The organism is Streptomyces sp. NPDC059875, assembly GCF_042731085.1.
Lineage (GTDB): Bacteria > Actinomycetota > Actinomycetes > Streptomycetales > Streptomycetaceae > Streptomyces.
On the sequence record NZ_JBHWJZ010000011.1, the window covers coordinates 115,121 to 212,593 of the forward strand.

At 71.2% G+C, this 97,473-nt stretch carries 90 protein-coding genes and 3 pseudogenes (1 of these 93 running past the window's edge); 40 read left to right on the forward strand and 53 right to left on the reverse strand.

The genetic code is table 11. The annotated features are described in order from the left end of the window. The 5 genes from ACFV9D_RS16170 to ACFV9D_RS16190 all read right to left on the reverse strand — a co-directional run. A protein-coding gene (locus tag ACFV9D_RS16170; protein WP_385145870.1) for an ROK family glucokinase crosses the window boundary here: on the reverse strand, positions 1 to 95 show its beginning. Its footprint begins 1,081 nt before the window's first position; the window shows 95 of its 1,176 coding nt (coding positions 1-95); its start codon is at positions 93 to 95; the stop codon falls past the left edge of the window. A gap of 57 nt (positions 96 to 152) precedes the next feature. Continuing rightward, positions 153 to 953 (reverse strand): ATP-binding cassette domain-containing protein, encoded by an 801-nt coding sequence (locus ACFV9D_RS16175; protein ID WP_385145872.1) that lies wholly within the window; start codon positions 951 to 953, stop codon positions 153 to 155. After that, a complete protein-coding gene (locus ACFV9D_RS16180; RefSeq protein ID WP_385145874.1) occupies positions 950 to 1,999 on the reverse strand; it encodes an ABC transporter permease in 1,050 nt (349 codons plus the stop codon). Before ACFV9D_RS16180 ends, ACFV9D_RS16175 begins: the two co-directional genes overlap by 4 nt. Beyond that, a complete protein-coding gene (locus tag ACFV9D_RS16185; protein ID WP_385145876.1) occupies positions 1,996 to 3,015 on the reverse strand; it encodes a sugar ABC transporter substrate-binding protein in 1,020 nt (339 codons plus the stop codon). The genes ACFV9D_RS16180 and ACFV9D_RS16185 overlap by 4 nt, the downstream gene beginning before the upstream one ends. A 75-nt stretch (positions 3,016 to 3,090) precedes the next feature. Continuing rightward, a complete protein-coding gene (locus ACFV9D_RS16190) occupies positions 3,091 to 3,810 on the reverse strand; it encodes a GntR family transcriptional regulator (RefSeq protein ID WP_385146037.1) in 720 nt (239 codons plus the stop codon). A gap of 144 nt (positions 3,811 to 3,954) precedes the next feature. On the opposite strand from ACFV9D_RS16190, the gene ACFV9D_RS16195 reads away from it, so the two are divergent. Further along, complete coding sequence (locus ACFV9D_RS16195) at positions 3,955 to 4,956, forward strand: Gfo/Idh/MocA family oxidoreductase (protein WP_385145878.1); 1,002 nt, start codon at positions 3,955 to 3,957, stop codon at positions 4,954 to 4,956. A gap of 99 nt (positions 4,957 to 5,055) precedes the next feature. Here ACFV9D_RS16195 and ACFV9D_RS16200 read toward each other — a convergent pair whose 3' ends face one another. The 4 genes from ACFV9D_RS16200 to ACFV9D_RS16215 are packed head-to-tail and all read right to left on the reverse strand — an operon-like array spanning position 5,056 to position 8,559. Further along, on the reverse strand, positions 5,056 to 5,484 hold the full coding sequence (locus ACFV9D_RS16200; RefSeq protein WP_385145880.1) for a PaaI family thioesterase: 429 nt from the start codon (positions 5,482 to 5,484) through the stop codon (positions 5,056 to 5,058). 4 nt (positions 5,485 to 5,488) lie between these two features. After that, positions 5,489 to 6,667, reverse strand: coding sequence for a cytochrome P450 (locus ACFV9D_RS16205; protein WP_385145882.1), 1,179 nt, complete (start codon positions 6,665 to 6,667; stop codon positions 5,489 to 5,491). A 9-nt stretch (positions 6,668 to 6,676) separates the two neighbouring features. After that, complete coding sequence (locus tag ACFV9D_RS16210; protein WP_385145884.1) at positions 6,677 to 7,345, reverse strand: response regulator; 669 nt, start codon at positions 7,343 to 7,345, stop codon at positions 6,677 to 6,679. Beyond that, positions 7,342 to 8,559, reverse strand: a complete 1,218-nt coding sequence (locus ACFV9D_RS16215) for a sensor histidine kinase (RefSeq protein ID WP_385145886.1) — start codon at positions 8,557 to 8,559, stop codon at positions 7,342 to 7,344. The genes ACFV9D_RS16210 and ACFV9D_RS16215 overlap by 4 nt, the downstream gene beginning before the upstream one ends. Before the next feature lie 146 nt (positions 8,560 to 8,705). On the opposite strand from ACFV9D_RS16215, the gene ACFV9D_RS16220 reads away from it, so the two are divergent. Then, positions 8,706 to 8,927 (forward strand): hypothetical protein, encoded by a 222-nt coding sequence (locus ACFV9D_RS16220; RefSeq protein WP_385145888.1) that lies wholly within the window; start codon positions 8,706 to 8,708, stop codon positions 8,925 to 8,927. On the opposite strand, the gene ACFV9D_RS16225 is transcribed toward ACFV9D_RS16220, so the two are convergent. From ACFV9D_RS16225 to ACFV9D_RS16235, 3 genes and pseudogenes are all read right to left on the reverse strand, one after another. Further along, positions 8,924 to 9,283, reverse strand: a complete 360-nt coding sequence (locus ACFV9D_RS16225; protein ID WP_385145890.1) for a hypothetical protein — start codon at positions 9,281 to 9,283, stop codon at positions 8,924 to 8,926. The two genes, ACFV9D_RS16220 and ACFV9D_RS16225, sit on opposite strands and share 4 nt — an antisense overlap. 11 nt (positions 9,284 to 9,294) lie before the next feature. Then, positions 9,295 to 10,219, reverse strand: a pseudogene (locus ACFV9D_RS16230) (DMT family transporter). Between the two features lie 117 nt (positions 10,220 to 10,336). Continuing rightward, entirely contained in the window at positions 10,337 to 10,948 is a 612-nt protein-coding gene (locus tag ACFV9D_RS16235; RefSeq protein ID WP_385145892.1) for a dihydrofolate reductase family protein, read from the reverse strand. Between the two features lie 178 nt (positions 10,949 to 11,126). On the opposite strand from ACFV9D_RS16235, the gene ACFV9D_RS16240 reads away from it, so the two are divergent. Beyond that, the gene (locus ACFV9D_RS16240; RefSeq protein WP_385146039.1) at positions 11,127 to 11,867 is read left to right on the forward strand and encodes an SDR family NAD(P)-dependent oxidoreductase; all 741 of its coding nucleotides are present in this window, start codon (positions 11,127 to 11,129) and stop codon (positions 11,865 to 11,867) included. A 169-nt stretch (positions 11,868 to 12,036) separates the two neighbouring features. Here ACFV9D_RS16240 and alc read toward each other — a convergent pair whose 3' ends face one another. Together alc and allB are read right to left on the reverse strand one after the other, a co-directional pair. After that, positions 12,037 to 13,167 (reverse strand): allantoicase, encoded by a 1,131-nt coding sequence (alc, locus tag ACFV9D_RS16245; RefSeq protein WP_385145894.1) that lies wholly within the window; start codon positions 13,165 to 13,167, stop codon positions 12,037 to 12,039. Position 13,168: 1 nt separating this feature from the next. After that, positions 13,169 to 14,503: an allantoinase AllB gene (gene allB, locus ACFV9D_RS16250; RefSeq protein WP_385145896.1), complete on the reverse strand. Its 1,335-nt coding sequence runs from the start codon at positions 14,501 to 14,503 to the stop codon at positions 13,169 to 13,171. A 327-nt stretch (positions 14,504 to 14,830) separates the two neighbouring features. Between allB and ACFV9D_RS16255 the strand changes: the two genes are divergently transcribed. Then, entirely contained in the window at positions 14,831 to 15,640 is an 810-nt protein-coding gene (locus ACFV9D_RS16255; protein ID WP_385145898.1) for an IclR family transcriptional regulator, read from the forward strand. 222 nt (positions 15,641 to 15,862) lie between these two features. Here ACFV9D_RS16255 and ACFV9D_RS16260 read toward each other — a convergent pair whose 3' ends face one another. The 3 genes from ACFV9D_RS16260 to ACFV9D_RS16270 form a co-directional block, all read right to left on the reverse strand. After that, a complete protein-coding gene (locus ACFV9D_RS16260; protein ID WP_385145900.1) occupies positions 15,863 to 16,117 on the reverse strand; it encodes a hypothetical protein in 255 nt (84 codons plus the stop codon). A gap of 86 nt (positions 16,118 to 16,203) precedes the next feature. Then, positions 16,204 to 16,884 (reverse strand): ABC transporter ATP-binding protein, encoded by a 681-nt coding sequence (locus ACFV9D_RS16265; RefSeq protein WP_385145902.1) that lies wholly within the window; start codon positions 16,882 to 16,884, stop codon positions 16,204 to 16,206. After that, positions 16,881 to 17,966, reverse strand: a complete 1,086-nt coding sequence (locus tag ACFV9D_RS16270; RefSeq protein WP_385145904.1) for an ABC transporter permease — start codon at positions 17,964 to 17,966, stop codon at positions 16,881 to 16,883. The genes ACFV9D_RS16265 and ACFV9D_RS16270 overlap by 4 nt, the downstream gene beginning before the upstream one ends. Before the next feature lie 112 nt (positions 17,967 to 18,078). Here ACFV9D_RS16270 and ACFV9D_RS16275 point away from each other — a divergent pair, with 112 nt between their 5' ends. Both ACFV9D_RS16275 and ACFV9D_RS16280 read left to right on the forward strand, forming a co-directional pair. Continuing rightward, positions 18,079 to 19,245 carry a sensor histidine kinase gene (locus tag ACFV9D_RS16275; protein WP_385145906.1) on the forward strand — a complete coding sequence of 389 codons (1,167 nt, stop codon included), beginning with the start codon at positions 18,079 to 18,081 and terminating at the stop codon, positions 19,243 to 19,245. Further along, complete coding sequence (locus ACFV9D_RS16280; RefSeq protein ID WP_385145908.1) at positions 19,242 to 19,868, forward strand: response regulator; 627 nt, start codon at positions 19,242 to 19,244, stop codon at positions 19,866 to 19,868. The genes ACFV9D_RS16275 and ACFV9D_RS16280 overlap by 4 nt, the downstream gene beginning before the upstream one ends. A 22-nt stretch (positions 19,869 to 19,890) precedes the next feature. Here ACFV9D_RS16280 and ACFV9D_RS16285 read toward each other — a convergent pair whose 3' ends face one another. Then, the gene (locus tag ACFV9D_RS16285; protein ID WP_385145910.1) at positions 19,891 to 20,640 is read right to left on the reverse strand and encodes a class I SAM-dependent DNA methyltransferase; all 750 of its coding nucleotides are present in this window, start codon (positions 20,638 to 20,640) and stop codon (positions 19,891 to 19,893) included. A gap of 82 nt (positions 20,641 to 20,722) precedes the next feature. Further along, the gene (locus ACFV9D_RS16290) at positions 20,723 to 21,043 is read right to left on the reverse strand and encodes a DUF5955 family protein (RefSeq protein WP_385145912.1); all 321 of its coding nucleotides are present in this window, start codon (positions 21,041 to 21,043) and stop codon (positions 20,723 to 20,725) included. 167 nt (positions 21,044 to 21,210) lie between these two features. Between ACFV9D_RS16290 and ACFV9D_RS16295 the strand changes: the two genes are divergently transcribed. From ACFV9D_RS16295 to ACFV9D_RS16305, 3 genes are all read left to right on the forward strand, one after another. Beyond that, entirely contained in the window at positions 21,211 to 21,825 is a 615-nt protein-coding gene (locus ACFV9D_RS16295) for an NTP transferase domain-containing protein (RefSeq protein WP_385145914.1), read from the forward strand. 238 nt (positions 21,826 to 22,063) lie between these two features. Next, positions 22,064 to 23,686: a malate synthase A gene (gene aceB / locus ACFV9D_RS16300; protein ID WP_385145916.1), complete on the forward strand. Its 1,623-nt coding sequence runs from the start codon at positions 22,064 to 22,066 to the stop codon at positions 23,684 to 23,686. A gap of 249 nt (positions 23,687 to 23,935) precedes the next feature. Further along, positions 23,936 to 25,090, forward strand: coding sequence for a GDSL-type esterase/lipase family protein (locus tag ACFV9D_RS16305; RefSeq protein WP_385145918.1), 1,155 nt, complete (start codon positions 23,936 to 23,938; stop codon positions 25,088 to 25,090). Positions 25,091 to 25,157: 67 nt separating this feature from the next. Here the strand turns inward: ACFV9D_RS16305 and ACFV9D_RS16310 are convergent, their stop codons facing one another. Continuing rightward, positions 25,158 to 27,017, reverse strand: a complete 1,860-nt coding sequence (locus ACFV9D_RS16310; protein ID WP_385145920.1) for a hypothetical protein — start codon at positions 27,015 to 27,017, stop codon at positions 25,158 to 25,160. Between the two features lie 54 nt (positions 27,018 to 27,071). Next, positions 27,072 to 28,022: a fibronectin type III domain-containing protein gene (locus ACFV9D_RS16315; protein WP_385145922.1), complete on the reverse strand. Its 951-nt coding sequence runs from the start codon at positions 28,020 to 28,022 to the stop codon at positions 27,072 to 27,074. A gap of 144 nt (positions 28,023 to 28,166) precedes the next feature. Between ACFV9D_RS16315 and ACFV9D_RS16320 the strand changes: the two genes are divergently transcribed. Then, on the forward strand, positions 28,167 to 28,745 hold the full coding sequence (locus ACFV9D_RS16320; protein ID WP_385145924.1) for a hypothetical protein: 579 nt from the start codon (positions 28,167 to 28,169) through the stop codon (positions 28,743 to 28,745). Positions 28,746 to 28,856: 111 nt separating this feature from the next. Beyond that, a complete protein-coding gene (locus tag ACFV9D_RS16325; protein WP_385145926.1) occupies positions 28,857 to 29,714 on the forward strand; it encodes a chitosanase in 858 nt (285 codons plus the stop codon). 67 nt (positions 29,715 to 29,781) lie between these two features. Here ACFV9D_RS16325 and ACFV9D_RS16330 read toward each other — a convergent pair whose 3' ends face one another. The 9 genes and pseudogenes from ACFV9D_RS16330 to ACFV9D_RS16370 form a co-directional block, all read right to left on the reverse strand. Next, the gene (locus ACFV9D_RS16330) at positions 29,782 to 30,450 is read right to left on the reverse strand and encodes an aspartate/glutamate racemase family protein (RefSeq protein ID WP_385145928.1); all 669 of its coding nucleotides are present in this window, start codon (positions 30,448 to 30,450) and stop codon (positions 29,782 to 29,784) included. Between the two features lie 89 nt (positions 30,451 to 30,539). Continuing rightward, positions 30,540 to 31,988, reverse strand: a complete 1,449-nt coding sequence (locus tag ACFV9D_RS16335) for a nucleobase:cation symporter-2 family protein (RefSeq protein WP_385145930.1) — start codon at positions 31,986 to 31,988, stop codon at positions 30,540 to 30,542. A 313-nt stretch (positions 31,989 to 32,301) separates the two neighbouring features. Beyond that, entirely contained in the window at positions 32,302 to 33,690 is a 1,389-nt protein-coding gene (locus ACFV9D_RS16340; protein WP_385145932.1) for an 8-oxoguanine deaminase, read from the reverse strand. Between the two features lie 48 nt (positions 33,691 to 33,738). Then, positions 33,739 to 34,134, reverse strand: a pseudogene (locus tag ACFV9D_RS16345) (solute carrier family 23 protein); the annotation flags it as partial. 89 nt (positions 34,135 to 34,223) lie between these two features. Continuing rightward, a complete protein-coding gene (gene pucL, locus ACFV9D_RS16350) occupies positions 34,224 to 35,147 on the reverse strand; it encodes a factor-independent urate hydroxylase (RefSeq protein WP_385145934.1) in 924 nt (307 codons plus the stop codon). A 5-nt stretch (positions 35,148 to 35,152) separates the two neighbouring features. Next, complete coding sequence (gene uraH, locus ACFV9D_RS16355; protein ID WP_385145936.1) at positions 35,153 to 35,557, reverse strand: hydroxyisourate hydrolase; 405 nt, start codon at positions 35,555 to 35,557, stop codon at positions 35,153 to 35,155. Beyond that, positions 35,554 to 36,075 carry a 2-oxo-4-hydroxy-4-carboxy-5-ureidoimidazoline decarboxylase gene (uraD, locus tag ACFV9D_RS16360; protein ID WP_385145938.1) on the reverse strand — a complete coding sequence of 174 codons (522 nt, stop codon included), beginning with the start codon at positions 36,073 to 36,075 and terminating at the stop codon, positions 35,554 to 35,556. The genes uraH and uraD overlap by 4 nt, the downstream gene beginning before the upstream one ends. 155 nt (positions 36,076 to 36,230) lie before the next feature. Continuing rightward, positions 36,231 to 36,551 carry a helix-turn-helix domain-containing protein gene (locus ACFV9D_RS16365; protein ID WP_385146041.1) on the reverse strand — a complete coding sequence of 107 codons (321 nt, stop codon included), beginning with the start codon at positions 36,549 to 36,551 and terminating at the stop codon, positions 36,231 to 36,233. 44 nt (positions 36,552 to 36,595) lie between these two features. Next, entirely contained in the window at positions 36,596 to 36,844 is a 249-nt protein-coding gene (locus tag ACFV9D_RS16370) for a hypothetical protein (protein WP_385146043.1), read from the reverse strand. 140 nt (positions 36,845 to 36,984) lie between these two features. Between ACFV9D_RS16370 and ACFV9D_RS16375 the strand changes: the two genes are divergently transcribed. From ACFV9D_RS16375 to ACFV9D_RS16390, 4 genes are all read left to right on the forward strand, one after another. Then, positions 36,985 to 37,818, forward strand: a complete 834-nt coding sequence (locus ACFV9D_RS16375) for a TIM barrel protein (RefSeq protein WP_385145940.1) — start codon at positions 36,985 to 36,987, stop codon at positions 37,816 to 37,818. Positions 37,819 to 37,859: 41 nt separating this feature from the next. Then, on the forward strand, positions 37,860 to 38,750 hold the full coding sequence (locus ACFV9D_RS16380) for a 2-hydroxy-3-oxopropionate reductase (protein WP_385145942.1): 891 nt from the start codon (positions 37,860 to 37,862) through the stop codon (positions 38,748 to 38,750). 190 nt (positions 38,751 to 38,940) lie between these two features. Then, positions 38,941 to 40,398, forward strand: a complete 1,458-nt coding sequence (locus ACFV9D_RS16385; RefSeq protein WP_385145944.1) for a catalase — start codon at positions 38,941 to 38,943, stop codon at positions 40,396 to 40,398. A gap of 492 nt (positions 40,399 to 40,890) precedes the next feature. Then, the gene (locus tag ACFV9D_RS16390) at positions 40,891 to 41,556 is read left to right on the forward strand and encodes a DUF1524 domain-containing protein (protein ID WP_385145946.1); all 666 of its coding nucleotides are present in this window, start codon (positions 40,891 to 40,893) and stop codon (positions 41,554 to 41,556) included. On the opposite strand, the gene ACFV9D_RS16395 is transcribed toward ACFV9D_RS16390, so the two are convergent. Then, on the reverse strand, positions 41,492 to 42,694 hold the full coding sequence (locus ACFV9D_RS16395; protein WP_385145948.1) for an MFS transporter: 1,203 nt from the start codon (positions 42,692 to 42,694) through the stop codon (positions 41,492 to 41,494). The two genes, ACFV9D_RS16390 and ACFV9D_RS16395, sit on opposite strands and share 65 nt — an antisense overlap. Positions 42,695 to 42,770: 76 nt before the next feature. Here ACFV9D_RS16395 and ACFV9D_RS16400 point away from each other — a divergent pair, with 76 nt between their 5' ends. Then, a complete protein-coding gene (locus tag ACFV9D_RS16400; protein WP_385145950.1) occupies positions 42,771 to 43,751 on the forward strand; it encodes a transcriptional regulator in 981 nt (326 codons plus the stop codon). Positions 43,752 to 43,835: 84 nt separating this feature from the next. On the opposite strand, the gene gcl is transcribed toward ACFV9D_RS16400, so the two are convergent. Then, on the reverse strand, positions 43,836 to 45,623 hold the full coding sequence (gcl, locus tag ACFV9D_RS16405) for a glyoxylate carboligase (RefSeq protein ID WP_385145952.1): 1,788 nt from the start codon (positions 45,621 to 45,623) through the stop codon (positions 43,836 to 43,838). Between the two features lie 1,087 nt (positions 45,624 to 46,710). On the opposite strand from gcl, the pseudogene ACFV9D_RS16410 reads away from it, so the two are divergent. From ACFV9D_RS16410 to ACFV9D_RS16425, 4 genes and pseudogenes are all read left to right on the forward strand, one after another. Beyond that, a pseudogene (locus tag ACFV9D_RS16410) lies at positions 46,711 to 47,139 on the forward strand (hypothetical protein); the annotation flags it as partial. A 38-nt stretch (positions 47,140 to 47,177) separates the two neighbouring features. After that, on the forward strand, positions 47,178 to 47,753 hold the full coding sequence (locus ACFV9D_RS16415) for a hypothetical protein (RefSeq protein WP_385145954.1): 576 nt from the start codon (positions 47,178 to 47,180) through the stop codon (positions 47,751 to 47,753). A gap of 95 nt (positions 47,754 to 47,848) precedes the next feature. After that, positions 47,849 to 48,655, forward strand: coding sequence for a TIGR04222 domain-containing membrane protein (locus ACFV9D_RS16420; protein ID WP_385145956.1), 807 nt, complete (start codon positions 47,849 to 47,851; stop codon positions 48,653 to 48,655). A gap of 19 nt (positions 48,656 to 48,674) precedes the next feature. After that, positions 48,675 to 49,223, forward strand: coding sequence for a GNAT family N-acetyltransferase (locus ACFV9D_RS16425; RefSeq protein ID WP_385145958.1), 549 nt, complete (start codon positions 48,675 to 48,677; stop codon positions 49,221 to 49,223). Here the strand turns inward: ACFV9D_RS16425 and ACFV9D_RS16430 are convergent. Both ACFV9D_RS16430 and ACFV9D_RS16435 read right to left on the reverse strand, forming a co-directional pair. Next, positions 49,208 to 50,797, reverse strand: a complete 1,590-nt coding sequence (locus ACFV9D_RS16430; RefSeq protein ID WP_385145960.1) for an AMP-binding protein — start codon at positions 50,795 to 50,797, stop codon at positions 49,208 to 49,210. The two genes, ACFV9D_RS16425 and ACFV9D_RS16430, sit on opposite strands and share 16 nt — an antisense overlap. Continuing rightward, positions 50,794 to 52,470: an AMP-binding protein gene (locus ACFV9D_RS16435; RefSeq protein WP_385145962.1), complete on the reverse strand. Its 1,677-nt coding sequence runs from the start codon at positions 52,468 to 52,470 to the stop codon at positions 50,794 to 50,796. The genes ACFV9D_RS16430 and ACFV9D_RS16435 overlap by 4 nt, the downstream gene beginning before the upstream one ends. 90 nt (positions 52,471 to 52,560) lie before the next feature. On the opposite strand from ACFV9D_RS16435, the gene ACFV9D_RS16440 reads away from it, so the two are divergent. After that, positions 52,561 to 53,388: a response regulator transcription factor gene (locus ACFV9D_RS16440; protein WP_385145964.1), complete on the forward strand. Its 828-nt coding sequence runs from the start codon at positions 52,561 to 52,563 to the stop codon at positions 53,386 to 53,388. 214 nt (positions 53,389 to 53,602) lie between these two features. Next, entirely contained in the window at positions 53,603 to 54,733 is a 1,131-nt protein-coding gene (locus tag ACFV9D_RS16445) for a magnesium and cobalt transport protein CorA (protein WP_385146045.1), read from the forward strand. 9 nt (positions 54,734 to 54,742) lie between these two features. On the opposite strand, the gene ACFV9D_RS16450 is transcribed toward ACFV9D_RS16445, so the two are convergent. The 11 genes from ACFV9D_RS16450 to ACFV9D_RS16500 form a co-directional block, all read right to left on the reverse strand. Next, the gene (locus ACFV9D_RS16450; protein WP_385145966.1) at positions 54,743 to 55,855 is read right to left on the reverse strand and encodes an agmatine/peptidylarginine deiminase; all 1,113 of its coding nucleotides are present in this window, start codon (positions 55,853 to 55,855) and stop codon (positions 54,743 to 54,745) included. After that, a complete protein-coding gene (locus ACFV9D_RS16455; protein WP_385145968.1) occupies positions 55,856 to 56,686 on the reverse strand; it encodes an ABC transporter ATP-binding protein in 831 nt (276 codons plus the stop codon). Then, the gene (locus tag ACFV9D_RS16460) at positions 56,679 to 57,683 is read right to left on the reverse strand and encodes an ABC transporter ATP-binding protein (protein ID WP_385145970.1); all 1,005 of its coding nucleotides are present in this window, start codon (positions 57,681 to 57,683) and stop codon (positions 56,679 to 56,681) included. Before ACFV9D_RS16460 ends, ACFV9D_RS16455 begins: the two co-directional genes overlap by 8 nt. Beyond that, a complete protein-coding gene (locus ACFV9D_RS16465) occupies positions 57,680 to 58,540 on the reverse strand; it encodes an ABC transporter permease (RefSeq protein WP_385145972.1) in 861 nt (286 codons plus the stop codon). The genes ACFV9D_RS16460 and ACFV9D_RS16465 overlap by 4 nt, the downstream gene beginning before the upstream one ends. Beyond that, complete coding sequence (locus ACFV9D_RS16470) at positions 58,537 to 59,496, reverse strand: ABC transporter permease (protein WP_385145974.1); 960 nt, start codon at positions 59,494 to 59,496, stop codon at positions 58,537 to 58,539. The genes ACFV9D_RS16465 and ACFV9D_RS16470 overlap by 4 nt, the downstream gene beginning before the upstream one ends. Beyond that, positions 59,493 to 61,169: an ABC transporter substrate-binding protein gene (locus ACFV9D_RS16475; protein WP_385145976.1), complete on the reverse strand. Its 1,677-nt coding sequence runs from the start codon at positions 61,167 to 61,169 to the stop codon at positions 59,493 to 59,495. The genes ACFV9D_RS16470 and ACFV9D_RS16475 overlap by 4 nt, the downstream gene beginning before the upstream one ends. Positions 61,170 to 61,222: 53 nt before the next feature. Continuing rightward, positions 61,223 to 62,236 carry an agmatine/peptidylarginine deiminase gene (locus ACFV9D_RS16480; protein ID WP_385145978.1) on the reverse strand — a complete coding sequence of 338 codons (1,014 nt, stop codon included), beginning with the start codon at positions 62,234 to 62,236 and terminating at the stop codon, positions 61,223 to 61,225. Positions 62,237 to 62,347: 111 nt separating this feature from the next. Beyond that, on the reverse strand, positions 62,348 to 64,117 hold the full coding sequence (locus ACFV9D_RS16485; protein WP_385145980.1) for an urease subunit alpha: 1,770 nt from the start codon (positions 64,115 to 64,117) through the stop codon (positions 62,348 to 62,350). Then, a complete protein-coding gene (ureA, locus tag ACFV9D_RS16490) occupies positions 64,114 to 64,830 on the reverse strand; it encodes an urease subunit gamma (RefSeq protein WP_385145982.1) in 717 nt (238 codons plus the stop codon). Before ureA ends, ACFV9D_RS16485 begins: the two co-directional genes overlap by 4 nt. Before the next feature lie 264 nt (positions 64,831 to 65,094). Further along, entirely contained in the window at positions 65,095 to 65,676 is a 582-nt protein-coding gene (locus ACFV9D_RS16495) for a TetR/AcrR family transcriptional regulator (RefSeq protein WP_385145984.1), read from the reverse strand. Positions 65,677 to 65,757: 81 nt separating this feature from the next. After that, entirely contained in the window at positions 65,758 to 67,344 is a 1,587-nt protein-coding gene (locus ACFV9D_RS16500; RefSeq protein ID WP_385145986.1) for a protein kinase, read from the reverse strand. Between the two features lie 181 nt (positions 67,345 to 67,525). Between ACFV9D_RS16500 and ACFV9D_RS16505 the strand changes: the two genes are divergently transcribed. The 3 genes from ACFV9D_RS16505 (at position 67,526) to ACFV9D_RS16515 (ending at position 70,673) form a co-directional block, all read left to right on the forward strand. Continuing rightward, on the forward strand, positions 67,526 to 68,137 hold the full coding sequence (locus ACFV9D_RS16505; protein WP_385145988.1) for a TetR/AcrR family transcriptional regulator: 612 nt from the start codon (positions 67,526 to 67,528) through the stop codon (positions 68,135 to 68,137). Positions 68,138 to 68,358: 221 nt separating this feature from the next. Next, positions 68,359 to 69,522, forward strand: a complete 1,164-nt coding sequence (locus ACFV9D_RS16510; RefSeq protein ID WP_385145990.1) for an agmatine/peptidylarginine deiminase — start codon at positions 68,359 to 68,361, stop codon at positions 69,520 to 69,522. 167 nt (positions 69,523 to 69,689) lie between these two features. After that, positions 69,690 to 70,673 carry a teichoic acid biosynthesis protein C gene (locus tag ACFV9D_RS16515; protein ID WP_385145992.1) on the forward strand — a complete coding sequence of 328 codons (984 nt, stop codon included), beginning with the start codon at positions 69,690 to 69,692 and terminating at the stop codon, positions 70,671 to 70,673. Positions 70,674 to 70,720: 47 nt separating this feature from the next. Here the strand turns inward: ACFV9D_RS16515 and ssuE are convergent, their stop codons facing one another. The 7 genes from ssuE to ACFV9D_RS16550 all read right to left on the reverse strand — a co-directional run bounded on the left by ssuE (position 70,721) and on the right by ACFV9D_RS16550 (position 76,865). Continuing rightward, a complete protein-coding gene (ssuE, locus tag ACFV9D_RS16520; RefSeq protein WP_385145994.1) occupies positions 70,721 to 71,278 on the reverse strand; it encodes an NADPH-dependent FMN reductase in 558 nt (185 codons plus the stop codon). 75 nt (positions 71,279 to 71,353) lie between these two features. Further along, positions 71,354 to 72,340: an ABC transporter substrate-binding protein gene (locus ACFV9D_RS16525; RefSeq protein WP_385145996.1), complete on the reverse strand. Its 987-nt coding sequence runs from the start codon at positions 72,338 to 72,340 to the stop codon at positions 71,354 to 71,356. Between the two features lie 39 nt (positions 72,341 to 72,379). Continuing rightward, complete coding sequence (locus ACFV9D_RS16530) at positions 72,380 to 73,144, reverse strand: amino acid ABC transporter ATP-binding protein (RefSeq protein WP_385145998.1); 765 nt, start codon at positions 73,142 to 73,144, stop codon at positions 72,380 to 72,382. After that, on the reverse strand, positions 73,141 to 74,169 hold the full coding sequence (locus tag ACFV9D_RS16535; RefSeq protein WP_385146000.1) for an amino acid ABC transporter permease: 1,029 nt from the start codon (positions 74,167 to 74,169) through the stop codon (positions 73,141 to 73,143). The genes ACFV9D_RS16530 and ACFV9D_RS16535 overlap by 4 nt, the downstream gene beginning before the upstream one ends. A gap of 25 nt (positions 74,170 to 74,194) precedes the next feature. Further along, positions 74,195 to 75,148 (reverse strand): ABC transporter substrate-binding protein, encoded by a 954-nt coding sequence (locus tag ACFV9D_RS16540; protein WP_385146002.1) that lies wholly within the window; start codon positions 75,146 to 75,148, stop codon positions 74,195 to 74,197. Further along, positions 75,145 to 75,732 (reverse strand): GNAT family N-acetyltransferase, encoded by a 588-nt coding sequence (locus ACFV9D_RS16545; RefSeq protein ID WP_385146004.1) that lies wholly within the window; start codon positions 75,730 to 75,732, stop codon positions 75,145 to 75,147. The genes ACFV9D_RS16540 and ACFV9D_RS16545 overlap by 4 nt, the downstream gene beginning before the upstream one ends. Next, positions 75,729 to 76,865 (reverse strand): LLM class flavin-dependent oxidoreductase, encoded by a 1,137-nt coding sequence (locus tag ACFV9D_RS16550; RefSeq protein ID WP_385146006.1) that lies wholly within the window; start codon positions 76,863 to 76,865, stop codon positions 75,729 to 75,731. The genes ACFV9D_RS16545 and ACFV9D_RS16550 overlap by 4 nt, the downstream gene beginning before the upstream one ends. Positions 76,866 to 77,641: 776 nt before the next feature. On the opposite strand from ACFV9D_RS16550, the gene ACFV9D_RS16555 reads away from it, so the two are divergent. The 12 genes from ACFV9D_RS16555 to ACFV9D_RS16610 all read left to right on the forward strand — a co-directional run bounded on the left by ACFV9D_RS16555 (position 77,642) and on the right by ACFV9D_RS16610 (position 91,289). Beyond that, positions 77,642 to 78,685: an amino acid ABC transporter permease gene (locus ACFV9D_RS16555; RefSeq protein ID WP_385146047.1), complete on the forward strand. Its 1,044-nt coding sequence runs from the start codon at positions 77,642 to 77,644 to the stop codon at positions 78,683 to 78,685. Beyond that, positions 78,682 to 80,655 (forward strand): FAD/NAD(P)-binding protein, encoded by a 1,974-nt coding sequence (locus ACFV9D_RS16560; RefSeq protein ID WP_385146008.1) that lies wholly within the window; start codon positions 78,682 to 78,684, stop codon positions 80,653 to 80,655. The genes ACFV9D_RS16555 and ACFV9D_RS16560 overlap by 4 nt, the downstream gene beginning before the upstream one ends. Before the next feature lie 225 nt (positions 80,656 to 80,880). After that, positions 80,881 to 81,648 carry a GntR family transcriptional regulator gene (locus ACFV9D_RS16565; RefSeq protein WP_385146010.1) on the forward strand — a complete coding sequence of 256 codons (768 nt, stop codon included), beginning with the start codon at positions 80,881 to 80,883 and terminating at the stop codon, positions 81,646 to 81,648. A 67-nt stretch (positions 81,649 to 81,715) separates the two neighbouring features. Further along, complete coding sequence (locus ACFV9D_RS16570; RefSeq protein WP_017236562.1) at positions 81,716 to 81,943, forward strand: ferredoxin family protein; 228 nt, start codon at positions 81,716 to 81,718, stop codon at positions 81,941 to 81,943. Positions 81,944 to 81,957: 14 nt separating this feature from the next. Next, a complete protein-coding gene (locus ACFV9D_RS16575) occupies positions 81,958 to 83,310 on the forward strand; it encodes an ABC transporter substrate-binding protein (protein ID WP_385146013.1) in 1,353 nt (450 codons plus the stop codon). Beyond that, the gene (locus ACFV9D_RS16580) at positions 83,307 to 84,215 is read left to right on the forward strand and encodes an ABC transporter permease (RefSeq protein ID WP_385146015.1); all 909 of its coding nucleotides are present in this window, start codon (positions 83,307 to 83,309) and stop codon (positions 84,213 to 84,215) included. The genes ACFV9D_RS16575 and ACFV9D_RS16580 overlap by 4 nt, the downstream gene beginning before the upstream one ends. Continuing rightward, a complete protein-coding gene (locus ACFV9D_RS16585) occupies positions 84,212 to 84,976 on the forward strand; it encodes an ABC transporter ATP-binding protein (RefSeq protein WP_385146017.1) in 765 nt (254 codons plus the stop codon). Before ACFV9D_RS16580 ends, ACFV9D_RS16585 begins: the two co-directional genes overlap by 4 nt. A gap of 13 nt (positions 84,977 to 84,989) precedes the next feature. Then, entirely contained in the window at positions 84,990 to 87,812 is a 2,823-nt protein-coding gene (locus ACFV9D_RS16590; RefSeq protein ID WP_385146019.1) for a fumarate reductase/succinate dehydrogenase flavoprotein subunit, read from the forward strand. Between the two features lie 89 nt (positions 87,813 to 87,901). Further along, positions 87,902 to 87,994 carry a putative leader peptide gene (locus ACFV9D_RS16595; RefSeq protein ID WP_385146021.1) on the forward strand — a complete coding sequence of 31 codons (93 nt, stop codon included), beginning with the start codon at positions 87,902 to 87,904 and terminating at the stop codon, positions 87,992 to 87,994. A gap of 164 nt (positions 87,995 to 88,158) precedes the next feature. Beyond that, positions 88,159 to 89,562 carry a sulfatase gene (locus ACFV9D_RS16600; RefSeq protein ID WP_385146023.1) on the forward strand — a complete coding sequence of 468 codons (1,404 nt, stop codon included), beginning with the start codon at positions 88,159 to 88,161 and terminating at the stop codon, positions 89,560 to 89,562. A gap of 106 nt (positions 89,563 to 89,668) precedes the next feature. Next, a complete protein-coding gene (locus ACFV9D_RS16605) occupies positions 89,669 to 90,559 on the forward strand; it encodes a formylglycine-generating enzyme family protein (protein WP_385146025.1) in 891 nt (296 codons plus the stop codon). Between the two features lie 82 nt (positions 90,560 to 90,641). Continuing rightward, a complete protein-coding gene (locus tag ACFV9D_RS16610) occupies positions 90,642 to 91,289 on the forward strand; it encodes a class I SAM-dependent methyltransferase (protein ID WP_385146027.1) in 648 nt (215 codons plus the stop codon). Here the strand turns inward: ACFV9D_RS16610 and ACFV9D_RS16615 are convergent. Further along, positions 91,286 to 91,861, reverse strand: a complete 576-nt coding sequence (locus tag ACFV9D_RS16615; RefSeq protein ID WP_385146029.1) for a hypothetical protein — start codon at positions 91,859 to 91,861, stop codon at positions 91,286 to 91,288. The two genes, ACFV9D_RS16610 and ACFV9D_RS16615, sit on opposite strands and share 4 nt — an antisense overlap. A 260-nt stretch (positions 91,862 to 92,121) precedes the next feature. Here ACFV9D_RS16615 and ACFV9D_RS16620 point away from each other — a divergent pair, with 260 nt between their 5' ends. The 3 genes from ACFV9D_RS16620 to ACFV9D_RS16630 are packed head-to-tail and all read left to right on the forward strand — an operon-like array spanning position 92,122 to position 97,285. After that, a complete protein-coding gene (locus tag ACFV9D_RS16620) occupies positions 92,122 to 93,810 on the forward strand; it encodes a GMC oxidoreductase (protein WP_385146031.1) in 1,689 nt (562 codons plus the stop codon). After that, the gene (locus tag ACFV9D_RS16625; protein ID WP_385146049.1) at positions 93,807 to 95,354 is read left to right on the forward strand and encodes a patatin-like phospholipase family protein; all 1,548 of its coding nucleotides are present in this window, start codon (positions 93,807 to 93,809) and stop codon (positions 95,352 to 95,354) included. Before ACFV9D_RS16620 ends, ACFV9D_RS16625 begins: the two co-directional genes overlap by 4 nt. Before the next feature lie 41 nt (positions 95,355 to 95,395). Further along, on the forward strand, positions 95,396 to 97,285 hold the full coding sequence (locus tag ACFV9D_RS16630; protein WP_385146033.1) for a hypothetical protein: 1,890 nt from the start codon (positions 95,396 to 95,398) through the stop codon (positions 97,283 to 97,285). Positions 97,286 to 97,473 lie beyond the last annotated feature (188 nt).

Below are 97,473 nucleotides of genomic sequence, written 5' to 3' on the forward strand. Positions count from 1 at the left end.
GCGGTCAGGTGGGAGCGCCGCTCTCGGGTGCCGACGGTCCGCAGCGCGGCGCCTCGGGCGGCCCCGCGCTGAGTCAGGTCGCGGTAGGTACTCATCGGCTCGATTCTGCCAGGTGCGGTGTCGGAGGGCTGTTCACGACGGCGGCGAAGGGGCTACGGGCCGGTGGGGCGCTCCAGCTCGTGGCGGAGGTCCTCCAGCTCGCTGCCGCCCGCCATCTGCCGGGTCAACTCGTCCAGGGTGACCGATTCCTTGGTGTGGCTGCCCGACATGACACCGCGCTTGAGCAGGATGAAACGGTCGCCGACGAGATAGGCGTGGTGCGGGTTGTGGGTGATGAGGACCACTCCGAGGCCCTGGTCACGGGCCGCGGCCACATACTTCAGGACCACTCCGGACTGCTTGACGCCGAGGGCGGCGGTCGGCTCGTCGAGGACGAGGACCTTGGCGCCGAAGTGGACGGCGCGGGCGATGGCCACGCACTGGCGCTCGCCGCCGGAGAGGGTGCCGATGGGCTGGTCGACGTCGCGCAGGTCGATGCCCATGCGCAGCAGCTCGGTGCGGGTGGTCTCGCGCATCAGCTCGACGTCGAGGCGCTTGAAGGGTCCGGCGCCCTTGGTGGGCTCGGAGCCGAGGAAGAAGTTCCGCCAGACCGGCATCAGCGGGACGACGGCCAGGTCCTGGTAGACGGTGGCGATGCCGAGGTCCAGGGCCTCGCGCGGATTGGCCAGGGAGAACTCCTCCCCCTCGATGCGGAAGGTGCCGGCGTCGTGCCGGTGCAGCCCCGCGATGATCTTGATGAGGGTGGACTTGCCGGCTCCGTTGTCACCGAGGACACAGGTGATCTCGCCCGCGTGGACCTCCAGGGAGACCCCTTCGAGGGCGCGGATGTTGCCGTAGTACTTGCTGACGTCGTCGAGCTCGACGAGCGCCTGCGGGGTGGTCGCGGTGCTCATTTGGTTGCCTCCACACGCCTGCGGATCCAGGCGTTCAGCAGGGTCGCGAGCAGGAGCATCGCTCCCAGGAAGAACTTGAACCAGTCCGGGTTCCACTCCGCGTACACGATGCCCTTGCTGGTCATGCCGAAGATGAACGCGCCGACCGCCGAGCCGATGGCGGAGCCGTAACCGCCGGTGATCAGACAGCCGCCGATCACCGCCGCGATGATGTAGATCAGCTCGTTGCCGACGCCCTCGCCGGACTGCACGACGTCGAAGGAGAAGAGCAGGTGCTGGCCGGAGATCCAGGCGCAGAAGGCCACGCCCATGTAGAGGCCGATCTTGGTCTTGAAGACCGGGACGCCGACCGCGCGGGCGGCGTCGGCGCCGCCGCCGACGGCGAAGATCCAGTTACCGAAGCGGGTCCGCAGCAGGATCCACGTGGCGACCGCGACCAGGCCGATCCACCACAGGATGGTGACCTTGAGGTCGACGCCACCGATGGTCAGCTGGGAGGCGAAGAGCTTCCTGGCGGAGGGGAAGCCCTCCATGTCGGCGATCGACTTGGTGGAGACCGTTCCGCTGATCAGCTTGGTGAAGCCGAGGTTGAGACCCGTCAGCATCAGGAAGGTGCCGAGAGTGATGATGAAGCTGGGCAGCTTCGTACGGGTCAGCATGAAGCCGTTGAAGACGCCGATGGCGAGGGTCACGAGCAGCGAGACGCCGACGCCGACCCAGACGTTGGCGGTCATCTGGTAGCTGACCATCGACGAGATCAGCGCCGAGGTGGTGACCATCACGCCGGCCGAGAGGTCGAACTCGCCGCCGATCATCAGCAGCGCGACGGGCACCGCCATGATGCCGATGGTGGAGGCCGCGTACAGGACCGTGCCGAGGCTGGAAGCGCGCAGGAAGCTGTCGGCGACGATCGAGAAGAAGACGAAGACGGCGGCCGCCCCGACGACCGAGCCGAGCTCGGGGCGGGCCAGGAGCTTCTTCAGCGGAGAGGTGCGCAGCAGCCGCTCGTCGACGTGGTCGAGCTCCGCCGGTGCGGTCGGGCTCATCGGGTGCCCCGCTCCGCGTAGCCCTTCAGCGCGGCGGCGTCGTCCTTGGTGATGATCTGGGGGCCGGTGAGGACCGGCTTGCCGCCGCCGAGGACGTCGGCGTTGTACTTGTACAGCCAGAGCAGGTCGACGGCCTCGTAGCCCTGGAGGTAGGGCTGCTGGTCCACGGCGAAGCCGAGGGCGCCGGACTCCAGGCCGCTCGCGACCTTGGCGTTGAGGTCGAAGGTGTCGACCTCGGCCTCGGACCCCGCCGTCTTCTTCGCCTGGACGGCGGCGTCGGCGAAGGGCGCGCCGAGGGTGACGACGGCGTCGATGGCGGGGTCGGACTGGAGCTTGGCCTCGATGGAGGCCTGGACGTCGGGCATGTTGGTGCCGTCGACGTACAGGTTCTGCAGGTCGCCGCCGAAGGTCTTCTTCGCGCCCCCGCAGCGCTGCTCGTGGCCGACGTTGCCCTGCTCGTGCAGGACGCACAGGGCCTTCTTCTTCCCGCGCTTGTCGAGCTCGTCGCCGACGGCCTCGCCCGCGACGGTCTCGTCCTGGCCGATGTGGGTGAGCGCGCCGAAGGCCTTGGACTGCTCGGAGCCGGAGTTGACGGTGATCACCGGGATGCCGGCCTTGACCGCCTTCTCGACGGCCGTCTTCATCGCGTCGGGCTTGGCGAGGGTGACGATGAGGCCGTCGACGCCCTTGGCGATGTAGGAGTCGATGAGCTGGGCCTGCTGCTGCGCCTCGTCGCTGTGGGCGTAGAGGAAGTTGATGTTGTCCTTGACGGCCGCCTGCTCGGCGCCGTTCTGGACGATGTCCCAGAAGGTGTCACCGTCGCCCGAGTGCGTCACCATGGCGAAGTCCCAGCGGGGGGTGTTCACGGCCGCCTTCCCCTGGGCCGCGGCCTCCTTGCGGGCGTCCTCCGCGCGCTTCCCGCCGGTGCTGCTGCACCCCGCGAGTGCGGCTGTGAGCGCCACCGCGAGCACGGCGCCGACTGCGGCGCGTACCCCTCCTGTCCGAAGCCTGGTCACGAGGCCGTGCCCTCCTTTGTGTCCTTCTGCGTGCATTGCAGTATCGGTCATGGGGGTCGCGCGGACGTCAGTGGGTCAGGGGCGGACCATCAGCTGGAAGTCGAAGGCGTACCGCGAGGCCCGGTAGAGGTGCGATCCGAACTCGACGGCGCGACCGGTGTCGTCGAAGGTCGTGCGTTCCATCGTGAGCAGCGGGGCTCCCTCCTCCTCCGCGAGCAGATCCGCCTCGGCCGCCGTGGCGGCCCGGGCGCCGACGGTCTGGCGAGCGCTGTGGAGAGTGATACCGGCCCCGCGCATCAGGCGGTAGAGGCCGGTGGTCTCCAGCCGTGCGGCGTCCAGGTCGAGCAGGTCGGCCGGCAGATGGTTGCGCAGGTACGCCATCGGCTCGTCGTGCGCGGAGCGCAGCCGCTCCACGTACCGCACGTCGCTGCCCTCCGGTACGCCGAGGGCGGCGGCCACCCGGGCGGTGGCGGCTTCGACGCGGTCGGCCAGGACGCGGGTGGCGGGGCGCTGGCCGGCCGCCTCCAGGTCGTCGTAGAGGCTGCTCAGCTCCAGCGGGCGCCTGACCTGGCTGTGCACGACCTGGGTGCCGACGCCGCGCCGGCGGACCAGCAGGCCCTTGTCGACGAGCGACTGGATGGCCTGGCGGACGGTGGGCCGGGACAGGCCCAGCCGGGTGGCGAGGTCGATCTCGTTGCCGAGCAGGCTTCCAGGGGTCAGGGCCCCCTTCTCGATGGCCGCTTCCAGCTGCTGCGCGAGCTGGTAGTAGAGCGGAACCGGGCTGGTGCGGTCCACGGAGAGGGGTGGCAGCGGGGCGGACGACGACGGCTTGGACACGGACGGGAGCGTAGCCCGAGGAGAAGATGACAGGAAGTGGTGAAGTCCGATTGTCCTGACAAATCCTTGACAGCGTCTCCGTTCGCCACCACCTTGGGGGCCATGCGCATCGGACTGATCGGAACGGGACGTATCGGGGCCTTCCACGCGGGCGTGCTCGCCCGCCACCCGGAGGTCGAATCGTTGATCGTGGCGGACGCGGACGCCACCCGGGCGGCGCAGGTCGGCGGGGCGCTCGGCGCCACCGTGGCCCCCACCGTCGACGCCCTCCTCGACCACGCCCTCGACGCCGTCGTCATCGCCTCCGCCACCGCCGCCCACGCCGAGCTGATCGGCCGCGCGGCGGGGGCCGGACTGCCCGCCTTCTGCGAGAAGCCGATCGCCCTGGACGTGCCCGGCACGCTCGGTGCGCTGCGGGCCGTCGAGTCCGCGGGCACGGAGCTCCAGCTCGGCTTCATGCGCCGCTTCGACGCCGGGTACGCCGCAGCCCGTGAGGCGGTGCGGGCCGGGCGGCTCGGCCGGCTGCACACCGTACGGGCGGCGACCTCGGACCCGGCCCCGCCGCCCGCCGCGTACCTGCCGCTCTCCGGCGGTCTCTTCCGGGACTGTCTGGTGCACGACTTCGACATCCTGCGCTGGGTGACCGGGCGCGAGGTCGTCGAGGTGTACGCCGCCGGTTCGGACGCCGGTCCCGCGATGTTCCGTGAGGCGGGTGACGTGGACACCGCGGCGGCGCTGCTCACCCTGGACGACGGCACGCTCGCGACGGCGACGGCGACCCGGTGCAACGGGGCCGGCTACGACGTACGGATGGAGCTGGCGGGCGAGCGGGACCAGATCGCCGTCGGCCTGGACGACCGGACCCCGCTCACCTCGGTGGAGCCGTCGGGGCCGCCCGCCCCGGTCAAGCCCTGGCCGGGCTTCCTGGAGCGGTTCGCCCCGGCGTACGAGGCCGAACTGGACGCTTTCGTACGCCTGGTCAGGGGCGAGGCGCCCAACCCGTGCGACGGCCGCGAGGCGCTGGAGGCCCTGCGGATCGCCGAGGCGTGCGAGCGTTCGCGGCGCGAAGGCCGCCCCGTCCGCCTCGCCGAGATCCCGTCGTAGGACGACGCCTCCAGCCCTGGCTGACGAAGGCGGCCTGCCGAGACGCCGTCGTCTTACGACCCGTGGCCCGCGTGAGCGGTGTCGGCCGCGTCGGCGGTGTCAGGCGTTCGCCGAGAGCACCGTTCCCTGCGCCACCGCGCAGAGCGTCTCGCCGCCCTGCTCGTCCACGGTCAGCAGATCGCACCGCACCACCGCCTGCCGTCGCCCCGCGTGGACCACGCTCGCGCGGGCGACGAGCGTGCGGCCGCGCGCGGGGCGGACGTACTGGATCGAGAAGCCGGCGGTCAGGACGGCGGGGCCCAGCGCGGTGCCGGCCGCGAAGGTGAGCGCGTTGTCGGCCGCGTACGAGAGCACACCGCCGTGCGCGAAGCCGTTCTGCTGCTGGAGCTCCTCACGGAGATCCACCTCCAGGGTGGCCCCGCCCTCACCGAAGGCGGTGATCCTGGCACCGACGAGCCGGCTGAACGGCTGGGCGTCCAGGACCTTCTGGGCGAGGACGAGGTCGAAGTCGTCCGACGGATTGGTCATCGGGTCACCACCTGACGGGAAGGCGGCGCACGCCGCGTACGAGCAGGCCCGGCATCCACTCCCAGGGAGCGCCGTCGGGGTCGAGTTCCAGCCGCGGGAAGCGCTCCAGCAGTGTCCGGATCGCGATCGCGCCTTCGAGGCGGGCGAGCGGCGCGCCGAGACAGTAGTGGATGCCGTGTCCGAAGGCCAGATGGCCGCGCGGTTCGCGGCGTATGTCGAAGCGGTCCGGTTCGGGGAAGCGCTGCGGGTCGCGATCGCCCGCCGCGAGGGAGACGAAGACGTTCGCGTGAGCCGGGATGGGGGTGTCCCCGATGACGGTCGGCTCTTTGGCGAGCCGGAAGGTGGAGGTCTCCACCGGTCCGTCGTAGCGCAGCCCTTCCTCGACCGCCCCGTCGAGCAGTCCGAAGTCGGCCCGCAGGTCGGCGAGTTGGTCCGGGTGGGCGAGCAGGGCCCGGATCGTGTTGCTGATCAGGCCGACCGTGGTCTCGTGCCCGGCGACGAGCAACAGGTATCCCATGGCCCGCAGTTCGGGCAGCGAGAGGCGGTCGCCGTCCTCGGCGCGGGTGGTGATCAGCGCGGAGAGCAGATCGTCCGTGGGGCGCGCGGCGCGCTTGTCCTCGATGAGCGCGTCGAGGTAGGCGCCGAGGCCCTCGACGGCCTGCCGTCCGGAGGCCTCGTCCGTCGGCGCGACCACCTGGTTCGACCAGCGGCGGAAGGAGTCGCGGTCGGCCGCCGGCACGCCGAGGAGCTCGCAGATGACGGTGATGGGCAGCGGGAACGCGAAGGCGTCCACGAGATCGGCGCGGCCGGCCGGTTCCATCGCGTCGGCGAGTTCGTCGGCGAGCTCCTGGACGCGGGGGCGCAGGGCCTCCACCCGCCGCCCGGTGAACTCCCGTGCGACGAGCTTGCGCAGCCGGGTGTGGTCCGGTGGGTCCACGCCCAGCAGGTTGGGGCCGATGATCTCTTCGTCGAGCGGGGTGACGCCGATCAGGGAGGGCGACTTCACCAGGTGCGGGTCGGCGAGCGCCGCCCGCCCCTCCTCGTGGCCGACGACGAGCCAGAACTCCCAGCCGTCGGGCATCCGGACGTAGTGGACGGGACCGCTCTCGCGGAGCTTCGCGTAATAGGGATACGGATTCGCGGTGAAGTCCGCGCCCCACTCCCCCAGTTCGATGACGGACATGACCTCAGCCTAGGCCTCCCCCTCGTCGAGGAGGCCGGCGTCGTGGACGAGGAGAGCGATCTGGACACGGTTGTTCAGGCCGAGTTTGGCGAGGATCCGCGAGACATGGGTCTTGACGGTCGGCACGCTCATGTAGAGGGCCGCGGCGATCTCGGCGTTGGACTGCCCTCGGCCGACGGCGACGGCGACCTCGCGTTCGCGCTGGGCGAGTTCGGCGAGTCGGCCCGCTGCGGCCGCGCTCCGTGACTGTTCCGGCCGGTCGGCGACATGGCTCATCAGCTGGCGGGTGACCGCCGGGGAGAGTACCGGGTCGCCGGAGGCGACACGGCGCACGGCGGCGACGATCTCGGCGGGCGCGGTGTCCTTGAGGACGAATCCGGCCGCGCCCGCGCGCAGGGCGCGCAGGACCTGTTCGTCGGCGTGGAAGGTGGTGAGGACGACGACCTCGGGGGCGTCGGGCCGGGCCCGCAGGAGCTCGGTGGCGGTGAGGCCGTCGACGTGCGGCATCCGGATGTCCATGAGGACGACGTCCGGGGCGAGACGGGCGACGAGGTCGGGGACGTCCCGGCCGTCGGTGCCCTCGCCGACGATCTCGATGTCGTCGGCGCCGCCGAGCATGAAGGTGAGGCCCGCGCGGACCAGGGGGTCGTCGTCGACGATGAGCAGCCGGATGGTCATGAGGGCCACGGTAGCCAGGCGTGCAGGGCGAACCCGCCGTCGGGGGCCGGGCCGTGGTCCAGGCGTCCGCCGGTGAGCGTGGCGCGCTCGGTGAGGCCGATGAGCCCCTGGCCGGAGCCGGGGACGTGCGGGACGGGTCCGGTGGGGGCCGGGTTGTGGACGTCGACGGTCAGCCCGTCGCCCGGCCGGCCGCGCACGGTGAGGGTGACCTCGGTGCCGGGGGCGTGCTTGCGGGCGTTGGTGAGGCCCTCCTGGGCGATGCGGTAGACCGTACGGCCGGTGGCGGCGGGGACCGCGTCCGGATCGTCGATCGTGGAGTCGAGGACGACCTTCGTCCCGGCCTCGCGGGACTCGGCGACCAGCGCGTCGAGGGTGGCGAGGGTGGGCTGCGGCCGGTCGCCTTCCCCGCCCTCGCCGGGGGCGCGCAGAACGCCGATGATCTGCCGGAGGTCCTGGAGCGCCTCGTGGGCGCTGTCCCGGATGACTCCGGCGGCGCGGGCGACCTGCTCGGGCGGGGCGTCGGGCCGGAACTCCAGCGCTCCGGCGTGCACGCTGAGCAGGGTGAGCCGGTGGGCGAGGACGTCGTGCATCTCGCGGGCGATGGCCTCCCGGGCGAGCCGCTGGGCCTGCTCGGCGCGCAGCTCCGCCTCGGCCTCGGCGCGCCGGGCGCGTTCCCGCAGGGCTTCGACGAGCTGGCGCCGGGCGCGGACGAGCATGCCCCAGGCGGTCATCAGGAGGACCAGGATGAAGCCGATGGCGATCCCGAGGACGGTGCCGGTCTCGGGGTCGGGGCGTGCGAAGACCTGGGCGGTGGTGCAGGCGACGGCGAGCGCGCCGATCCAGGCGATCTCGCGGAAGGGCCGCCGGACGGCGACGCTGAACAGGCTCACCAGGAAGGCGCCGCTCGCGACCGGCGCGCCCACGCTGACGAGGGCGAGCGCGACCACGAGTCCGACGGGCCAGCGGCGGCGGAGCCACAGGGCGCAGCAGGCCACTGCGCCGACGACCTGGTCGGCGAAGGCCACGGCCTCGCTGTTGTACTGATCGCTGGCCTCGGCCGCGATGATGCCGAAGAAGACGGCGCCGAGGAAGAGAAGGGTGTCGACGACCCAGTCGCGTACGGTCCGCCGCGGCCTGCGTCCCTGCGGGCCGTCGGCCGGGGGGTCGGCCATGGCCGAGGGCAGCAGCCAGGCGTTGCGGTCCGTACGTGTCATACGAACCAAAGTACGCACGTCAGGGGCGCGCGGCCGGTCGGAAGCGACCGGAAGCTACCAAAGTCGAGCGGCCCGAGACTTCGGTAGCACCGACTCCCTCCCGGCGGCCGACGCGGGAGCCGCCCCGGAAGGATCATGCTCGTCCCATGAAGCGATTCCTGGAAGTCATCGGCTTTCTGACCATGGTGGTGGGCGTCTGCGGCGTCCTCCGCGAGCTGACGGACGGCTGGTTCCGTCTGATGGGTGTCACCCGGTTCCTGACGGAGAGCGTCGGGTTCCTCCAGGGCCGCGAGCTGTTCGCGAACATCGTGATCGCGGTGCTCGGCCTGGTGATCATGATCGCCTCGGACCGCGTGCGGAAGGCCTAGGAACGGGCCTCGTTGAGGCGGGTGACCTCGGCGAGGTGTTCCGCCATGCGGTGGGAGACGGCGCCGTTGGTGTAGAGGATCGCTCCGACGACGGCGAAGGGCACCGATCCGCCGAGGACGGCGAGGAGCTCGGGCCAGTCGCGTTCCTGGACGCAGCTGCTGTCGCTGTTGTGAAGGCTCTCGCTGGTGAACCGGGACAGGCACTCGCGGCTGGATTCCTCGGGCTCGTAGGGGGTGAAGAGCAGGACCGCGAGCCAGATCCACATCAGTCCCGCGAGGGCCAGCAGCCCGAGTCCCCAACCCTGCGTACGTCGTGCGCGGGCGCGGAATTCTATGTCGTACGAGAGTGAACGCATGGCGCAAGAACCTACCGGGCGCTCTCGTCCGCGGCGCGGCGCCCCCAACTCGTCCCCGCGAGGACCAGGGCGGCGCCCGCGATGCCGAGCGCTCCGGGCCGGTCGCCCGCGATCGCGATGCCGGCGGCCGCGGCCCACAGCGGTTCCGTGCCGAGGAGGAGGCTGACGCGGGACGGGGAGGTGCGGCGGACGGCCCACATCTGCACGAAGAAGGCGAAGAGCGTACAGAAGACGGAGAGGAAGAGCAGTCCGGCCCATTCGCGCGGGCCGAAGTCGAGCGCCACCGACCAGGGGGAGGCATCGGTGCCGGGAGCCGCGGCGAGCAGCGCGAAGACGGCGACGGCGGAGCCGAGTTGGACGGTGGTGAGGGAGAGCGAGTCGGCGCTCTGGACCGCCTTGATCCGGGACATGGCCAGGACGTGCACGGTCCGGGCGAGGGCGGCGAGCAGCATGAGCAGGTCGCCGAGGGACGGGGTGGTGAAGCCGCCGCCCTGGGTCAGCAGCACGACGCCGGCGACCGAGCCCGGCGGCGGCGAGGAAGGCGCGGGGCGGCCTGGTCCTGGTGACGGCGGACTCGGCGAGCGGTGTGAGGATCATGGTGAGGCTGATGATCAGGCCCGCGTTGGTGGCGGAGGTGTGGACGACTCCGTAGGTCTCCAGGAGGAAGATCCCGCTGAGGATCAGGCCGAGGAGACCCGCACCGCGCCACTGGGCCGCGTTCAGCGCCCGCAGCCCGCGCCACCCGGCGACGGCGAGGGCGGGCAGGACGACGGCGAACCGCAGGACCAGGACGGCCACGACGGTGTGCGTGGTGGTGATGCCCTTGGCCGCGAGGTAGCTGGCGCCCCAGACGACGGCGACGAGGAGCACCGGAAGGTCGGTGAGCCAGGCGCGGCGCGGGGCGCGAAAGGGTACGGAAGCGGCAATCGACGTCATCGCGGGCCTGCTCCAACTCATCGGACGGGGTGGAGACTTCGGCGGCTCGCACGCGGGACGATCACCGTACCGGGAGAGGCGGGTGGTGGCTACATGTTTCCCCTGCGCGCGGGACGCCTACACGTAGGACCCGTACTCGGGGCGCCCGGCCAGCTCGTACGTGTTGATGGAGACGCCCGTGTTCGTCGTCCTGGACCCGACGTTGCGGAAGGCGGTGGGCCGGGCGCCGTCGGGGAAGAGCCGGAAGCCGGTGCCGAGGACGACGGGGAAGACGAGCAGGTGGATCGTGTCGATCAGGTCGGCCGCCATCAGGGACCGCGCGAGGCCGCCGCTGCCGTGCATCTGGATCTCGCCGTCGACACGGTCCTTCAGGGCCGCGACCTCCTGGGCGGCGTCGCCGCCGAGGACGGTGGTGCCGGCCCAATCGGCCTTGTCGAGGGTCGTGGAAGCGACGTACTTGGGGAGGGAGTTGAGCTTGGAGGCGACGGGGTCGGCGGGGTCGGTCTGCTTGGGCCAGTAGCTCGCGAAGATCTCGTAGGTCCGGCGGCCCAGCAGGAAGGCGGCGGGGCGTGCGAAGACGTCGTTCATGAAGGCGCCGAAGTCCTCGTCGCCGAACGGCACGGACCAGCCGCCGTGCTCGAAGCCGCCGCTCCTGTCCTCGTCCGGACCGCCGGGGGCCTGATAGACGCCGTCGAGCGTCACGAACTGGGTGAGGGAGAGCTTGCCCATGGTGATGCCTTTCGCTTCGGCCGGGGGTCCCCCGGTCCATCGTGTCTCAGAAGCTCCGACTCCACCGCTCGGCGAAAGTCATCGGTGTCCGATTGCCGCCAGCGCCACGGACTCCGTCCGACTTTCATTGAACTCGCAACCACTCATGAGTTCTTACGGAGGTTTCGGGATGTCCACGATGAACGGCATGAACGGCAAGGCGGTTCTGGTGACCGGTGGCAGCCGCGGGATCGGCGCGGCCACGGCGCTGCGGCTGGCCCGGGAGGGCGCGGACGTGGCGTTCACGTACGTCGCGGGTGAGGAGCGGGCGAAGGAGGTCGCCGCGCGGATCGAGGCTGTCGGGCGCAAGGCGCTCCCCCTGCGCGCCGACGCGGCGGACGCCGGGGACGCGGCGGGGGCCGTGGAGTGGGCGGCGGACGCACTCGGGCGGCTGGACGTGCTGGTCAACAGCGTGGGCCTCGGGGTCCTCGGCCCGCTGGAGTCGCTCACCCTCGCGGACGTGGACCGGGTGCTCGCCGTGAATGTGCGCGCCGCCTTCCTCGCCTCGCAGGCGGCGTCCGCACGGATGGACCGGGGCGGGCGGATCGTCACGATCGGCACGTGCATGACGGCCCGGGTCCCGGGCCCCGGCGGCACGCTCTACGCGACGAGCAAGTCGGCGCTCATCGGCCTCACCAAGTCCCTCGCGCGGGAGCTGGGCGGGCGGGGGATCACCGCGAACATCGTCCACCCCGGCCCGATCGACACCGACATGAACCCGGCGGACGGTCCGTACGCACAGGGCCAGGCGGACATGACGTCCCTGGGCCGCTTCGGCACGGCGGACGAGGTCGCCGCGATGGTGGCGTTCCTCGCGGGCCCGGGCGCGGAGTACGTGACGGGTGCGGAGTTCTCGGTGGACGGCGGCCACGCGGCGTAGGGCCGGCGAGTGAACCGAATGGGGGTCCCCCCCCACCGAAGGTAGGGGGAGCGTCGTGAGCCCGGCTCAAAGCGCCCGGAGGAGAACCGAGCCCAAAGAATAGGGGGTTTCGCAAGGGCGCACCGGTGCTGTCGGGCCGGTGCGCCCTCGCGGGCCGGGCGGGGTGTCGTTACCCGCCCAGTTCCTGGTGGCGGGCCGTCAGACGCGCCGAGCCCTCGTCGGTCAGGGAGCCGAAGAGGCGGAGGCGGGAGATGCCGCCGTCGGGGTAGATGTCGATCCGGACCCGGGAGCCGACCGCCGGCGCGTCGAGCACGAAGCGGTGGTTGGTGTCGGGCTGGAGGCGGGTCCGGGGCAGGATCTCGGTCCAGTCCTCGGAGCCCTCGGCCGCCACGGACAGCGCCGCCCAGCCCGCGCTGTTGCCCTTGAGGTACGCGGTGTCGATCTCGACCGCGCGTATCTCGGACTCGGCGACCAGGCTGTAGCGGATCCAGTCGTTGCCCTTGTCGCGGCGGCGACGCGTCTCCCAGCCGTCGTCCATCTTGCGGGAGCGGCCCGGCTGGATGGTGTTGGTCGCCGGGGAGTAGAAGCGGTCGGAGGCGTCCTCCACCTGGCCGCCGTTCTCGAGCGCGGCGAGGTCGAAGGTGCCGAGCACGCCGAGCCACTTCGGGTCCGGGGCGACCTCTCCGTACACACGCAGGCGCGCGATGCCGCCGTCGGGGTGCTGGTTGACGCGCAGGTGCGTGAAGCGCTGCTCGACGTCGACGGCGAAGCCGTTGGCGGCGTGGCCGCCGATCGCGGTGCGCGGGACGAGGGTCGTCCACTTCACGTCGTCGGCGAGGAGCTCCTCGGGCGAGGGCGAGCCGGCCACGGAGGTGGCCTCCACCGAGACGGCCTGCGGGTAGTTGCCACGGAAGTGCGCGGTGTCGACGACGATGCCGCGCACGACACCGGGGGCGCCGAGGCGTACGAGCGCCCAGTCGTGGTCGTCCTCGGTCGGGTGCGGCTGCTGGGCCGACACACCACGGCGGCGGCGGGTCTCCCAGCCGTCCATGATCTTGCCCTTGTGACCGAAGTGCTCGGGGTCGAACTCCGCGGCCTCGGGCTTCAGCATGTTCTCGCGCTCGGCGAAGAACTCGTCGTTGGCGGCGATCACGCCGGCGCCGAGACGGCGGTCCGCGAGGTCCGCGTACTGCGTGAAGGGGAAGTCCGCCGTGCGGTAGTCGGCGTACGGGTCACCGCCGCCGTAGGGGCTTGCGTCGCCGGTGAAGCCTGCCAGAGGGGATGTACGCAGCGCGGACACGTCAGTTGTTCCTTTCGAGGAGCCGGCCGGTGGGCTCGGTGAGGGTGCCTTCGGCGTTGATGCGCTCGCCGCGCAGCCAGGTCGACTTCACCACGCCGTGCAGGGTCCTGCCCGCGTAGGCGGTGACGCGGTTGCGGTGCTCGAGCTCGGCGGGGTCGACGGTGAAGGTCGCGTCCGGGTCGATCACGGCGAAGTCGGCGTCGCGGCCGGGTTCGATCGCACCCTTCTGCGCCAGGCCGGCGAGGCGGGCGGGAGCGGCCGACATCCAGCGCACCACGTCCTCCAGGCTGCGCCCACGGCGCCGGGCCTCGGTCCAGATCGCCGGGAGACCGAGCTGGAGGGAGGAGATACCGCCCCAGGCGGAGGCGAAGTCGGGGGTCTTCAGATCGGCGGTGGACGGCGAGTGGTCGGAGACGATGCAGTCGATCGTCCCGTCGGCCAGACCCTCCCAGAGGGCGTCCTGGTTGGAGGCCTCGCGGATGGGCGGGCAGCACTTGAACTCCGTCGCCCCGTCCGGGACCTCCTCCGCCGTGAGGGTGAGGAAGTGCGGGCAGGACTCGACGGTGATCGAGACGCCTTCGGCCTTGGCGGCGCGGATGAGCGGCAGGGCGTCGGAGGAGGACAGGTGCAGGACGTGGACACGGGCGTTGAGCCGGCGGGCCTGGTTGATCAGGTTCTCGATCGCCGTGTTCTCGGCGTCGCGGGGCCGGGAGGCGAGGAAGTCGGCGTACTTCTCGCCCCTCTTCTGCGGGGCGGCGGCGAGGTGGTGCGGGTCCTCCGCGTGCACGATCATCAGCCCGCCGAAGCCGGCGATCTCCGCGAGCGAGTTCGCCAGCTGCTCCTGGTCCAGCTCGGGGAACTCGTCCACGCCGGAGGGCGACAGGAAGCACTTGAAGCCGAAGACACCGGCGTCGAACAGGGGCCGCAGGTCCTTGACGTTGTCGGGCAGCGCGCCGCCCCAGAAGCCGACGTCGATGTGCGCCTTCGTGCGGGCGACGTCCTGCTTGATCCGCAGGTGCTCGACCGTCGTGGTCGGCGGCAGGGAGTTCAGCGGCATGTCGAGGAGCGTGGTGATGCCACCGGCGGCAGCGGCGCGGGTGGCGGTCCAGAAGCCCTCCCACTCCGTGCGGCCGGGGTCGTTCACATGCACGTGGGTGTCGACGAGCCCGGGGAGTACGACGTCGTCGCCGACGTCCTCCAGCCGGGCGCCGGCCGGTACCTCGGCGTCGTACGGCAGCACCGCGGCGATGGTCCCGCCGGACACCGCGATCGACGCAGGTCCCGTGCCCTCCGGGGTGATGACGCGAGTCGAGCGCAGTACCAGGTTGACGTCCACCCGTACCCCTTTCCAGCAGAATTTCAACGAACTGTTGAAGGAGTCTTCACTCGGGACGACATGCCGTCAAGGGCACACTTCAAGCATGACCCTCTCGACACGACTCGCATCGGACCCCACTTGGATGTTTCCATGAAGTGGAATGGAAATTTCGTACAGTAGAACGTAGCTCCGTACATGCGGGGTGGAGGCGGATGCCGTCGGGTGGCCGCCGACACCGGACAAACACCCCCCTGACCGGCCCGTACGCCGGGACCGGGACCGTGTGTCGGACCGGACGGCCCGGTAGGCTGCTGCCTTGCCCGCCTGCCCCGAAAGGACCTTGACGTGCCGACGTCCAGCGCCAGCACCACCGACGCCGCCAAGCCCGCTGCCGCGAGCGGTGGCGTCCAGTCCCTCGAGCGCGCCTTCGATCTCCTGGAGCGGATGGCCGACGCCGGGGGCGAAGTCGGGCTGAGCGAGCTCTCCGCGAGCAGCGGACTGCCGCTGCCCACCATCCACCGGCTGATGCGCACGCTCGTGGCCTGCGGTTACGTACGCCAGCAACCCAACCGCCGGTACGCGCTCGGCCCCCGCCTGATCCGCCTGGGCGAATCCGCTTCCCGGCTGCTCGGCACCTGGGCCCGCCCGTACCTCGCGCGGCTCGTCGAGGAGACGGGCGAGACCGCGAACATGGCGCTGCTCGACGGCGACGAGATCGTGTACGTCGCCCAGGTGCCGTCCAAGCACTCGATGCGCATGTTCACCGAGGTCGGCCGGCGCGTGCTGCCGCACTCCACGGGCGTGGGCAAGGCGCTGCTGGCCTACACGCCGGCGGACGAGGTGCGCGCCCTGCTGTCCCGCACGGGCATGCCGGCCGCCACCGAGAAGACGATCACGACGCCCGAGGGTTTCCTGGACGCGCTCGCTGTCGTACGGGACGCGGGCTACGCGGTCGACGACAACGAGCAGGAGATAGGAGTCCGCTGCCTCGCGGTGTCGGTCCCGAACTCCCCCACCGCGGCGGCGATCTCGATCTCCGGCCCGGCGGGCCGCGTGACGGAGGCGGCGACGGAGAAGATCGTCCCGATCCTCCAGGAAGTCGCCCAGGAACTCTCGACGGCCCTGGCGAACACGACGGGCAACGGCCAGGCATAACCCCACGCCCCCTGCCTGGGCTCCCCTGCCCAGGCCTTGCGGGCGAGCAGGTGAACCTCCTGCGCCTCGGCCCACCGACCGGCCTCGCGCAGCGTGTCGCGGAACAACTGCGCATAGGTGGCTGCGGCAGCGTCGCAAGCGTCGCGGGTGGACTCGAGTCCCTCGTGTTCGACCATGCGCGCGGCAGTGGCTGCCGACGCCGGGACGAGGGCGCTCCGGCCGCTAAATGATGTTGTGGGACATGAAGCGGTGGGGGCAGTTGGCGCAGACACCGTCGTCGCCGCTCTCCCAGCCCTCACACGCGATGCAAAGCAGACAGTTGAGGGTGTCAAGTCCGCTCGCCAGGCCCACGTCCTCCAGGCGGGACCGGGCCCTTCTGCGCACCTCGTCCACCTGGATCTGCATCTGTTCCAGGTCGTCCGAGTTCTCCTTGAGCGCACGCTTCTGCGCATCGGTCAGGTCAGTGTTGATTCCCACTGTCTTCCCTCATTTCGCCATCGAAGCCTGCATCTACGCCCATTGTCATGCGAGCGGAACGGGCGAGCACCCGGAGGGAATCACCGTCACGCCCTCGCTCGCTCCGTCACGCGGCCGTCCTGGACCAGGACCGTCGAGTCCGTCCGTGGCACATGGGTGTGGTCGTGCGTCACCAGCACCGTCGCCGTGCCGCGCTCCCGCGTCAGGCCTGCCAGCAGGTCCACGATCGCCGCGCCCCGCTCGTGGTCCAGCGCGCTCGTCGGCTCGTCGACGAGGAGCACGGACGGTTCGTTCATCAGGGCCCGCGCGATGTTGACGCGCTGGCGCTGGCCGCCCGACAGCTGGTGCGGGCGCCGCGCCGCCAGGTCCGCGAGGCCGACCGCGTCCAAGAGGGCCAGGGCCCGTTCCCGTACCGCCTTCGGCCTGCCGCCCGACAGATGCGCCATCACCTGGAGCTGCTCCACCGCCGTCAGCGACGCCAGCAGGTTCGGCTGCTGGAAGACGATCCCCACCCGCTCCCGCCGCAGCGCCGCCCGGCCCCCCGGATCCAGCGCCCCCGTCTCCGTGCCGGCCACGACGACCCGCCCCCGGTCCGGGGTCACCAGCGTCGCGGCCACCGCCAGCAGGCTGGACTTGCCGGAGCCGGAGGGGCCGACGACCGCCGTGAGGTGCCCGGCCGGGACCTCCAGGGAGATCGAGTCGAGGGCGGTGAGCCGCCCGTCGCCGTCCGGGTACGTCAGCGTCACGTCTTCGAGCAGCAGAGTCATCGGGCGCTCCCGAGCGCGGTCAGGGGGTCGACGGCGGTGATCCGCCGGATGGACAGGGCGGCGCCGAGGACACCGAGCACGATCATCACGGCGGCCGGCCCTAGCACGGTCAGCGGTTCCAGGACGAACGGCACGTCCCCACCGCTGATCAGCACACCCGCGCCGACCGCGAGCCCGGTGCCGAGCACCGTGCCCGCCGTGAGCATCAGCACCGCCTGCCCGAGCGCGTCCTTCAGCAGGTACGGGGTGGAGGCGCCGAGCGCCTTCAGCACGGCCACGTCACCGCTGCGCTGGATGGTCCAGACGGTGAAGAAGGCCCCTATGACGAGCGCCGAGATGGCGAAGAGGAAGCCGCGCATCAGCTGCAGCGAACCGTTCTCGGCCTGGTAGGACCCTATGGCGGTGAGGGACTCCTCGATCGTCCGCGACTCCGTGCCGACGGCCCGGTCCCCGGCGGCGACATCCGCGTCGCCGGTCGTGCGCAGCGCGATGACGGTGGCCTGCTCCTCCGGCGTGGTGCCGTTGTGCCCGAGCTTCTGCCAGTCGTCGAGCGAGGTCCAGACGACGGGCGTGTGGCTGTACGAGGCGTCGCCCGCCACGGCCGCGACCGTCGCCTCCAGCGGGCCGAGGCGTACGGCTCCGCCCACCTCGACACCGAGCTCCTCGGCGGCCGACTCGGAGAGGACGACCCGGCCGGGCGCGAGCCTCGCGCTCTCCGGGGCGAGACGGCCCGCCGGCTCCGTACCGAACGCGGAGACGGCCGCCGTGCGGTCCCCCGCGGCCGCGTTGAGCGTACGGATGCCGAGCGGCTGCGCGCTCGTGACGCCGGGCCGCTGCGCCCACTGCCGCCACTCGCCCTCGGTCACGGTCGAGTTGGTGAAGGAGACCGACTGACCGGAGGGCGGGGCGGCGAAGGACAGCCGGTCCGCCGGCAGTCCGGTGATCGCCGAGATGTTCTCGCGGGCCAGCCCTGCGGTCAGCCCGGACAGCAGTCCGACGAGCAGCGTGATGAGCACGATCACCGTGCCCATCAGAGTGAATCGCCCCTTGGCGAATCTCAGGTCTCTCCATGCCACGAACATGGGACCAAGCTTCCCGGGGGTCGGTGGGCCGCGGCATCGCGCCACGGATGGCTCCGCAATCAAACTTTCGGTTGAGTCCGGATTGTCTGCCCCCGCCTACCCTGGACAGATCATGGACCCGCGTTCCCTCACCCCTGCCCTGCGCGCGCTGCGCCTCTGCCTGCATCTGCTGATGGCGGGCCTGCTCGCGCTGGCGGCGGTCCGGGCGGACTCGGGGGCGGGCGTCGCCCTCGCGGTGGTGACCGGCGCGGTCTACGCCGCGGGGTCGGCCCTGCCCTCCGTACGGGACTCGCAGCGGGCCGCCGCGCTGTGGCTGGGCGCGCTGTGCGCGTCCTGGCTGGCGCTGCTGTGGGCCACCCCCGACGGACTGTGGGTGGCCTTCCCGCTGTACTTCCTCCAGCTGCACCTGCTGCCGATGCGCTGGTCGCTGCCGGCGGTCGGCCTGACGGCGGTCGCGGCGATCCTCTCGTACGTACGACACGGCGCGCCGCTCAACCCCGGCGTCTTCATCGGGCCGCTGCTCGGCGCGGCGGTGGCCGTGGCGACGGTGCTCGGCTACCAGGCGCTGTACCGGGAGAGCGAGCGGCGACGGCGGATGGTCGAGGAGCTGATCGCGACCCGGGCGGAGCTGGCGGCGGCCGAGCGGCACGCGGGCACGCTCGCGGAGCGCGAACGCCTCGCGCGGGAGATCCACGACACGCTGGCGCAGGGTCTCTCCTCCATCCAGCTGCTGCTGCGGGCCGCCGAGCGGGCGCTCCCGGAGGGCTCGCCCGCCGCCGGGCACATCGAGCGGGCGCGGCGGGCGGCGCAGGACAACCTGGCGGAGGCGCGACGGTTCGTACGGGCGCTGTCGCCGCCGGACCTGGAGCACGGTTCGCTGGCGGCGGCGCTCGAGCGGCTGTGCGAACCGAGTCCGGAGGTGTCCCCGCGGGCGCGCTTCACACTGAGCGGGACGCCGGTGGAGCTGCCGACCCCGTACGAGGTGGCGCTGCTGCGCATCGCGCAGTCGGCGCTCGCGAACACGGTGCGGCACGCCTCGGCGGCGCGCGCGGAGATCACGCTGTCGTTCATGGACGCGTCGGTGACGCTGGACGTGGTCGACGACGGCAAGGGCTTCGACATCGCGTCCGTACGGCCGTCCTCGGACGGGGGCTTCGGTCTGCCCGCGATGCGTTCCCGGGCGGAGTCGCTGGGCGGCACGTTCACGGTCGAGTCGGCACCGGGCCAGGGCACCGCGGTCGCCGTTTCCCTCCCCCTGCCCGCTGGAGTCTCCACATGACCATCCGTCTCCTCCTGGCCGACGACCATCCGGTGGTACGGGCCGGGCTGCGCGCGGTCCTCGACACGGAACCGGACTTCACCGTGGTCGCCGAGGCGGCCACGGCCGAGCGGGCCGTGGAGCTGGCCGCCGCCGGGGGCGTGGACGTGGTCCTGATGGATCTCCAGTTCGGGGCGGGAATGCACGGCTCCGAGGCGACGGCGGCGATCACCTCCCGTACCGGCGGGCCGAGGGTGCTCGTCCTGACCACGTACGACACGGACGCGGACATCCTGGCAGCGGTCGAGGCGGGCGCCTCGGGCTATCTGCTGAAGGACGCGCCGCCGGAGGAGCTGGCGGCGGCGGTCCGTACGGCCGCTGCGGGCCAGTCGGCGCTGGCCCCGGCGGTGGCGCACCGCCTGATGGACCGGATGCGGACACCGGCGGAGGCGCTGACGAAACGCGAGCTGGAGGTGCTCCAGCTGGTGGGCGAGGGTCTGTCGAACCAGCAGATCAGCAAGGCGCTGTTCCTCAGTCAGGCGACGGTGAAGTCCCATCTGGTGCACATCTTCGCCAAGCTGGGCGTCGACTCCCGTACGGCGGCGGTGGCGACGGCGACGGCGCGGCGCCTGATCCGGCGGTAGGGGGTCGGAGCACCGTCTGTCCTCAGGCGGGCTTCTCCCAGACCGAGACGTGTCGGCCGCTCTCGGCGGTGAACGGGGTCCGGTCCCAGTCCTCCCACCGGTCGCGCAGGCGCATCCCGGCGAGCCGTGCCATGAGGTCGAGCTCGGAGGGCCAGACGTAGCGGAAGGGGATGGACCGGACCTGGGCGGTGCCGTCGCCGGTCATCCGGACGTAGTTCGAACTCATGGCCTGGGTGGCGACGTCGAGGGTGTCGAACGCCCACAGGGTGGGGCCGATGTCGAACGGGACAGCGGTCTGCCCCGGCGGCAGGAGGCGCAGCACCGGCACCCCCACCTCGACGACGAAGGTGCCGCCGGGTGCGAGGTGGGCCGCGACGTTGAGGAAGCAGTCCACCTGGGCGTCCTGCGTGGTGAGGTTGTTGATGGTGTTGTAGACGAGGTACGCGGTGGTGAAGGTGCCCGCTCCCGTGACGCGGGTGGTCGCGAAGTCCCCGATCGTGACGCCGACGTCCTCGCCGCCCGGTTTGGCGCGCAGCCGGGCCACCATCGCGCGGGAGAGGTCGATGCCGTGCACCCGGACCCCGCGGCGGGCCAGGGGCAGCGCGATGCGGCCGGTGCCGATGCCGAGTTCGAGGGCGGGACCGTCACCGGCGAGCCCGGTCAGCAGGTCGACGGCGGGGTCCACCGCCTCCGGCCGGAACATGTCCGCGGACGTGGCGTCGTAGCGCGCAGCGACATCCGCTCCGAAGTGACCGTCGTCGTCTTCAGCCATGGCCCGGACCGTAGCGCCGGCGCTTCGCTCGGCGCACCCGATTTTCCGGAGGCCCCAGGCCTCCGGCCGCAGGCCACACGCCTCACGCCTCGTGCGAAGGCTCTCCGAAGAGCTCCACGGCCTGGCGGACCCCCGTCAGACCGTTCGAGAGGGCGCTGACGGAGCCGATCGAACCGGCGATCAGCAGCAGGGACCGGCGCAGCCGCCGTGCCTCCGGGACTCCGCTGACGGCCATCGCGTCCAGCGCGGCGAGTTCGTCCTCGGCGATACCCCGGTCGGTGAACTCGACCGGATGGCCCGCCAGTTCGCGACGGAGCCGGGAGACGGCGGCACGCAGCTCCGCCACCCTCGGGTCCTCGCCGCCGCCGGTTGTCACACGCCTCTGCCCAACGCTTCGCAACAAAGTTCTCCCCCTCGCACGACACTGTGCGCCGAACTCCGAACACCGACCCGACCCGTCGAACAGTGGTCAGGCGCCCGGAGTCGCGAGCCAGTTAACGCCATCGCGCGCCCGGCGCGCCACCGTACGGACACAATTCAGGCGTCCGTGTCATGCGGTATGCAGTCAGCATGACGCATGCACAGCACACCACCCCTCTGATCGCCGGTCTCCTGCTCGCCGCGGGCGGCGGCCGGCGCCTCGGTGGCCGCCCCAAGGCGCTCCTGACCCACCGCGGCCGGCCGCTGGTCGAGCACGCGGTGCGCGTGCTGCGGGAGGGCGGCTGCGAGGTGATCCACGTGGTGCTCGGCGCCTCGGCCGATCTCGTACGGGAGCGGGCCCAGCTGCCCGGCTGCGTGCTGGTCGACAACCCGGAGTGGGCCGAGGGCATGGGGTCCTCGCTGCGGGTCGGTCTGGCCTCGCTCGCCGCCGACGCCTTGCCGGTGGACGCGGCGCTGGTCTCCCTGGTCGACCAGCCGGGGATCGGCGCCGACGCGGTGGCACGGGTCCGGTCGGCGTACCGCTCGCGCAATTCCCTCGCGGCGGCTTCGTACGACGGGAAGCGCGGCCATCCGGTGCTGTTCGGCGCGGATCGCTGGGCGGAGATCGCGGCGGGGGCGGTCGGCGACCAGGGAGCACGTGACTATCTGAAGGTGCACCGGGATGCGATCACGCTCGTGGACTGCTCGGATGTGGCCGAGCCCTATGACATCGACACCGAGGCGGATCTGTCCCACCTGGAGTGAAACCGGGAGTGAAGAACGTGGCACTGAGCGCCACCTTCTGTCGATCCAGAGAATCTCGACATCAACAAACGATTGAACTTCCACCATGAGGAAACTAGTATCCACTGTTCAGAAGCGCCTGATCCCCTGACGGCGCTCGCGGCCGTATCTCGGCGCCTGCGGCACTCCGTGCCGATCCGCGACGCCCGGGCGGCCGCAAGGCACCGCCCGTGAAGCCCGCTGAAGGAAGTGACCGTTCATGTCCGCACCAGCGCCGTCCCCCCTGGCCGTCGTCGAAGCCGAGCCACTGCCGAGGCAGGAGGAGGTGCTGACCGACGCGGCCCTCGCCTTCGTGGCGGAGCTGCACCGGCGGTTCACGCCGCGCCGGGACGAGCTCCTCGCCCGCCGGGCGGAGCGCCGCGCCGAGATCGCCCGCACCTCGACCCTCGACTTCCTGCCGGAGACGGCCGCCGTCCGCGCGGACGACTCCTGGCGGGTCGCGCCGGCCCCGGCGGCCCTGAACGACCGCCGTGTCGAGATCACCGGCCCGACCGACCGCAAGATGACGATCAACGCCCTGAACTCGGGCGCGAAGGTCTGGCTCGCCGACTTCGAGGACGCCTCGGCCCCCACCTGGGAGAACGTGGTCCTCGGCCAGGTCAACCTGATCGACGCGTACGACCGGAACATCGACTTCACGGACCCGAAGTCGGGCAAGTCGTACGCCCTCAAGTCGGCCGAGGAGCTGGCCACGGTCGTCATGCGGCCGCGCGGCTGGCACCTGGAGGAGCGCCACCTGACCTTCGAGGGCCGCCCGGTCCCCGGCGCGCTGGTCGACTTCGGCCTGTACTTCTTCCACAACGCCAAGCGCCTCATCGAACTCGGCAAGGGCCCGTACTTCTACCTCCCGAAGACGGAGTCGCACCTGGAGGCCCGCCTCTGGAACGACATCTTCGTCTACGCCCAGGACTACGTCGGCATCCCGCAGGGCACCGTCCGCGCCACCGTGCTGATCGAGACGATCACGGCTGCGTACGAGATGGAGGAGATCCTCTACGAGCTCCGCGACCACGCGGCGGGCCTGAACGCGGGCCGCTGGGACTACCTCTTCTCCATCGTCAAGAACTTCCGTGACGGCGGCGCCAAGTTCGTCCTCCCGGACCGCAACGCGGTCACGATGGCGGCCCCGTTCATGCGCGCGTACACCGAACTCCTCGTCCGCACCTGCCACAAGCGCGGGGCGCACGCGATCGGCGGCATGGCGGCGTTCATCCCGTCCCGCAAGGACGCCGAGGTCAACAAGGTCGCCTTCGAGAAGGTCAAGGCGGACAAGGACCGCGAGGCGGGCGACGGCTTCGACGGCTCCTGGGTCGCCCACCCGGACCTGGTCCCGATCGCGATGGCCTCCTTCGACGCGGTGCTCGGCGACAAGCCGAACCAGAAGGACCGCCTGCGCGAGGACGTGTCGGTGGCGCCCGGCGACCTGATCGCGATCGACTCCCTCGACGCGAAGCCCACGTACGACGGCCTGCGCAACGCCGTCCAGGTCGGCACCCGCTACATCGAGGCCTGGCTCCGCGGCCTCGGCGCGGTCGCCATCTTCAACCTGATGGAGGACGCGGCCACGGCGGAGATCTCGCGCTCGCAGATCTGGCAGTGGATCAACGCGGGCGTCGTGTTCGAGAACGGCGAGACGGCCACCCCGGAGCTGGCCCGCAAGGTCGCGGCTGAGGAACTGGCCGCGATCCGCGAGGAGATCGGCGAGGAGGCCTTCGCGGCCGGCAAGTGGCAGCAGGCCCACGACCTCCTGCTCCACGTCTCCCTCGACGCCGACTACGCCGACTTCCTGACCCTCCCGGCGTACGACCAGCTGATCGGCTGACCCGCACAGCGGCCGATCGGCACGCGGTACCCGCGAGCTCGCGGTTACCCCGCGAAAACGGCTCCGCCCCTGGTGAACGCACAGCACCGGGGGCGGAGCCATTTTCGCTCCAGTGCGTTTCACAGGGCACGTGACGCAACCGAAACCTGACGCTACCTAGCGGTAACAAGCCACGGCATGCGAGATTCCGCCATGCCACCGGCCGGCGGCTGTCCCCACTCCTCTGCACCGACGCAGGAGAACACAGCCATGCCCAGAACCCCCCACCGCACGGTCCGAAGACTCGTCACCGTCGCCCTCGCCGTGGGCGGCCTGCTGGCCGCCGGGGCGGCCCCCACCGCCGCCGCCGACGGCTCCGGCCCCACCGCCGTCGTGTCGATGGGCGACAGCTACATCTCCGGCGAGGCCGGCCGCTGGCAGGGCAACAGCCTGACCACCAGTGGCAGCCGGAACGGCACCGACCGGGCGTGGACGGGGAGCACGTACGACCCCTCCCGGGTGTACGGCACGACGGCTGCGAACGGCTGCCACCGCTCCGACTCGGCCGAGGTGAAGAGCGCGGGCGCGATCGCCTCGACGCTGATCAACCTGGCCTGCTCGGGGGCGACGACCGAGAACGTCTTCCGCGCCTCGCAGGGCGGCGTGGCGTACAAGGGCGAGGCACCGCAGGCGGACCAGCTGGCGGCCGTCGCCGCCTCCCACGACGTCGGGACGATCGTGCTGTCGATCGGCGGCAACGACCTGGGCTTCGCCGACATCATCAGGAGCTGCGCGACCGACTACATCGTCTGGTACTCGTACTGCCACGACGACCAGCAGGAGGAGGTCGACTCCAAGATCGACACCGCGATGGCGAACGTCGGCAAGTCCGTCGACGAGATCCGGGCCGTGATGTCCGGCGCCGGGTACGCCGCCTCCTCGTACCGGATCGTGCTCCAGTCGTACCCCTCCCCCATCCCCAGGGCTGCCGACAACCGCTACGCGGAGAGTGGCTGGAGCCGCACGAACACGGGTGGCTGCCCGTTCTGGAACCTGGACTCCGACTGGGCGCGGGACTCGCTCGTCCCGCAGGTCTCCAACCGGCTCAAGGCGGTGGCGGCGAGCAAGGGCGTGCAGTTCATGGATCTGCGCGACATGCTCCAGGGCCGCGAGGTGTGCGCCAAGGCGAGCAAGCAGGTCAGCTCGACGGTGCCGGCCTCGGCCACGACCAGCGAGTGGGTGCGCTGGATCGACCAGAACCAGACCCAGGGGCCGATCCAGGAGAACGTGCACCCCAACCACTACGGCCAGTTGGCGCTCGGCCGCTGTCTCGCGCTGATCCACGCACAGCCGAGCGGGAACTTCTCCTGCCGCAACACGGCTGGCGCCGGAGCCTCCGGGATGTACCTGGCGGCCCTCTCCTGACGACCGTCACCCGAGAGCCCTGAGGGCCCTCTCCCGACGGCCCTCCTCCGACCCCCCACGGGGTTGCTCAGCGGGTGCGGCGCCTCCCCCGGCTCCTGCGCCGCGCCCGCGGCTTCCCCGTCCCCGGCTCGGGAACACTGATGCCCAGCCTCCCGAGCGTCCGTTCGGCCCGGTACGGGTCGGCCGCCGCCATCTCCTTGACCAGGGCGTCCACGCCGCCCGGCCAGCCCTCGGCGGCGGAGTCGAGGACCGCCCGCCCGGCCGTGCGGCGGGAGAGCCGGTCCAGGATCAACACGGCGCGGGCGGACAGCGGCACCCGGGTCTCGTCTGCCGGCTCGCCCCTGGCCCGCAGGACCCCGTACGCGTACGCACCCATCACCGGGTCGTCGAGGGCTCCCTGCAGGGCCTCGGCGGGAGCGGCCTCCGGGTCGAGGAAGCCGAAGACGGCGCGGGTGTCGGCGGCCTCGAACGTCCCGGCGTTGACGGTGCCGAGGGCGGCAAGCAGCTGGGACCAGGCGTCGACGGTGTCTCCGCGCGCGCGGAGCCAGTCGGCGAGGACGCGGGTGGCGGCGGAGGCGGACCAGCCCTCGGCGGCGGCGATCACGGTCGGGGCGTCCCAGGCCGCGGCCTCCGCGGCGTCGGGCGCCGCGACCCAGCGGACCCGCAGCAGGTAGTGCAGGACCTCGACGCCCCACGGGGTGAGGCCGAAGGCGTCGCCGGTACGGAAGACCATGCCGGTCCCTGCCAGCCGGTCGACCGTGTCGGCCATGGCCCGGGCGGCCGGTTCGAGGCGGGTCCGGTCCTCGTCCGTGACGGGCGACCCCACGAGCCGGGCCAGCTCGTCGGCGGGCGGGACCACATAGGCGTCGTGGGCCTTCGCCGGTACCAGTACGGGCGCGTCCTCCAGGCGGGGGTCGACCGGCCAGTCCTCGAACTCGGCGGCCCGGCGGGCGACGGATTCGGCGCTGGAGCCGCGCTGGAAGAGGGCGTACAGCAGATGCGCGGCCTCGCCGTCGTACAGGCCGCCCGACTCGCTCTTCATCTCCTCGACGGCCGCGGCGAGCAGGTCGGCGCCGGCCTCGACGGACCGCTGGGGATCGTGGGCCTCGACGGGCGGCGGCGGGAGCGGGACGGCGGAGTCCTCGTAGTAGTTCAGGTGCTCGTCGAGGAGGGTGTCGGCGAGGACGAGATGCGGGAAGGCGTCGGGGCCGGGCGCGAGATGGGCGTACGGCCCCGCGAGCGCCCCGGCGAGCCCCTCGGCGGTCCAGCGGTCGACCAGGCGGCCCGCGACCTGCGCCACCCCGTGCGAGACGTCCCCGTCGGACAGCAGCGGCCCGGCGGACGAGGGCGCTTCCGCCTCCCGTACGTACGCACCGGTGAGGGCCTCGGCGAGCACCATGTCGGCGAGCTCGCTGCGGTTCATCAGGTCGGCCCTGCGCAGCCCGTCCGGCGGGGTCACCCCGTCGTGGGCGGCGAGCCAGGCCCGGACGGCGGCGGGGTCGCCGGGGTCGGCGCCGTCGGCGCGCAGCAGCGAGGCGTACCAGCGCTGCCAGGTGAAGTTGGCGGGATCGTTCATCGCCCGCTCGAAGTCGGGCACGGTCTCCTCGATCGCGGCCACGATCCGCGCCTGCCGCTTCCCGTTGAGCCGCCCGGCCTCCCGGACGCGCTCGGTGAGCGCCACGAGCACGGCGGGATAGAACGGCAGCTCGTCGGGTGTCGCGTACACGAAGGCCGGCACGTCCTCGACCAGCAGGTGCCGCACGAGATCCACGGTCGGCTCGGGCAGCCCGGTCCGCCGATCGGCCCCGCGCAGCGACAGCAACCCGAGCACGGCGTCGGCGGCGCGGGCGGACGAAGGGTCGCGGAGCTCCGGGGTTCCGTCGAGGAACGCGTCGAGCCCGGTGTTGGTGAGCACGGTCCCTGCCACCTTTCCCAGGGTAGTTCCGGCACGCGCCGGACGACGACGCCCGTGGCGGCGCCGTCATGGGACGACAACGGTCCGCTGGGCGGAGAAGTCACCCCAGGTGCCGTCGGGGAGGCGGGCGCGGAGTTTGATGCTGTAGCGGGTGCCGGGGGTGGTGGGGACCGTGAAGGTGTAGGTGGCCTCGCCGGGTGGGGGGTCGGTGCCCCAGATGATGGTCGTGGCGAAGGCTTCGTTCAGGTAGAGCTGGTGTTCCTTGACCGGGGCTGCGGTGCGGGGTGGGGTCCAGGTGACGGTGATGTCGCCCTTCGCGGCCTTGGCCTTCAGGTTCGTGGGGGCCGTGTTGGGGGGTGCGCCGGGGGCCGGGGTGGTGGTGAGGTCGGCGGGGGTGCTGTCCGGGGAGGAGTTCTCGGCGGCGTCGCGGGCGCGGACGGTGAAGGAGTAGACGGTGCCGGGGCGCAGGCCGGTGATCCGGGTGGTGGTCGCCGTGCCGGGGACGGTGTGGATGCGGACGTCCGACTGGTAGACGTCGTACGCGGTGATCCTGGTGTCGTCGCGGGCCGGCGTCCAGGTCAGGGCGGCCGCGTGGCTCCCTTCGGGGGTGGCGCGCAGGGCTCGTGGGGGCGTCGGGGGTGTGCGGTCCCGGGTGGTCGCTGCGAGGGTGGTGGCGGGGACGGGGGCGCTGGGCGCGGAGAGGTTTCCGGCGGCGTCGCGGGCGCGGACGGTGAACGTGTACGGCGTGGCGGGCGCGAGGTTCACGATGTCGGTCATGAGCGTCGTGGCGGGGAGGTCCTTGACCTTGCGGCCCTGCTGGTGGACCTCGTAGCCGGTGACGGCGCGGTCGTCGGTGGCCGCGCTCCACATGACGTGGACGGTGCTCGCGCTGCCGGAGGCGGCGGTGACGCCCGTGGGGGTGGTGGGGCTCCGGGTGTCCTTGTCGGGGCCCGTGGAGCAGGCCGTGAGGGCGAGCGCGACGGCGGTCAACACGCTTGCGGCGAGCGGGCGTTGCACAGGAATGCCTCCGTCCGTCGACTTGGTCCAGACCTGTATGGCACGGGTGCGGCGACCCCGGCAAGGGGGCGGCTGTCGGCGCGACTGTCAGTGGCGTGCGCTTCACTGGATCCGTCACTCTCCGTGACCGATTTTGGGGGAAGCATGACGGACCGTATGACGTATGTGACGCTCGCCGGACTGCGAGCGCGCGGCTGGACCGACGCGATGGTGCGCGACCTGCTGGGTGCGCCCGACGTACAAGGGCGGGATCCCCGGCGGTGGTCGATCGCGCCGGTCCGGCTCTACCGCGTGGCGCGGGTGGAAGCGGTGGAGCGGACGCCGGAGTTCACGCGGTGCGCGGCCGACTCGGGCCGGCGCTCCTCGGCCGCGGAAGCGGGGGCCGAGGCCCGGCGACAGGCGGTACTCGCCGCGATCCGGGCGGAGCCGATCGAGGTGCCCCGCCTCCCCGCGGCCGAGTTGGAGCGCCGGGCGGTCCGCCACCGGCATCTGCTCGGGGCGCGCAGCCCCGGCGGGGTCGCGGCGGGGGCGCTGGTGCGGTGGCAGGTGAACTATCTGTGGCACGCGCTGTCGCGGTACGAGACGCTTCTCGACGGCCTGTACGGGGCGACGGGCCGGACCGAGGCCGAACGGCTGCTGCGCAGGCGGCTGTACGAGGCGATCGCCGCGGCCTACCCGCATCTGGCACAGGAGTGCCGGCGGCGCATGGGGGCCGATCGGTGACGGGTGAGACCTTGCATCAACTCCCTTGCGCGCCAGGGGTGTACGCCTGCCACTCCAGCTGATAGGAAAGCTTCCTAACAGATTGCCCCCTACTCCTGTCTGGAGGCCACGGTGCCCAACCCCCATAAGCGCACCGCGATCCGCGTCCTGCTCGGACTCGCTCTGCTCGCCGCTCCCACGACCGCCGTCGCTGCCACCGCCGACGGCGCCGCTCCCTCTCCCGCCCGGGCGAGTGCGGCCGCTCCCGCCGCCGTCGCGGCGGTCGGGCTCGACGACCCGGCGAAGAAGGAGATCGCCATGAAGCTGGTCTCCAGCGCGGAGAACTCCTCGCTGGACTGGAAGGCGCAGTACAAGTACATCGAGGACATCGGCGACGGGCGCGGCTACACGGCCGGCATCATCGGCTTCTGTTCCGGCACGGGCGACATGCTCGACCTCGTCGAGCTCTACACCGCACGCAAGCCCGGCAACGTCCTCGCCAAGTACCTGCCCGCCCTCCGCAAGGTCGACGGCACCGACTCGCACGAGGGCCTCGGCTCGGCCTTCGAGCGCGACTGGGCGAAGGCCGCTCAGGACGCCGCCTTCAAGAAGGCCCAGGACGATGAGCGCGACCGGGTGTACTTCAACCCGGCCGTGAAGCAGGCCAAGAGCGACGGGGTCGGCGTGCTCGGCCAGTTCATCTACTACGACGCCATCGTGATGCACGGCGACGGCACGGACTCGGCAAGCTTCCGCAACATCCGCAAGAAGGCCCTCGCGAAGGCGAAGCCGCCGGCCCAGGGCGGGGACGAGATCACGTACCTCAACGCCTTCCTCGACGCCCGCGTCTGGGCGATGAAGCAGGAGGAGGCGCACAGCGACACCAGCCGGGTCGACACGGCCCAGCGGGTGTTCGTGCGCAAGAAGAACCTGAACCTCGACCCGCCGCTCGACTGGAAGGTCTACGGCGACAGCTACCACATCGGCTGACCCTCACGCCCGGCACTCACGCCCGGCACTCACAGCCGGCCTCGCGGGCGGCCCGCACCGCCCGCACTCAGGGCCGACGCCATGACACCGCCGGATCGCGCCGCGCCAGTTCGCGTGCGATCCGGCGGCACGCGGCCGGGACCGGCGCGACGACCGGGATGTCGAAGCGCTCCCGCAGCGCGTCCGCAGCCTCGGCCAGCGGGCCGCCGCCGATCACGACCGCCCGCGCCCCGTCCCGTACGACACACGCGTGCACCGCCTCGGCCAGCTGCTCCCGCATCGACTCAGGTTCGAGGGCCAGGAGTCGGGGGTCGCCCCGCGTCAGACGGATCCCGGTGTACCGGTCCGCGAGCCCGAGCTCGCCGATCCGCCGGCCGATCGCGTCCGCCAGGTCCGGCGTCGTCGTCGCGACCCCGAACCGGACACCCCCGGCCGCCGCCTCCCTGCAGGCCGCCTCGGCAAGGCCCACGACCGGGACCCCCGCCAAGGCCCGCAGCTCCGCCACGCCCGGGTCTCCGAAGGCCCCCACCAGCAGCCCCGCACAGTCGCCTGCCCTCAGGGCCCGGCGCGCCGCGGCGACCACCTCGGGGACGGCCGCCCGCAGTGCCTCCTCGTCGAGCAGCATCGGCGGCCCCTGACGTACCGTCACGCCCCGTACGGAGTGGAGCGTCCGGGCCGCGATCGCCGTCATCATCGCCGTCGTACCGGCGGAGGTGTTCGGGTTGATCAGCACCACCGAAGGCACCACCGAAGGCGCCACCGAACACGCGCGGCCGGCCCCCGCGTCGTACGCGGGAGCCGGCTCGGCGGACGGAAGGGGCGCGTTCAGTGGACGTGCGCCGCCTTGGCCGTGCGGGCCTCGGAGATCTCCTCGCCCGGTTCCATGGGCGCGGTGACCGTGTCCTCGTCGCTGCCCTTGCCCAGGTGGTTGAAGACCAGGTTGAGCAGGACCGCCGCGACACAGCCGGTCGAGATGCCCGAGTCCAGGATGATCTTCGCCGTCTCCGGGAAGGCGTGGTAGAACTCCGGCGCCGTGATCGGGATGATGCCGACGGCCAGCGAGACCGCCACGATCAGCACGTTGTTGTCCTTCTCCAGACCGGCCTTGACGAGGGTCTGGATGCCGCTCGCGGCGACCGAGCCGAAGAGGACCACACCCGCGCCGCCGAGCACCGGCCGCGGCACGACCGAGATCAGCGAGGCGGCGACGGGCGACAGGCCCATCAGGACGAGGAAGCCGCCACCGCAGGCGACCACGAACCGGCTGCGGATCTTCGTCATGGCGACGAGCCCGATGTTCTGGGCGAAGGCGCTGCACATGAAGCCGTTGAAGAGCGGGCTGATCGCCGAGCCGAGCGTGTCGGCGCGCAGTCCGGCCGCGATGGTCTTCTCGTCGGCCGGCCGCTCGACGATCTCGCCGAGCGCCAGCATGTCGGCGGTCGACTCGGTCATCGAGACGAGCATGACCACGATCATGGAGACGATCGCGGCGAGCGCGAACTGCGGGGCGCCGAAGTGGAACGGCGTCGGGAAGCCGATCACGGACGCCTCGGCCACCGGGCTGAAGTCCGTGACGCCGAACGGGATCGCGATCAGGGTGCCGATGACGAGACCGACCAGGACGGCGATCTGCTTCAGGAAGCCCTTGGTGAAGCGCCGCAGGACGAGCACCACCACGAGGGTGATGGCCGCGAGGGTGAGGTAGGTCGTCGAACCGTAGTCCTTCGCCGTCGGATTGGGGCCTTGGGCCCAGCCGAAGGCGACCGGAAGGAGCGAGACACCGATGAGGGTGATCACGGTGCCGGTGACGACCGGCGGGAAGAAGCGGACGAGTTTGGAGAAGTACGGGGCGGCTATGAAGCCCAGTACGCCCGCGACGATGATCGCGCCGAAGATGATCGGCAGCGCGTCGGCCTTGTCGTCGGTGGTGTCGACGATCGCGAGCATGGGCGCGACGCCGGCGAAGGTGACGCCGTTGACGAACGGCAGCCGGGCGCCGATCTTCCAGATGCCGAGCGTCTGGAGGAAGGTGGCGAGTCCGGCGGTGAAGAGGCTGGCTCCGGTGAGGAAGGTCAGTTCGGTGCCGGAGAGTCCGACAGCCGCGCCGACGATCAGGGGCGGGGCCACAACCCCCGCGTACATGGCGGCCACATGCTGGAGACCGCTGGTGAACATCTTCAGGGGCGGCAGAGTCTCGTCGACCGGATGCTTCTGGTCTTCGGTGTCGGCGCCTGCGTCTTGCGCATCATTGCGAAACCTGGGCTTGGTGGCCACGGCGGTTCCTCCGGTCGGGTAACACGTCGGCGGAGACGTGGGTGTCATGGAGGTGGTGCAAAGCGGTGCAGGTCGTGCGCCTCACGGGTGCGGCTCATGAGGAAAAGCGGTAACTACAGGGGGGACATGCGGTCGCGCGGGCGTGGGGGTACCGCGCTCGGAGTGCCGAGGGAGGCCGGTCACATGTCGACCGTCCGGGGGGTGCCGCACCTCTTTTCGTACGGGCACCCCCCGTCCGGCCGGCCACGGGCCCCGCTCGGGTCCGTGGCTTCCGACCGAGGGCCGTCCCCCTCGGTCGGACTCTTGGGGGAGGTCAGGCCTGGGCCGTGATCCGGGCCAGGCGCTGAGCCTCCGCGCGCGCGTCGCGGGCGATCGCCTCTTCGTCCGCGAACAGCAGGCGGTTGTTCTCGACGATCTGCTTGCCGTTGACGAACGAGGCCGTCACCGGGGCAGCGGCGCCGAACACGATCGCGGTGACCGGGTCGGCGATCGAGGAGTGGCCGATGCCGTCGATCTTCCAGAGCACGAAGTCGGCGAGCTTGCCGGCCTCCAGGGAACCGATGTTGTCGGCGCGGCCGAGGACCTGCGCGCCACCGTACGTACCGAGGCGCAGGGCCTGGCGGGCGTTGAGCGCAGCCTCGCGGTGGACGCCGAGGCGGTTGATGAGGAGCGCGTTGCGCAGCTCGGTGTGGAGCTCGCCCGACTCGTTGGAGGCGGTGCCGTCGACACCGAGGCCGACCGGGACGCCGGCGCGCAGCATGTCCGGGACGCGGGCGATGCCGGCGGCCAGCCGCGCGTTGGAGGACGGGCAGTGGGCGACACCGGTCTTCGTACGGGCGAAGGCCTCGATGTCGGAGTCGTTCATGTGGACGCAGTGCGCCATCCACACGTCCTCGCCGAGGAAGCCGGTGGACTCGAAGTAGTCCGTCGGGCCCATGCCGAAGAGCTCGTGGCAGAACTTCTCCTCCTCCACGGTCTCCGAGCCGTGGGTGTGCATGCGCACGCCGAGACGGCGGCCGAGCGCGGCGCCCTCCCGCAGCAGCTCGGTGGAGATGGAGAAGGGGGAGCAGGGGGCGACGGCGACCTGGGTCATCGCGTCGAAGGAGGCGTCGTGGTGCTTCTTGACGGTCTCCTCGGTGGCGATGAGCGCACCCTCGGTCGTCTCGACGGCGAAGTCCGGCGGCAGGCCGCCGTCCTTCTCGCTGCGGTCCATGGAACCGCGGGCGAGGGTGAAGCGGACACCCATGTCCTTGGCGGCGCCGATGATGGCGCCGGACAGGTCGCCGGAGCCCTGCGGGTAGACGTAGTGGTGGTCCATCGCGGTGGTGACACCACCGCGGGCCATCATCGCGAGCGAGCCCTGCGCGGCGACGCGGGCCATCGACTCGTCGATGCGCGACCAGGTCGGGTAGAGCGCGACCAGCCAGTTGAAGAGGTTGTGGTCGGTGGCCAGACCCCGGGTGATCCACTGGTAGAAGTGGTGGTGGGTGTTGACCAGGCCGGGCGTCACCAGATGACCGGTGGCGTCGATCCGGCGGACCACGTTCTCCAGGCCCTCGGGGGCCTTGCCGGCGCCGATGGACTCGATCTTGTTGCCGGCGACGACGAGGTACCCGGAGGCGTACTCGGTGTCGTTGGCGTCTACGGTCGCGATCGCACAGTTCTCGATGACGATGCGCTCGACAGTCGAAGGTGCTGCCATGGCGGTGCTTCCTTCATTCCTCGGGGGTTGTGTGGGCACGGCAGGACCCTAGGAGGATTTGAGTGCCGGAGCCGCGTGACGGCTCCGGGTGCCGAGATGGTGGAAGAACAGGTGGAGCGTGACCGCGACGAGCGCTCCGGCGCTGATGCCGGAGCCGAGCACGGTCTGTGCCCAGGCCGGGAAGTCGGCGTAGAAGGTGGGCGCGGCGAGCGGGATGATGCCCGCTCCGAGCGCGACGGCCACCGGGATGATGTGGGAGCTGTCGTCGAGTCCGGCTTCCGAAAGGGTACGGATTCCGGAGACGACGATCGAGCCGAGGAGGACGACACCGGCACCCCCGAGGACCGGCATCGGGACCATCGGCACGACCGCTCCGAGGACCGGGAACGCGCCGAGGACGAGCAGGGCGCCACCAGCGACGGCGGGCTTTCTGCGGGTGCCGGCCCCAGTGCGGGCTGTGCCATTGGTAGGTCCCTCCGGTGGTGACTGCCCCCGCCCGACTGCGGGCGGGCGGGGGCGGCCACGAGGTGCGCTTAGAGGTTGGTCATGTCGACCGGGATCTGCGCCGTGGCTCCGTCGCGCAGCACCGTGGCCTCGATGAGGCCGTACGGGCGGTCGGCGGCGTAGTAGACCTCGTTGTCGTTCTTGAGCCCGAAGGGCTCCAGGTCCACGAGGAAGTGGTGCTTGTTCGGGAGCGAGAAGCGGACCTCGTCGATCTCCGAACGGTGGCTGATGATCCGGGTGGCCATCTGGTACAGCGTCTGCTGCAGCGAGTACGAGTACGTCTCGGCGAAGGCCTGGAGCATGTGCTTGCGCGTCTGCTCGTAGGACTTCTCCCAGTTGGGCATCCGCTGCTCGTCGTCGGTCCAGTTGAACCGCCAGCGACCGGAGACCTGCGTGGCCAGGATGCGGTCGTACGCCTCCTGGAGCGTCGTGTACTTGTCCTTGATGTAGCCCCAGAACTCCGAGTTGGTGGAGTTCATGACGATGAGGTCCTTGAGGCCGGAGATGACCTCCCACTTCTCACCGTCGTAGGTGATCTGGGTGACGCGGGTCTCCTGGCCCTTGCGGGCGAAGGAGTGGTTGACCTCTTCGGCGCCGATGAACTTGGAGTTGGCGTCCGAGGTCGCGATGCGCTCCCAGGAGTACTCCTCGATCCGGATCCGGGCCCGGTGGATCGGCTCCTGACTGGTCACGAAGTGACGCGCCAGGTGGATGCCGAACTGCTCCGCCGACTCGATCCCGTACTCCTTGGCGAAGGCGTACACGGTGTTCTTGGTCGTGTCGGTGGGCAGGCAGTGGGCGTTGGAGCCGGTGAGGTGGACGTCGTCGAGGTCGCCGGAGAGGGCGACGGAGACGTTCAGGTCCTTGATGTGGTGGGTGTCGCCGTCCCGCGTGATCTTGACGACGCGGTTCTCTGCTTTGCCGTACTGGTTCTGGCCGAGAATCGTGGGCATGTCTGCTAGCTCCCTCGGTAAACGGAGTAGCCGAACGGGTTGAGCAGCAGCGGTACGTGGTAGTGCTCGCCCGGAGTCACCGCGAAGGTGATGGTCACTTCCGGGAAGAACGCGCCGCTGTCCCTTACGCGGGGGGCGTCCTGCTGCGCCTCGGCTTGCTTCTTGAAACTGTGCTTATTGGAGAAATACGCCTCGGTCTCGAAGTCGAGACGTACGTGGGTGGTGCCCTCCGGCAGCGCCGGCAGGTCCTTGCAGCGCCCGTCCGCGTCGGTGGCGGAGCCACCGAGCGTGACCCACTGCGCGTCGAAGCCGCTGCGGGCCGCGAGCGTGATGGCCACGCCCTCGGCGGGGCGGCCGATGCTGGTGTCCAGGATGTGGGTGGACACCGAAGCGGTGGTGTCGGTGCTCATGCGCTCTCTTCCTCGACGGTCTCTACGAGACGGGTCAGCCGGATGCGGTTGATCTTGCCCAGTTCGGCGCGGACGATCTCCCGCTCCTGCTCGGGCGTGTGCTCGATCCGCTCGCGGACCGCGTCGCGCATCTGCTCGCCGGTCTTGCCGGTGGCGCAGATCAGGAAGACATGACCGAACTTGTCCTGGTAGGCCAGGTTGAGCTCGAGCATCTCGGCCTTGAGCTCCTCGGAGGCGCCGGCCATCCCGCTCTGCTCGCGGGACGAGGTCGGGTCCCCTGCCTTCGGACGACCGATCGGCGGGTGGCCCGCCATCGCCTCGGCCAGATCCTCGGCGGTCAGTTCGGCCATGGCGGCGTCGCTGGCGAGGAAGAGGGCTTCGGCGGTGGCGTACGGGCGCTGGGCGAGAATCCTGCTCCCCCACGCCGAGCTGGAACACACCTCATGGAGTGCGGCGACAGCGTCGCTGTCCGCCGAGGTGTTGAACCGGGCGAGGCCCGGAGTCGTACCTGAAGTCACGGGAAGCCTCCGTGGCTGTTTTTCGCTGTGCATCGGACGGGCTGCGGATAGCTAACGCCCTCCGCAACACCACGTCAACACTTTGTTGAAAAGTCGGCCACACAAAAGCCGTCGTCCCGACATCCGGACGACGGCTTGTGGCCACACATGATCAACTAGCCGTTCTTGGCGGCATTTTCCCTGTTCAAGTAGTTGTACACGGTGAAGCGGCTGACGCCCAGCGCCCCCGCCACCGTCTCCACTCCATGGCGTACGGAGAAGGCACCGCGTGCCTCGAGCATCCGGACGGCCTCCTGCTTCGCCTTGCGGTCCAGCTCGGCCAGCGGCATCCCGTGCCGGCGCTCCATGGCGGCCAGAATGTGATCCAGCGAGTCCGAGAGCTGCGGCAGCCGTACGGCGAGGACGTCCTCTCCCTCCCAGGCGAGCACCACGTCATCGGGCTGCGCCTGCTCGGGGACGAGCATCTCCGCGCCCATCGCGTCGACCAGCGGCTTCACGGCCGCGACCAGGGGGTGCTCGGTCACGACTCCTCCCCGATCACATTGACCTGCAGGGAGACGCGCGTCGCGCCCGCCGCCAGGGACTTGCGCAGGAGCGCGTCCACGGCCGTCAGCACGGCGTCGGCGCCCCCCTCAGCCGTGTTTCCGAACGGACCGACATCCACCGCGTCCAGCTCGGCCGCCTGGATGACCTCACGAGCCACGACCGCATGCGCCGGCGCCTCGTCCAGGTCGAACGGCTCGGTCGTGAACTCCACTTTCAAACGCACCATGCCCCCACGCTACTGGCCGGGAGTCGGCCGACGGCAGCCCTGAGCTGCCGGACCCTCTTGACAAGGCAGCCGCTCCCCTTGCAACATTCCGTCAGACAGAAAGTTACTTCCGCAATACGGAAGGAGCGCCGCCCCTCATGGGATACACGGACCAGCGCTTCGATGTGAACCTGTCGATCCTCTTCACGGAACTCCCGCTTCTGGAGCGCCCCGCGGCTGCCGCCGCGGCGGGCTTCACCGCGGTCGAGCTGTGGTGGCCCTGGATCGACACCGCCACCCCCGACCAGAGCGAGCTCGACGCGCTCAAGAAGGCTCTGGACGACGCCGGCACCCAGCTGGTGGGCCTGAACTTCTACGCCGGTCAGCTGCCCGGCCCCGACCGCGGCGCCCTCTCCGTGCCCGGTGAGGAGTCGGACCGCTTCCGCGCCAACATCGACGTGGCGGCGGACTTCGCCGCCTCGGTCGGCTGCAAGGCGCTCAACGCGCTCTACGGCAACCGCGTGGAGGGCGTCGACCCGCAGATCCAGGACGCCCTCGCCCTGGAGAACCTGGTCCTGGCGGCCCGCGCGGCCGACCGGATCGGCGCGATCCTGCTGATCGAGACCCTGAACAAGCCGGAGTCGCCGCTCTACCCGCTGGTGAGCGCCCCCTCCGCGATCGAGGTCGTCGACAAGGTCAACGCGGCCACCGGGCTCGGCAACGCCAAGTTCCTCCTCGACATCTACCACCTGTCGATGAACGGCGAGGACGTCAGCCAGGTCATCGCGCAGTACGCCGACAAGACCGGTCACGTCCAGATCGCCGACAACCCGGGCCGTGGCGCGCCGGGCACCGGCGAGCTCCCGCTGGAGCAGCTCCTGGACGAGCTCAAGAAGGCCGGTTACGACGGCTGGGTCGGCCTGGAGTACAAGGCCGCCGACGCCGCCGCGTCCTTCGAGTGGCTCCCGGCCGAGGCCCGCGCGGCCCGCTGACTTCCTCCCCGTACCACCTGTTTTCGAGAGGCACCCTCACCATGAGCGCACTTCCCAAGATCGCATGGATCGGCCTCGGCATCATGGGCTCCCCCATGTCCGAGAACCTGATCAAGGCGGGCTACTCCGTCACCGGCTTCACCCTGGAGCAGGACAAGCTGGACCGCCTGGCCGCCGCCGGTGGCACCGTCGCCGGCTCGATCGCCGAGGCCGTCAAGGACGCCGACGTGGTCATCACGATGGTGCCCGCGTCCCCGCAGGTCGAGGCCATCTCCTACGGCCCCGAGGGCATCCTGGAGAACGCGAAGCAGGGCGCGCTGATCGTCGACATGTCGTCGATCACCCCGCAGACCTCGGTCGACCTCGCCAAGAACGCCGCCGAGAAGGGCATCCGCGTCCTGGACGCCCCGGTGTCCGGCGGCGAGGCCGGCGCCATCGAGGCCGTCCTGTCGATCATGGTGGGTGGCGAGCAGGCCGACTTCGACGAGGCCCTGCCGATCCTCGAGGCCCTCGGCAAGACCATCGTCCTGTGCGGTCCGCACGGCTCCGGCCAGACGGTGAAGGCCGCCAACCAGCTCATCGTCGCCGTCAACATCCAGGCGTGCGCCGAGGCCGTGGTCTTCCTCGAGAAGTCCGGCGTGAACCTCCAGGCCGCCCTGGACGTCCTCAACGGCGGTCTGGCCGGCTCCACGGTCCTGACCCGCAAGAAGGACAACTTCCTGAACCGGGACTTCAAGCCCGGCTTCCGGATCGACCTGCACCACAAGGACATGGGCATCGTCACCGACGCCGCCCGCAACGTCGGCGCGGCCCTCCCGGTCGGTGCCGTCGTCGCCCAGCTCGTCGCCTCCCTGCGTGCGCAGGGCGACGGCGGCCTGGACCACTCGGCCCTGCTGCGCGCCGTCGAGCGCCTCTCCGGCCAGCAGGTCTGATCCACCGCCCGCATCGCGCGGGCCCCAGATTTCCGGATGGCGGCGGCGCTGACAACTGTCCTGTCGCGCCCAGGCGTCGCCGCCGTCCGGAACACCACACTTCATTTTCAACAAACTGTTGACGTCGCATTCGGAGCGAATTTACGCTCCAGAGCACCCCAGCAGTGCAGCTCCCGTACGGAAGGTCACGATGTCGAAGCGCGTGCTTACGACCGAGTCCGGCGCCCCCGTCGCCGACAACCAGAACTCCGCCACCGCCGGCGTCGGTGGCCCCATCCTCCTGCAGGACCAGCACCTGCTCGAGAAGCTGGCGCGCTTCAACCGTGAGCGGATCCCGGAGCGTGTGGTGCACGCCCGCGGCTCCGGCGCGTACGGCTACTTCGAGGTGACCGACGACGTCACCGGCTTCACCAAGGCTTCCTTCCTCTCCGAGGTCGGCAAGCGGACCGAGACGTTCATCCGCTTCTCCACCGTGGCCGACTCGCTCGGTGGCGCGGACGCCGTCCGTGACCCGCGCGGCTTCGCGCTGAAGTTCTACACCGAAGAGGGCAACTACGACCTCGTCGGCAACAACACCCCGGTGTTCTTCATCAAGGACCCGATCAAGTTCCCCGACTTCATCCACTCCCAGAAGCGCGACCCCTTCACGGGCAAGCAGGAGCCGGACAACGTCTGGGACTTCTGGGCGCACGCCCCCGAGGCGACGCACCAGATCACCTGGCTCATGGGCGATCGCGGCATCCCGGCCTCGTACCGTCACATGAACGGCTACGGCTCGCACACCTACCAGTGGACCAACGAGGCGGGCGAGGCCTTCTTCGTCAAGTACCACTTCAAGACGAACCAGGGCATCCGCTCCCTCTCCGCCGAGCAGGCCGCCGAGCTCGTCGGCCAGGACGCGAACTCGCACCAGACCGACCTGCTGCAGGCCATCGAGCGCGGTGTTAACCCCTCGTGGACCCTGTACGTCCAGGTCATGCCGGCCGCCGAGGCCGCGGACTACCGCTTCAACCCGTTCGACCTCACCAAGGTGTGGCCGCACAGCGACTACCCGCTGCAGCGCGTGGGCCGTCTGGTCCTCGACCGCAACCCGGACAACGTCTTCGCCGAGGTCGAGCAGGCCGCGTTCTCCCCGAACAACTTCGTCCCGGGCATCGGCCCGTCGCCGGACAAGATGCTCCAGGGCCGCCTCTTCGCCTACGCGGACGCCCACCGCTACCGCCTCGGTGTCAACCACACCCAGCTGCCGGTGAACGCCCCGAAGGCGACCGTGGCCGAGAACTACGGCCGCGACGGCTTCATGGCCACCCGCCAGGGCTCGCGCCACGACAAGAACTACGAGCCCAACTCGTACTCCGGTCCCTCGCAGACCGACGAGGCGCTCTCCGCCCCGCTGGCGATCCACGGCTGGACCGGCACCCACGCGGCCCCCGAGCACGCCAAGGACGACCACTTCTTCCAGGCCGGTGAGCTCTACCGCCTGATGTCCGAGGACGAGAAGAAGCGTCTGATCGCCAACATCGCCGGTGGCCTCTCCCAGGTCTCCCGCGAGGACGTGATCGAGAAGAACATCGCGCACTTCGCCGCCGCCGACGCGGACTACGGCAAGCGCGTGGAGGAGGCGGTCCGCGCGCTGCGCGAGGACTGATCTCGTCAGTTTCCAGACCGCGTACGGCAGGTGACGGGAGGTCAGCTGTCGTACGCCGTCCGGACCGACGGCCCGGATGAGGGGTGGCCGGCGGAACGGACAGCGTGAGGACCGCGGCGGCGCACGAGCCAGTGCGGTGGTAAGGGCGAACCGGGCCCCTTCTTGACCTGAAGGAAGGGATCCCCGGGCAGCCCGTCGTCGCCGCCGCGGTCCCAACGCCCCACACCTCCCCCAAGACTCCGCCCGGCGGCGCGAACGTCCTGTCGCGCCAGCCTCGCACCGTCGGGCGGGCACAACGAGAGCGCGGAACCAGGTTTACGGTCCTTGGTTCCGCGCTCTTGCGCGTTCCCTCTGTACGAGGACGCACGGCCCCCGTGCGGGGTCGTACGGGCCCCAGCGCATCGTTTCTGCGGTGAAGATCCACACCCGCACGGGCGAGCGCACCGCGGTTCTCCCCCTCTGCGCCCCTCCCCCGCCGCTATCCACTCGTACATGATCAAGAACCTGGTGCGGGGCCTGACCCCGCTCGCGCTGATCCTGTCCCCGCTCGCCGTGCCCTCCCCGGCCCTGTCGGCAGGCGTCGTCCTCTTCCCCGACGCCCTCGCCGACCTCACCGAGGCTTCCGAGGACCCCGACGGCTACAAGGTCTCCGCCTTCCGCCACTGGAACGCCGGGCTCGACCCCGCGGACGGCTGCGACACCCGCGCCGAGGTCCTCCTGGAGGAGGCCGTCGACGCCCCGAGGACCGGCAAGGGGTGCGTGCTCACGGGCGGGAAGTGGACCTCGTACTACGACGGCCAGACCGTCACCGACCCCGCCGCCCTCCGCGTCGACCACGTCGTCTCCCTCAACGAGGCCTGGGAGTCGGGCGCCTCCGGCTGGACGGCGGCCCGGCGCGAGAAGTACGCCAACGACCAGGGATCGCCCGGCACGCTCGTCGCCGTCACGGCCCGCAGCCGGAAGGACAAGGCCGGCCGCGACCCCGCCGACTGGGTGCCGTCCGCCTCCACCCAGTACTGCCGCTACGTCGCCGAGTGGGTGGGCACCAAGCTGCGCTGGGGCCTGAGCGCCGACAAGGACGAGGTGGAGGCGCTCAAGCTGTTCGCTGACGGGCCTTGCGAGGAGACGGTCGTGGTCCGCTCGAAGGCCCCTGAGTAAGGGCGAGTGTCACCGTCACGGCGAGTGAGGCGAGGGCGAGCACGACGATCGCCGTACGCGGCGAGGTGTACTGGGCGACGGCGCCGGCCAGCGCCGCGCTCAGTCCCTGGAGGGCGAGCATGCCCGAGGTGTGCAGCCCGAGGGCGTGACCGCTCAGCTCGTTCGGTACGAGGGCCATGAGCCGCTCCTGGTACAGCAGGCTCGCGCCGTAGCCGACGGCGGAGACGGTCACGGCCGCGAGCGCCCAGGGCAGCCCCGGATCCAGCGCGAACAGCAGGAACGGGGCTGCGAGCAGGGCCTGCAGCGGGGCGGCGAGGCGGCGGCGGAGCCCGCTCGGCACGAACCGGCCCACGAGCGTGTCCCCCGCCAGCATCCCGAGCGCGCCGCAGGCGAAGAGCAGCCCGGCGCGCTCGGGGTCGTACGGCACAAACAGCGACTCGCAGCCCACGATCAGCCCGTTGGGCACCCACAGCGCGACGTACACCCGGCGGCGGGCCCGGGAGGACCACAGCCGTCCGTTCGTCCGCCAGGTCTCGGCGGCCGAGGCCCGGCCGGTGGCGCGCGGGGCGCGTCGGGAGAGGCCGGAGCGGGCCAGGAGGGCCGCGGCGAGGTAGAGGGCGGCGCCGGTCAGGACGGTGCCGCGCGGGGAGAGCAGGGCGACCAGCAGGCCGCCGGCCGCGAACCCGGCGATCTGGCAGGCGCCGACCGCCATGTTCATCACCGAGCGGCCCAGCAGATAGCCGTCGCGGGGCAGGATCTCCCCGAGGAGTCCGTAGCGCACCCCGCCGCCCACGGATCCGACGAGCCCGTGCGCGAGCAGGATCGCGAAGACCACCCCGATCGGCAGGCCCGGGACGGCCGTCGTGGCGGTGCCCACGGCGAAGAACAGGGCCATGCCGGCAAGCGCGGCGCGCGGAGGGAGCCGGTCGGCGGCCGAGAGGAGCGTGGCGGCGCCGAGCAGCTGGGCGAGCGAGGGGCCGAAGAGAGCGAGGGAGGAGAGGAGGGGGGATCCGGTCTGCCGGAAGACGAGCGTGGCGAGGCCGAGGCCGGCCACCGTCTGGGCGGCGACCTGGACGGAGCAGGTGAGGAAGAGTGGGGTGAACTCGGGCGTACGGAAGAGCTCGCGGTAGCTGCGCATGCGGCGGAGTCTCCGGCCGCCGGTGGGACGGGCGTTATTGTTTCGCGGGGTGGCGAAACAAGGGGAGTTGGCGCGCATGGGCTGGTGGCAGATCGACGCGGACGCGCTCGCGGGCAGCCGGTTTCTGCTCTCCCCGCTGGCCGAGGCGGCGGCCGCGCTGCAGACCCTGGACCTGAGGAAGACCGCTCACCCGGGAGAGCGGAAGTGGCTGGAGACCCATCTGCCCGCCTACCGGGCCCGACTTGCGGGCGAACCGATCGACGCGCTGCTGGTGCCGGCCGCGCTCGGGACCTCGTGGAACGCCGACTTCGTGACGCCGACCCCGGTGGGCGACGGTGAGCGGAGCTTCGAAGAGGAGTTGACGCGGATCCGCGAGACCCCACCCGCGGCGGCGGTGGCGGATCTGGCGGTGTCGCTGGGCGGGCCGGTCCCCGAGCCGCTGGCGTCGGCGACCGATCTGCCGTACCGGATGGCCGAGTTGCTCACCTGGGTGTGGCGGGAGACGGTCCTGCCGACCTGGCCTCGGCGCCGGCGGATCCTGGAGGCCGATGTGCTGGCGCGCACGGCACGGCTGACCCAGGGAGGGTGGGCGGCGGCCCTGGACGAGCTGTGCCCGGGGAAGATGCGCTGGCTGGGCGAGGGCCGCCTCCAGATCAACACCCGGGACCATCCGCCGCGTTCGGTCGCCGGAGCGCGGCTGCTCTTCGTGCCGGTGACGCCGAGCAGGGGTTGGGTGTCCTGGGAGGGGACGGAGCGGTACGCGATCGTCTACCCGTGTGCGGGAGCCCTGGCCGACACGGAGGGCCCGGCCGTCCCTTCGGCCCTTGCCGCGCTGCTCGGGAGTGCGCGGGCCAATGTGCTCGTACGGCTGGAATCCCCCACGTCCACCAGCCAGTTGGTGGCGCTGACGGGGCAGGGGCTCGGCTCGGTGGGGCGGCATCTGAAGGTGCTGCTCGACGCCCGGCTCGTACGGCGGAGAAGGGCGGGGCGGTCCGTCCTCTACGACTGGACGGAGGCCGGGGCGGCGCTGGTACGGGCGCAGAGGGGGCGGGCGTAGAGCGCACGGGCTCGGAGCGACCGGGCACGGATCGGCCCCCGCTCCGGTGCTCTCGGAGCGGGGGCCGATCGGTGATCCGCGAGATCAGACCTTCAGGGCCTTGATCGCGGTCGGCGCGTGGCCGGGCTCGGTGGCGATCTCCTCGAACTCGGTGACGTCGCTCATGTCGACCGTCTTGCTCATCGCGATGTTGGTGATGCGCTCCAGGATCGCCTCGACGACGACCGGGACCTGGTGCTCGACGGCCAGCTTCTTGGCCTCCTCGAAGGCCTCGCCCAGCTTGTCCGGGTCGGTGACGCGGATGGCCTTGACGCCCAGACCCTCGGCGACCTTGACGTGGTCGACGCCGTAGACGCCGATCTCCGGAGTGTTGATGTTCTCGAACTCGAGGTTGACCTCGAAGTTGATGCCCAGGTTGCCCTGCGCCTGACGGATCAGGCCCAGGTAGGCGTTGTTCACGAGAACGTGGACGTAGGGGACCTTGTGCTGGGCGGCGACCGCCAGCTCCTCGATCATGAACTGGAAGTCGTAGTCGCCGGAGAGGGCGACGATCGGGGTCTCCCGGTCCGCGGTGGCGGCACCGATGGCGGCCGGGATCGTCCAGCCGAGCGGGCCCGCCTGGCCGCAGTTGATCCAGTGGCGCGGCTTGTAGACGTGCAGGAACTGCGCGGCGGCGATCTGCGAGAGGCCGATGGTGGTGACGTAGCGCGTCTCCGGGCCGAAGGCCTTGTTCATCTCCTCGTACACGCGCTGCGGCTTGATCGGGATGTTGTCGAAGTTGGTACGGCGCAACAGGGTGGCCTTGCGCTCCTGCGCGGACTCGGCCCAGGCGGTGAAGTCCGGGAGCTTGCCCGCGGCCTTGAGCTCCTTGGCGATCTCGATGAAGAGCTCGAGGGCGACCTTGGCGTCGGAGGCGATGCCGTAGTCCGGGGCGAAGATCTTGCCGATCTGGGTCGGCTCGATGTCGACGTGGACGAACTTCCGGCCCTTGGTGTAGGCGTCCATGTTGTAACCGGTGTGGCGGTTGGCCCAGCGGTTGCCGATGCCGAGGACGAAGTCCGACTCCAGGAAGGTCGCGTTGCCGTAGCGGTGCGCGGTCTGGACACCGACCATGCCGGCGGCCAGCTCGTGGTCGTCCGGGATGGTGCCCCAGCCCATGAGGGTGGAGATGACCGGGATGTTGGTGAGCTCGGCGAACTCGACCAGCAGGTCGGAGGCGTCGGCGTTGATGATGCCGCCACCGGCGACGATCAGCGGGCGCTCGGACTCCAGGAGGAAGTTCAGCGCCTTCTCGGCCTGCGCGCGGGTGGCGGACGGCTTGTAGACCGGCAGCGGCTCGTAGGTCTCCGGGTCGAACTCGATCTCGGTCAGCTGGACGTCGATCGGCAGGTCGATGAGGACCGGGCCGGGACGGCCGGAGCGCATCAGGTGGAAGGCCTGCTGGAAGACGCCCGGGACCTGCGCGGCCTCGAGGACGGTCGTCGCGGCCTTGGTGACCGGCTTGGCGATCGAGGCGATGTCGACGGCCTGGAAGTCCTCCTTGTGGAGCTTCGAGACCGGGGCCTGGCCGGTGATGCACAGGATCGGGATCGAGTCCGCGATGGCCGAGTACAGGCCAGTGATCATGTCGGTTCCGGCGGGGCCGGAGGTACCGATGCAGACACCGATGTTGCCGGCCTTGGCACGGGTGTAGCCCTCGGCCATGTGGGACGCGCCCTCGACGTGGCGGGCGAGGGTGTGGGCGATGCCGCCCACGTTCTTGAGCTCGCGGTAGAAGGGGTTGATCGCCGCGCCGGGCACGCCGAACGCGTTGGTGACGCCTTCGCGCTTGAGGATCTCAACGGCCGCTGCGGCGGCGGTCATACGAGGCATGGAGGGCTCCTGCTTCGGCCAGGCGGAAACGGATGCGCCACCGTCACGTGGGCTCGTTTCCGTATTGCGGAAGTATTGTTCTACTATGTGGAAGCAATGTAGGTCGGGGGGCCGAGAGCCGTCAAGAGAGGGGGCTCGGACGTTGGCCGAACTCCCTCCCCTCCCGTGGCGGATTGGTGGACGATGGGGGCGGGAAGACAGGGGGTCCGGCGTGGGGTTCGGTGTGGGTGAGTCGGTACCGGTGCGCTGCCCGGAATGCCTCCGTACGCAGCCGTACGCCGCACCGGTCTTCCCGTGCGCCTGCGGCACCCCGGTCGTGCCGCCGGTGATACCCGGGGCGACGGGAGAGCCGGTCACGCACCGTAACTGGACGGACGAGTGGGTCGCGGTCCGCTGCGTCGCCTGCGGCCGCCAGGACGAATGGCCCCACCCGGAGCTGGGCTGCGTCTGCGGCACGGTCCTCCGCGTCCCGGTCCACGAGGCGGGTCCGGCCGACGGCGGTACGTCACCGGGTCGAGCGGGCGACCTGGGTCCGGGCACGGCCGTCGCGCCGGGCGCCCCCACGGGCGGGGTCCACGGCGTGCGGGACCCCATGGACCACCTCGGAACGCCTGGAACGCCTGGCGGGCCCGGCGCGGGCCAGGACACGGCGTCCGGCGGCCCGGACGGGCGCGCCGGACGCGCCCACGGCGGCGGTACGGGCGCCGACCATGACGCCACCGGGCGCGGCGCTGGTCTCCTCGGCCCCGACGGGCACGGCCAGACAGGCGCGACCGGCGCGGCCAGGCCCGGCGCCGGAGCCGGCCCGGACGCCGGGGGTACCGGCCAGGCGGCGGAAGCCCGGGACGGCGGGTGCCAGGACAGCGGGTCCCCGGCCACCGGCGCCGACGCGCAGGGCGGCGGCCACCCGGCCACCGGCCCCGAGGCGACGCGGAGCGCCGACGGAGGGCACCCGGCCTCCGCCGCGGGGCACGGAAGCGGGCACCCGTCCGTGGGCCTCGGCGGCGAGGCCGGCCACGGGGTGGACGAGCACCCGGCCGCCGCCGGGTCCGGAGCCGGACGGCGTCGGGCCTTCGCCGAGCGTTACCCCGCGCACATTCCGCTGCCGCCCACCGCCTCGCACCCCGCGCCCCCGAGGCCCTCGTTCCGGCCCGTGACCATCCGTACCGCCCGGGACGCGGTCGCCGCGTCCGCCGGGTACCTGCGCTGGCTCGGGTTCCGGAACGTCGTCCAGCCCGAGGAGCGGACCGCGTCCGGGGTCGACCTGCGGGCGCCCGGGCTCGTCGCCCAGGTCGACCCGAGCACGCGCCCCGCCGCACTGCGGGCCGTCGAGTGCCTCTGGCTCAACGGACTCAGCAGCTCGGCCGTGAGCGTCTTCTTCTCACTCGCCGGCTACACCCCCGAAGCCCGCTCCCGCGCGGACGAGCTCGGCATCCCTCTCTTCGTCCTCGACCTCACCGGCACGCCCCAGCCGGTCAACACCCCGGCGGACGAGCTGATCACGACCGGCGCCTAGAAGCCCCTCTGTCGGTGGCACCCTCTACGGTCACGGACATGGGCAGCCACTTCCAGACCGTCGTCGACCTCGACGCCACCCCCACGGAGGCGCCCGCGCTCGCCGCGCGCGCCGTCGACTGGCTCGTCGCGCAGGGCATCGTGCGCGCCGAGCGCACCGACTGCGTCCTCGGCGCGCCGCTCGGTCATCCGCCCGGCCCTCGGTGGGCGTCGGCCGTCGCGTACGAGGACGGGGAGCCGAGCGAGGGACTGAGGATCGAGGTCGGGCGCACGGTGTTCCACTCGGGCCAGGACGACGCTCAGCACGCCACCTGCCCGCACTGTGCCTCGCGCACCGCGTTCTACACAGACGACTGGGAGCCGGTCGAAGGCGCCTGGGAGCCCTTCGGCGAGGCCGTCTCCACCTGGTACGACACCGGCGCGGCCGCCGTCGTCTGCGCCGTGTGCGGCCGGACCGGCGACCTGACCGCCTGGAGCTGGGCCGACGACGCCTACGCCTTCGCGTACCTCGGTTTCGAGTTCTGGGACTGGCCCGAGTTCGCTCCCCGCTTCCTCGACGCCTTTGCCGTGGCGCTCGGCGGTCACCGCGTCGTCCGCGTGTGGGGAAAGCTCTAGCGCGGGCCCCGAATCTCAAAAGAACCTCAGATTTCGGCCATTCACGCGTGACGATCACACTCCCCCGGGCACAACACCCTCGGGGGTGGGGCGTCATGCCGTGGGAGATGTGGTGGTTCATCGGTGCGTCCTGCGCGCAACTGCTCCTGGCACTGGCCCTGTTGCGAACCCGCAGCCCCGGACGGGCCGAACTCGCCCCACAGGCCCTGGCGTTGCTCCGGGGCGGGCGGCGGGCCGTCGTCGTCGTGGCGCTGGTCGCACTGCACCAGCGCGGTGCGGTGGCCGCCGGCCGGAAGGGCACGATTCGGGCCAACGGCGGACCCGGACGGACCCGTGACCCCGTCCAGCTGGGGGTGCACAGCTCGCTCCGCCGCGCCCTGGGCCTCCGGGTGCTGGCCTCCCAGCCCCGGGCGCGACGGGCCGTCGACGCCCTGCGCGCCGAGCTCGGCCGGTCGGGGCTGCTGCGCCCGCGCGGACGCCTGCTGACGGCACGGGCCCTGCTCGTCGGCGCGGCGGCGACGATCCCGGCCGGCCTGCTGATCACCGGCCCCGCCGGCGGGGCCCTCGCGCTGGCGCTCGGCCTCGGCGCCCTGCCGGCCGGCGCCGCGCTGGCCTGCCTGTTCCTGCCGCCGACGACCCGCGCCGCCCGCCGCCTCCTCGCGGGGCTGCGCGAACGGCATCCGCTGCCCGCCCATCGCCGGGAGGTCACGGACGGCAATCTGGTCCTGCTGTACGTGGCTCTCTACGGTGATCCCGCGCTCGCCCTCTTCCTCCCCCGCTTCTCGCGCGACGGCGGGCTGCTCGGCCGGGGCGGCGGTACGGACGGCTACGCCACCGGCCGCGGCTGGTTCGGCGGCGGAGGCGACGGTGGCTGGAGCGGAGGGGGCGGCGGCTCCGACTGACGGCGCGCCATACTGTCCTATGCGCATCCGAGCGGCCGCACCGGCCGAACTCCCGCTGCTCCAGGACATCGAGCGGGCCGCGGGCGAACCCTTCCGTTCCCTCGGCATGGCGGTCATCGCCGACGACGAACCCCTGCCGCTTGACGTCCTGGACTCCTACCGGCGGGCCGGCCGTGCCTGGGTGGCCGTCGACGCGACCGACCGCCCGGTGGCGTACCTGCTGGCGGACCCGGTCGACGGGGCCGCCCACATCGAGCAGGTGTCGGTGCACCCGGCCGTCGCCCGCCGCGGGATCGGCCGCTCGCTCATCGACCATCTGGCGGCGGACGCGGCCGGGCGGGGGCTGAGCGCGCTGACCCTGACGACCTTCACCGAGGTCCCCTGGAACGCCCCGTACTACACGCGCCTCGGCTTCCGTCCCCTCGCCGAGTCCGACCCGGACCTCACCGCCGGCCTGCGCGCCATCCAGCGGGCCGAGGCCGCCCACGGTCTGGCGACCTGGCCCCGGGTCTGCATGCGGCGCGAACTGGCCGGGGCCGGGCTCCGACCGGTCTACCCCGCTCCGTAGCGCTGCCTCAGCTCCACCTTCCGCACCTTCCCGCTCACCGTCATCGGGAACTCCGCAAGGATCTCCACCCGGCGCGGGATCTTGTAGTGCGCCAGCCGGTCGCGGCAGTACGCCGTGATGTCGTCCAGGCTCGGCGGGTCCGCGAGGTCGCGCGGGATCACGCAGGCGAGGATCTCCTCGCCGTAGCGATCGTCGGGGACACCGACGACCTGGACGTCGGCGATCTTCTCGTAGCCGTAGAGGAACTCCTCGATCTCGCGCGGGTACACGTTCTCCCCGCCGCGGATGATCATGTCCTTGATGCGGCCGACGATCTGGACGTAGCCGTCCTCGCGCATCACCGCCAGGTCGCCGGTGTGCATCCAGCGGCCGGCGTCCACGGCCTCGGCGGTCTTGTCGGGCTCGCTCCAGTAGCCGAGCATCACGCTGTAGCCGCGGGTGCAGAGCTCGCCGGCGGTCCCGCGCTCCACCGTGTGCCCGTCGGCCGGGTCGACGATCTTCACCTCGACGTGTGGCATGACCCGGCCGACTGTGCCGGTACGGCGCTCCAGGTCGTCGTCGCGCCGGGTCTGGGTGGAGACGGGCGAGGTCTCCGTCATGCCGTAACAGATCGACACCTCGGCCATGTTCATCTCGGCGACGACCCGCTTCATCACCTCCACCGGGCACGGCGAGCCCGCCATGATCCCGGTGCGGAGGGTGGAGAGGTCGTACGAGGCGAAGTCGGGGAGGTTCAGCTCCGCGATGAACATCGTGGGCACGCCGTAGAGCGAGGTGCACCGCTCCTGCTCGACCGCGCGGAGGGTGGCGGCGGGGTCGAAGGACGGCGCGGGGATCACCATGCAGGCGCCGTGCGAGGTGGCCGCGAGGTTCCCCATGACCATGCCGAAGCAGTGGTAGAAGGGGACGGGGATGCAGATCCGGTCCTGCTCGGTGTAGGCGATCATCTCGCCCACGAAGTACCCGTTGTTGAGGATGTTGTGGTGGGAGAGGGTCGCGCCCTTGGGGAAGCCCGTGGTGCCCGAGGTGTACTGGATGTTGACCGGCTCGTCGCAGGACAGCGTGGCGGGGCGCAGTTCCCCCGCCGTACGGGAGAGCAGGTCGTCCCAGCTCGCGTCACCGAAGTAGACGGTTTCCCGCAACTCGGGGCAGTTGCCGTCGACTTGCCCCACCATCGCCCGGTAGTCGCTCGTCTTGTGCGCGAGGGAGGCGAAGAGGAGGGAGATGCCCGCCTGCTTGAGTACGTACTCCAACTCGTGGGCGCGGTAGGCCGGGTTGATGTTCACCATGATGGCGCCGATGCGGGCGGTGGCGTACTGGACGAGCACCCACTCGGCACAGTTCACCGCCCAGATGCCGACCCGGTCGCCCTTGGCGACCCCGCTGCCGAGCAGTGCGTCCGCCAACTTCTCGACGTCCGCGCCGAATTCGGCGTACGTCCAGCGGCGCCCGGTCGGCACGTCGACGAGCGCCTCGCGCTCGGGCCAGGTCGCGACCGCCCGGTCGAGGTTGGCGCCGATGGTGTCGCCGAGGAGGTGGGTGGAGCTCGCCCCGTGTGCGTAGGAGAGCGTCATGCGAGGTCCCCCTCCGCGTACTCCGTGCCCTGGCCCTTCGCCGTGCGCTCGCGCAGCTCGATCCGACGGATCTTGCCCGAGACCGTCTTCGGCAGCTCGGCGAACTCGATGCGCCGTACCCGCTTGTACGGGGCGAGCACCGCGCGCGAGTGGGCGAAGAGCGCCTTCGCCGTCTCCTCTCCCGGCTCCCAGCCGTCCGCGAGGACGACGTACGCCTTCGGGACGGCGAGCCGCAGCGGGTCCGGGGCCGGGACGACGGCCGCCTCGGCCACCGCCTCGTGCTCAAGCAGCGCGCTCTCCAGCTCGAACGGCGAGATCTTGTAGTCGGAGGCCTTGAAGACGTCGTCGGCCCGCCCGATGTAGGTGATGTACCCCTCTTCGTCCCGCGAGCCGATGTCGCCCGTGCGGTAGTAGCCGCCGGCCATCGCCTCGGCCGTGCGCTCCGGGTCGCCGTGGTAGCCGGTCATCAGGCCGACCGGGTCGGTGGACAGATCGAGGCAGATCTCGCCCTCCTCGACGTCCGCCTTGCCGCTCACCGGGTCGACGAGAGTGACCCGGAAGCCGGGGCTCGGACGGCCCATCGAGCCTTCCTTGAGGCGCTGGCCGGGGCTGTTGGAGACCTGGACGGCGGTCTCGGTCTGACCGAAGCCGTCCCGGATGGTGACGCCCCAGGCCCGTCGCACGGACTCGATGACCTCGGGGTTGAGCGGCTCGCCTGCCGCGACGACCTCGCGCGGCGGGTTCGTGAGCTGCGTCAGGTCGGCCTGGATCAGCATGCGCCAGACGGTGGGCGGCGCGCAGAAGCTGGTGACGCCGTTGCGCTCCATCTCGGCCATCAGCCGGGCCGGGTCGAAGCGGGTGTAGTTGTGGATGAAGACGGTCGCCTCGGCGTTCCACGGGGCGAACAGGTTGGACCAGGCGTGCTTGGCCCAGCCCGGCGAGGAGATGTTCAGATGCACGTCGCCGGGCTTGAGACCGATCCAGTACATGGTGGCGAGATGGCCGACCGGGTACGAGGTGTGGGTGTGCTCGACCAGCTTGGGCCGGGCGGTCGTGCCGGAGGTGAAGTACAGCATCAGCGGGTCGTCGGCGTGCGTGAAGCCGTCCGGCTCGAATCGGACGGAGGCGTCCGACGCCTCCTCGTACGAGAGCCAGCCGCTCCGCTCTCCTCCCACCACGATCCGGGTGTACTCCCCCGGCACGTCGTCGAACTTGGCGGCGTCCTCGGCGCGCACGATCACGTGCCGCACCCGGCCCCGCTCGACGCGGTCGCGCAGGTCGACGGGGCCGAGGAGCGGGGTGGCGGGGATGACGACGGCGCGCAGCTTCATCGCGGCGAGCGCGGTCTCCCACAACTCCGCCTGGTTGCCGAGCATGACGATGATCCGGTCGCCCGCCCGTACGCCCCAGGAGAGGAGCCAGTTGGCCACCCGGTCGGAGCGGGCGGCCATCTCGGCGAACGTCACCTTCGTCTCGGTGCCGTCCTCCTCGACGATGTGCAGCGCGGTCCTGTCGTTGCCGGCCGCGATGACGTCGAACCACTCCAGGGCCCAGTTGAACCGGTCCGGGCGGGGCCAGGCGAAGCCCTCGCAGGCCGTCTCGTAGTCCTCGCGGTGCTGGAGCAGGAAGTCGCGGGCGGCCCGGAACCTCTCCGTCGCGGTGGTAGCCGTCATGTGTCCTCCTCGTTGCGGGACCGGTCACCGACATCGTGTAATCAGTGACCCAGGTCTCACTACCCCCGTTCGGGGGTGAAGGAGTGTCGCGTGCCGGAGCAGATGGAAGCGGTGGAGATGCGCGGGGCTCTCCTGCGGCTGCGCCGCGCCACCGGGCTGCAGGTGGTCTTCGGCGGACTGCTGCACGAGGGCAGGCCGCTGCGGATCGCGGAACTGAACGGGGCCGTCACCCCGGCCCTGTACGGACTCGCGATCTCCGCGGGCAGCGGCCTGGGCGGGAAGTGCCTGGCCTTGGCGCGGCCGTGCGCCGTCGTGGACTATCCGTCGGCGCGGCACATCACGCACGAGTACGACGGCCCCGTCTCGGCGGAGGGTCTGCGTTCGGTGATCGCGGTCCCCGTCGTCGTGCGCAGGAAGGTGCGCGGCGTGCTGTACGGGGCGCTGCGGGACGCCCTGCCGCTGGGCGAGCGCATCGCCGACGCGGCGGTGGCGGCGGCGCGGGACGTGGAGCAGGCGCTGGCGGTACGGGACGAGGTGCGGCAGCTGTTGGCGGGAGCGGACGCGAGGCCGACCACGGGGCCCTCGTGGGAGGAGGTCCGCCAGGCGCACGGCGAGCTGCGCGAACTGGCCCCGCAGGTCGCGGACCCGCGACTGCGGGCCCGGCTCCTGGCGGTGTGCGGCCGTCTGGAGTCGGCCTCGGCGGGACCGGAACGCCCACCGGGGGTGGCGCTGACCCCGCGCGAGCTGGACGTACTGGCGGCGGTGGCGTCGGGAGCGACGAACGCGACGGCGGCGGACCGCCTCGGACTGCGCCCGGAAACGGTGAAGGGCTACCTCCGCTCCACGATGCGGAAGCTGGGCGCGCACACACGCTGGGAGGCGGTGGTGGCGGCACGGAGGGCGGGGTTGCTGCCGTAACGGGGGCGGCGCCGCGCCACAGGGCCGGCGTTGGATGCCATGCTCGGCACGCTACGTCCGGGATTGCGGACAGATACCGTCCGCAATCCCGCCCGGCACCGGGCCGGGGGCCCCCTTGCGCGGGCCTCCCCGCTCCGTCGCGCTGCGGGGATTCACCCCGTATATCCTGCCCGGAGACCTTGGCCCGATCATGCACACGGAGATGGACCCCACGATGTCGGAGCGCCGCCCCCGCGCAGCCTGGCGCCGCCAGCCGGAACCGCCGGCCGCGCCGCAGCAGCCGGAGCCGCAGCAGTCCGCACCCGGGGCCGACCCGACCGACCGGCCGAGCGTGGTGCAGGCCACCCTCTACCGGGAAGGCCGCAGAGTCTCCTCCCCCGCGACACTGGCCGAGACGTTCCGCCAGCTGCGCGAGCACCCGGACGGCATGGCCTGGATCGGCCTGCACCGCCCGACGGAGTCAGAACTCCACTCCCTGGCAGGCGAGTTCGACCTCCACGAGCTGGCCGTCGAGGACGCCCTGGAGGCGCATCAGCGCCCGAAGCTGGAACGGTACGGCGACACCCTCTTCGTGGTCCTGCGCGCGGCCCGCTACCTGGACGCCCAGGAGGAGGTGGACTTCGGCGAGCTCCACATCTTCGTGGGCCAGGACTTCGTGATCACGGTCCGCCACGGAGCGGCCCCGGACCTGTCGGCGGTCCGCCACCGCATGGAGGAGAACCCGGACCTGCTGGCCCTCGGCCCGGAGGCGGTCCTGTACGCGATCCTGGACGCGGTGGTCGACGGCTACGCCCCGGTGGTCGCGGGCGTCCAGAACGACATCGACGAGATCGAGACCGAGGTCTTCGGCGGCGACCCCGCGGTGTCCCGTCGCATCTACGAACTCTCCCGCGAAATGGTCGAGTTCCAACGCGCCACCCGCCCCTTGGTGGGCATGCTCCACGGCCTGATGGCAGGCTTCGCCAAATACGGCACGGACGAGGAACTCCAGCGCTACCTCCGCGACGTGGCCGACCACGTCACCCACACCAGCGAACGCGTGGACGGCTTCCGCCAGGCCCTGACGGAGATCCTGACGGTGAACGCGACCCTGGTGACCCAGCAGCAGAACGCGGAGATGCGGGCACTGGCGGAGGCGGGCTTCGAGCAGAACGAGGAGATCAAGAAGATCTCCTCGTGGGCCGCCATCCTCTTTGCACCCACACTCGTGGGAACGATCTACGGCATGAACTTCGACGCGATGCCGGAGCTGAACTGGACGTTCGGCTACCCGTTCGCGATCGGCCTGATGGCGCTGGTGTGCACGAGCCTGTACTTCATCTTCAAGCGGCGGGACTGGCTGTAGGAGTCGGCGCTACGCGGCGGGCTGCTGCTGGGTCACGCAGTGGATGCCACCGCCGCCCGTGCCGAGGCGGTCGATGTTCAGCTGCTCGATGACGCGGTCCGGGTAGAGCCGGGCCAGCGTCGCCCTCGCCGCCTCGTCCGCCCTCGTGTCGCCGAAGTGGGCGCTGATGACGGCGCCGTTGCAGAGGTAGAAGTTGGCGTAGGAGGCGAGGAAGTTCCGGTTGGTGGAGCGGATCTTGTCGTAGTCCGGGCCCTGGAGGCGCATCACGTCCATGGCGCGGCCGGTCGCGGTCGTCGAGGCGGACAGGACGCTGTACTGCCGGCGCGCGTCGCGGGCGTAGGCGTCGGTGTCGCTGGAGAGGGGCATCTGGACGAGGGCCTCGCCGGGGGCCAGGAAGCGGGACGTGGCGTCGACGTGGTCGTCGGTGATGTCCTGGCCGTAGACGCCGTCGAACCAGATGACCTTGGAGGCGCCGTACGCCTCGCACATGGCCGCGGCCAGTCGGCTCTCCGACATCCCGGGATTGCGGTTGCCGTTCACGAGGCTGCTGCGGGTGGCCATCAGGGTGCCGGCACCGTCCTGCTCGATGGCGCCGCCCTCGCCCACCAGGTCGGCGGACGTGAACGGGACGCCGACCCAGGCGGCGATCCGCTCGGCGACGAGGGCGTCCTTGGCGTGGGTCTGCTTGTTGCCCCAGCCGTTGAAGTTGAGGCCCACGGCGTCGAGACCGCCGGCCCCGTCGGTGCGGAAGACGGGCCCGGTGTCGCGCATCCAGCAGTCGTCGACGGGGATGGAGCTGATGACGGTGACCGAGGACCCGCACATCGAGCGGGCCTTGGCGGCGCTCCCGGGGTTCGCGCACATGACGACGGGTTCGTACGTCGCGATGGTACGGGCGATCAGGGAGATGTCCGCCTGAACGCCGCTCAGTTTGCCGGGCCATATCGCGGTGCTGTCCGGCCAGGCCATCCACGTACGGGTGTGGCGGGTGTCCTCGACCGGGACGCGGAAGGCGCCCGCGGCGGCGCGCGCCTTTCCGGTGGTGGTCGTTGCGAGGGCGGCACCTGCGGCGGTCAGTCCGGCCGCCGCGAGGAAGCCGCGCCGGTTCATGCCTCGGTTCATTCATGCCTCCTGTGTGAGGGTTGCCTGCGGGGTCGACAGCTCCTGGCGGGCGGCCGCGATCCGGTCCGGGTTCCAGCCGGGGCGCGGTACGGAGTCCAGGAGCAGCCGGGTGTACGGGTGCCCAGGCGCGGCGAGCACCTCGGCGGTGGCACCGGCCTCGACGACGCGGCCGTGGCGCATGACGAGGACCTCGTCGGTGACGCACCGGACCACGCCGAGGTCGTGGGTGATGAAGAGGTAGGCGATCGTGGTCTGTGCGCGGATGTCGGCGAGCAGGTTGAGGATCTGGGCCTGCACGGAGACGTCGAGGGCGGCGACCGCCTCGTCCAGGACGAGGACGGCCGGCTCGACGGCGAGGGCGCGGGCGATGGCGACGCGCTGACGCTGGCCGCCGGAGAGGTGCCGGGGCAGGGCGTCAGCGGCGCGCGTGCCGAGGCCGACCTGGTCGAGCAGCTCGCGGACACGGGGATCGGGGTCGCGTTCCGGGAAGTGCAGGCGCAGCGTCTCGCGCAGGACCCGCTCGACGCTCGTTCGGGGGTCGAGGGAGAGGTAGGGGTCCTGGAAGACCATCTGCACCTCACGGGCCCGGGCCAGGCGCTGCTCCCGTCCGCGTACCCGGGCCGGCCGGGCTCGGCCCCGTACCCGCACCTCCCCTCCGTCGGCCCGCTCCAGGCCGACGATGATGCGCGCGGTGGTGGTCTTGCCGGAGCCCGAGCCGCCGACGATGCCGAGCGAGCCGCCCTCGGGCAGGGTGAAGGACACCCCGTCCACAGCCCGTACGGTGCCGAAGGCGCGGCTCAGGTCGATGGCGCGCAGCAGGGGTTCAGGCATCGAGGACCGCTCCTTCTCGCGCGAGCCGGTCACTGTGGTGGCAGGCCGTGAGGTGTTCGGGCCGGCCGGGGGCCGGCGCCGCTTCCGGAGCCGCTTCCCGGCAGGTCCGGGTCGCGAGCGGACAGCGGGCGGCGAAGCCGCAGCCGGTCAGCGGGGTGTACGGGTCGGGCGGCTGTCCCGGGATGGCGGCGAGCCGGCCGCCGGGGGTGGTGAGGCGCGGCGCGGAGGCGAGCAGGGCCGCGGTGTACGGATGCCGGGGGCGCTCGAAGAGGACGTCGGCGGGGCCGGACTCGGCGATCCTCCCGGCGTACATCACGTACACGCGGTCGCTGATCGCCGCCGCCAGGTCGAGGTCGTGGGTGACGAACAGCAGGCCGGTGCGGAAGCGCGCGCGGAGGCGGGCGAGGAGGGCGATCACCTCGGCCTGGGTGGTGACGTCGAGGGCGGTGGTCGGTTCGTCGGCGAGCAGGAGGGCGGGGTCGCCCATGAGCGCGGCCGCGATCACCACCCTTTGGAGCATGCCTCCGGACACCTGGCTCGGGTACTTCCGCAGGACGGTGTCGTCCAGGCCCACCGCCGTGAGGAGTTCGGCGGCGCGGGCGGCAGCGGCCTTCTCGTCCATGACTCCGGCCGAGCGGGCTCCCTCGGTGAGGAAGTCGCCGATGCGGCGCAGTGGATTGAGGGCGGCCCGCGGGTCCTGGAAGATCATGGCGGCGGTGCCCGCGCGTACGCCGCGCAGCCGGTCGGCGGCCATGGTGAGGACGTCGTGGCCCTCGACCAGGACGGTGCCCTCGGTGGCGGCTCCGGTGGGCAGCAGTCCGAGGGCGCTGCGCGAGGTGAGGGACTTCCCGGAGCCTGACTCGCCGACGAGGGCGACGGTCTCGCCCGGACCGACGGTGAGGTCCACGCCGTCGAGGACGGGGCGGGCCAGACCGGGGAGGGTGAGGCGCAGTCCCCGGATGTCGAGCGTGGGGGGCGACGAAGCGGAAGGGGTCATCGGTCTCTCCTTGCGACGCGGTCGGCCCAGTGCTCCCCGACCACGTTGAACGCGACGACGGTCAGCACGACGAGGACGCACGGCAGGATCGCGGAGAGCGGGTAGCCGTGCTGGACGGCGGTCTGGCCGTCGAAGACCATGCGACCCCAGTCGGGGGTGAGCGGAGGCACGCCGAGGCCGAGGAAGGACAGGCCGGCCAGGTCCATGAGGGCGTAGCCGAAGTTGATGGTGGACTGGGCGAGGACCACGGGGGCGATGTTGGGCACGACATGACGCAGACAGATCTGGAGCGCCGAGTGCCCCTGGACGAGGTAGGCGCTGACGTACGGGCGGGCGCGTTCGGCCAGGACGAGGGAGCGCGTGAGCCGGCTGACGTACGGGAGGTATGCGAGGCCCAGAGCCACGACGGGGGCGAGCAGGCCCTCCCCGTACACGGAGACGACCAGGATCGCGAGCAGCATGCCGGGGAAGGCGAAGACGAGTTCGGTCGAGCGGGACAGGACGGAGTCCAGCCAGCCGCCGCGCCATGCCGCGGCGGTGCCGACGGCCACCCCGGCGAGGGTGGAGAAGACGACCACGCCGAGCGGACCGAGCAGGGAGGTCCGGGCGCCGAGGAGCAGCCGGGAGAGGGTGTCACGGCCCGCGGCGTCGACGCCGAGCGGGTGGTCGGCGGAGGGTCCGGCGAGCGCGGCGCCGAGGTCGACCGCGTTGGGGTCGTGCGGCACGAGCCACGGCGCGGACAGCGCCGCGAGGACGACCAGGCCCACGAAGCCGAGGCCGGCGAGGTGGAGGGGCGAACGGCCGGAGCCGGCACGGACCTTGGCGAGGCCGGGGCGCCGGGTGAGGACGGCGGTCATGCGGCGGCCCCTCTCGTACCGAGGGTGATCCGCGGGTCGACAAGCGGCAGTACGAGGTCGACGACCAGGTTCACGGCCATGAACAGCGCCACGATGACGAGGGAGATGGCCTGCACGGTCGGGAAGTCCTTGGTCGTGGTGGCCAGTTCGAGGAGCTGGCCGATGCCGCCGATGCTGAAGGCCGTCTCCACGAGGATCGTGCAGACGAGCAGCGTGGAGACGATCAGGCCGCCGGTGGTGAGCACGGTTCCGAGCGAGTTGCGCAGCACATGGCGGCGGATGACCAGGCGTTCGGGCACGCCCCGGCTGCGCGCCACGGTCACGTGCTCGCTGTCGAGGGCTTCGAGCATGGCGGTGCGGGTGACGCGGGCGAGCATGCCGATCAGGTACAGAGCGAGGGCGAGGGCGGGCAGGGTCAGATGCCACACCATGTCGAGGAATCCGTCGCCGGCGCCGCTGCTCGGGAACCAGCCGAGCTTGACGGCGAGGAGCCCCTGGAGCAGGACGGCGGCGACGAAGGACGGGGTGCCGACGGCGAAGGTGGTGGCGACGAGGACGGTGGCGTCGGTGGTGCCGCCGCGTACGGCGGCGATCCGGCCGAGGAGGAGTCCGGCGGTGACGACCACGACCAGCGCCATGGTGATCAGGAGCAGAGTGGTGGGCAAGCGGTCGGCGAGGAGCCGGGAGACCTCGGTGCGGTAGGTGAGGGACCGGCCGAAGTCGCCCTGGACCACGTCACCGAGCCAGTGCAGATAGCGCAGCGCGAACGGGTCGTCGAGGTGGTAGCGGGCATTGACGGCGGCGAGCGCCTCGGGCGAGGCCGAACGGCCGGAGAGCAGGAAGCTCGCGGGGCTGCCGGGCGCCAGGTACATGGCTCCGAAGACGACGAACGAGGCGACGAGGAGGGTGACCGCCATTTCGGCGGCCCTGCGTGCGGCGAATCTGGCGAAGCTCATCGTGCGGCCCCCACGCCCGCGGCCCACGGGTAGTACATGTACGCGATGGTGGTGGGGGCGCCGGTGATCCGCTTGTTGAGGAAGACGGCGGTGGGCCACTCCGCGACGGGGATCCAGGGCAGCCGTTCGGCGGCGTGCTTCTGGAGCTCGCTCTCGATGCGCAGGCGGCGGTCCTTGTCGTAGGTGGCGGTGGCCTGCGCGACGAGTTCGTCGTACCGCTTGTCGCTGTATCCGGCGAAGTTGAGGTACGCGCCGGTCCTGAAGTTCGTCAGGAGGTCGAGCGGGTCGGTGATCGAGTCGTAGTAGGTGAGCGGGAACGCGTCGATGCCCTCGCGCGCCTCCGGGTCGGTGAAGAGAGCCGTGAACGCGTTGGGGGCGACGGACTTCAGGTCGATCCTCAGCCCGATCTCGGTGCCCGCGGCCTGGACGGCGGTGGCGAGGAGGGAGACGTCCTGGCCGATGGAGCTGGTGGCGACGGTCAGGGTCGTGCCGGTGGCGCCGGCCTCCTTGACCAGGGCTCGCGCCTTCTCGACGTCCCGGGTGGTCGGCGGCAGCCCGTCGAAGGCCGCCTTGCGCACCTCGGGCGAGGCACCCGCCCAGGCGGCGCGGGTGGTGAGGGAGCTGGTGACGGTGCCCGCGCCGCCGAGGCCGGCCTGCACGAACCCGGTGCGGTCCAGGGCGAGGGAGAGCGCCCGGCGCACGCGGACGTCGCCGAGCGGGCCCTTCATGTTCGTGATGCCGAGGTTGACGGTGCTGAGGCCCTCGCCGAAGTAGAGGGTGCCGACGCCGCTGTCCCTGAGGCGTCCGTAGCTCTCGGTCGGGATGAGGTAGCCGCCGTCGACCTCGCCGCTGAGCAGGGCGTTCGTCCGGGCGGACGGGTCGGTGAGGAAGCGGAAGACGACCTTTCCGGCCTTGGCCCGGATGCCCCAGTAGCCGTCGAAGCGCCTCAGTTCGAGTGACTGCCCCTTCTGCCAGTCGCCGAGGGTGAACGGGCCGGTGCAGGCGAGGCCACCGGAGGCGCCGTAGTCGGCGCCCGCCGCCGTGACCCCGGCCTTGGAGGCGACGACGCCGGCGGCGGTCGCCATGTACTGGGGGAACTGCGAGTCGGGCTTCTTCAACCGGACGGTCACCTGGAGGGGGCCGGTCTTGCGTATGGAGGCGACGTTCTGGAAGTTCTGCGCCCAGGCGGCGGCGTTCTTCGGGTCGGTCTGGCGGCCGAGGCTGAAGACGACGTCGTCCGCCGTCATGGTCCGGCCGTCGTGGAACCGCACATCGCGCCGCAGGTCGTACACCCACGTCGTCGGCTCGGGGTTGGTCGCCTTCTCCGCGAGTCCGGGTTCGAGGGTGAGCCCGGGCGTCCAGCGCATCAGGCTCTCGCAGACGTTGGAGAGGATGGTGTTCTGCGGGTAGTCGAACGCCATCGTGTGGTCGAGCGTGGGCGGTTCCGCGTAGAGCGCCCATGTGAAGGAGTCGATGTCCCCTTGGGGCTCGGGGGTGCCGACCGAGAGAGCGAACGAGGCACCGGTTCCGTCGGCCCCGCCACGGGGCGGGCCGGCGCAGGCCGCGAGCGCGGTGACGGCGGCGAGGGCGGCAGCCGAGGCGAGGGCCGCGAGCGCGGTCCTGGCGAGGCGGCGTCTCGAGACGCGGGGCGGGGGCGGTGCGGTGCTGCTCATCGTCGCGCTCACTTTCGGTACGGCAGGAGGAGGGTGAGGGGTTTCCTGCGGGGTTACGCCGTGGGGCGGACCACCGGGATCTGCTGGGTGATGCAGTGGACTCCGCCGCCGCCGTACGCGATCACCGGAGCCGGCACGCCGACGACCTTCCGATCCGGATACGCGGCGGCGATCACCTCCATGGCGGCCAGGTCCTGGGACACCCCGGCGACCGGGACGACGACACCGCCGTTGGCGACGTAGTAGTTCAGGTACGAGACCTCGACGCGGGCGCCGGCGACCTCGGCGAACGCGGTCTGGGGGACGTCGACGATCTCCAGGGCGCGGCCGCGGGCGTCGGTCGAGACCTCCAGGACGGCACGATTCGCACGCATCCGGGCGTAGTCGGGGTGCTGGGGGTCGTCGGGCAGCGAGACGACGACCCTGCCGGGGGCGGCGAAAGCGCAGACTCCGTCGACATGGCCGTCGGTCTCGGTGTCGAGCAGTCCGCCGTACGGCAGCCAGATGACCTTCTCGACGCCGAGCCGTGCCTTCAACTCGGCCTCGATCTGCTCCCGGGTCATGTCCGGGTTGCGGTTGGGGTGAAGGAGACACTGCTCGGTGGTGATGAGGGTGCCCTCGCCGTCGACGGTGATCGCCCCGCCCTCCAGGATCATGTCCGAGGCGACGCGCTCGACGCCGAGGTGCTCCAGGAGCAGGGCGCTGATCCGGTCGTCGGAGTCGTACGGGTGGTGCTTGCGGCCCCAGGCGTTGAAGCGGAAGTCGACGCCGGCCCGGCGTCCGTCGCCGTCCAGGACGAACAGCGGCGCGGAGTCGCGGAACCAGGAGTCGTCGAGGGGCAGTTCCACGACGGTGACGTCGCCGCCGCAGTGGGCGCGGACGTCGTCGCCGAATCCCGGCGGGGCGACCATCGTGACGGGTTCGAAGCGGGCGATGGCGCGGGCGACGTCGGAGTACTCCCACTTCACGGCGTCGAGCACGCCGTCCCACAGGTCCACACGGCTGGGCCAGGCCATCAGGCAGCCCTCGTGCTCGGACCACTCGGCGGGCATACGGAAACCGGTCATCAGAGGTCTCTCTCTTCGAGCGTTGGGTGGGATCGTGGGCCCTAACTGAATTTTCAGTCAAGACACTGGGTGTGAGAAGGCCCGGGAATCAGCCCAGGAATCACCTGAGTGTCAGAGGAAGTAGAGGCGGCTGAGTGAGACCTCGTGCGCCGGCTCGGAGCGGATCGGCGCCCCGTCGAGGGTCACCAGGCCGGTGCGGCCGTCGACCTGGACGTCGCCGGTCCGGGAGTTGAGCAGCAGGTCGCCGGGGCCGATGCCGCGGGTGCCGCGCACGGCGACCCGGCGACGGCGGGTGGCGAGGGCGTCGTACGGACGGCCCGAGGAGCCGGATTCGGCCGCGGCGCGGCTGACGAAGGCCACGGAGAGGTCCGCGGGGGCGGCACCGTGGGCGCCGAACAGCGGGCCGAGGACGAGGGGTTCGCAGGTGCCGGTGGCGGCGTTGGGGTCACCGGTCACGCCATAGGCGGGAAAGCCGTTCTTGATGACCATCTGGGGCTTGGCGCCGAAGAACTCCGGCCGCCACAGCACGATGTCAGCCATCTTGCCGACCTCGATCGAACCGATCTCGTGCGCGAGGCCGTGGGCGATCGCCGGGTTGATGGTGAGCTTGGCCATGTAGCGGAGCACGCGCGCGTTGTCGTCGTGCGCGCCGTCGCCGTTCTCCCCGTTATAGGGAAGAAGGGGCCCCAGCTCGGCCTTCATCTTCCCGGCCATGGCGAAGGTCCGGCGTACGGTCTCGCCGGCCCTTCCCATCCCCTGCGCGTCGGAGGAGGTGATCCCGATCGCGCCGAGGTCGTGCAGGACGTCCTCCGCCCCCATCGTCCCGGCCCGGATCCGGTCGCGCGCCATCGCGGCGTCGCCGGGCAGGTCGGTCTTCAGGTCGTGGACGGAGACGATCATCCCGTAGTGCTCGGCGACCGCGTCGCGGCCGAACGGCAGCGTGGGATTGGTGGAGGAGCCGATGACGTTCGGCACGCCCGCCATCTTCAGGACGTTCGGTACGTGCCCACCGCCGCAGCCCTCGATATGGAAGGCATGGATCGTCCGGCCATCGAGGACCTTGAGCGTGTCCTCGACGGAGAGGCATTCGTTCAGGCCGTCGCTGTGCAGCGCCACTTGGACGTCGTGCTCCTCCGCCACCCGCAGCGCCGTGTCCAGCGCCCGCGTATGGGCACCCATGTCCTCGTGCACCTTGAAACCGGACGCCCCACCCTCCGCCAGCGCCTCCACCAGCGGCGCCGGATCCGAGGACGAACCTCGGGCGAGGAAACCGATGTTGACCGGCCAGGCGTCGAAGGCGTTGAAGGCGTGCCTGAGGGCCCACGGTGAGTTGACGCCGACGCCCCAGCTCGGGCCGATCTCCTGTCCGATGATCGTGGTGACGCCACTCGCCAGGGATGCCTCCATGATGCGGGGCGAGAGCAGGTGGACGTGGGTGTCGACGGCACCGGCGGTGGCGATCAGCCCTTCCCCCGGGATCATGGTCGTCCCGGTCCCGACGACCACGTCGACACCGTCGAGGGTGTCGGGGTTCCCGGCGCACCCGATGGCATGGATCCGGCCCTCACGAATACCGATAGACACCTTGCGGATGCCCTGAACGGCGTCGATCACGAGCACGTTGCTGATCACGACGTCACAGGTCTCCCGGACCGCGGCGGCCTTCAGGTGCATGCCGTCACGGGCGGTCTTCCCGAAACCGGCCAGGAACTCGTCCCCCGGCTTCTGGGAGTCGGACTCGACGCGCACGACGAGACCGGAGTCACCGAGGCGGACACGGTCGCCGGCCCGCGGGCCGTGCACGGAGGCGTACTCGTACGGATCGAGGTGCCGGCTGCGCCCGGGGGCGCAGTGGTCGCCGTGCCGCGTCGGTCTGCTCATGCCCGTATCCCTTCCGAGGCGTCGTGCTGGGGCTCCGCGCCCAGGTATCCGCAGGCGGCGGCCCGCGCCAGGGCCAGCGCGCGGGCGCCGGGAGCGTCGAGGGGGCCGTCGACCAGGCCGGCGAAGCCGGTGACGACGCGCGCTCCGCCGATCGGGACCAGCCCCACATCGACTGCCTGCCCGGGGTCGAACCGGGTCGACGAGCCGGCGGAGGCGGTCAGGCGCATGCCGTACGCGGCGGCCCGGTCGAAGTCGAGACGCGGGTTGGCCTCGAAGAAGTGGAAGTGCGAGGTCACACTGACCGGCACCGTGGCCGTGTTGCGGACGGTCATGGTGACCACCGGCTCGGGGGCGACCAGGGCGACGGGGCCGGGCAGCACGGCGCCGGGGGCGCCGTCGTTCCGCTCCCGCGCCCCGAACGGCTCGGCGACGGCGGCGAGCCGCGTGCCGTCGTCGAAGACGGCCTCGATCTGGATCTCGGTGACCACGTCGACGACACCGGGCAGCACGTCGTCCGCGCCCAGGACCGAACGGCCCGCCTCGATCGCCTCGGCCAGGCGCAGTCCGTCGCGGGCGGCCTCGCAGACGGTGTCCGCGATGAGCGCGGTCGCCTCGGGGACGTTGAGCCGCAGACCGCGCGCGTGGCGGGCCCGGGCGAGTTCGGCGGCGGTGAACAGCAGCAGGCGGTCCCGCTCCGTGGGTGTCAGCGGCATGTCGACCTCGCGTACGTGGCGTACATGGTTGCTTCCTTTCTCCCCTGCGAAGGCGGGGAGAGAGCGAGGGAGCCGGGGCTTCTCATGGCGTTCGACCGCATCGAGGAGGAGCGGCCGGCGGAGCCCGGCGATGCCTCACTGTGGCACTGACTGAAAATTCAGTCAAGAGCCCGCGCATGCCCGAACCGACCTCCGTACAAGGAGGGGTGCCGGGCCCGGTCGCACCGGCGAGGCCGGCGCCGCACCGCGGCGGACCGCGGCCCTCTACGCCTGCCGCAGTCGAGCCAGCTCCACCTCGATGGCCTCCGCCATGAGGCCGCGTGCGTGGTCGATCGCGATGCCGCCGCTGAGCCAGCGCATGCTCAGCCCCTCGAGCAGGGCGGTGAGCCGTTCCGCGGCGGAGGCGAGCCGTGCGGCCGGCGCCAGCGGCTGCACCTGTCCCAGGAGCGCGGCCACCTCCTGCACCCACACCAAGGTCGCCCGGGCGAGGTCCTCGCGCAGGACGGGGTCGAAGACGGCGCTCGCCCGCAACTCGCCCCAGGCGGTGCTGTTCTCCCGCACCTCCGGGGTGTCCTGGAGCTCCAGGAGCAGGATCTGGTCGAGCTCCTCGCGGGGGCTCAGCGGTTCCGCTTCCAGGTCCTGGGCCGTGGTGTACCGCTCGGCGCGGTCGTTGATGAACTCCAGCGTGTGGCGCAGGATTCCCGTGCGGTCCTTGAAGTGGTAGTAGATCAGGCCGGTGGAGACCCCGGCCTCCTCGGCCAGCTCCTCCACGCGGAGCCCGCGGACCCCGCGCCGGGCGATCACCCGGGCGGCCGCTTCCAGGATCTGAGTACTGCGAGACGCCATGTCACGAACCCTATCCGGACCGCAGGGCACGGCGTTCGCCGCAGCCGCCCCGGTCGCAGCCTCCCGCCGCCCCTGCTCCGCTCATCGGTTCTTCCGGTACTGGCTCAGCACGACCGTGATCGGACCGCCACTGGGGGCCGTCTCGACCAGCCGCGCCACGACGAGCCGCTCGCCGTCGGAACTGCGCACGCAGAACGGCCGCTCGTCGGCGAGCTCGTCGAACGGCAGACTCGTCACCGGTTCCGTGTCGACCCCCCGCTCGCAGTCGGCCGGGCCGAGCGCGTATCCGGAGGCGACGAAGGCGTCGACGTCCTCGGGCAGCACGAATCCGTCCTTGTCACGGGCCAGGTACCACGTGGCGGTCTCGGCGGGCGTCACCTTCCCGGCGCCCAGGTCGAACTCGTAGCCGTCGTCGGGGGCGGTCAGTTCGACGTCCGCGTAGCCCTGCTTGTACGTGACGCCCGGCTCGGCGCCGCCCTGTCCGGGCTCGTCCAGCCAGTGGACCGCCCCGGCCGCCGCCAGGAGCGCGGCGAGGACGGCGGCGGCCCCCGCGGTCAGAGCCGTACGACCGCGTCGGGACCCGCGGCGGTCCGGGCGTGCGGACGGCCGGCCGCCGGTCGGCGCTCGGCGCGGCCTGTCGTCGTCCGTGGCGATCCGCTCCGTGGGCACCGGGGCCGCGGGGGTGGATGCCTGTGTGGGCCGGTCGTGCGGGGAGAGACCGTCGCGGAGCGTGGGCTCGGGGGCGGCCGGGCCCACCGCTCGACGCGCGACCTCTCGTCCGACCGCCCCGGGCAGCCAGCCCTCCCCGAACTCCGGCGAGGGACCCACGGCCGGGTGCGCGCGCACGGCCGTGATCACCTCGGCCGGGGTGGGCCGCTGCCGGGGATCCTTGGCCAGGCAACGCCCGAGGAGTGCGCGCAGGTCCTCCGGTACGCGGGAGAGGTCGGCCGGCTCGTGGACCACGCGGTACAGGGCGGCCGACTCGGGTCCCGTCCCGAAGGGCAGGGCGCCGCCGGCCACATAGGCGGCGAGCACGCCGAGCGCGAAGACGTCGGTGGCGGGGGTGACGGCGTGCCCGAGCGCCTGCTCGGGGGCCATGTACGCGGCGGTGCCGATCCGTAGTCCGGTGCCGGTGAGTCCGGTGGCGTCGGCCGCCCGCGCGATGCCGAAGTCGATGACGCGCGGGCCGTCCTCGGCCACGAGGACGTTGGCGGGCTTGAGGTCGCGGTGGACCACGCCGGCCCCGTGGATGGCCTGGAGGGCCTCCGCGATTCCGGCGAGGAGGAGCAGCACGGTGCGCGTGGGGAGCGGGCCGTGGCGCTCGACCACCTGCTGGAGCGAAGGACCCGGCACGTAGGCGGTGGCGAGCCAGGGGACGGCGTCGTCGACGCCGGCGTCCACCACCTGCGCGGTGAACAGGCCGTGGATGCGGCGCGCGCTCGCGACCTCCTGGGCGAACCGTCGCCGGAACTCCGGGGCGGCGGCGAAGTCCTCGCGGACCACCTTCAGGGCGATGGGCCGGCCGCCCGGAGTGTGGGCGAGGTAGACGACCCCCATACCGCCGGAGCCGAGCCGGGCGTGGACGCGGTAACCGCCGATCTCGCGGGGGTCGTGGGGTGACAGCGGCGAGTGGACCGGCTGAACCCCGGTCGGCTGGGCGGAGGGCATGGGCGGCTCTTTCGGCGGTACGGAAACGGCGGATCGATCGGGTCGGGCTGGTCGGAGGGATCCGGGCGACCGCGCCGGAGGGGCGCACGCCGCGCCCCGCGCCCGATCGTGCCTGTTGACTAAAGTTTCAGTCAATAACGGACGGACGGACTCGGATGAGATCCGCGCGAAGGAGCACAGGGTGAAGGACCGGAAGACGGCGATCCTCGAGGCCGCCGCCCAGGTGATCGCGCGCCGCGGGGTGCGCGGACTGCGGGTGGAGGAGTTGGCCGCCGAGGCGCGGGTCGCCAAGTCGCTCGTCTACTACCACTTCGGCGACCGCGCCGGCCTGCTGCGCCACACGCTGCGCTTCATCGGCGACCGGGCGGAGCGGTACACCCGCGGTCGGCCACCCGGGCCGCGGGGACCGGAGGACGGGCGGCGGGAGCTGGAGCGCCGGCTGCTGCTGGAGCTCCAGGAGACCCCCGAGGTGCGCGAGAACAGCACGGCCTGGGGCGAACTGCGGGCCAGCGCGATCTTCGAACCGGAGCTGCGGGAGGAGCTCGCGCGGGCGGGCCTGGAATGGGTCCGGGAGATCGCGGACCTCCTGGGCCAGGTCGACCCGACGGCCGCCGGCACGGCCCGCGCCGCGGCGGCCGAACGACTCACGGTGCTCCTGGAGGGCCTGAGTACCCGGTGGCTGATCGGAGTGCTCCCGGTCGACCACGCCTCCGAGCTGATGCGGGCCGCGATCGCGGCGGAGGTCGCAGGGCTGCGACCGCGAGAGCCGTGGGCCGTGTGCTCCGTCGGCTGAGGCCGGGCAACGCTCGATCACGTGAAGTCTCCAAGAATTTGACTGAAAATTCAGTCAGTGCCAGAGTGAGGCCCACGGCCATCCCCCTCACGCCTCCGCTCAGCCGTCTCCACGGCCGCCGGCGCGTGAAGCCAAGGCCCGCGACAGCCACCGCCGCGCGCGTCACCGCGATCCGCCCGCCGCCGCTGGATAGTCTCGCCAGCCCACGATCGGAGCACACCGTGTCCCACTTTCCCCCCTCTCGCCGGACGGCCCTGCTTGCCTTTGCCGGCATCGGCGGCGCCCTCGCCGTCGGCGCCACCGCCTGTGGGCCCGAGGAGTCCGTCCGCGGGGGTACGACCACCGCCCCCGCCCGCACCCGGGCCGCCGGAGGCGAGCGCCGCTTCGGCGCCGAGTGGGAGAGCCACACCCGTACGTTCATGTCCTGGCCCGCCCTCGCCTCCGTCTGGGAGGACGATCTGCCCTACGTACGGGAGGACATCGCCCGCATCGCGCGGGCCATCGGGGAGTACGAGGCGGTCGTGATGATGGCCCGCCCGGAACAGGTGGCCGCGGCCCAGCGGGCCTGCGGCAAGCAGGTCGAGGTCGTCCCGCTCGCCGTCGACGACCTGTGGGCCCGCGACACCGTCCCTGTCTTCGTCGAGGACGGCGGCGAGGTCGTCGGAGTCGACTTCAACTTCAACGGCTGGGGCAACAAGCAGGAGCACACCAACGACGCCCAGGTGGGCCGCAAGCTGCTCGGAAAGTACGGCATCCCCCGCGAGCAGGCGCCGCTCGTCGCCGAGGGCGGCTCGTTCGAGACCGACGGGGAGGGCACCCTGCTCCTCACCGAGAGCTCGATCGTCAACGACAACCGCAACCGCGGGAAGAGCCGGGACCAGATCGAGGACGAGCTCGTCGAGACCCTCGGTGTGGAGAAGGTGGTCTGGCTGGCGGGCGTCCGCGGTGAGGACATCACCGACGCGCACGTGGACAGCCTCGTACGCTTCACCGCGCCCGGCGTCGTCCTGCTGGACCAGGCGTTCCCCGGTACGCCCCCGGACTCCTGGTCCCGCTCGGCCGACCAGGCCCGATCGGTGCTCAGCAAGGCGACCGACGCGCGGGGCCGGCGCTTCGAGATCATCGACCTGCCGCAGCCCGACCTCGACAGGATCACCGGCGAGGGCGACGACTTCGTGTCCACCTACGCCAACTTCTACATCGCCAACGACGCCGTCTTCCTGCCCAAGTTCGGCGACCGGAAGGCCGACGCGCGGGCGAAGGCCATCCTTCAGGAGCACTTCCCCGAGCGGGACATCATCCAGCTGCAGATCGACACCATCGCCTCGGGCGGTGGTGGCATCCACTGCTCCACCCACGACCAGCCCGGCAAGCCCGCCGCCTGACCGCGTCCCGAGAAGGACGCGAACTCCGGCCCCGTGGCGGGCTCGTCGACCCCGCGGGATTCAGGGAAGCGCTTCACCGGCCGTCCTCGGCTCCTCCATGAGGATCCCACTCGGCGCGGATAGGATCATCTGTCCCTGCCGCCGACTCATGCCTCTGGAGTCCCACCTTGAACCGCACCCCGGGTTCCCCCCTCTCCCGCCGCAGCCTCATACGCACCGGTGCCGGCGCCTCGCTCGCCGCGCTCGGGCTCGGTGTCGGCGCGCAGACCGCCGCGGCCGACGTGGCCGCGACCAAGCGGTTCGATCTCACGCAGCCTTCGTACGACCTGTTCCGGTCCGCGAACACGCACGGTCCTCGGGTCCAGCAGAGCTTCGCCTTCGACTGGGTGAACAAGTACCTCTTCATCGCGACCAAGCGGGACGGTAGCCCCGAGTCCGCGGGCGACCTGTGCATCAACAAGATGGACTTCCAGGGGAACTACCTCTCGTACATGCACCTCGACGGGTTCGGGCACGGCGTCGCGTTCGGCGCGGTGCCCAGCGGCACCGGCACCAACCTGTGGATCGAGTGCGACGCCCGGACCAACGGGTACGGCAGCAAGCTGGCCACCCTCGCCTTCACCCCCGGCACCACCGTGGCCTCCGCCGACCTCAGCAGCGCGCGCAAGTACGCGCCGATCTCCGGGGGCATCGAGTACACCTGCTCCATCGACCCGGTCTACCAGCGCATGATCGTGCGCTACCACACCTCTGCCGGCAAGCGCATCGCCGTCTACGACCTGCAAAGTGTCGAGAACGGCGACTTCAGCGCGCCCCTGGTCGACTTCCAGCAGCCGACGATCTCCGGCACGCCGCAGGGCTACACGCTCTACGGCTCGTACATGTACTACCTGACGGGCGATGCCTACCCCGTGCCCGGCACTCCCGTGGGCGACGGCAACACCTACGTCACCAGCATCGACATCAACACGGGAACCGTGAAGCAGGGTCCCGTCCTCACCAAGGCCGGCTCCACCCTCCACCACCGCGAGCCCGAGGGCCTGGCCATCTACCGCACGGACGCGGGCGAGGCCCGACTCTTCATCGGCTTCGCCACGGGCGTGGAAGGCGACCGGCGTTCCAGCATCTTCTACAAGAACGCGCTGATCTGAGCCCAGCCACGGCCGACCGCCCTGCCGGCCGCGCCCGGGCGGCGTGCTCATCCGGCGGCCGCCACCAGGGCCCTGCGGCTTCCGAGGGCTTCGGAGAACTGGTCGACGACCTGTGTGAGCGCCTCGGCCGGGCCCGGCGCGACGGTCAGGGTGCCGTCGTCGCCCACCGCGATGTCCTTGTCGAGCGTGAACCAGCCCTGCACGATGTGCGCGGCGCCCATGGAGCTGAGCACCGGACGCAGGGCGTAGTCGATCGCCAGGACGTGCGCCGTCGTCCCGCCGGTCGCCAGCGGAAGGACCGTCTTGCCGACCAGACCGTACTGCGGCAGCAGGTCGAGCAGGGACTTCAGCAGCCCGGAGTAGGCGGCCTTGTAGACGGGTGTGCCGATCACGACCCCGTCGGCGCGGGCGAACAGCTCGGTCGCCTCGACGATCGCCGGGTGCCGGAAGTCGGCGCCGAGCAGGGCCTCGGCGGGGATGGTACGGACGTCCAGCGGGATCACCTCGTGCCCCTGGGCGGTCAGCCGCCTGTCCAGGTGGCGCAGCAGGCGGGCGGTGCGAGACGTGGCGGAGGGGCTTCCGGAGACGGACAGGACGGTGGCCATGGCGGACCCTTCGGGCGCGTGAGGTTTCCTGGGACTGAGCGGGGCCGCGTACGGCGGCCCCGCTTCCTGCGACGGCTACTTGTTGGTCTTGGGCAGGCCGGGCGGGTTGATCTCGGACTTGGTCACGGCCTCGTCGGACAGGCCCCAGCGCTCCAGGACCTTGGCGTAGGTGCCGTTGTCGACGATCTCGTTGAGCGCGTCGGCGAGCGGCTCGGCCAGGCCGCTGTCCTTCTTGGTGGTTGCCGCGATGAGGCCCTGGAGGCTGGCGCCGGCACCGGAGTACGTGCCGACGACCTCCGTCTTCCCGGTGGTGGCCGCGTGGTAGGCGGCGGTCGGGTTGGGGCCGAGGTAGAGGTCGATGCGGCCGGACTGGAGAGCGAGGTAGGTGTCGCTGTCGTTCTGGTAGTACTTGATGTTCACCGGCTTCCGGCCGGCCTTCTCGTTCTCCTTGCTCCACTCGACGAGCAGCTTCTCCTGGTTGGTGCCGCTGCTCACGGCGACGGTCCTGCCCGCGACGTCCTGCGGCCCGGTGATCTTCAGGCCGCTGCCCTTCTTCGCTTCGAAGCCCAGGTTGTCCTCGCGGTAGGTGGCGAAGTCGTACTTCTCCTTGCGCTCCTCGGTGACGGTGATGTTGCTGAAGCCGACGTCGTACTTGGCGCTGTCGAGGCCGACGAAGATGTTCTCCCAGGAGACGGTGTTGATGTGCAGCTTGAGGCCGAGCACGTCGGCGACCAGGGAGGCGATGTCGGGCTCGACGCCGATGACGGTCTTGTTGTCGGTGGCGTGGAAGGTCAGGGGCGCCGCCGAGCCGGACGAGTCGACGATCTCCAGGGTGCCTCTCTTGCGGATCTCCTCCGGGACCTGGGCGGCTATGGAGTCGACCTTGTCGGTGGTGATGCGGTTCTGGTCCGGGCTCAGGTTGATCGTGGTCTTGTTGCCCGACGTGTCCGCGACCTCGGTCGTGCCGCCGTCGGAGGGGTTGCCGCACGCGGCGAGGACGAGAGCGGCGGTGAGTCCCAGCGCGGCGGCGGTGGTGCGGCGGGTGAGCGAGGTGATGGACATGGTCGTGCTCCTTGATGGGGAAACGGGGGTGAGGGGTGGTCAGAGGACCTTGGAGAGGAAGGCGCGAGTGCGCTCGTGCTGCGGGTCGTCGAGTACGGCCGCGGGCGGGCCCTGCTCCACGACGACACCGCCGTCCATGAACACCACGGTGTCGGCGACCTCGCGGGCGAAGCCGATCTCGTGGGTCACGACGATCATGGTGGTTCCGGAGCGGGCCAAGTCCTTGATGACATCGAGGACTTCGCCGACCAGTTCCGGATCGAGCGCCGAGGTGGGCTCGTCGAAGAGCAGCACCTTCGGTTCGAGGGCGAGAGCGCGTGCGATCGCCACGCGCTGCTGCTGACCGCCGGACAACTGACGCGGGTAGGCGTCGGTCTTGTCGGCCAGCCCGACCCGCTCAAGGAGACGACGGGCGTTCTGCTCCGCCTCCTTGCGCGGGCGGCGCAGCGCGGAGACCGGCGCCTCGACGAGGTTCTCCAGCACGGTCAGGTGCGGAAAGAGGTTGAAGTTCTGGAAGACGAACCCGATGCGGGTTCGCTGCTTCAGAACGTCCTTCTCCTTCAGCTCGTGCAGCTTTCCGCGCGAGCGGCGGTAGCCGATGAGCTCGCCCGCGATGCTGATCCAGCCGCGGTTGACCTTCTCCAGATGGTTGATCGTGCGCAGCAGCGTGGACTTGCCGGAGCCGGACGGGCCGAGGATCACGGTGACCTCGCCGGCCCGGACCTGGAGGTCGACGCCACGCAGCACCTCCAGAGGGCCGAAGCTCTTGTGCACGGCGTGGACGTCCACCATCACGTCGCTCATCGGCTGTCTCCCAGGGGCTTCAGGGGTATGACGGGCTGGTTGCGCCTCGCCGCCGCCGCGCGCAGGTCGCGTACGAACCGCCGGACGCGCTGGAGCGGGGTGGGCGGCGGGGTACGGTCGGCGCCTCGGGCGAACCGCCGCTCGACGTAGTACTGCGCGACCGACAGCAGGGAGGTGAGGACCACGTACCAGGCCGTGGCGACCAGCAGCAGCGGGATCACCCGTCCGTTGCGGCCGTAGATCACCTGCACCTGGTAGAACAGCTCGCCGATCGCCATCACATAGACCACTGAGGTGCCCTTGAGCAGGCCGATGATCTCGTTGCCGGCGGTGGGCAGGATGGCGCGCATGGCCTGCGGCAGCACGATCCGGCGGATCTGCCGCAACCGGGGGATGCCCAGCGCGGCGGCGGCCTCCAGCTGTCCGTGGTCGACCGAGATGACGCCACCCCGGACGATCTCGGCGGCGTACGCGGCCTGATGCAGCGTCAGTCCGATGATCGCGGCGCCGATGGTGCCGATCAGGCTGTTGCTGTCGACGGACCAGAACACCGGGCCGAAGGGAATGCCGACGCCCAACTCCTCGTACAGGGCGCTCAGGTTGAACCAGAACACCAGCTGGACGATCATCGGGATGGACCGGAAGATCCAGATGTAGGTCCAGGCGACGGTCTGCAGCACCGGGCTGCGCGACAGCCGCATGAAGGCCAGGACGGTGCCCAGGAGGAAGCCCAGCACCGTCGCGTAGGCGGTGAGCTGGAGCGTCACCCACACCGCCTGGACGATCGTCTCGGACAGGACGTAGTCGCGGAAGACGCCCCATTCCCAGACCGGGTTGGTGGCCAGACCGTGCACGAACTGGGCGACCAGCACGGTCACAGCGGCGGCTGCCACCCAGCGGAGGTGGTGGCGGGCGGGGACGACCTTGAGCGCGGCCGGGTCGTCCGGGGCGGGCGGGGCTTCGGGGCGAGCGCCCGGGGAGGCCGCGCCGGGTGGCGCGGATGCGGAATCGGTGGTGAGTGCCATCGTGGTCGTTCTTCCTGCCTGCTCGTCACGTGTGCTCGGGCGGGTTGATCCGCGAGGTGTCGATCGCGGAGTCGGCTGTGCCCCACTTCTCGAGGATCCGGGCGTACGTGCCGTCCTCGATCAGCTCGTTGACGGCGGCCTGGAACGCGTTGGTGAGCGGGGAGCCCTTCTTGAAGGCGAAGCCGACGTCGAGGCGGTGGTACTCACCGAGGAACGTGGTCCCCGCCGCCGGCTGCGCCGCCTGGTAGCGCAGGCCGTTGATGGTCGACATGACGACGTCGATCCGGCCCTGCTGCAGGGCCGTGAGCGTCGCCCCGTTCTCCGAGTAGACCTTCACGTCGTACGGCTTCTTGCCCGCCTTGGCGCACCCCCCCTTCTGTGCGGCGAGGGTCGCCTCGAACGTCGTCCCGGCCCCGGTGCCGATCGTCAGCCCGCACAACTGGGTCAGGTCGGTGACCTTCGCCTTGAGTACGGTGCTGCCCTTCTTCACCGCGAAGCCCTGGCCGTCGTTGATGTAGGTGACGAAGTCGACGGCCTTCAGGCGTTCGGTGGTGACGCCGAAGTTGCCCGTGCCCACGTCGTACTTGCCGCTGCCGAGGGCGGGCAGGATCGTCTCGAAGGACGCGTCCTGTCGCTCCAGCTTCACGCCGAGGACCTTGGCCACCGCATCGGCGATGTCGATGTCCTGGCCGGCGGGTGCCTTGTCGGCACCGTTCGGGTAGTACGCCCCGGGCGGGAAGCCGACCGAGGTGCCGACCCGCAGCGTGCCCGACTCGCGTACGTCGGCGGGGAGCAGGGCGGCGGCGGAGTCCACCTTGCGCACGGCGGCGACCGGGTCGTCGGCCGGCGCGGAGGCTGCCTGGGCGCCCGGCGGTGCGGTGCCTGGGGTGCCACCGGAGCCGCAGGCGGTCAGCGCGCCGAGGGACAACAGGGCGATCGCGGCGACGCGCAGACGGGTGCTGTTCCCCTGGAGACTCACTGGTCCACTGCCTTTCCTGTACGTGCTCCGTCAGGCTGCTTCTCGAAAGGCGGGTGCTTCTCGAAGGGCGGGGGCTTCTCGAAGGGCAGGTGCTTCTCGAAGGGCAGCGGACCGATGGCTTCCGGGTCGGCCTCCGTGTCGAACAGCGGTGTGTAGCCGGTGGCCAGGTACAGGCCGCGGGCCTCGGGCTGGCGCGGCCCGGTGGTCAGATGGATCCGCCGGTAGCCGCGGGTGCCCGCCTCGCGCTCCAGCTCGACGACGACACGTCGGGCCAGACCGCGACGACGGTGGGCGGAGTGGGTCCAGATCCGCTTCAGCTCCGCCGTGGTCGAGTCGTACCGACGGAAGGCGCCGCCCGCGACGGGCGCGCCGTCTTCGAGGAGCAGGAGCAGGACGCCGCCGTACGGAGCGGTGAACTCCTCGTCGGGGTAGCGGGCGAGTTCGGCGTGGGCGTCCTTGCCGTAGCGCTGGGAGTACTCGTCGCCGAGTTCGCGCAGCAGCGGTTCCACCCGTGAGTCGGACACGGGAACGTGAACCACCGTCAGCTCGGCCTGCGACGGGGGCGCTTGTGCGACGGAAGTCATCCGCGTACCGCCGCGAGGGTCTGCGTGCCGCGGGCCGCCCGCTCGGCGTCGCGCTTGGCGACCTCCTCGCGGACGATCGGGATCACGTACCGGCCGAAGTCGATGGCGTCGTCCCACAGGTCGTAGCCGCGGGCGGAGAGAATGTCCACGCCGAGGTCGTAGTAGTCGAGCAGCGCCTGCGCGACCGTCTCCGGCGTGCCGACCAGGGCGTTGGAGTTGCCCGCGCCACCGGTGGCGGCGGCGGTGGGGGTCCACAGGGCCCGGTCGTACCGCTCCCCCGCCTCGGCGATGGCGACGAGCCGCTGTGAGCCGGTGTTCTGTGGCTGTGTCAGCCCGTTGTGCCGCTTGGTGATCGGCTCGCCGTTGGCCCTGCGGGACTTGATGGCCCCTACGGTGCGATGCGCCTTCTCCCAGGCCAGTTCCTCGGTCGGTGCGATGATCGGCCGGAAGGCCACCTGGATGCGTGGCACGTCGGTGCGTCCCGCGGCCGCCGCCGCGGCCTTCACCGCCTCGATCTGCTCGGCGGTCCTCGCGAGGGGCTCGCCCCAGAGGCAGTAGATGTCGGCCTCTGCTCCCCCGGCCTCGTACGCGGCAGGCGACGAGCCGCCGAAGGAGACGTTCGGGCGCGGCTGCTGGACGGGGAAGACGTCGCTGACGAAGTCGTGGAAGCGGTAGTGCTCGCCCTCGTGGTCGAAGGGCTCGTGGGTGGTCCAGATCTTCTTGACGATGCCGATGTATTCGCGGGTGCGGGCGTAGCGCTCGTCCTTGGTGAGGGTGTCGCCTTCGCGGCCCTGCTCCTGGTCGTTGCCGCCGGTGATGAAGTGCACGGTGAGCCTGCCCTCGCTGATCTGGTCGAGGGTGGCGAAGGTCTTGGCGGCGAAGGTGGGGTACGAGACGTTGGGCCGGTGGGCGAGCAGGATCTGGAGGTGGTCCAGCTTGGATGCGATGTACGCGGCGGCCGGCGCGGGGTCCGGCGATCCGGAGCCGTAGGCGAACAGCACACGGTCCCAGCCGTGTTCCTCATGCGCCCGGGCCAGCCGGAGCGTGTACTCCTTGTCGAAGGCGGCGCCGGAGCGCGGGGTCGTCTCGGAACCGTCGTTGGTGGCGGCGATGCCAAGGAATTCCACAGGCATGGGTGAGGGCCTTTCCTCAGGTCTGATGGGGCTGTCGGCAGCACGCGGCCAGGGCGGAGTGGCCCTTGCCGCGGCCGGAGTTGACGGCACGTCAGGGAGTGCGGAGCGGGGTCGAAGCAGGTGTGATGACGCCGGGTGTTCGGGGCCTCGGGCGAGGTGGGGCGGCGGCAGCGGGTGTCCGCGCTCGTAGGCCCGTCCGTACGTCACGGAGTCAGCAAAGCGATGGATGCAGCGCAGCCGTGGATCAGGGCGGCGGCGGATTCAGCGCATGCTCAGCGCGTGGGCACGACGGTGCTACGAAGAGAGATCTCGGCCCACGACGGGGTTACCGAGGGAGGGAAGGGCCGGTCGGACGGCCCGCTGCCGAGTCAGGCGCAACACGCCGCGGACCACACCCGACCGAAGTCGATGTGGTCACGGGTGACCAGGCGCTGCTCGGCATTCATGCGACCAATTGAGCAGTACATCAGCGCTTTCGTCAACCACGGCCCGGATTCCGGACCGGCGTTGAGCGCTTCCCGTGCCTGGTTGACACCTGCGTGCATGCGGCACATACGATCGAGGCGGACCGGCTCCGCCCCCGCGCGGCAGCTGCTCCGGCCGCGTTGAGGGACGCGGCGCATGTGATGACGCCGAGACCCGGCCGCCGCACCGTACCCGCGCTGTGTTCGCGCGGAATCCGTGTACGTGTGCCGCCGGGTGATCACCGACGTCCGCGACTCCCTCCCTGGAGAGCCCCGATGGTCTCGCCTTCCGGCACCACCGCTTCGTCCGGCATCACCACACCGTCCGGCACCACCGCTTCGTCCACGGCCTCCGTGCCCGTCCCGCTGCCAGGACGTCCGACCGCCTCCGGCCAAGGCCCCCGCCACGACCCCGAAGACGATCTGCCGCGGATCGTGCCGCGTCGGCACGTGGCCCGCTGGTTGACTGCTGCCGCCGCGCTGCTCCTCTTCGCGATGGTGGTCAACTCCGTCGTACGCAACCGCGCCTTCCAGTGGGAGGTGGTCGGGCGGTACTTCACCACCGCCGCCGTGCTCGACGGGCTGCTGCTCACGCTGTGGCTGACGGGCGTGGTGATGGTGCTGGGCTTTCTGCTCGGCATCCCGCTGGCCGTGATGCGCCTGTCCGGCAATCCGGTGCTGCAGACCTTGAGCTGGGGCTATGTGTGGATCTTCCGCTCCACCCCGCTGCTCGTGCAGCTGCTGTTCTGGTTCAACATCGGTGCCCTCTACCCGACTCTCAGCCTGGGCATCCCCTTCGGCCCGCGGTTCGTCTCGATATCGACGGTGAACCTGCTCGGTCCCACCCTCACCGCCGTCATCGGTCTGACCCTGCACGAAGCCGCGTACGCCGCCGAGGTGGTGCGCGGCGGGATCCTCTCGGTGGACGCCGGCCAGACGGAGGCCGCGCAGGCTCTCGGCATCGGCAGACGGCGCACTCTGCGCCGGATCGTCGTTCCGCAGGCGATGCGGTCCATCGTGCCGACGGCGGGCAACATGCTGATCGGCACGCTGAAAGGCACCAGCATCGTCAGCGTGCTGGCCGTGCACGACCTGCTGTACTCCGTGCAACTGGTGTACAACCAGACATATCAGGTCATCCCGCTGCTGATGGTCGCCACCATCTGGTACATCGTGGTCACCACCGTGCTCAGCGCGGGACAGTTCTACGTCGAGCGGCACTACGCGCGTGGCTCGGCCCGCGCCCTGCCGCCCACCCCTCTTCAGATGGCGAGGGTCCGTCTGGCCGCCCTGCGTGCCCGACTGCATGCGGCAACGGCGGCGGACGCCCGCCCGGCGGTCGGCGGTGAGCGGTGAGTACGTCCCCGTCCGTCCTCGTCGTCGTCGGTGCGGGTCCGCGCGCCACCGGCCTGCTGGAGCGGATCGCCGCCAACGCGCCCGAACTGTGGGACACAGAACGGAAGTTGCATATCCACCTGGTGGACCCGCATCCCCCGGGCCCGGGAAGGATCTGGCGGCACGAGCAGTCGCCGCTGCTGCGGATGAACTCCATGGCCGAGGACGTCACCATGTTCACGGACGATTCGTCCACCATCGACGGCCCGGTACGGCCCGGTCCTTCCCTGGCCGAGTGGGCCGCCCAGTTCTCCGGCCGCGGCCCGCGCTTCGCCCCGTACGTCGCGCCCGCGGACCCTGACGTCCTCGCCGAGCTGCGCTCTCTCAACGCGGCCGACTTCCCGACGCGCCGGGCCCAGAGCGCCTACCTGGACTGGGTGTTCCGACGAGTGCTCGCCGAACTGCCGCCCTCCGTCACCGTCGTGTGGCATCCGACCACGGCGACGGCCGTCACCGGAGACCCGGACGGGCCCCAGCATGTGCGGCTGGTCGGCCGCAGCGCCCCGCTCACCGCCGACGCGGTCGTCCTCGCCCAGGGGCACCTCGGCTCCGAACCCGTCTCCGAGCACCGCGACCTCGCCGCGTTCGCCCGCCGCCACGGGCTCTTCCACCTCCCGCCGGCCTTCTCCTCCGACACCGATCTGTCGGAAATACGGCCTGGGGAGCACGTCATCCTGCGTGGCTTCGGACTCGCCTTCATCGATCTGATGGTGCTGCTCACCGAAGGACGGGGCGGCACCTATCGCACCGAGGCCGACGGCGCCCTGACCTATCACCCCTCGGGCCGTGAGCCCGTCATCCACGTCGGATCGCGACGCGGCGTGCCGTACCACTCCAAGACCCGCTACCGGCTCCAGGGCCCCCCGCCACCGCTGCCCCGTCACTTCGGCCCCGAGGCGATCGACTCCTTGCTCGCCGACGACCGGCCCCTCGACCTGCGCCGCGACATATGGCCGCTGATGGCCAAGGAGATCGGCTTCGGGCACTACCACGAACTGTTCCATGCCCACCCCGAACGTACCGCGCTGTCCTGGACGGACTTCCTCACCGCCTACGACCGCCTCGACTGGTACTCCGATGACATGGCCGCCCTCGTTGCCACGGCCGTGCCCGACCCGACGGACCGGCTGGACTTCGAAGCCCTCGACCACCCTCTCGCCGGCCTGGCCTTCCCCTCTGCCGAGTCCCTCCAGGAGCATCTGCGCGACCACATCGTCCGGGACGTGGCACGCCGCGAAGACCCCGCCCACAGCGCCGACCTCGGCGCCTTCCTCGCCCTGCTGTCCGTCTACGGGCAACTGCCCCGCCTCGTCGCCTCGGACCGGCTCACCGCCCGCTCGGTCGCCGGCGACCTCGACGGCTGGTGGCACGGGTTCTTCAGCTTCCTGGCCTCCGGCCCGCCGGGCTTCCGTCTGCGCCAACTGCTCGCCCTGTCCCGGGCGGGCGTCGTCCGCTTCCTCGGCGCGGACCTCCGCGTGAACGCGGACGAGACCACCGGCACCTTCACCGCGACCAGCCCCGCCGTCCCCGGCCACACCGTCCACGCCACCGCACTGATCGAGGCGTATCTGCCCCGGCCCTCGCTCGACCGCACCGCGGACCCGCTGCTGCGCGCTCTGCACCGCGCGGGCTCGCTCACCGAGGAGGTCATCACCGATCCCACCCGTACCCACCGCTCCGGGCTGCTCGCCGTCGCCCCCGCGGACGGACGCCTCCTCGACCCCTCCCTCGGCGGTCCCCATCCCCGCCGCATCGCTCTCGGCGCTCCCACCAACGCCCGTGCCGTCGCCGCCTTCGCCCGTCCCCGCACCAACGCGCCCGCGTTCCGTCAGAACGACGCCGTGGCTCGCTCACTGCTGCTGACCCTGGCCGAGAGGGGGAAGCCGGCCGAGCCCGTTCCCCCGGCGGCGGTCGCCGCCGACCAGCGGTGACGTGCCGGTGCCGGCGGCCGGCAGATCAGCCGTGCCTCGCTGCCGCCCGCCCGCGTAACGGCGGGCCGCATCGTGGGCACCCGACGTCCACGTTGTGGGCGGCAGAGTGGCGGATCTGGCCACCATGCCGATGAAACCGCAGGTCAGATGGGTGCGCACGGGGCGTCAGGTGGCGCAATACGGCGGCAACACCATCGGAGCGGTTCTCCTTGTACGTTCCCTGCCATGCCAGCCGAACCCGCCCCCGCAGCCCGCCCCGTCGCCGCCGCGCGCCGTCGGCGACTGCGTGCGGACCGAGCCCGGCAGCTCGCCGACCTGCTGCGCCACCAGATCCTGGCGGGCGGCTTCCCCGGCGGGGTCCTGCCCCTGGAGGACGCCATCGCCGCCGACTACCGGGCCAGCCGCAACACCGTCCGGCAGGCCCTGGACCTGCTGCGCGGCGAGCAGCTCATCAACCGGCAGCCCGGCGTCGGCACCGTGGTGGTCTGCGAGAAGTACCCACACGGCCTTGACCGCCTCCAGGGCCTGGCCGAGACCCTCCACGAGCACGGCCGGGTCACCAACGAGGTCCGCACTGTCGGGCCGGTCACCGCCCCCGGCCCGGTGGCCCACCGGCTGGGCCTGCCCGAGCACACCGACGTGCTGTGTATCGAGCGGCTGCGCCGCCTGAACGGACTACCACTCTCTCTGGACCTGTCCTACCTGCCCATGGACGTGGGCGGTGAACTGCTCGGCTGCGACCTGGAGAACACGGACGTCTTCCGGCTACTGGAGTCGCTGACCGGCGGCCCGCTGGGTCATGCCGAGATCACCCTGGAGGCCGTCAACGCCGACGCGCACTCCGCCGCTGTGCTCCAGGCCCCGCGCGGGGCGGCCGTACTGATGCTGGAACGACTGACCTGTCTGCCCGACGGGCGGCCGGTGGACCTGGAGTTCATCCGCTTCCGCGGCGACCGCATCACCATGAGCGGCGTGCTGCACCGCTCCCTCTGATCCCCGAGATCCCCCTCCCTTCCTTTCCCCGCTGTTCCCGGCCCTGCCGGGCCCCTTGGAGACCACCATGCCTCTCGTTCCGCAGCGCGCCGACGTGCCCGTGACCATCGACGAGTCCAAGTGCATCGACGGCTGCACGCTCTGCGTCGACATGTGTCCGCTCGATTCGCTCGCGATCCGCGAGGACGACGGCAAGGCGTACATGCACGTGGACGAGTGCTGGTACTGCGGCCCGTGCGCGGCCCGGTGTCCCACCGGCGCGGTCACCGTCAACATGCCCTACCTGCTCCGGTGAAAGGCCGAACTCCCATGACCAGCAAGAGAATCCCACTCTCTCCCATCCTCTCGGTCGCCCTGCTCCTCCCCCTGGCCACGGCCTGCGGCGGCGCGGCCGGCGCCGACGGCAACGCCGACGCGAAGACGGTCACCGTGACCGTCGGCTACCAGTCCAAGACCATCAACACCGTCACCGCCGGCACCCTGTTGCGCTCCCTCGGCTACTTCGAGGAGGAGCTCGCGGCCCGCGGGAAGAAGGACGGCATCACCTACGAGGTCGAATGGCAGGACTACGCGACCGGCGCCCCGATCACCGCCCAGATGACCGCCGGGAAGATCGACATCGGGTCGATGGGCGACTTCCCGCTGCTGATCAACGCGGCCCGCGGCAAGCAGCTCAAGCAGCCGACCCGGCTGGTGGCGGTCACCGGCTACAACCTGCGCGGCGGCCTGAACACGGTGGTCACCGCGCCCGGTTCGCCTCTGCGGTCACTGGCCGACCTGCGCGGCAAGAAGGTGTCCACCAGCGTCGGTTCAGCCGCCGACGGCACCCTGGTCCGGGCCCTCCAGCGGGCCGGCGTCAACCCGGAGAAGGACATCCGGAAGCTCAACCAGCAGCCCAGCGTGGGTGCTTCGGCCTTGGCCGGGGGCAGCGTCGACGCGCTCTCCCAGTTCGTCGCCTGGCCCGGCAAGCTGGCCTTCGAGGGCCGGGTCACCGCTCTGTACGACGGGGCGGAACTGAACCTGCCGACCTTCCACGGGGTCACGGTCCGGGAGAAGTTCGCCAAGGAGCGGGCCGGGGTCCTCGACGACTTCCTCAGGGCGCAGCGGCGGGCCACCGACCACCTGCGCGCCCAGCCGGTCGCCGCCGCCGAGTCCGTGGCCGAGAAGACCGGTCTGCCGGCGGAGGTGGTCTACCTCTACAACGGCGCCAACGGCATCGCCACCTTCGACCCGGAGCTCCGCCCCGAGCTGATCGCCGCTCTGAAGGAGGACGTGCCGGTGCTGAAGGCGGCCGGGCTGGTGGGCGATGTCGACGTGGACGACTTCGTCGACCCGGCGCCGCTGAAGCGCGCCGTTCAGGCCGCCGCCTACCCGAAGGCGGGCACCGCCAAGCCCGAACTGTGGCTGAAGGGCCAGACCACCACCCGCACCTTCAGCAGCCCCAAGGAGCTGCTGAAGGCCGCCAAGGGCGCGGACGTGCGGGCCGCGTACGTGCCGGACGCGCTGACTGGCACCCTGTGGTTCGCCGACAAGGCGGTGTGGGTCGCGGACGGCGCCGAGCTGCGCGCCTTCGTCACCCCGGCCAGTGCGCAGAGGTACGTAGACGGTCACACCGGGGCCCGGATCATCCGCTACGCGGACGCCGTGGGTCTGGCGTCATGAGTGCGGGCCGCTGGCTGCTGCGCGTCGCCTCGCCGGCCGCGGCCCTCGGGCTGTGGCAGCTGCTGACCTCCCTGGACGTCAACCTGTGGCTGCGGTTCGAGCAGTTCCCCACGGTCGGAGAGGTGGCGTCCGCCTTCTCCGACCGGGTCGCCACTGCTCCGTACTGGCAGGACCTGGGCCACAGCCTGCGCCGGATCGTGGTGGGCTTTCTGCTGGCCGCGGTGGCGGGGGTGGCGGTCGGAACGGCCATCGCCCGCTCCCGGTGGGCCGCCGACCTGCTGGCCCCGCTGGTGGAGGTGGTGCGGCCGGTGCCGGCCATCGCACTGGTTCCGGTCGCCATCCTGCTGCTGCCCACCAACGAGCAGGGCATCGTGTTCATCACCTTCACCGCCGCCTTCTTCCCGGTGGTGGTGTCGACCCGGCACGCGGTCCGGGCGCTCACCCCGGTCTGGGAAGAGGCCGTGCTCACCATGGGCGGCGGCCGGCTGCGGGTGCTGTTCTCGGTGGTGCTGCCGGGAGCCCTGCCGGGCATCTTCGGCGGCCTGTCGGTAGGCATCGGCGTCTCGTGGATCTGCGTGATCTCCGCGGAGATGATCTCCGGCGAGTACGGAGTGGGCTACCGCACCTGGCAGGACTACACGATCGTCGACTACCCCGGAGTGTTCGTCGGCATGGCCACCATCGGCGCCCTCGGGTGGCTCACCTCCACCGCGGTGGAACTGCTGGGCCGTCGCGCCACCTCCTGGCTTCCCCGCACGGCCTCGCGGGGAGCCGCCGTCGCACCGCGTCCGGCGTCCCGCAGGACCGGCCGCACCCGTGCGGACGCCGCCGCCGAACCCGCCGCCCAGGCGCCTCCCGCCTCCGCCGTGCGTCCCGCCGTTCCCCGGAAGGAGCCGGTCCGATGAGCACCGCCACCCCGCCCGCCGCACCCGCCCCGCCCGCGCCGGCCGGCGCCGAACTCGCCCTGGACGACGTACGGCTCGGCCACCCGGACGGCACGGCCGTGCCCGGCACCGTCACGCTGCGCGTCGCGCCGGGCGAACTGCTGGCCGTGGTCGGCCCTTCCGGCTGCGGCAAGTCCACCCTGCTGCGCACCCTCGCCGGGCTCCTGCCCCCACTGGCCGGGCGGGTCACCCAGGACGGTGAGCCGATCGGACGGCCCGCCGCCGACCGGGCGCTGGTCTTCCAGCACGACGCCCTGCTGCCCTGGCGGACCGTCCGCGCCAACGTGGAACTGCCGCTGGCGATCCGCCGGGTCCCCCGAGCCGAGCGGCGCCGCTCCGCGGTCGACTGGCTGGAGCAGGTCGGTCTGGCCGGGCACGCCCACAAACTGCCGCACCAACTGTCCGGCGGGCAGCGGCAGCGTGTCCAGCTGGCCCGCGCCCTGGCCGGTCGGCCCCGCGCGGTCCTGATGGACGAGCCCTTCGGCGCGCTCGACGCCCACACCCGCGCTGAAATGCAGAACCTGCTGGTGGACATCCTGCAGGGCACCGGCGCCACCGTCGTCTTCGTCACCCATGACGTGGACGAGGCCCTGCACCTCGGTGACCGGGTCCTGCTGCTCGGCTCCGGGCAGGTGATGGACGTACCGCACCCGCGTGAGCGCGACGCGCAGCACGCGCCCGGCACCGCCGAACTGCGCCGCCGCATCCTCGAATCCCTCTGAAAGGCACTTTCCCGTGGACACCCTGGTGGACAGCCCGCTGACCGTCCCGGCCCTCGCCGACGCGACCGAACTGTCCTGTGACGTCCTCGTCATCGGCGGCGGGACCGCCGGCACCATGGCCGCACTGACCGCCGCCGGACGCGGCGCGCAGGTACTGCTGTTGGAGAAGGCGCACGTGAGGCACTCCGGCGCCCTCGCCATGGGCATGGACGGGGTCAACAACGCGATCATCCCGGGGCGGGCCGAACCCGACGACTACGTCGCCGAGATCACCCGCGCCAACGACGGCATCGTCGACCAGTCCACCGTCCGGCAGACCGCGACCCGCGGCTTCGACATGGTCAAGCGCCTGGAGTCGTACGGGGTGAAGTTCGAGAAGGACGAGCACGGCGAGTACGCGGTCCGCCAAGTGCACCGGTCCGGCTCGTACGTGCTGCCGATGCCGGAGGGCAAGGACGTCAAGAAGGTCCTCTACCGGCAGCTTCGACGGCGCGAGATGCGGGAGCGGATCCGGATCGAGAACCGGGTCATGCCGGTCCGGGTGCTCACCCACCCGGAAGACGGCCGGGCCATCGGCGCGGCGGGGTTCCACACCCGCACGGGCGCGTTCGTCGTCGTCCGGGCGGGCGCGGTGATCCTGGCGACGGGGGCCTGCGGCCGGCTCGGCCTGCCCGCGTCGGGCTATCTGTACGGAACGTACGAGAACCCGACGAACGCGGGCGACGGCTACGCCATGGCCTACCACGCGGGGGCCGCGCTCACCGGGATCGAGTGCTTCCAGATCAATCCGCTGATCAAGGACTACAACGGGCCGGCGTGCGCGTACGTCGCGAACCCGTTCGGCGGGTACCAGGTGAACCGGCACGGCGAGCGGTTCGTGGAGTCGGACTACTGGTCGGGGCAGATGATGGCCGAGTTCGCGGCCGAACTCGCCTCCGACCGGGGGCCGGTGTACCTCAAGCTCAGTCACCTGCCGGAGGAGACCATCGCCTCGGTCGAATCGATCCTGCACACGACGGAGCGGCCCACCCGCGGCACGTTCCACGAGGGCCGCGGCCACGACTACCGCACCCACGACATCGAGATGCACATCTCGGAGATCGGGCTGTGCGGCGGGCACTCCGCCTCCGGGGTACGGGTGGACGCGCACGCCCGCACCACCGTGCCCCGGCTGTACGCGGCCGGCGACCTGGCCTGCGTACCGCACAACTACATGATCGGCGCGTTCGTCTTCGGCGACCTGGCAGGCGAGGACGCCGCTCGATTCCGCGCGTACGAAGGCGAGTTCCCGCAGGAGCAGCTGGCCGCCGCCCACGACCTCGTCTACCGGCCGCTGCGCAACCCGGACGGGCCGCCGCAGCCGCAGGTGGAGTACAAGCTGCGGCGGTTCGTGAACGACTACATGGCGCCGCCCAAGACCGGGGCGAAGCTGTCCCTGGCGGTGGAGGCGTTCACCCGGATGTCGGAGGAGATCGCCGGAATGGGCGCGCGCACGCCGCACGAACTGATGCGGTGCGCGGAGGTGACCTTCATCCGGGACTGCGCGGAGATGGCCGCCCGGGCCTCGCTGGCCCGCACCGAGTCCCGGTGGGGCCTGTACCACGAGCGGCTGGACCACCCGGGGCGGGACGACGCGGGCTGGCTGCACCACCTCGACCTGCGCAAGTCCGCGTCGGGGACGATGGAGTTCACGGCGCGGCCGGTCGAGCCGTACGTGGTCCCCGTGCCGGAGTTCGCGCCGGCGCCGGGGCCGGAGCGGCGGCTCGGCGAGGTCACGCTTGTGCCGGTGGCGACGGCCGGCCCCCGGAACGCCGCCCCGGCCGCCCACCCTGCCCCACCCGCGACGACGCGGGACGCGGCGGTACCGATCGCGGCGACTCCGGACGCGACGGCATCGGACACGACGGCGCCGGACGCGGCCGAGGCCCTGGGAGTCGCCACAACCCTGGGGGTCCCCACAACCAGCCCCGCACTCGTCCGCCTGCTCTCCCTCGCCGAGGAGTCCCCCGACCTGGACGCGCTGCGCCCCTACCTGGGCGACGCCGACCCGGCGGTGCGGGCGGCCGCCGTCGCCGCCCTCGGCGAGACGGTCCCGGCCGGAGCCGGGCCCGCGCTCGCCGAACGCCTCAAGGACACCGCGCCTCAGGTCCGGGCCGCCGCCGCGGTCGCGCTCCGCGAGCTGGTCGAAGTGCTGCCCGCCGACGCCGAGTTGAGCACCGGGCTACGTGAGGCGCTGGGCGTCGACGACCCGGCCGTCCGGGCCGCCGCGCTCGACGTGCTGCGCGCCCTGCGGCTGGGCGACGCCGGGACGTACGCCGCGGCGCTCGCCGACACCGGCATCGAGGTCCGCATCAGCGCCGTCCGGGCCCTGGTCTCGGTGGACGCCGTGGCGGAACTGACGGTCGCCGCCGCCGACCCGGCCCGCGAGGTCCGGGTCGCGGTGGCCCGCGGCCTCGCGGCCGTCCACGCCCCGGCCCCGGCCCCGCTCGACCCCCTGCTGGACGACGCGGACCCGCTCGTCCGCGCCGCCGCGCTCGCCGCCCTGGCCGCCACCGGCTGCCCACCGGGCTACGCCACGCAGGCCACGGCAGCGCTCGAGGACCCGGCCTGGCAGGTACGGGCGGGCGCCGCGACCGCCCTCCGGGCGGCCCCTCCCGCCGAGGCCGTCCCGGCCCTCGCCGGGGCCCTGGCCGACCCCAACGCGGACGTCCGCAAGGCCGCCGTCCTCGCGCTCCTCCCCCACGGCGCCGAGCCCGAGGCCCGCACGGCCCTCGCCGCGGCCGCCTCCGACCCGGACGCCGACGTCCGCGCCTACGCGTCCCGCGTGGCCTCGTGAAGGCACCCAACCAGCCTTCTATGAAGCGGAGTTGACACTTCACATGCCGTACATGGACCCGCCCGCGCCGCGCCCCTAGGCTCGTCGTCATGGCAGCAGGAAGCCTTCTCACTGCTCGCCGCCACCTCGATCTGGGCCGGCTGGCGAGCGCGCTGTGTCCGGCCGCCTGGGCGCGACCGTAACCACGCCTCTTCGCACGGGATCCCCACCTGGCAACGCACGCCGGCCCGCCCCGCTCGGGCCGGCCGGCCGCCGCTGCCCGACTCTCGTTCCTCTCCCTTCTCTCCCTCCCCTTTCACGGCAGTCGTGCTGCCGTACCCGTACGAGAACCTGGAGAAGACATCCCATGAGCGACACCCGCAGACCGCGCGTGAGCCGCCGCGGATTCCTCGCCGGCACGGCGGCCGCCGCGGCCGCCGCGGCGGTTCCCGCGATCTCCCAGCTCGCGGCGGGCAGCCCCGCCGCTGCCGCGACCCGCCCCAACATCCTGCTCATCGTCACCGACGACCAGCCCAAGCACACCGAATGGGCCCTCCCGAAGACCACGGCCTGGCTGGCCGGCCAAGGCGTGAAGTTCACCAACGGGCACGTCACCACCCCGCTCTGCTCGCCCTCCCGGTCGTCGGTCCTCACCGGCCGCTACGCCCACAACCACGGCGTCCGCAACAACAAGGCCTCGTACCGGCTCGACCAGAGCACCACGCTCCCCCGGTACCTGAAGCAGGCGGGCTACCGCACCGGCCTCTTCGGCAAGTGGCTCAACTCCTGGACGCTGTCCGACAACCCGCCGCACTTCGAGGACTTCGCCCTGCTCCAGCCGGGCTACGTCGACGCGCAGTGGAACGTCAACGGCAGCGTCCAGACCATCAACGGCTACACCACCAACATCGTCAAGAACCGCACCCTGAACTTCCTCGACAAGGCGGCGAGCGACTCCCGCCCGTGGTTCGCGTACGTCACCCCGTACGCCTCCCACGGCCCGCGTACGCCCGAGGCGAAGTACGCAGGAACGGCCGTCCCGGACTGGAACGGCAGGCCCTCCGTCCCAGAGAACGACCGCAGTGACAAGCCGGCTTACATCCGCAACGCGACTGGCACACTCGCCGAGGGCCGGCAGATCCGCGAGGAGCAGCTCCGCACCCTGCTCACCGTGGACGACGCGGTCCAGGCGTTCAAGGACAAGCTCCAGGCGCTCGGACAGCTCGACAACACCCTCGTCATCTACATCGCCGACAACGGCTTCGGCTGGGCCGACCACGGCTGGACCAAGAAGTCGGTGCCCTACCGCCCGGCGCACGAGGTGCCGTTCTACCTCTCCTGGCCGGCCGGCGGCCTGGGCGCGGGGACCACCGACAACCGCATCACCGCCAACATCGACATCGCCCCGACCGTCCTCGACGCGGCCGGGATCACGCCCGCCCACTCGGTGGACGGCAGGTCCCTGCTGTCCACGTACAGCCGCGACCACCTGCTCGTCGAGTGGTGGGAGCAGGGCACGAACGCGGGCGGCGCGCCCACCTGGGCGTCGTACGTCGCGAAGAACAAGCAGTACACGGAGTACTACGAGCTCACCACCGACGGCAACGGCACGGTGTCCGGCACGGGCCAGGTGAAGTTCCGCGAGTACTACGACCTGGCGGGCGACCCGTACCAGCTGACGAACAGGCTGTACCAGGCCACGCCGGAGGACGAGCAGAGCCTCGGCATCCCGGCCCTGAAGGCACAGCTCGCCGCGGACCGCGTCGCCTAGCGGCTCGCCGCAGGGTGCCCCGCGGCGAGCCACCGCGGGGCACCCGCCTCCTTCCCTCCTCTATCTCCTCGCCCGCCGCCTCGACCTCCTCGCCGACGGAGCCGTCATGCGTTCCTGCTGCACCCCCACTCACGGTGACGCCACCGCCGTCACGCTCTCTCCCGCGCTGCCGCCCCGCACGGGCCCCGCCCAGCGGGCCGCCCGACGGCTGGTCGACCTGCCGGGCGGGCGCTTCCTCATGGGCACCGACGACCCGGACGCCTTCCCGGCCGACGGTGAAGGGCCGGTACGCGAAGCTGAGGTCGGTCCGTTCCGTATCGCGCCCACGACGGTGACCAACGCCCAATTCGCCACGTTCGTGAAGGACACCGGCCACCTCACCGAGGCCGAGCACTTCGGATTCTCCTTCGTCTTCGGCGGCTTCCTGACCGACGACGTCGCCGCGATCTCCCGGCCCGTGGCGGCCGTGCCCTGGTGGCGGGCGGTCCCCGGCGCGAGCTGGCGTCGGCCCGAGGGGCCGGGCTCCTCGGTCACCACCCGCCAGAACCACCCCGTGGTCCACGTCTCGTGGAACGACGCCCAGGCGTACTGCGCCTGGGCGGGCACCCGCCTGCCCACCGAGGCCGAATGGGAGTACGCGGCCCGCGGCGGGCTCGAACAGCGCCGATACCCATGGGGCGACGAGCTCACCCCTGGCGGCCGGCACATGTGCAACATCTGGCAGGGCGACTTCCCCACCCTGAACACCGCGGAAGACGGCTGGGAGGGCACGGCGCCGGCGAACTCCTTCCGCCCCAACGGCTTCGGCCTCTACAACGTCGTCGGCAACGTATGGGAATGGTGCGCCGACTGGTTCACGCCCGGAACCAGCCGCGTGATGCGCGGCGGCTCGTATCTCTGCCACGACTCGTACTGCAACCGCTACCGCGTCGCCGCCCGCAGCTCCAACACGCCCGACAGCTCCACCGGCAACATCGGCTTCCGCGTGGCCGCGTGACGAGCCACTCCGGGCGGACAGCCGGGAGGGCAGATCGTGATTCTCTTGGCTCGCCTCAGCGCCGGGAACTACTGTCACGAGCATGGTCGACCACGATGCTCTCAGCGCCACCCGCGAGGCCTACGACGCTGCTGCCTCCACCTATGCGCAGCTGTTCCGCGACTCGCTGCGTGACAGTCCCCTGGATCGTGCGATCTTGGGTGTCTTCGCCGAGGTCGTACGTGCGGGTGGGGACGGTCAGGTCGCGGACCTGGGGTGCGGGCCCGGCCATGTCACCGCGTATCTGGACGAGCTGGGGCTGGCGGCGTTCGGTGTCGATGCCTCTCCTGCGATGATCACGCTGGCTCGACAGGCCTATCCGGGCCTGCGGTTCGACGTGGGCTCGATGGCGGCGCTGGACATCGCTGACGGCGTGCTGGGCGGCGTACTCTCACGTTGGTCCGTCATCCACACTCCGCCGCAGGAACTCCCCGCCATCTTGGCGGAGTTCCATCGAGTGCTGGCTCCTGGCGGCCACCTTCTGGTCGGGTTTTCGGCAAGCGAGGATTCGTCTCACCCGACGCAGGCCTTCGATCACACGGTCGCGCTCGCCTATCGGTGGTGGCCCGATCACCTCGCCGCGATGCTGCGCACGTCCGGGTTGGCCGAGGTGGCCCGGACGGTTCGCGAGCCTCAGCCCACAGACCGACGGCAGTTCAAGGAGATCCAACTGCTCGCCCGCAAGGCCTAGGCAGGGACCTGCCGCCTGCGCTCCAGCCAGGCGGTGACCTCGCGTCGGAAGTCCCGGTCCTTGTAGACGTCCTCCCTGGCGAGCCACTCCAACTCGCGCAGGACCCCTGGAGAAACGGCGGGATCGCGTACCGCGTACACGCCTACACCCGATTCGTACGTGTCGGTCAGGAGCCAGACGCTGTTGTCCAGGGCCAGCATGGCGAAGCCAGGGTGGCCGGCACGAATACCGAGGAACGTAGCCGCGCCGGCCCCCATGATGTCCCACCGGTCCAGCAGACGGACCCGGTGCCAGACATGCATCCTGTGCCGCAGCCGGCGGTCCACCGCGGCCGTCCAGGTGCCTCTGGGCAACATGAGAAGGAATTCGCGATTCTCATCGAGCAGGCCGGCGGACATGGCGAGGTCGTACCAGCCCTCGTTGAGCCGCTCCACGAGTCGCGGGTCCCCGTACTCGACGAGGAAGGAGCCGAAGACTCGCTCTCGTTCGTACCCGAGGACATGCGGTATCGCCGAGGCCGGCACCGCGTCGGGTATCACCTCGAGTCCGGCCCGTAGCAGCGGTCTGAGCACCTTGCGGTACCTCTCCTGCCGACCCAACCCGTTCTCCCCCCGTCACCCCAGGACCTGTTCGGCTTGATCGTCCCGCGCTCAGCGTAGTCGGCTTCGGGACAAGCCGGCGGCCATGGCTTCACCGGCGTACCCGCCATGCGGGCCGACGCTTCGACGTGCGCGTCACCACCCGTGGGTGAACCATGGAAAGAGGTCGTGCGTGCTGCAGCCGCATGCGGGGGAAGTCAGGGCTTGGGCTTCTACTGCCAGAGGTGGCGAGCGTGGACGTTTTCGATGCCGTCGTCGTCGGGTCGGGATTCGGCGGGTCCGTGACCGCGTTTCGACTGGCCGAGGCCGACCTGCGCGTCTGCCTTCTGGAAAGAGGAAAGCCATTCCCGCCCGGATCTTTTCCACGTAGTCCCCGTGACACGGCCAAGAACTTCTGGGATCCGGATTCACAGCTGTACGGGATGTACGACATGTGGAGCTTCTCGAAGCTCGACGCCCTCGTGTCGAGCGGGCTGGGCGGAGGCTCTTTGATCTATGCGAATGTGCTGATTCGCAAGCCGGAAAGCTGGTTCGTGCACGAGCCGTTCGACGGCGGATACGAGGACTGGCCCGTCACACGTGAGGACCTCGATCCTCACTACGGTCGCGTCGAGACCATGCTGGGTGCGCAGCGGTACCCCTTCGATGTGAAGCCGTACCAGGACACGCCCAAGACCATCGCCATGCAGCAGGCGGCCTCGCGGCTGGGTCTCCCGTGGGAGCTTCCCAAGCTGGCCGTCTCCTTTGGAGACCCCCCGGTGCCCGGCGTTCCCATCGAGGGCGGTGAGGACAATCTGCACCACAGCCCGCGCTATGCGTGCAGACTTGTCGGTGAATGCGACCTGGGCTGCAACTTCGGCAGCAAGAACAGTCTGGATTTCACCTACCTCAGCGCTGCGGACCGACTCGGGGTGGATATCCGGACCCTCTGCGAGGTGCGTTCGTTCGAACGGGTCCGGGAGGGGTTCCTGGTCTCCTACATCCAGCACAACGCCGCCGGGGGCGGAGATCCGCTTGCCCCTCCCGAGCGACGCACCGTCAAGACCAGACGGCTGATTCTCTCTGCCGGCACGCTCGGCACCACCTATCTGCTGATGAGAAATCGCAGCGCCTTTCCTGCACTCAGCCCGGCGCTGGGTACTCATTTCTCCGGAAACGGGGACTTTCTCGGACTGGTGTTCAAAGCCCGGGAGAGGCGTCAGGACCGGCCGGAGGAGACGGTGCCGCGCATGCTGGAACCGAGCTTCGGCCCGGTCATCACGAGTGCGATGCGCATGGACCGCAAGGCGAACGGCGAGACCGGCCGGGGTTTCTACATCGAGGATGCCGGTTACCCGGAATTCCTCAACTGGCTCGTCGAGCACAACGTCCTCACCATGTCCAACAGGGTGGCGAGGTTCCTGCTGCGGCGAGGGTGGTCGCAGCTGACCGGAACCGCCAGGAGCCGTGTGGGGCGACAGCTCGGTGACGCCATGGGCAAGGGGCTGTTCACCGCGACGTCCATACCGTTGCTCGGGATGGGAAGGGACGTCCCCAACGGCCGGCTGTTTCTCCGGGACGGACATCTGGACCTCGACTGGCGTCTGGCCGCCTCCGATCGGTACTTCGACGAGATGAACGAGACCATGGAGCGCGTGTCACACAGCATGGGCGGGCGCTACGCCTCGAATCCCCTGTGGTGGCTCAACCGCCTCATCACCGTGCATCCCGTGGGTGGCGCGCCGATGGGGCGCAATGAGCGGGAAGGCGTGGTGGACTCCTTCGGGCGCGTGTACGGATGTCCGGGGTTGTCGATCGCCGACGGCTCGGTGATGCCCGGTCCCGTAGGCCCGAATCCGTCGCTCACCATCGCGGCGCTGGCCGACCGGTCGGCCGACCGCATCATCGAGGATCACCGGCAGAACCCTACGAGGCCCTCATGACGACCGGACAGGGCAGCGAGCCCCGCAGCGGCTCCCCGCGCAGATCTCTCATCCTCGCCGGCGGCGGACTGAAGGTCGCTTTCCAGGCCGGGGTCCTCCAAGTGCTGCTCGACGAAGCCGAGTTGGAATTCGACCACGCCGATGGTGCCAGTGGAGGTGTGTTCAACCTCGCCATGTACTGCCAGGGGATGTCCGGGCGGGAGATCGCGGACAACTGGCGCAACCTCTCTCCGCTGAAGGGCGTTTCCCCGAACTGGCGTGAGCTGCCGAAGGGGCCGTACGCCCGTTCCCTCTTCACGCTGGACGGCTATCGGCGTCACGTCTTCCCGGGCTGGGGGCTGGACTGGGAGAGAATCCGGACCACCGATCGGGAAGCCACCTTCAACCTCTACAACTTCAGCGCCAATGAACTGGAGACAGTGACCGCCGACCAGATGGACGAGGAGCGCTTCTGCGCCGGGGTGTCCCTGCCCATGTGGTTCCCTCCGGTCGTCATCGACGGGCAGACCTACATCGACCCGGTCTATCTGACCGACGGAAACGTCGAGGAGGCGATCCGACGAGGCTGCGACGAACTGTGGATCATCTGGACGGTCAGCCGACGGCACCGCTGGCGGGACGGCTTCGTGGCCAACTATTTCCACATCATCGAGACGACGGCCAACGGTCAGCTTCAGCACTGGCTGCGTCGGATCGAGGCCAGCAACGCAGCCATCCGCGGAGGAGACAACGGAGAGTTCGGACGCCTCATCGATGTCAAACTGCTGAGCGCCGAGGTCCCACTGAACTACCTGATCAACTTCAGCAAGGACCGATTCGCTCAAGCCGTGGAACTCGGAGTGCACAGCGCTCGCCGCTGGTGCACGGCCCAGGGGATTCCCTGGCAGCCCGGCCCCCCTCCGGGCCGCCCCCACGGCCCCACTCGCATTCGATTCACCGAACGCATGGTCGGCCGCGTCGCCTTCGGCGAGAACGACGTCCGGGAGGTGGCCTCGCCGGAGGGTGCAGCAGCCGCTGACATCGCCTTGCACCTGACCGTCGACATCCGGGGAGTGGACCGCTTCATCGTCGGTCCGGAGCATGAAGCCTCACTGCGGGGAGAGATCGTCTGCCAGGAACTGGGCGGACGCCTTCCTGTCGAGCGAGGAACCTTCCAGCTGTTCGTGGAACAGGCCGACCCGGAACACCTGCGGATGCTCTACCGCTTGTTCTTCACCGACCGCGCCGGCCATCGGCTCACGCTCAGTGGATACAAGGACGTCAGTGAGGACTCCCGTCGGGGAGTCTGGAAGGACACGTCCGTCCTCTACACGCGCATTGTCCGTGGCCACGTCGACGCCGACGAAGAGTCCGAAGCCGAGTTGGTGGCCTCGGGATCCGTTCACATCCGCCCGACCGACTTCCTGAAGCAACTCACCACCTTCCGGGTCGAAGCGGCGACGCTACCCGGCAGGGTGACCACGCTGGGTCGCTTCGGACAGTTCTTCTTCGGCAAGCTGTGGGACGTGTACGCGCAGGGCGTCCTGCCCTGGTCACCACTGTGACCGATGGCCGTGAGAAATCCCGGGCCGACGGAGGAGCCATCGTGGATGTCCATGAGTTGCGCAAGCACGCGGCGGCTCTCCGGTTCACGCCGCAGGAACAGGTGCGCTGGCTGGCACCGAAGGAACTGGCTCGTACGGCGGTCAAGGTCGCGCTGGCCGCCGTTTTCGCCGACTACTCGGACAAGCGCGAGATCCAGGGCGCGCTCCAGGCCGGTCTCCTGCACGCCCCCTTGGCGAATCCCCGCGCCGAGGACATCTGGATCGACTTCGTCGCCGACCTCGGCGACGGCTTCGAGGCGACGTACTCGGTGGCATCCGCCCTGGCGGCGGCCCAGCTCGCCGTCGACGGGCCTGTCTCGCTCCCTCGTGGCTCGCTGCTCGTCCTCGGCGGGGACCAGGTGTACCCGGTGGCATCGACGACGGCGTACGAGGACCGGATGAAGGGGCCCTACCGCGCGGCGCTCCCGTCGGCACCGGACCAGCCGCTCATGGTTGTGCTGCCGGGCAACCACGACTGGTACGACGGACTCACCGCGTTCCTGCGGATGTTCGCCCAGGAAAGGCCCATCGGCGGCTGGCAGACCCGGCAGACCCGGAGCTACTTCGCCGTGCAGCTGCCGCAGCGCTGGTGGCTCGTCGGACTGGACAGCCAACTCGGCTCGTACTTCGACGATCCGCAGCGGCGCTACTTCGAGTCCTTCCTCTCGCCGCAACTGCTGCCGGGCGACAGCGTGATCGTCTGCTCCGCAGCGCCCACATGGGTGGAGAGCGACGAGGAGCCCAACGCCTTCAACTCCCTGCACTGGTTCGACCGCAACATCATACGAACCCGGTTCAACCGGGATTCCGGGAAACGCGAGGACACGGGCGCATCCATTCGACTGTGGCTGACCGGCGACAAGCACCACTACGCCCGCTACGCGGAACGGCTGCCCGATGACCCACCCGGATCCGACGACGCCCTGCCTCCGGACCCCCGGCGACGCCAGATGGTGACGTGCGGCCTGGGCGGTGCGTTCCTGGCATCCACGCACACGCTCCCGAAAGCTCTGCCGCTGCCGCCGGCCACCTCGCGGATGCGGGAGAAGGACGACCCGCCACCGGCATTCGCCCGCGCACAGCACACCTACCCCGACGAGAAGGGGTCCCGCTCGCTCGCTCGCGCGATCGCCAAGCCCTGGTCGCCGCGCTGGCTCCCGCGGCGCAACCCCGGGTTCGCGGTACTCGCCGGGGTGCTGCAGGTGGTGCTCGTCCTGATGGTGAGTGGCGTGTACGCGCTGGCCGAAGGCAGGCACAATCCCATCGACGCGATACGTAGAGCCGGCACCGACGACCTGCTCGGCCTGGTCTGCACGAGCGTCGCCCTCTTGGTTCTGCCCTTCCTGTTCGGCTGGGGGAGCGCGCTGCTGCGCGCGCGCCGGCCCGTGACGCCGTCCGGTCCGGTCGTAGCCGTGCTGTTCCAGTTGGCGGTCGCCGTCGCGGCACTGGCCGTCACTGTCGCCGTGTCCCGTTCGGTCCCCCATTCCTGGAGCAGGTTCTGGCTGCTGGCGATCCTGCTGGTCGTCGCCGCGGTGATGGGCGCACTCCTCGGCTCGCAGCTCTTCGCCCTGTGGATGCTGGGGACGGACCGGGGTCAGGTCGCCGAGTGGCAGATGTCCGGGCAGTCCATCGACGACCACACGGGATTCGTTCGGATGCACATCGCACGGGACGGCACGCTCACGCTCTACCCGCTGGCACTCGACGCCACCTGCCGAGACTGGCTCCTCGACGAGGTTGCGGACACCCCGGCCGCGTGGATGCGGCCGGTGCCCAAGACGCTGCCGACCGTGCGGCTCATCGAAGAGCCCGTAGTGATCGCGCGGAGGCGGATGCCCGGTACCTGGATCACGGACTCCGGCTCCGCCCATGATCCGCCGGCGATGCCCTAGGGCGCGTATCGGGTCGCGATCAATGAGCACCGCTGCTTCCGGGGCGGGTGCCCGTCCGGGGTATGGGGCCCGGCGATCTGCGGCTGCGACGTGTGGGCGCGAGTGACCGGAAGCGTTGCCGCAGGCAGGCAGCGGTGGGGCCCGAGGGCCCCGGCCGCGTGCCCGCCGGGACGGTGTGTCAGACCACG

Excerpts from the sequence above, each read along its gene's own strand:
- ACFV9D_RS16175 (WP_385145872.1), bottom strand. The coding sequence starts at position 953 with ATGAGCACCGCGACCACCCCGCAGGCGCTCGTCGAGCTCGACGACGTC.
- ACFV9D_RS16180 (WP_385145874.1), bottom strand. The coding sequence starts at position 1,999 with ATGAGCCCGACCGCACCGGCGGAGCTCGACCACGTCGACGAGCGGCTG.
- ACFV9D_RS16195 (WP_385145878.1), top strand. The coding sequence starts at position 3,955 with ATGCGCATCGGACTGATCGGAACGGGACGTATCGGGGCCTTCCACGCG.
- ACFV9D_RS16200 (WP_385145880.1), bottom strand. The coding sequence starts at position 5,484 with ATGACCAATCCGTCGGACGACTTCGACCTCGTCCTCGCCCAGAAGGTC.
- ACFV9D_RS16205 (WP_385145882.1), bottom strand. The coding sequence starts at position 6,667 with ATGTCCGTCATCGAACTGGGGGAGTGGGGCGCGGACTTCACCGCGAAT.
- ACFV9D_RS16210 (WP_385145884.1), bottom strand. The coding sequence starts at position 7,345 with ATGACCATCCGGCTGCTCATCGTCGACGACGACCCCCTGGTCCGCGCG.
- ACFV9D_RS16215 (WP_385145886.1), bottom strand. The coding sequence starts at position 8,559 with ATGACACGTACGGACCGCAACGCCTGGCTGCTGCCCTCGGCCATGGCC.
- ACFV9D_RS16220 (WP_385145888.1), top strand. The coding sequence starts at position 8,706 with ATGAAGCGATTCCTGGAAGTCATCGGCTTTCTGACCATGGTGGTGGGC.
- ACFV9D_RS16225 (WP_385145890.1), bottom strand. The coding sequence starts at position 9,283 with ATGCGTTCACTCTCGTACGACATAGAATTCCGCGCCCGCGCACGACGT.
- ACFV9D_RS16235 (WP_385145892.1), bottom strand. The coding sequence starts at position 10,948 with ATGGGCAAGCTCTCCCTCACCCAGTTCGTGACGCTCGACGGCGTCTAT.
- ACFV9D_RS16240 (WP_385146039.1), top strand. The coding sequence starts at position 11,127 with ATGAACGGCATGAACGGCAAGGCGGTTCTGGTGACCGGTGGCAGCCGC.
- ACFV9D_RS16265 (WP_385145902.1), bottom strand. The coding sequence starts at position 16,884 with ATGACTCTGCTGCTCGAAGACGTGACGCTGACGTACCCGGACGGCGAC.
- ACFV9D_RS16270 (WP_385145904.1), bottom strand. The coding sequence starts at position 17,966 with ATGTTCGTGGCATGGAGAGACCTGAGATTCGCCAAGGGGCGATTCACT.
- ACFV9D_RS16275 (WP_385145906.1), top strand. The coding sequence starts at position 18,079 with ATGGACCCGCGTTCCCTCACCCCTGCCCTGCGCGCGCTGCGCCTCTGC.
- ACFV9D_RS16280 (WP_385145908.1), top strand. The coding sequence starts at position 19,242 with ATGACCATCCGTCTCCTCCTGGCCGACGACCATCCGGTGGTACGGGCC.
- ACFV9D_RS16285 (WP_385145910.1), bottom strand. The coding sequence starts at position 20,640 with ATGGCTGAAGACGACGACGGTCACTTCGGAGCGGATGTCGCTGCGCGC.
- ACFV9D_RS16295 (WP_385145914.1), top strand. The coding sequence starts at position 21,211 with ATGACGCATGCACAGCACACCACCCCTCTGATCGCCGGTCTCCTGCTC.
- aceB (WP_385145916.1), top strand. The coding sequence starts at position 22,064 with ATGTCCGCACCAGCGCCGTCCCCCCTGGCCGTCGTCGAAGCCGAGCCA.
- ACFV9D_RS16305 (WP_385145918.1), top strand. The coding sequence starts at position 23,936 with ATGCCCAGAACCCCCCACCGCACGGTCCGAAGACTCGTCACCGTCGCC.
- ACFV9D_RS16320 (WP_385145924.1), top strand. The coding sequence starts at position 28,167 with ATGACGGACCGTATGACGTATGTGACGCTCGCCGGACTGCGAGCGCGC.
- ACFV9D_RS16340 (WP_385145932.1), bottom strand. The coding sequence starts at position 33,690 with ATGGCAGCACCTTCGACTGTCGAGCGCATCGTCATCGAGAACTGTGCG.
- pucL (WP_385145934.1), bottom strand. The coding sequence starts at position 35,147 with ATGCCCACGATTCTCGGCCAGAACCAGTACGGCAAAGCAGAGAACCGC.
- uraH (WP_385145936.1), bottom strand. The coding sequence starts at position 35,557 with ATGAGCACCGACACCACCGCTTCGGTGTCCACCCACATCCTGGACACC.
- ACFV9D_RS16365 (WP_385146041.1), bottom strand. The coding sequence starts at position 36,551 with ATGGGCGCGGAGATGCTCGTCCCCGAGCAGGCGCAGCCCGATGACGTG.
- ACFV9D_RS16375 (WP_385145940.1), top strand. The coding sequence starts at position 36,985 with ATGGGATACACGGACCAGCGCTTCGATGTGAACCTGTCGATCCTCTTC.
- ACFV9D_RS16380 (WP_385145942.1), top strand. The coding sequence starts at position 37,860 with ATGAGCGCACTTCCCAAGATCGCATGGATCGGCCTCGGCATCATGGGC.
- ACFV9D_RS16385 (WP_385145944.1), top strand. The coding sequence starts at position 38,941 with ATGTCGAAGCGCGTGCTTACGACCGAGTCCGGCGCCCCCGTCGCCGAC.
- ACFV9D_RS16390 (WP_385145946.1), top strand. The coding sequence starts at position 40,891 with ATGATCAAGAACCTGGTGCGGGGCCTGACCCCGCTCGCGCTGATCCTG.
- ACFV9D_RS16395 (WP_385145948.1), bottom strand. The coding sequence starts at position 42,694 with ATGCGCAGCTACCGCGAGCTCTTCCGTACGCCCGAGTTCACCCCACTC.
- ACFV9D_RS16400 (WP_385145950.1), top strand. The coding sequence starts at position 42,771 with ATGGGCTGGTGGCAGATCGACGCGGACGCGCTCGCGGGCAGCCGGTTT.
- gcl (WP_385145952.1), bottom strand. The coding sequence starts at position 45,623 with ATGCCTCGTATGACCGCCGCCGCAGCGGCCGTTGAGATCCTCAAGCGC.
- ACFV9D_RS16415 (WP_385145954.1), top strand. The coding sequence starts at position 47,178 with ATGGGCAGCCACTTCCAGACCGTCGTCGACCTCGACGCCACCCCCACG.
- ACFV9D_RS16420 (WP_385145956.1), top strand. The coding sequence starts at position 47,849 with ATGCCGTGGGAGATGTGGTGGTTCATCGGTGCGTCCTGCGCGCAACTG.
- ACFV9D_RS16425 (WP_385145958.1), top strand. The coding sequence starts at position 48,675 with ATGCGCATCCGAGCGGCCGCACCGGCCGAACTCCCGCTGCTCCAGGAC.
- ACFV9D_RS16430 (WP_385145960.1), bottom strand. The coding sequence starts at position 50,797 with ATGACGCTCTCCTACGCACACGGGGCGAGCTCCACCCACCTCCTCGGC.
- ACFV9D_RS16435 (WP_385145962.1), bottom strand. The coding sequence starts at position 52,470 with ATGACGGCTACCACCGCGACGGAGAGGTTCCGGGCCGCCCGCGACTTC.
- ACFV9D_RS16445 (WP_385146045.1), top strand. The coding sequence starts at position 53,603 with ATGTCGGAGCGCCGCCCCCGCGCAGCCTGGCGCCGCCAGCCGGAACCG.
- ACFV9D_RS16450 (WP_385145966.1), bottom strand. The coding sequence starts at position 55,855 with ATGAACCGAGGCATGAACCGGCGCGGCTTCCTCGCGGCGGCCGGACTG.
- ACFV9D_RS16455 (WP_385145968.1), bottom strand. The coding sequence starts at position 56,686 with ATGCCTGAACCCCTGCTGCGCGCCATCGACCTGAGCCGCGCCTTCGGC.
- ACFV9D_RS16460 (WP_385145970.1), bottom strand. The coding sequence starts at position 57,683 with ATGACCCCTTCCGCTTCGTCGCCCCCCACGCTCGACATCCGGGGACTG.
- ACFV9D_RS16465 (WP_385145972.1), bottom strand. The coding sequence starts at position 58,540 with ATGACCGCCGTCCTCACCCGGCGCCCCGGCCTCGCCAAGGTCCGTGCC.
- ACFV9D_RS16470 (WP_385145974.1), bottom strand. The coding sequence starts at position 59,496 with ATGAGCTTCGCCAGATTCGCCGCACGCAGGGCCGCCGAAATGGCGGTC.
- ACFV9D_RS16475 (WP_385145976.1), bottom strand. The coding sequence starts at position 61,169 with ATGAGCAGCACCGCACCGCCCCCGCCCCGCGTCTCGAGACGCCGCCTC.
- ACFV9D_RS16480 (WP_385145978.1), bottom strand. The coding sequence starts at position 62,236 with ATGACCGGTTTCCGTATGCCCGCCGAGTGGTCCGAGCACGAGGGCTGC.
- ACFV9D_RS16485 (WP_385145980.1), bottom strand. The coding sequence starts at position 64,117 with ATGAGCAGACCGACGCGGCACGGCGACCACTGCGCCCCCGGGCGCAGC.
- ureA (WP_385145982.1), bottom strand. The coding sequence starts at position 64,830 with ATGCCGCTGACACCCACGGAGCGGGACCGCCTGCTGCTGTTCACCGCC.
- ACFV9D_RS16495 (WP_385145984.1), bottom strand. The coding sequence starts at position 65,676 with ATGGCGTCTCGCAGTACTCAGATCCTGGAAGCGGCCGCCCGGGTGATC.
- ACFV9D_RS16500 (WP_385145986.1), bottom strand. The coding sequence starts at position 67,344 with ATGCCCTCCGCCCAGCCGACCGGGGTTCAGCCGGTCCACTCGCCGCTG.
- ssuE (WP_385145994.1), bottom strand. The coding sequence starts at position 71,278 with ATGGCCACCGTCCTGTCCGTCTCCGGAAGCCCCTCCGCCACGTCTCGC.
- ACFV9D_RS16525 (WP_385145996.1), bottom strand. The coding sequence starts at position 72,340 with ATGTCCATCACCTCGCTCACCCGCCGCACCACCGCCGCCGCGCTGGGA.
- ACFV9D_RS16530 (WP_385145998.1), bottom strand. The coding sequence starts at position 73,144 with ATGAGCGACGTGATGGTGGACGTCCACGCCGTGCACAAGAGCTTCGGC.
- ACFV9D_RS16535 (WP_385146000.1), bottom strand. The coding sequence starts at position 74,169 with ATGGCACTCACCACCGATTCCGCATCCGCGCCACCCGGCGCGGCCTCC.
- ACFV9D_RS16545 (WP_385146004.1), bottom strand. The coding sequence starts at position 75,732 with ATGACTTCCGTCGCACAAGCGCCCCCGTCGCAGGCCGAGCTGACGGTG.
- ACFV9D_RS16550 (WP_385146006.1), bottom strand. The coding sequence starts at position 76,865 with ATGCCTGTGGAATTCCTTGGCATCGCCGCCACCAACGACGGTTCCGAG.
- ACFV9D_RS16565 (WP_385146010.1), top strand. The coding sequence starts at position 80,881 with ATGCCAGCCGAACCCGCCCCCGCAGCCCGCCCCGTCGCCGCCGCGCGC.
- ACFV9D_RS16570 (WP_017236562.1), top strand. The coding sequence starts at position 81,716 with ATGCCTCTCGTTCCGCAGCGCGCCGACGTGCCCGTGACCATCGACGAG.
- ACFV9D_RS16575 (WP_385146013.1), top strand. The coding sequence starts at position 81,958 with ATGACCAGCAAGAGAATCCCACTCTCTCCCATCCTCTCGGTCGCCCTG.
- ACFV9D_RS16580 (WP_385146015.1), top strand. The coding sequence starts at position 83,307 with ATGAGTGCGGGCCGCTGGCTGCTGCGCGTCGCCTCGCCGGCCGCGGCC.
- ACFV9D_RS16585 (WP_385146017.1), top strand. The coding sequence starts at position 84,212 with ATGAGCACCGCCACCCCGCCCGCCGCACCCGCCCCGCCCGCGCCGGCC.
- ACFV9D_RS16595 (WP_385146021.1), top strand. The coding sequence starts at position 87,902 with ATGGCAGCAGGAAGCCTTCTCACTGCTCGCCGCCACCTCGATCTGGGC.
- ACFV9D_RS16600 (WP_385146023.1), top strand. The coding sequence starts at position 88,159 with ATGAGCGACACCCGCAGACCGCGCGTGAGCCGCCGCGGATTCCTCGCC.
- ACFV9D_RS16605 (WP_385146025.1), top strand. The coding sequence starts at position 89,669 with ATGCGTTCCTGCTGCACCCCCACTCACGGTGACGCCACCGCCGTCACG.
- ACFV9D_RS16610 (WP_385146027.1), top strand. The coding sequence starts at position 90,642 with ATGGTCGACCACGATGCTCTCAGCGCCACCCGCGAGGCCTACGACGCT.
- ACFV9D_RS16625 (WP_385146049.1), top strand. The coding sequence starts at position 93,807 with ATGACGACCGGACAGGGCAGCGAGCCCCGCAGCGGCTCCCCGCGCAGA.